Raw genomic sequence first — 115,343 nt, forward strand, 5'->3', positions numbered from 1 at the left:
GTTGATTTTGACGATGCTGTAAAATATCAGAAAGCTATTGCGGATACAAAAAGATTCGGCAACAAACTTGAAGCAGCTGATAAGAGTGGTGAGACACTTATCCAGCCAAGGGCAGGAGTTGCTCTTTATGAGGAGCACATTAAACTGCTAAAATTTTTAGAAAATGAGGGAGAGGCGGATCTTCTGCCAACGACTGTTGACAGCTACACAAGGCTCAACAGATATACCGAGGCTCAGACAGGTATTGAGAAGAGCAGGGAGACAGGCCGTTCTATGCTTAACGGATTTCCAATTGTAAACTACGGAGTTGAGATATGCCGAGAGGTTACATCCTCACTTGACTCGCCGGTTCAGGTTCGTCACGGAACTCCTGACGCCAGACTTTTGACCGAGATTTCAATAGCAGGTGGATTTACATCTTATGAGGGTGGTGGTATTTCATACAATATCCCTTACTCAAAGAACCATTCTCTTGAAAAAACCATAGCCCACTGGCAATATGCAGACAGACTTGTCGGGATGTACGAAGAGGCAGGGGTATCCATAAACAGAGAGCCATTCGGCCCTCTTACCGGAACTCTTGTTGCTCCGTGTATATCAAATTCTGTTGCTGTACTTGAGTCTCTTCTGGCTGCAGAGCAGGGTGTGAAGGACATAACAGTTGGTTATGGTCAGTGCGGAAACCTTATTCAGGATGTTGCTGCCATTCGCTCACTTAAGATGATGACAAGAGAGTACCTTGACAAGTTTGGATACAAAGATGTGAGGGTTACTACAGTATTTCACCAGTGGATGGGAGGCTTCCCTCAGGATGAGTCCAAATCATTTGGGGTTATATCATGGGGAGCAGCTGCAGCAGTTCTTGCTAAGGCAACAAAAGTTATTGTTAAGACTCCTCACGAGGCTATGGGTGTCCCTACAAAAGAGGCAAATGCATCCGGACTGAGAGCAACCAAACAGCTCACTTCAATGCTTAAAGACCAGAGCTTTACTGAGATACCTGCTGTGATTGCAGAAAGTAATATAATTATGCAGGAGATGAGATGTATTTTAGGCAAAGTTGAGGAGCTTGGTAAAGGTGATTTTGCAATAGGTACAGTGGCAGCTTTTGAAGCCGGAATTATTGATATTCCTTTTGCTCCAAGCAGATTTAACGCAGGAAAGGTTATGCCTGCAAGAGACAATTCAGGAGCAGTCAGACTTCTTGAGATTGGTAATATTCCATTCACAAAGGATTTAAGAGATTTCCACAGAGAGAAGCTGGAGCAGAGGGCTGCATTTGAGAATCGCCCGGTGAGTTTCCAGATGGTAATTGATGATGTATATGCAATAGGAAAGGGATTCCTTGTAGGAAGACCTAAATAGTATAAAGGAGTTTAGTATGAAAATAGTAAAGGTAATTTGTTCAGCCGGAAAGACCGGATTCTTCTTTGACGACCAAAAGGCCATTAAGGCAGGAGCTAAGAATGATGGTGCATTTTATGAAGGTGCACCTTCAACAGAGGGTTTCACAGCAGTAAGACAGGCTGGTGAGTCAATATCGGTACTCTTTGTTCTTGAGAACGGAGCTGTTGCTCACGGAGATTGTGCCGCTGTCCAGTACTCAGGCGCAGGCGGCAGAGATCCGCTGTTTCTCGCTAAGGAGTTTATTCCACTTATTGAAAAGGAGATAGCTCCCCTTTATGAAGGTAGAGAGATTACCTCATTCAGAGAGATGGCTGACCTGGTAGACAAAAGTAAAAGTCCTTCAACCGGTAAACAATATCATACAGCAATTCGTTACGGTATAACACAGGCTTGCCTGGATGCAGTTGCAAAGAGCAAATCAAAGCTTATGGCTCAGATTATAGCAGACGAATACGGAACAGAGATATCTGAAAAGATGATTCCAATCTTTACTCAATCAGGAGATGACAGATACCTTAATGCAGACAAAATGATTATGAAGGCAGCACAGGTTCTTCCACATGCGTTATTTAACCATGTTGAAGGTAAAGTGGGTCTGAAGGGTGAGAAGATTGCAGCATATATCGAGTGGCTGAGGGACAGAATAATTAAACTTAAGCCATTTGAATCATATCATCCTACAATTCATATTGATGTTTACGGGACACTTAGTCAGGTTTTTAACAATGATTTTGAGAAAATTGCTGACTATGTGGGAGAGCTTTCCAAAATTGCCGAGCCATTCCATCTAAGAGTAGAGGGACCAGTGGATATGGGGGAGAGAGAGGCACAAATTGAGGCACTTAAGGTGATAAGAGAGCATATGGAGAGAAAGGGTATAAAGGCCGAGATAGTTGCAGATGAGTGGTGTAATACACTTGAGGACATAATTGATTTTACTAAGGCAAAAGCTGGTCACATGGCTCAGATTAAGACTCCGGACCTTGGAGGTATCAACAACTCAATTGAGGCAGTACTCTATTGCAAAAGCCACGGAATGGGAGCATATTTAGGTGGAACCTGCAACGAGACAAATCGTTCAGCAGAGGTTTGTGCCCACATAGCAATGGCTACCTCTCCTGTTCAGTATCTGGCAAAGCCGGGTATGGGAGTAGATGAGGGTTATATGATTGTTTTCAATGAAATGAGCAGGATATCTGCTCTAAAAAATATTCTTTAGTATGGAAGAGATGAGAATTCTGTCGCCTACGGCGATACTTGGGTACGGATTTCCGATGGAGTCCTTCAAGGAGGGAATGAAACGCAAACCACATGTAATAGCTGTGGATGCCGGATCGACAGACCCGGGACCTTACTATCTTGGTGCAGGAAAATCCTTCACAGACAAAAACTCTGTAAAGAGAGACCTGGCTATTATGATACCGGCTGCTATTGAGGCAGGTATTCCGGTAATAATTGGGACAGCCGGTGGAAGCGGCGGAAGGCCTCATGTTGATCTTACCATTGAAATTGTTAAAGAGATAGCTAAAGAGCAGTCACTAACCTTTAAACTAGCTGTTATTCAGTCTGAATTTGACAAAGAGTTTGTAAAAGAGAAGATTCGCAAAGGAGATATCTCTCCACTTTTCCCTGCAAAAGAGATTTCAGAAGCAGATGTTGAAGAGTCTGTAAGAATAGTTGCCCAGATGGGTGAGGAGCCATTTATTAAGGCTCTTGAGGGTGGTGCGAATGTTATTTTGGCAGGCCGCTCTTACGATCCGTCTGTCTTCTCGGCACTTGCAATAAAAGAGGGATTTGACAAGGGTCTTGCGATACACCTGGGTAAAATTCTTGAGTGCGCAGCAATTGCTGCCTCTCCGGGAAGTGGCAGCGACTGTATGTTTGGTTATCTGAGAAAAGATGGTTTTGTACTGGAGCCACTATCACCTATTCGTAAGTGTACAACTCTGTCTGTTGCTGCACATACTCTTTATGAGAAGACAAATCCCTATATTCTTCCGGGTCCGGGAGGTGCTATAAATCTCCACGAATCAAGTTTCACCCAGATTGCTGACAACATGGTTGAGGTAAAAGGGAGTAAGTTTGTACCAACTGAAGAGTACTTTGTTAAACTTGAAGGTGTAAGGAGAGTTGGATTCAGAACCATATCCTGTGCTGCAGCAAAGGATCCTGTGATGATATCTCAGATTGATAAAATTGTAGAGAGCGTAAAGGAGAGGGTTAAGAATAACTTTGAGCATTACGGAATTACCGATTTCTTCCTTGATTTTAAAATCTACGGAAAGAATGGTGTAATGGCTATGTTCCCTAATCTTGAACAACAGGTTTCTCACGAACTTATGATTATTATCGAGGCAGTAGCACCAACGCAGGATCAGGCAGATACTATCTGTGGGTTTGCAAGGAGTACAATGCTTCACTATGGTTATGAGGGCAGAATTTCAACCGCCGGCAACCTGGCCTTCCCGTTCTCTCCATCGGACTGCAAAGTTGGAGAGGTATTTGAATTTAATGTTTATCACCTTATGAGGGTGGATGATCCTGCAGAGTTGTTCCCTGTTAATTACATTCAGTTCACAAAGGGCTGCTAAAAAAAGGAGATAGTTATGGAATACAAATTAATTGATATTGCATCTGTTATAAGGAGCAAAAATTCCGGTCCTTACGAATTGACTTTTGACATTATATTCAAGGATGTAGAGATGTACAAAAGGGTTAAAGAGGTTAAGGCAATTGACGGCAAACTATTTGCATCGCTTTACGAAATTGAGGAGAGCGATATAATTAGCCTGGTCTATTTTGACCCGGCAAAGGCCGTAAAAATTACTATTGTCCGCCCTATTCCATCGGGAGCACTTGGTGAGACTGATGTTTACGGAGCACAGCAGCATGCACCTCTTATGAAGATGACATTAACTCTTTAAAAGGATTTGTCTTATGCAAAATCTACTTCAGGAATACTCGGTCTCATCACAATATTTTGCCCCGAGAGGGCGTGAGCGGCTTATGTTTCTCGGCGAGCAGATTGCGCAGAGACACCTCCAGTTTAACGACAGATTAATAGGAATTGTTGGAGACGCAGGTTCGGGGAAATCCTCTTTAATAAAGGGGATGTTTCCCGGACTTGAGCTCTCAAATGACGATGATGTACTTAACCCGCGTAAAATTATGCAGGTGAGGGAGGGGCTGGATGATCTGAAAGATTCGGGCTCGTATCATATTGATATGAGGTTCCAGACAGCATTTACCCAGATGTACGAAATTGTTGATTTTGTTAAAAATGTACTCTCCAGAAAGAGAAGGGTAATTGTGGAACATTTTGATCTTTTATACCCTGCACTTGGAATCAATGCAGACATTATAGTTGGCATTGGAGAGGAGATAATTGTAACAAGGCCAAGTGTCTTTGGCCCACTTCCCGGAAGTATATACGAGATTGTCCATAAGTCTCTTACATACAGAAAAATGGCTCATACTGCAGAGGATGTGACAATGCAGATTCTGGAGGAGGAGTTTGATATTTGTCACGATTGTTACTTTAGCTCAGACATTAGAAAAGGCTTTGTTTTAAAATTCCCTCAAGAGCCTTTTATTGACCTTGGCAGGCTGTCCAAAAGAATTAAAGAGACGCTGGATCTTGCAATGCCCGTTTCATATTATGATGAGAACCATATTAAGATTGGGGAAAAGATAGTTGTATGTGATGGTCCCAGGTTGCATGTAAGCAATACCTCTAAAGTTCTGAATTTTTCGCTTGTGCAGAGACTTGTTAAAGACCCAAGGACATCAACATGGTGTCTGGTGGGACTTATTGATAATAATTCAGATGAGCTGGAGAACAGAAACACAGTCCACTTCTTAAAAAGAAAAGATTAAATACAAAATGAGAGAGATAAAGGCAGATCAAATTACAGAGTTGGTAGAGAAACTCTGCATTGAGGCAAATTGTGTTATTACGGATGATATCCGTGCTTGTCTTGGTAGTTGTATGAAAAGTGAAACCTCTCCGCTTGGGAGAGAGATTCTTGGAACTCTTGTGGAGAATGCAAGAATTGCAGAGGATGAGATGAGTCCAATTTGCCAGGATACCGGGATGACAGTTGTATTTGTAACCATGGGGCAGGATATTAAAATTGAGGGAGGTTTTATTGAGGATGCCATTAACGAAGGTGTGAGAAGAGGTTATGAAAAGGGTTATCTGCGCAAGTCTGTGGTAAAGGATCCCCTGGAGAGGGTAAATACAAAGGATAATACCCCTGCAGTAATTCATTTTGAGATTGTAAAGGGTGATGAATTTCATATTACAGTTGCACCAAAAGGATTTGGCAGTGAGAATATGAGTCAGTTAAAAATGTTAAAACCAAGCCAGGGTATAAAGGGTGTTAAGGACTTTGTTATTAAAACAGTAGAGGAGGCGGGACCAAATCCTTGCCCTCCCATTATTGTAGGTGTGGGGATTGGAGGTACAATGGAGAAGAGCGCGCTGCTTAGTAAAAAGGCTCTGCTGAGAGCAGTTGGTACTCCAAGCGATAAACCTCATCTTGCGGCCCTTGAGGCAGAACTTCTGGAGACAGTAAACTCACTAGGCATAGGACCTGCCGGTCTTGGAGGGGAGACTACAGCCCTTGGAGTCCACATACTATCATACCCAACTCATATTGCCGGGCTTCCTGTATCTGTAAATATCGGATGCCATGCTACAAGGCATGCAGAGGGGAGCTTGTAATAATTAACAAATTTAATAAATCAGAGATATGACCCAGGAGAGAACAGAACTCACAACTCCGTTATGTGAAAATGATATTAAGAGTCTCAAGGCCGGAGATATGGTCTATATTTCCGGTAAGATCTACACAGCAAGGGATGCCGCTCATAAAAGACTCAGCGAACTTATTGAAGAGGGGGTTGAAATGCCATTTGATTTCAATGGTGCTGTGGTTTTTTATGCCGGACCATGCCCTGCAAAACCTGGAAGACCTATAGGATCAGTAGGTCCTACCACAAGCGGAAGAATGGATCTCTACTCCCCTAAACTGATTGAGAGGGGATTAAAGTTCATGATTGGGAAGGGTCTGAGAAGTAAAGAGGTTTCCGATGCAATTGTTGAAAACAGAGGTCTCTATTTTGCAGCAATTGGTGGTGCCGCAGCTCTGATGGCAAAATGTGTCGTAAGCGCTCAGGTTATTGCATTTGAGGAGTTGGGTACCGAGGCAGTGAGGGAACTTATTGTAAAGGATATGCCTGTTATTGTAGCGATTGATTCTGAGGGCAATGATATATACAAACAGAGGAAAAGTTTATAGTTTGTAATCCGGGTACTCTATCTCTGTAAGAAAGAGCGGGTGAGCTGGAACGGAGTTGCCGGCAGAGGATCGGTTTTTAAGTTTCATCACCTCAATTATCCATTCGGGCTCTTGTCTGCCTCTGCCAATTTCCAGCATTGTGCCAACAAGTGCTCTTACCATGTTTCTAAGGTATCTGTTTGCAGTTATTGTGAACTTATAAGATATATCATCTCCGTTTGAAAGAGGAGATTCTGATTCCCAAAGTGCTTTTGTTACAGTACAGATATTTGTCTTTGCATCTGTGTGAAGTTTAGCCATAGAGGTAAAGTCAAAAGTTCCTGTTATATATCCGGCTGCACGGTTCATTTTATCTATATCAAGTATGTATGGATAGAAATATGAGTACTCATTAAGGAAGGGGGATTTGTTAGAGTGAACATAGTAAATATATGTTCTGGATAATGCATCAAATCTGGCGTGAGCAACATCAGGAACCTGCCAGATGTCATGAACAACTATGTCAGTTGGAAGAATGGCATTAATTTTGAAAATCGTTCTCTGTGGCTCTTCAAACAGTGCCAGTGTGTCAGATGAGAGGTCAAAGTGTGCAATATAGTTGACTGCACTCACCCCTGTATCTGTTCTTCCGGCACCTGTGACCTGGATTTTCTCTTTGAACCATATGGTCAATGCACGCTCCAGAGTCTCCTGCACTGACGGATGCCCCGGCTGAACCTGCCACCCGTTGTAGTTTCTGCCGTTGTATGACAATTTGATGAAGAGACGCATTAATTAAATAGTTAAATTCGCAAGATATTCAATATTGATACAAAAATATAAAAAATAGAGAGACTGTTATGGAAAGCGTCAATATCAAAGAGCTCAATGAAAAGATTCAGAGAGAGAGCGCATTCGTAGATATGGTTACCCTTGAGATGAACAAGGTAATTGTAGGGCAGAAACAACTGGTTGAAAATCTGCTTATAGGCCTGCTTGCAAATGGGCATATTTTGCTGGAAGGGGTTCCCGGGCTGGCAAAAACTCTGGCCATCAATACACTTGCCTCAATTGTGGATGCTAAGTTCAGCAGAATCCAGTTCACTCCGGACCTGTTGCCCGCAGACTTAATCGGAACACTTATATACAGCCAGAAGCAAGAGGAGTTTAAAATTCGCAAGGGTCCCATCTTTGCAAATTTTGTGCTTGCAGATGAGATTAACAGATCTCCTGCTAAGGTACAGAGTGCCCTTCTTGAGGCTATGCAGGAGAGACAGGTAACCATTGGAGATAACAGTTTTAAGCTACCGGAGCCTTTTTTGGTAATGGCAACTCAGAATCCAATTGAGCAGGAGGGGACATATCCGCTACCGGAGGCTCAGGTAGACCGTTTTATGCTTAAGGTAGTTGTAAATTATCCAAAAAAGGAGGAGGAGAAACTAATAATCAGGATGAACAACAGTGGGAAATTCCCTGTTGCAAACTCTGTTATTAAACCTGAAGATATACTAAGGGCCAGGGAGGTTGTCAGAGAGGTATATATGGACGAGAAGATAGAGAGATACATTGTTGATATTGTTTTTGCAACAAGAACTCCTGAAGAGTACGGTCTCTCCAGATTAAAAAATCTGATCTCATACGGAGGTTCACCTCGTGCAAGTATAAATCTTGCGATGGCAGCAAAGGCATATGCATTTATAAGAAGAAGGGGATATGTTATACCTGAAGATGTAAGGGCTGTTTGCTATGAAGTTCTGAGACACAGAATAGGGCTCACTTACGAGGCAGAGGCAGAAAATATTACTTCAGAGAACATCATAACTGAGATAATGAACGCTGTGGAGGTTCCTTAATATGGACAACGATCTTTTAAAAAAGGTAAGAAAAATTGAGATTAAGACCAGGGGGCTCTCAAGACAGATCTTTGCAGGCGAGTACCACTCGGCCTTTAAAGGGAGGGGGATGGCTTTCAGCGAGGTAAGAGAGTACCAGCCGGGGGATGATGTAAGAAGTATGGACTGGAATGTAACAGCCAGACTAAACACCCCATATGTAAAGGTATTTGAGGAGGAGAGGGAGCTTACCGTAATGCTTCTGGTTGATGTGAGCGCCTTCAGAATGTTTGGTACAATGGTTAAAACAAAGAGAGACCTGATAACTGAAATATCTGCAGTGCTCTCTTTCTCTGCATCTGCAAATAATGACAAAGTGGGAGCTCTTTTCTTCAGTTCAAAGGTGGAGAAGTTTATCCCTCCCAAAAAGGGGAGAAGTCATCTGCTAAGAATTATAAGAGAACTTCTAGAATTTGAGCCGCAGGAATCCGGGACAGATGTTGGAGAGGCTCTCAGGTATCTTACAAATGCAATAAAGAGAAGGTGCACAGCGTTTCTAATCTCTGACCTGATGGATTTTGACATAGATTTCAATCCAAACTGGCACGAAGCTCTTAAGATAGCTGTTAACAGACACGAAATTTCAGTAATTTCAGTCTACGATCCAAGAGAGAGGGAGTTGCCGGATATTGGCTTGGTAAAACTTAAAGATTCTGAGAGTGGAGAGGAGATGTGGGTAGATACATCCAGTAAAAGGGTGAGAGAGTATTTTACCAGCTGGAATTCAAAATCAGCAACTGCAATAAATACTACTCTGCTCAGGTACGGAGTAGATCAGGTTCAGATACCAACCAACGGAGATTTTGTTAAGGGACTAGTTACACTGTTCAAAAACAGATAGTACAGATGAATCAAAGAGATACATTGCTTATAGGAGATCAGGCTACATTTGCCTTTAAAACAAAAGTTCCGGCAGGTTCCCGTTTTTCATTGCAGAGTCTGCAAAGAGACCTGGGTAATGGAGTTGAACTGGCCGGTTCTCCAAAGATGGATACACTAAGCTCAGACAGTAACGTAACTGAGATTCAGACATCATTTACATTTACATCATTTGACAGCGGATCTCATGTTATTCCGGTAATAAACGGCTACCTGGAGAATCCGGATGGAACAATTGATACTGTTAAGTTTGATGCAGGCAAACTTGAGGTCACCACAATTCAGATTGACACTACAACTTACAAGCCTTTTGATGTCAAGGATCAGATGACATATCCTTACACAGTTAAGGAGTTTCTCCCCTGGATTGGTCTCCTGGTTGCATTAATTGCATTATTAGTTATTGCTGTAAGATTGTGGCGTAGATGGAGAGAGAAAAGGGCTCTCTTTATTAAGCCAGCTGAGCCTGACTCACCATATATCGCAGCACTTAAAGAGCTTGAGAACATAAGAAAAGAGAGGTTGTGGCAGAACAATCAGATGAAGCTTTATTATACCAGAATTACTGATGTTCTCAGAGAGTATATAGAGGCGAGATTTGCTCTTCAGGCTATGGAGAAGACATCGGCAGAGATACTCACGGAGCTGATACCTGCCGGGATTGATAAGAGTGATTACAACTCTCTCAAGGAGCTTCTTGAGGTAGCGGACTTAGTTAAATTTGCAAAATATATTGCAACTGAATCAGAAAATGAAAATGCTATTCCGGCTGCTATTAGGTTTATTAGTTCAACTGCAATAAAGAAGGAGGAGTAGATATGTTTTTTGAATATCCAAGCGTTCTTTACCTGGAACTATTGCTCTTTCCAATTGCTCTCCTTTATTTATGGAGAGAGCTCAGAGGCGGAGTACCCACACTCAGGGTTTCAAATACTTCTCCATGGAGAGGTAGAGGTGGATTCGTGAAAAAATATTCCAGGCATCTGCCTTTTATTGCAAGATTGTTTGCAATAGCTGCATTAATTCTAGCTATTGCAAGACCGAGAAGTTCTCAGGATTTTGAGAAGGTAAACACTGAGGGGATAGATATTGTTCTCACCCTTGATGTCTCTACATCTATGCTGGCAAGAGATTTTAACCCGGACAGAATTAGTGCTGCAAAAGACATAGCAATTGAGTTTATTGCACAGAGGCCCTCTGACAGAATGGGGGTGGTTGTTTTTGCGGGAGAGAGCTTTACACAGTGCCCTCTTACAACAGACAGACCCACGCTGATTAACCTGCTTAAGGAGATAGAGACCGGGCTGATTGAGGATGGGACTGCAATTGGCAATGGTCTTGCCACTGCGGTAGCGAGACTGAAGGATTCTCCTGCCCCCAGCAGGGTTGTTATTCTATTGACAGATGGTGTTAACAACAGAGGAGAGATAACCCCTCTGATGGCAGCAGAGATAGCAAAAACATACGGAATCAGAGTATACACAATAGGTGTTGGTGCAATGGGGATGGCACCATATCCGGTTATAACACCATTTGGAGTTGAAGTACAGCAGGTAAAAGTGGAGATAGACGAGCCTCTTTTGCAAGATATTGCAAACCAGACAGGAGGTAAGTATTTCAGAGCAACTGACAACACCAAGTTACTTGAGATATATGGAGAGATTAATAAAATGGAGAGAAGCAGAACAACAGTTGACTCCTTTCCTGTATATAAAGAGCTCTTTATGAAGTTTGCTCTAATTGCAATGTTTTTTCTGCTCTTTGAGTTGGTTATAAGAATATTTGTAATCAGAAAATTGCCATAAGATGATACAATTCGCACAAATAGAATATCTTGCACTCATACTGTTAATACCTTTTTTGTATATCTTCTACGGAGTATCGAGAAGAGCCCGAAGAAAGAGGCTGAACAGGTTTGGCGAAAGGCTTCTGGTTGAGAGGCTGATGCCTGATGCCTCAAAGAGCAGAGGTTGGGTAAAGATCACCCTCTTCTCTGCAGCTCTCTTCTTTTTTGCAGTTGGATTATCCAGACCTCAGCTTGGAGCAAGGCTTAAGGAGGTTGAGACTACAGGCGTGGAGATTATTCTTGCACTGGATGTATCAAACTCAATGCTTGCAGAGGACTATACCCCAAACAGACTTGAAAGGGCAAAACTTGCAATATCAAGACTTGTTGACAAGATGAAGCAGGACAGAGTCGGCCTTATTGTTTTTGCCGGCAAAGCCTTTGTTCAGCTGCCAATAACAGCAGATTACATATCGGCAAAAATCTTCCTGAACTCAATATCCACATCATCAGTTCCTGTACAGGGGACTGCAATGGGTGATGCAATTCTTACTGCAATCAGAGGATTCAGCCTGGAGAGTGCAAACAGCAGAGCAATTATACTTATTACTGACGGAGAGAATCATGAAGATGATCCTGTGCAGGCGGCTAAAGAGGCCATTAATCTGGGTATTCCTGTTTTTGCCATTGGCATTGGAACAGAGGGGGGAAAGCCGATTCCTGCCGGTAACGGAGAACTGTTAAAAGATAAAGATGGGAATATTGTAGTGACTAAACTTGATGAGAAAACATTAACTGAGGTAGTTGAAGCCGGTGGAGGTGCTTATATCAGAGCAGGTAACTCAGATTTTGGACTTGAGGCAATAGTCGATAAGATTCATAATATGGATAAACAGAAGTATAAATCTGTTGTATTTGAAGATTTTGACGAACAGTATATGTATTTCTTTGCAATAGCCCTCTTTTTCCTCCTTGTTGAGTTCCTGATTGGAGAGAAGAGGGGGAGAAACCTTTTTAAAAGTGTAAGGAGGAGATAGCGAAATGAGAAGAGTCTTTATATTGATAATTTTACTATTCGTGTCATCCCTGGCCTCAGCTCAGAAGGAGAGGTGGGATGTAAGAAAAGGGAACAGGTTATATAATAAGGGTGAATATCAGCAGGCCGAGATAAATTACAGAAAAGCACTGGGAAAGGACTCACTCTCTGTTAAGGCAAGATACAATCTTGCCAATGTATTGTACAGAAATCAGAACGCAGCTGCAGCAGAGCAGGAGGTCTCCAGGCTATTATCGGATTCTACAGGTGTGTCAATTACTGATAATGACGCTGCAAACATATTTCATAACAAGGGAAACTACTCTCTTTCACAAAAAAAATGGAGTGAAGCAGTAGAGTCTTACAAAAATTCCCTGAGAATAAATCCTTCAGATATGGAGACCAAGTCTAATCTGGCTTATGCTCAGAAAATGCTGCAAAACGAGCAGGATAAGAACCAGAATAATGATCAGAATAAAGACCAGAACAAGGACCAAGATAAAGATCAAAATAAGGATGATAATAAAGATCAGAATCAGGATCAGAACAAGGAGCAAAATAATGATCAGAAACAGAATCAAAACCAGCCCCCTAAAATAACACCACAGGCTGCACAGCAGATGCTTCAGGCTATACAAAACAAAGAGAATGAGACTCAGGATAAGGTGAAAAAGGAGAAGGCTAAACTTTATGAGCGTCAACAGAGGGAGAAGAATTGGTAATGAAAAAAATTAACTGTCAGATGAAAAGATACACTGCAATGCTCCTGTTTTTAATAACAGGACTTACATCTTTTGCTCAAGTTTCGTTTCACACAGATGCACCCAGAGTTGTAGAGATTGATGAGAGTTTCAGGGTTGTATTTGTTTCCAATGCGGACCCATCCTCTTTTGAACCACCTGTAATTAACGGGTTTGATATCCTTGCAGGCCCTACATCCTCCAGGATGAGTTCTACCCAAATAATTAACGGCAAGAGAACTGAGTCATTTGAGGTAAGTTACACATATATTCTGCAGGCTAAAACAACGGGAAAATTTACAATTTCTGCAGCAACAGTGACAATAGATGGAAAGAGGTACTCGAGCCAACCTGTAACAATTGAGGTGGTTAAAGCCTCCGGTGATAAGAAATCGGATGGTTCATCTTCAGCCGCCACTGTTGGAAGTAATGACATACTGCTGAGACTCTCCCTTAGCAAGACTCGCGTCGTAAAGGGAGAACCTCTTGTAGCAACACTAAAGCTCTACACAAAGGTTCCTATTTCCGGATTTGAGGATGTGAAATTCCCCTCATTTAATGGCTTCTGGAGCCAGGAGCTGGAGACACCCCAGAATATTGAGTTTGTCAGAGAGAATGTGAATGGAACCATATACAACGCAGCTGTTCTAAGAAGGTATAATCTTATTCCTCAGCAAACAGGGCAAATTCAGATAGATCCCTCTGAACTTGTATGTATTGTTCAGATAAGAAATCAGAGCAGTGCTCCCAGATCTGTATTTGATGATTTTTTCAGCGATTATCAAACAGTCAGAAAGAGGATTTCTGCACCGGCAAGCCGTATTAATGTTGACCCGTTGCCCTCAGGCGCTCCCGCCTCCTTCAACGGAGCAGTGGGAGAGTTCCGGATGCAGGCATCTTTTACCCGGGACTCACTTAATGCAAACGAGGCTCTCTCTCTTATAATAAAAATTAACGGAACAGGAAACATTAACCTGGTTGAGGCACCTAAAGTTGAATTTCCCGCAGATTTTGAACGGTATGATGTCAAAACATCAGGGAATAAGGAGTTTGAATACCCTCTTATCCCAAGAGGGCCGGGAGAGTTTGTAATCGCACCTGTGGAGTTCAGTTACTACGATATTGCAAAAAGAAAATATGTAACATTAAAATCGGGAGAACTTAAAGTAAAGGTGGGAGGAGAGGCCGGAGGCAGTACATCATACAGCGGTCAAATGCTCCCGGCCGGAGTTAATAAACAGGCAGTAAGAAGCCTGGGTGACGATGTAAGATATATTAAAACCGGTGCCTCCGGTTTATCAAAAGGTAATCCGATGTTTTTCGGGACCCTTTCATACTTACTCTCATTACTTCTCATATTTACAGCCTGGTTTATGGCCAGACGAATACTTGATAAACATATTGAGAGGAACAGAGATATCGCAGGTTTAAGAAACAGAAAAGCTGAAAAGGTGGCTAAGGGCAGGCTTAAAATTGCAGAGGGTTTACTTAAGCAGAATATATACTCGGCCTTTTACGAAGAGCTTTATAAAGCTCTCCTGGGGTATGCCTCAGATAAATTCTCTCTCTCTCCGGCAGATTTGTCAAGAGAGAAGATAAAAGATGCTCTCTCGGTGGCTGGGATTGAGGAGAGTGTAACTTCAGAATTTATGGAGCTTATGGATAGATGTGAATATGCAAGATATGCACCAGATTCTGCTGAGGGTGAAATGGAGAACAATTATAAAAAGGCTATGAAACTAATTACATCTCTTGAGGGAAGAAAATCAGGCAAATCGGGAGTTAAGATGAAAGGAGCTCTTTTATTAATCTTTTTGCTTAGTGCACTTTCACTTCAATCTGCAGAAACTCCTGACCACAGAGAGCTTTGGAATAGCGGAAATGAGAAATATATTCAGGGTGATTTCACTTCAGCTCTTGAGAATTATCTTAAGATTGAGGAGTTGGGATACAGCTCTTCTCAGCTGACATACAATATTGGAAATACATATTTTAAGCTGGGAGAGAACGGAAAGGCAATACTCTATTTTGAGCGGACTCTTAAACTTGATCCTTCAGATGGTGATGCAGAGAGAAATCTTGCACTTGCAAAAGAGTATACACTTGATAAGATAGAGAGTGTCCCGGAGTTTATTCTCACAACCTGGATACGAGAGGCCGGCTATGTGTTCTCTTCAAATGGCTGGGCAATGTTATCTCTGCTTTTTGCAGGAATCTTTGCTCTCCTGATACTGCTCTTCAGATACGCAACCACATCCCGGATAAGAAAGGCCTCGTTTTTTTCTGGTGCAACAGCGCTTCTCTTTGCAATAGTTTCTGTTATGTTTGCATGGAATCAGAAAAGTGATTTTACATCACACGATACTGCAATAATCATGAAGCCTGTAAGTTCTGTAAAGAGCTCTCCGGATAATTCTGGAAAGACACTCTTTATTCTCCACGAGGGGACTAAGGTTAAACTGCTGGAACAAATTGGCGGCTGGCAGAGAGTGGAGCTCTCTGACGGCCGCCAAGGCTGGATTATCTCTGTAGATATTGAGATAATCTAATTATAGAGACCTTTTCTTGAGAGAATTTTATCCTGATTTGCCAGGTTGTAAAGAACAACTGCCATAACTGTGGATGTATGCTCCATATATTCTGGAATAGACATATTGTAGGTGTCTCTCTCTGTATGCCATATCTCACCATAGTTAAAATCATACCCTTTAGGATCTGCGTTTCCAAAGCTGATTGTGGGAACTCCGTTTATTGCAAAATGTGCATGGTCGCTCCCTCCTGCAGTTGTAGGTTTTGGTCTGGCTTCTCCTTCTCGCTTATACAGTGTGAAAGGAAATTCCTGATTTATCTCGTTGAGTCTTGATGTTGCCTGTTTAAAGGCATCAAACATTGCGGGAGGAACTGTTATACTATTTGTAATTGTTGGACCACCATCCCTGTTAAAATAGTTGGAAATATTTTCAAGTTTATCCTTACTGTTTTCAACCCAAAATTTTGAACCCCAGAGACCAAATTCCTCTCCGGCCCACAAACAGAATACAATTGAGCGTCTTGGTTTTCCTCCGGCCTGCATAATCATCCTTGCAGCCTCAAGATTTGGAGCTACACCTGTTCCGCAATCAACGCCTCCTGTAGCGACATCAAATGCATCAAGGTGCCCTCCGGACATAACATATTCGTCCGGAAATTCAGTACCCCTGATTATCCCGAGAACATTGTGATATTTAACAGGTCCTGGTTTGAAATGATTTCTTATGTCAAATTCCAGCTGAAAATATCTGCGCTCATTAACCATCTGTTCAATTACTTTGAACTGATGTTCACTAAGTTTAATATCCGGACAAGTTGGAAGTTCGTCCCAGCTCATATACTCAATATTCTTTCTGTCATAAAGAGCTCTGATAGGAACATGTGAAGATTGAATAATCCCCAAAATTCCGGCATCACGCATCTCTTTGTAGAATAATGCAGGTGCATCTTTAAGAGGTTTTTTTTCAAGCTGAGGTTTTTGAGGGTTCGCCCTGTTAATTCTCATTATTGAGTCATTGTATCTCTGAATTTTCAGATTTTCCTGAATAATCTGCGATCTTAGTGTATCACCATACTCTGAATAATCAACAGGCCACCCCTCATTTATACCTGTAATAAGAACCCAGGCCCCTTTAAGTTTACCCTTCATCCTTTCAAACTCGGCTCTGCTTTTAGGCTCCTTTACCACATGTCCCCTCTGAACCCCTTTGGTGCCTGAAGTATAAGATGGAGTTGCAAAATGGAGAACCATCCCGTTTTCTGACAGCATTCTTCCAAACCACGGGCCCCTGTTGAATCCAACAGGAAGTTGACCAACCTCCTGGACTACCACCTCAAGCCCCCATTTTTTATACAAATCGGCTGCCCAGTAGGTAGCGTTCTCGTAGGCATCAGATCCAAGCAAGCGGCCGCCGATACGATTTGTGAGTACATCAAGATGATGCATGGTCCTGTTATCGGTTTGGCCGATTTTAATAATATTTGATACCACATTGTCGTGGTCTGAGGCCGACATCTGAGCCTTGGGTTGTGCTATAGTCTGCCCTGCGAAAAGTAGTGTAACAGCAACTATAAGTGCTGTTTTCTTTTTGAAGTTTATCATTTATCAATGGTTTTGTACAAATTTAGAATTATTTTTGTCTGATGGAGAAGAAAAAACTTAAGATACCGCACACATTTGTAATAATTTTTGCACTTATAATAATTAGTGCCATTGTTACCTTTATTGTTCCCGGAGGGGAGTATGTGAAGATTACACAAGGAGATTCTGAAATTCTTGAGTTCAGGTACATAGATAACCAGCCACAAAGCTGGCAAATTTTAACAGCCTTCTATAAGGGATTTACCAGACAAGCCGGAATTATAGTCTTTATTCTGGTAATTGGGGCGGCTTTCTGGGTTGTTAACTCTGTTAAGGCAATTGATGCCGGAATTGAGTCCTTTCTCCGTTTTACAAAAGGTCTTGAGAGGTACACTCTGCTAAGAAAAGTGGGAGTTAATAATATTGTTCTTCTGCTTATAATGACTCTTTTCAGTCTTTTTGGAGCAGTCTTTGGTATGAGCGAAGAGACAATTGCTTTTGCTGTATTGCTGATTCCTTTGGCAATTTCAATGGGATATGACTCAATAGTAGGAGTTTCACTGGTATATGTTGCAGCTCATGTGGGGTTTGCAGGGGCAATCCTTAATCCTTTTACAATAGGAATAGCTCAGGATATTGCCGGATTACCTCTCTTTTCCGGAATTGAATACAGACTCTTCTGCTGGATGGTTCTTAACATAATCACTTTTACATTTGTGCTTCTTTATGCTGCCAAAATTAAGAAAAATCCTCTTAAATCTCCTGTTTATGAAGAAGATGCATACTGGAGGGGACGAGCAGAGAGTGAGAACTCTCAAATTGAGTATCATACTCCTCGTGCAGCCTGGGTGAGTTTTGCAATTGCATTTGTATCCCTGGCTCTATTCTCACTATTTTACTACCACACTACAATAAAAATTGGAAACAGCTCATTTGATATACCTGCTCTGATACCGGCTCTGACTCTTCTTTTTGGCTTGACAGGCATCTTCTCCCTGAGAAAATCAGTACATTTTTATGTACTCAATCTCCTCTTCTTTACAATATTATTCCTGGTTGTAGGCGTAATGGGATACGGCTGGTATATAGGAGAGATATCGGCACTCTTTCTGGCTCTTGGAATTCTTAGCGGTATAGCTGCAGGGTATAGTGGAAATGAAATAGTCTCAAAACTTAACGAGGGTGCAAGGGATATACTCTCTGCAGCGGTAGTTGTGGGACTCGCAGCAGGAATTATTGTGATTCTGGAAGAGGGTAGGGTTATTAACACAATACTTCACGAAATGTCGCTTGCAATGGATGGAGCAGGCAAAGGCGGCTCTCTGGGAGTAATGTATCTTATTCAGACATTTATAAATATTGTTATTCCATCTGCTAGTGCAAAGGCAGCTATAACAATGCCTATTATGGCCCCTTTCTCTGATCTTATAGGGGTATCAAGACAGGCAACGGTACTTGCTTTCCAGTTTGGAGACGGATTTACAAATATGATTACTCCAACATCAGGAGTTCTTATTGCAGTTCTTTCAATTGCGAGAATACCCTATGCCAAGTGGTTTAAATGGGTTTGGCCATTTATACTGCTTCTGATAATAGTGGGATTTTTACTTCTGCTTCCTACAGTAAGCTTAGAGCTTAACGGATTCTAAAGTAAAAGTATATCTGCCGTAGTTTGGTGAATCGGACTCAACAGGTATTCTGAACATGGCTCCCTCTGATTTTACTGACGCCCCTTTTGGAGGAAGTGCAGGGAAAGCTCCTGTTGCAGAGTGTGTAAGGCAGGCCTTAACCCAGTCTTCATTAACACCAAATTCGTGGTAAAGATCGTCCGGACGGTAGTGGTCAGGTTCCAGACCATTCAGATAATGGCCTTTCCCGTCAATATTCACTGAGAAAAATGCTATAGGCAGGAATATGTATTCAGGATTATCATAGTTGTTTTCAGGATAAGATAATACATACATACCGTTTGGTTTTCCATATGTAGTTGTACCTACCTGAATTACATCCATAAGCGGTTTGAAGCCGTTGATTATTACCTCACTTGCAGATGCTGTACCTTTGCTGCCCAGTATATAAATACGCTCAAGGTCAAGTGAACCGGCAATTCTCTTGATTATTGTCATGTTCTCTACCTTATTGTCCAGAGAGGAGTATTTGTCGTTATGCTCTCTTTTTGCAATTAGTTTACCATCTGCTGATGCAGAGGCAATGTAATTTGCGAGGAGCTGAGTGGCTCTTCCGTCTCCTCCGCCATTATACCTCAGGTCAAGTATAAGGTGTTTAATGCCGGCCGTTTTGAATATTGCCATTGCATCGTCAATATCCTTAAGCATATATGCATTGAAAGTATAGTAGTTAAAGTATCCTACAGATTTAGTAAGACCGGGGAACTCTTTTGAGGTGTAAACCTCTCTTGCAAAGTATGACCTGGTACTAATCTCTCTGGCAGAGGTTGTAAAGGTTTTGGAAACATTATTCAGATCCTTAAAAGTAAAAGTATTGGTTGACTTTGCCATTTCAGAATTAAATGTGTTGTTTCTTACAAGGTCCATAACAGGAGTATTATTGACATGTGTAAGTTCCCACCCTCTTTTTACTCCGTTTTCAGACATTGGGGTATTTGGGAATACATATTTAACCCTTATTGAGTAGTCATTAAAATATTCTACAGGTTGGGCATAACTTGCTCCATAACTAGTAGAGACGCCGGCATTATCGTCAAGGTACTCTTCTCCGGTCATCATCCATGACCATCTGTCCTGGGAGACAAGATGCCTGTCAAAGTAGTCAAAAACATCAGGTGATAAAGAGTGACTTATATTTGCAGGGACATCTTTATACCAGTAGTAAACATCGTGCATCAAATCGCTTACATAAGTATAAAGCTTTGTCTTTTTTGTATCCGGCTTAATTTGCTCAATAATTTCCTCCGGATCGCATGAGGTTAAAGATATACCAAGTGCAATAATAGTAGCAGCTACGATAACAAGCCTTTTTCTAAATCCAATTTTCATTTTTTCTATAATTCTTTAATACAAATTTAAACAAAATTGCTGATTCTATGTTCTTAATACAAACACAGAAACATATTATAATATTATAAAGAAATCATGAAAGATCTTTTTTCAATTGAGACAAAAGGAATTTTTGCAGCCAAAGGTAATCCGCTTACACTTCTGGGAAACCAGATTAAGCCGGGGGATGCTGCCCCTGAAATTATTGCTTCAGACAATACACTGAAGGATGTAAAACTATCGGACTTCAAGGGAAAGGTAGTTGTAGTAAGCGTATTTCCATCAATTGACACCGGTGTGTGTGCAACCCAAACCCGCACATTCAACAAAAGGGCAACAGAATTATCTGAAGATGTTGTAATTCTGACAATGTCAAAAGACCTTCCGTTTGCTCTTGGAAGATTTTGTGCCGCTGAAGGCATAAACAACATTCATACTCTCTCAGATTTCAAATTCTCAAAGTTTGGTCTTGAGTATGGATTCCTGGTAAAGGAGAACCAGCTGCTCGCCAGAGGTGTTGTGGTTATTGACAAAAACGGAGTGGTGAAGTATAAGGAGATAACCAAGGATATTCTGGATGAGCCAAACTACGACCTTGCAATTGCTGCCGTTAAGGAGCTTTTGTAGGTCTTCGCTCATTTATTGAGTGATTATTTGTTATTAGTTAAGTGGTGCGGGGCTGACCAAAATTTCTTTTGGTCAGCCCTTTTTTAGTATTTAGTCTTCTTAATAGCCAGATGAACTGTTACAGCAATTGCAACAACTCCAAGGAAGATTCTTATATGGAGGTTATCTGTTGCAAAGATAGCTGTAGTGCCAATGGTTATCCAGAGCAGGGAGATAGTCTTGATTTTGAGTCTGAATGGAATACCCTCTTTTGAGAGATATGAGTGGATGTATGGACCCAGGTATCTGTTGTTAAGCAGCCATTTCAATCTGCTGTATGAGGAGTTCATATAGAAATAGACCGCCAGAAGCAGAAAAGGGGTGGTGGGGATTAGGGGCAGGAAAATGCCGATAGTAGCCAGAGCAACAAAAACTGATGCCAGTATTATATATAGAATGCGTCTCAAATAGTCAATTTTTTTATCTTTGCAAAGATACCTACTTTAAACTAAACTTTTCTTTAACTAAACTCTCACTATGGAAAATTTTGCAGCCTTTATTGACAAGGTCAGCTCTGCCCTATGGGGATGGCCGATGATTATTCTTCTTTTGGGTACTCACATTTACCTGACAATTATTCTCAAGTTCCCCCAAAGAAAAATTTTTACGGCAATCCGACTGTCAGTTACAAAGGATAAGGCTGCATCGGGTGATGTAAGTCAGTTTGGAGCACTGGCCACTTCGCTGGCTGCAACAATTGGAACCGGCAATATAATCGGTGTGGCAACCGCGGTAGCACTGGGTGGTCCGGGAGCGGTACTTTGGATGTGGATAACAGGGATATTCGGCATAGCAACAAAATACTCTGAGGGTCTGCTGGCAATTAAATACAGAGTTAAAACTGCTGACGGGACTATGCTGGGTGGTCCGATGTATGCTCTTGAAAAAGGGCTAAAGCTCAAGTGGCTGGCAATTCTCTTCAGTATTTTTACGGCTATTGCTGCATTTGGAATTGGTAATACTGTACAGGCTAACTCAATATCTCTACTTGTCAACGAAACTTTTGCCGTTAGTACTACAGCTACAGGCATTATTTTAAGTATAGCTGTTGCGCTGGTTATTCTTTTTGGAGTTAAGGGTATTGCTAAAGTAAGCGGCACTCTGGTCCCTTTTATGGCGATATTTTATGTAGCCGGTTGCGTATATATTCTAGTAGTTAACAGTGCATTCCTGGGTGAAACTCTCAGAGTTATATTTGAATCTGCATTTTCAGCAAAAGCTGCAGGTGGCGGTTTTATAGGTACTACAGTTATGATGGCAGCCCGATTCGGAATTGCCAGAGGTCTCTTCTCGAACGAGTCGGGACTCGGCTCGGCACCAATTGTAGCAGCAGCTGCTCAGACACGGAATCCGGTGCGTCAGGCCCTGGTCTCTTCAACCGGCACATTCTGGGATACCGTGGTGGTATGTGCTTTGACCGGGCTTGTACTGGTGAGTTCCATAATTGCTCATCCGGATATTGATCATACTCAGGGAGCTGCACTTACAAAGGCTGCTTTCTCCAAAATTCCTTATGTAGGTTCATGGATCCTGACGATAGGCATAATAACCTTTGCCTTTTCTACTATATTAGGATGGTCCTACTACGGGGAGAAGGCGGTAGAGTATTTAGGCGGGAAAAAGATTATAATCTATTACAGACTTGCTTGGATTGCAGCTGTTTTTGCAGGCTCAGTCCTGAACCTATCCCTCGTCTGGGGTATAGCAGACAGTATGAATGCCCTTATGGCCATCCCTAACCTTGTCGCTTTGCTACTGCTCTCAGGAGTGCTTATAAAAGAGACAAACAAATACCTCTGGTCCCACCATCTTGATGACGAAGGGGTGTAACCGTGCCCTGGCCCTGCCCTGGCCTTGACCCTGACCGTGCCGTGGCCCGGCCGCATCCTGACCGTGACCCGGCAAAGGCCAGCTGGTAGCCGCCCGGCCGACCTACTACCTCAGGGGTAATTGGCCAATTAGCTGAATAATAACAACTTACAAAAATTGGCATTTTTGCATAAGTATCTCATTATAAAATTATTGGCCAATTACCCCTGAGGTAGTAGGTCGGTCGGAGGTCGCAACGGTGTTTTTAATAAAGGTGTAGCTTACTTGAAAAAGATTTGCAAGCTGAATATATGTAGCATTAGTTTCAAATGCAAAAATTCTTATAAGATGAACTAATTCATCACGATTTATTTCGCTTAGTGACTTTTCTTCTAGTATTGACTTTAATTTTTCTGCCAGTTGAGAATATGTAACTTTGATACCCAGATCTTTCTCCTCTCTAAAATCATCCAAATCACCGCTTGGTGAAATGAGAAAATTCTCAAACTCAATAATGCTATTGAAATATAATTTGACTACAGAATCATTAATCTTCAAAAGACTATTGTTATTAATTTTATAGTTATAATATTGATTTGCAGAAGACCAGCTATAGTCAAACGGATGTCTGACAATATGTGATTTAACCGGATTATTTAAGATATACTTAACACAATCTAAGACTTTAACAAGATTGATTTTTGGTGAACTGGAAAAGGGGCCGTTACACAAATTGCCACTTTTCTTTTGTTTAAAATTGTACCATTTTACATAGCTAACCATGTAATTCGTTACAAAATCTGAAAGATGATGTGTTTTAGCAAGGATATGCCAATGATTATCCATAACTACATACGCATAGATTTCTGTAGCGAATTTCTTAGCGCTTCTTGCTACACACTTCAGAAAAACATCTTTATCCTGGTTATCGTAAAAGATTATTATTCTTGAATTTGCCTGCTGGTAAATGTGATATATACCTGTCTCGGTAATAGCTCTTTTTTTTCTCATCGCCTCAATCTCCCTCTTCTAATTAGAAACTTGAATAAAGATAATTATTTTTCAGATCTTACCCAAAACACAAGAAAGATACTACCTCAGGGGTAATTGGCCACAAAGTTGATAACAAAGGAGTTGTGAAAAACGGCTCTTTTATGCAAAAAGCTTAATATCAATTATTTGGCCAATTACCCCTGAGGTAGTATCTGCTGCTGCTGCTGCTCTGCGCTCTGCTGCTCTGCTGCTGCTTTGCTGTTGCTGCCTACTTCAAAAAGCTGTACTTTTTACCATAGTCCAGCATCTGCTGGAGGAAGTCTGCGGGGTATTCAATTTTGTAGTCTGTAATTTTGCCATCCTTCTCTACAGGGATTATGTCAGGATTGATGAATCCGCCGTATGGCTTGAGGTTGAGAGAGGCGTAACGATCTCTGACCTCTTTGTGAAGAGCAGGATCTATGTTTACAGCATATGTCTCAATGAGTTTTTTACCGGCTGCATAGTCACCCTCAGATTTAACCCTCTGGAGTTCTGCAAGCAGATCCCCAAAGAGACCTCGCAGCTTTGCGTAGTCGTTTATAACGAAGTATGTTTTATTATCTCTTACACGCTTTTCAATTACATCAGCACCGCCTTCGCCGGCACCTTTACCCTTCTCAAAACACCACTCGGCAATAAGCTTTCTTCCCTGCATATGAGCCTGTGTAACACTCTTTCCCAGCTCAACCCTTACAAACTGAGTCATTAGACCATTGCGGATGTAGGAGATGTAAGAGGCTTTATAAGCCTCGGCGTCAGGCATAATGCCAAGCTCCACAAGTTTTGTGTCAGGCATATAGTATAGTGCAAAAATATCTGCGCGGGCCTCCTCAAGAGCAGAAGAGTGGTCCTTTAACGCACCTGCAGCTGTTCCGGGGCGGAGCTGTCCGGACGCATGTCCCAGACACTCGTGCATATCTGTATGGAGATTATTTGTAACAGAACCATACTGCTTTATAAGAGCACTCTCGGCCTCATCCCATGAGAACTCGGCAGTCATACTCTTTGGAGCCTCCTCAGCCGCCTTGTCGTAAGCCTCTGATATGTTTGCAATGGTTACCGATTTTGAGCCATGTTCTTTCCTTATCCAGTCTGCATTAGGCAGGTTTATGCCGAGAGGGGATGTCGGATGGCAGTCGCCTCCCAGCTGAGCTACAGTAATTACCTTTGCCGAAACACCCTTCACCTCTTTTTTCTTGTATTCTGCACTTACCGGAGAGTTGTCTTCAAACCATTGAGCATTGTTGCTTATAATTTCAGTTCTTTTTGAAGCCTCTATATCCTTGAAGTTGACCACAGCCTCCCATGTCGCCTTCATCCCCAGAGGGTCATTATAATCTTCAATGAATCCGTTTATAAAATCCACCTGACTGTCAGTATCCTTTACCCAGGCGATGTTGTATTCATCCCATGTGTTAAGGTCGCCGGTGCGGTAATAATCAATCAACTTAGCGATGTAACCTCTCTGAATATCATTCTCGGCTACGGCAGATGCCTTCTCAAGATGTTCAATTATCTTATCGATTGCCGCACCATAAAGGCCGCCTGATTTATAGACCTCCTCCTGAACAACACCACCTCTCTTGACAAGTCTTGAATTAAGACCATAAGATATTGGAGTCTCATCCTTTGGATCTGCCATTTTTGCATAAAAAGTCTCGGCCTCAGCCCTGCTTACGCTATCATAAAAGTTCACCGAACTCCCCAGCAGAAGATCACCCTCGCCGGTTATGTTTTTTCTGTAAGGATAGAGTGCCGGATCAAACAGCATAGGAATCAGCTCCTCCTTAAGCTCAGATTGTCCGCTCTCATCCATCAGCTTAGCAAAATACTCCTGAGAGCATCCCGGAATAAACTTCTCCTCTGCATAGTGGTGATGTATTCCGTTGCTGAAAAACACCCTCTTTGCATATACCACAAACTCCTTCCAGTCAGAACTCTCTTTCTCCCCTGAATAATTCTCAAATATTCCCTCGAGCGCCTTTCTTATTTTAATACCATGCTTGAAATTCTGATCCCAGAAAATATCACGGCCCGCCTTTGCAGCCTCACTCAGGTGGTAGATATACTCCTTCTGCTGAAGAGTAAGAGAGTCCCAGCCCGGTATTCTGTATCGGATAACCTTTAAGTCTGCGAATTCATCCGCAAGATATCTGAACGGCTCCTCCTTTACGGCGCCATCCTTGCAGGAAGCTGCAAACAGTCCTGCTAAAGTTGCAATGAGCATAAATCTGAAAATTTTCATGATTAATTGAAATTTTGTAAAAATTGTCACAAAGATAATAAACCTAGGTGTATATTTGCCGCCGGTTATTGTGAAAAGGTCATTGTAATGAGCGGAATATATACAATTCTTTTACTTGTTGTTGCAAATGTCTTTATGACCTTTGCCTGGTACGGACACCTGAAACTGCAGGAGATGGGCAAGATAACTGACTGGCCACTCTTTGCCGTTATTTTATTCTCGTGGTCAATAGCATTTTTTGAATATGCTGTTCAGATTCCTGCAAACCGGATAGGATATCTTGGCAACGGGGGCCCTTTCTCTCTCATGCAACTTAAGATTATTCAGGAGATAATTACCCTTGTTGTCTTCTCGGTTTTTTCAATTGTGGTTTTCAAAACTCAGATTCAGTGGAACCACTTTGCAGCATTTCTTTGCCTTATTCTTGCCGTCTATTTCGTCTTTATGAAGTAACAACTGACGGCAATTTTATTGTAATAACAGAGCCGTTCTGAGAGCCGGACTCTGCAGATATGGAACCACCCATTGAGGCAGCTACCTCCCGGCATTTCTCAATGCTTATAATTGAACTCCGCTCTGAAGGTGATTTTATCTCTTTATGATTAATTACAAACAAGGCATTGTTATTCTCCCTGAATATTTTGATATGGATATCTCCCATTCCGTCAGAAAGCCTTATCATATATGAAATCATAGACCTGAGCAGAGCTCGGGTTGCAGAGGGGTCACAGAAAATTTTAACATCAGGGGAGGATTTTATGGAGATTCTCATCTCAGGTTGTTTGTACATCCCCGCGAGATCTTCAACGGCTGCCTTTCCTTCAGATTCAAGTGACAGTAGTGAAGGAGATGGTGTATGCTCACCCGATGCATAATTATGGATGAATGCATAATCCTCTGATTGGATGGATGCAGTTCTGGATATTTTATAAATTATTTTCAGTTGATTCTCAATATCTGTCTTCTCCAGAATATGAATATTCCTTATAAGCGATGCGGCAAAATCGGCAACAGCAGCAGTGTACGACCTTCCCTCAGCTATCTCGGCAATGACACTCTCCGGTTTAATACTTTTTCTTTCACCAATCTGTATAAGAGGTTTATTTTTGCTGGCTAGCATCTGCCTGAAAATAGCCTTGTTTGCTACTGTTTTAGGAGGGGTTATATCCCTTGCTGTAATATAGATCTTGTCACTGTCAAATCTTGTGATTTTCCAGTTGAATAATTTATACTCACCACCTTTATGCTTTATTCTGCAGTCAATCTCATCAATAAAATCATCTGTTGTGTTCTCAACTACAGTTGTAAACATCAGCTGGTCATCAGGATATATTAGTGTAGCCAGGCTGTTTGATGATAGCTCAATGAATTTATAATCAAGGGCATTTTCAAGCCTCTTGTTTGATTTAATAAGTTTCCCCTCGTTATCTGCAAGACAGAACATATCCCCCGTGAGTTCTGCCATTCTCTCAACCTCCTTCTCTCTCATAAGTCTCAGAGTCTCCTCAAGTTTGGATGTTGAGAGCTTTCTGCTTACGCAAATCATCTCCATATCTCCATTTGCTGCAAGCTGAAACCGTCCCTGTATCTCAACATTTATTTCGTTTCCATCTTTGCACCTCTGTTTGACCTCAAGAAAGAAAGGGGTATCCTGGTCCGGCTTTCTAAGAAACTCTGATTCAGCCTCATGTATAGCCTGCTCAAACACAGATCTGGACTCTTGAGCCAGTGTATCAAGGAGGGTCTGGCTCATCGCTTCATCAACGGAGTATCCTCTCATGCTCGTAACAGACGGGCTTACATAAAGATGGGTCCCCTGAGTCATATTATAAACACATACAACCTCCTGAATATTGTCAGCGAGAAGCCTGTACATATATTTACTTCTTGTAAGCTCTCTCTCTGTTGTTTTAAGAGTGCCCTGATCCAGCATTATATAGTGGGCCTTTATAAAGGAGCCCGATTCACTCTCAGCCCCGGAATAGAGCAGAAAATCGGCATATTCACCGCTCTTTTTTCTGATTTTATAAGTTCTGAAATCTGAACCAAGTTTTGACCTGAACTCCCTGTATGTCTTTGGGAATATGTTTTTCTGATTGTCCGGAAGAAGATCTCCAAAAAAGACCCCCTCAACATCCCCTTTAGAGTACTCTGTCAAGTTGCACCATAGTTCATTAACACTTATGAAGACTCCGTTTTTATCGAGTGTAAAATAGGCAACAGGAAGTTCGCCAATATTTACCTGATCTGTAAAAATATGTTGCATGGGGATTAGTGATTAAATATATTATTGAGAGTTGGGAATAGATAGTTTAAACGAACTTCCTGCACCAGCTGTGCTTACGGCAGACAGTGATGCACCGTTTAGTTCTGCAAGCTCTTTGCTAATTGAGAGACCAAGTCCTTTTGATTTAATAGGGTCCCAAATATCCTGCAGTGCAGATTCTGAAATACCATCTCCTGTATCAGAGACAATAAAGTTTGTTGATTTTTCTGAAATAGCTACTTCAAGGATAATTCTGCCCCCTTTGTGAGTGAATTTGACGGCATTTGAAAAGAGATTCCTAATAATAGTCTTAATCATATTCTTGTCTGCAAAAACAGGATAGGATTCTTCTTTTTGCCTGCACTCTACACTAATACCCTTGGCCTCTGCAGAAATTTTAAGATATTGTATCAATAGTTCGCAAATCTCTGTTAAATCAAACATCTCTTTGCATATTGACAATTTGCCAACCTTCAGTTTTGACCATAGCAGAATATCCTCAAGAAGAAATAGCGTTTTTTCAGAGGCATCGTGAATATAATGAGCTTGTTCTTTTACCTCATCATTAGACATAGAACCGATGTTTTCTACAAGATATTGAGAAAACCCAAGAAGAGTATTGAAAGGGTTTCTTAGATCGTGTGCAAGAATTGATATAAACTGATCTTTATCTCTGTTAGCAGCCTCAAGATTGGCAGCCAGAAACTCTAGCTCCTTCTGCCTCTCCTTATTTTCACTCATATCTCTGGCAGAGGAGAAGACATTCCCGTTTGGAAGGATAACCGAGTCCCAGTTAAACCAAATATAACTGCCCTCCTTTGACTTATATCTGTTCTCAAAAGATTTAACCATATCCCCCTTCAAAATTCTCTTGAAAGTCTCAGCAGTTATCACTTTGTCTTCCGGATGTACAAGTTCAAAAAAGTTGGGATGTGTGTAAATCTCTTCAAGTGAGTACCCAAGAACTCTGCTCCAAGATTCGTTTAACTTTAGAAAACGCCCGTTTTGATCGACAACAGAGAGCATATCATTAGTCACTCTGAACATGTCTTCAAGCTCTGTGCTTTTCATATCCGTGTATTCTTTTGACCAATAAAGGTAATAATTTAAATCACTTACTTTAATTGTATTTTTTCATAGATTAATAAGGTCAGATATTTTTAGAATTATTTTGCTGATTGTATCCAGTCTTTTAGGGAGCCTCCCCATTCTTTTAACTCTTGCTTTAAGCTTTTCAGAGAGGACTTTCAGAGACTCTCCATCTGATTTAATTTTTGAAGCTGCCTCTTCACCAACTCTTTTCACAACCTCCCTCTCTTTTTTTATGAGTGCTGCTGAGGCCTCCTCCAGCCGTAAAACATCCTCCTCTCTGCCCCTTTTTACGGCAGAGATTCTCAGCTTTTCCACCTCTTCAATTGATTTGCGAATCTTTGCAAGCTCAGCAGCTACAGTGCCGGTTATCCCCTTTTTTGCCATTTTCTTACAATTTTACTAAGTTTTTCAACCTCATAGCCAAACTCTTTTATTGCTTCCAGCTGTTCAAAAAGAGATATACCCTCTTTTATCTGAGCGGCCATCTTTCCGTGTGCCCTTCTTAATGAGCCCACCGATGTAACAGTAGAGCTCCTCAGTTTATCCAGGTTAGCAGATTTTTCCAGGAGAGAGCAGAACCTTCTGTCTTCATTAATATCGCCCCCTCTTATACCTACATATGAAAGATAATTATTTACAAGCATCTTCTGTTCGTGATCTATCAAGGCTTTTATACTCTCGTCTTTCAGCAGAGTCTCTAATGATCTGCATATCTCTTGGACTAAAGTATCTCCGGAGGGGATGAATTTTGTAATAGCATTTGCCCTTGCCCTGGAGGCATTAAGCTGAGCTCCGTAGCCAATAATCCTTGCTGCAGATGAGATAATCCCTGATGTAACAGGTTGTGCCAATTTTAAGGAGTTGAAAGAGATAATAAGAGAGTCAATAGCCCTTCCTGCAGAGCGAATCTCCCTTCCGGGATCAATAACTCTGTTTTCGTGAGCTAATGATTTAAGCGCAGAAGAGTAGTCAGATAATATTTTCAGAGAGATATCGGTACCCTTTGCAATTTTTTCCTGACTCTTTTTAAAACCGGAAATTTCCACCAGCTCTGCAACTCTCTTTTCAGGAGAGGTTAGAGAGGAGGCATACCAAATTGAACTCTCCTCTCTGATTTTTGCCATTTCCAGAAATAGTAGGGAGGGATAGGCAGAAAAGCTGTCACAGGTTTGGGCGAAAGTGGCTACCCCCTCAAGCTGAGCTTTAGAGAGAGAAGAGCAGCCACCGGATAAAGCAGCTGCTCCTATAGCAAAAATTAATAAAATGTTTTTAAAAATTCTGTTTCTCATATTTAAGTCTTTGTAACTCAAATATAAGCAAAATTATTTTAGAATTTTATTCCAATAATAATTCCTGAACGAATTCCTGCCCAGGGACCGGTTAAATCCATCCTCACATTATTAGAGGTGACGGTAACTGTTTTCTCAACCATAGGTATATCCATCTCTTCAAGTTCCCTTTTTACAGTAGGGATATCCTCCTGTGAAATTGCCGGGGTTGGAATGCCGTTAATTACACCACTGCTTACACCGTATGCTGCGCCCAGGAGCCACCAGTCCAGAGATACATGTTTACCGAGTGCCCATTGTACACCAAACATAATTCCACCGGTATGAGAAGTAAGACTACCTGACAAATCAATTTTTTGTGTCTGTGCCATCTGCCCCTCTTCATCTCCAATTTCAAAGGAGAATTCGAGATTTTGCGCCTCATAAGAGGCATATCTGTAATATGGGGCTATGTAAAAGCCTCTTCCGTAACCCTTTTTACCCAGATAGAATCTGATCTCAGGAGTAATGGAGTAGTTGGCAAACTGAGCAGTATTAAACATATCAATAGTTTCCTGATCTTCAAATTTTGCCATGTCAATAATTGTGCTTTTAAAAGGTACAGTGGTATATGGCATAAATCTGAAGGAGACGGCAGCAGAAATACTTTTTGATAGTACTCTTTCATACTGTAAGGAGTAATTCTTAAGCAGAAGAGATGTGAGGTTAAATTTTACAAAATTCATCTGAGGTTTGGCGCTCTCTTGAGCCCTGACGGTAAAGACCGAGCATAATATTAATGCTGTGACGGCTAGAAGCTTTTTCATGGTTTCAAATTATTAGAAATCCGGAATAAATTTAGGTTAAAAAATTGTTATTAAGAATTTTTTTTAACTTGCTCTATAAATTTCAATAAACAAATGGCTACTATGGTTATGAAGAATCTAAAAATCAAATTAATGAGCATTGGTGTAACAGCGATTGCACTAATGGGATTTTCATCTGCTTACGGATTATCAGGTATTGTCCCTCAGCCTGTCTCTCAGATTCAGGGCAAGGGTACATTTTCTATAACCAAAGAGACTAAGTTTTTGTTCAATTTTTCAGGAAATCACAGGGATAATATATTTAATGTAATTTCCTCTCACTTTATGAGATTTTATGGTATTCAGGCTGCCTCACCTGCTTTTACTGAAAAGTATGTAAAGGGATCTGTATGTTTCATTTTAGATGAGAAGTCAGGAATTGCTCCTGAGGGTTACAGACTGGATATTGACAAATCAGGGATAAAGGCTGTTGCCTCAACATTCAACGGACTCTTTTATGCTGCTCAATCTCTGACTCAGCTTATGCCTGCAGAAGAGAAGAGAATGGAGAGTATTACGGTTGATGCAGTTAAAATTCAGGATGCACCAAGATTTCCGTGGAGAGGACTTCATCTTGATGTTTGCCGTCACTTTATGCCAAAACAATTTGTGCTGAGGTATATTGATTATATGGCAATGCATAAGTTCAATACATTTCATTTCCATTTAACCGAGGATCAGGGATGGAGAATTGAGATTAAAAAATATCCAAAACTAACTGAGATAGGATCAAAGAGAAAAGAGACTCTTATTGGCAGAAATTTTGGCCCTGATGCAAAGTTTGATGGTAAGCCTCACGGTGGATTTTATACTCAGGAGGATATAAAAGAGATTGTAGACTATGCAGCAAAAAGATATATTACGGTTGTCCCTGAGATAGAGATGCCGGGTCACGCCCTGGCAGCTCTTGCCTCCTATCCGGAACTGGGTTGTACAGGAGGTCCGTATGAGACTGCTACAAAATGGGGTGTCTTTAATGACATAATATGTGCAGGTAAAGAGAGCACATTTGAGTTTCTTCAGGGGGTGCTAGATGAGGTAATTGAACTTTTCCCCTCTAAACTTATCCATATTGGAGGAGATGAGGCACCCAAACATAACTGGAAGGAGTGTCCTCTTTGTCAGGAGAGGATAAAAAAGGAGGGGCTTAAAGATGAGCACGAACTCCAGAGCTGGTTTATTACCAGAATTGAGAAATACCTCAATTCAAAGGGGAGAAATATAATAGGCTGGGATGAAATTCTTGAAGGCGGGCTTGCTCCAAATGCGGCAGTAATGTCGTGGAGAGGAGAGGCAGGCGGCATAGAGGCAGCAAAATCGGGCCATTATGTAGTAATGTCTCCCGGCTCACACTGCTATCTGGACCACTATCAGGCAGATCCTGCATCACAACCACTTGCAATAGGGGGCTTTACATCGCTTGCTAAGATTTACTCTTACGAACCTGTTCCGGCCGCACTGAACGCAGACGAGGCAAAATATATTATGGGGGCCCAGGGGAATGTATGGACCGAATATATGCCAAATTCCGCCCATGTGGAGTATATGGTATATCCAAGAGCAGCGGCCCTCAGTGAGGTGGTCTGGTCACCTAAAGAGAGCCGCAACTATGATTCATTTAAGGAGAGGATGAAGAGTATGGTTCTTCGTTACTATACATACGGAATAAACTTCTCCAGGGTAGAGTTTTTCTAAAGTGAAACAGCCGGAAGGAGTTCCCTGTAAAAAACTGAATTCAGAAATATCCGGGTACTGCCGTGCCAGTAGCCTCGGAACGAAGGGTCGTCCGCCAGAATTACTATGCCTCTTCCTGTAAGTATAGCAGGGGTGTCAGAAAATATACCTTTATACCTCTTCTGCAGGAATCCGCTTAAAAGAGGCTCTTTTGTATACCTTGCGGGTACGGCAAATCTGTTTTTAGGCTCTGCAAAAACAACATCTCTGCTTTTGAAAAGTGGGAGGGATTCGCTCTCAATTCCGTAAGAGACCGGACTTGTTTTGTCCAGTGATGCCTCCAGAATTATTCCGTTCACCCTGGAGGCACCCCTCTGCTCCTGAAAATGTTCGTAAGTACCATCTGCAATTTTGAAGGTATCTCTCTTCTCTGTAACAATTTTAATATTTGCCAGCCCCAATTCGTTAACAGTTCTTAATGCTGAGCCAATAGCTATTAAGGTATTTCCAGTCTCTCCATTCCAGCTTGAAAGCCTGTTTTTAATCGTCTGGCTAATTTGAATATTACCTGTAAAAACTATGACATTGTATTTTGAGAGATCTCCCGGAGACTCTGCATCAATAAGTGAGACAGGTATCCCCAGCCTGTAATCAAACAGATGCCATATCTCACCAACTGTGCCGTATGATGCACCTCTGCCGGTAATAACTGCAACAGATGGTTTTGATATAACTCTGAAGTGGTTACTTCCCGGATCTGTATCCCCTTCACTCTGGCCGGCACTGCAACTGAAGGCTTTAATTCCGGCTCCTCTGTACTTTTTCAGAGCATCAATCAAAATAGAGTTTAATTTATCAGCCGGTATCTTTTGCTGGGCAACCGGAATCATCAGAGTACCTCTGTTAAATTGCCTCTCGCTGCCATTTGCTTTGTAACTAAATGGTTTATCGGCAACCTTTACGATAACTCCGTTGTCTAAAAGCCGGTATATCAAACTATATGAGTAGAGGTCCGATGTCTCCACAAGGTACATATATCTGCTAACACCGGGCATATCCATATTTGCCATCCTGTCAAATTCACTATCTCCTGTAACAGGTTTCCCAAGAAGAGATGAGCTCTCCTTAACCTCGGCATAAGAGATATTCATTGCCAGTGGTACTGTCCATGCAGATATGTCGTAAAATGTCGTATCCCTGAATGTTAGATTTCTTTCAAAGATGGTTCTTACAACTGAGTATTGTTGCTGCTGAACCGGAACAATCCATGAGTTGCCGGGGGTAAATGTTTTTCCGTTAATTTTAACCTCCTTCGAAATATTATAAACTCTAATATCGTGAGCTCTCAGCATCCTGTAAAGCTCCCGACTGAGTGAAATATCACCTTCTGAACCAAATATATACCCCTGAACTAAATCCTTCTCTGCCATCCTCTTTCTCTCGGCAAAAAAGTTCCTCTGATAATCCATAAGTTCGCCCCTCATCTCCACTCCCGCTTTCAGGGCACTGAACGAGTTAAAAACCTGGTTGCGGACATTGTCAGAGAGTGTCACAACAATACCATTTCTCTCCCTTGCAACACCTCTTGGATTGGGCTGTTCATAAAGGATGCCTATTGCTCCCGATAGGTCCGGCAGGGTAGAGCCTTTGCCGGTATAGAAGTCATCAAAATCCTCTTTTGAGAAATGCATGGTTCCTATCTCTCCAAAGAGCTCCGAGTGGTAAGCCGATATCTTCTTTGTGAGCAGCCAGTTTTGGTCAGGAATGAGAGGATTTGTACTGTTTCTGATTCCCGGTGAGAAGAATGTCCCATTAGCGTTCCCCTGTTCGTGAAAGTCGTTTACCATTGCAGGGAGCCATTTGTAAAACAGGTCAAGTCTTGAGCGGCTCTCCGGATGTTGAGCGAGCAGCCAGTCTCTGTTCAGGTCAAACCAGTAGTGGTTTGAGCGACTGCTTGGGGCGGGCTCTCGGAACTCCCTTGAGTTTTCGTCACTATTGCCTGCAAGTGAGAGGTTTGAATTCACCCAGCCGGCATACCTCTGACCTCCATCGGGATTAATTGAGGGTTGAAGAATAACTATAGTTTTCTCCAGCATATCTGTAATAATTTTGTCCTCCGAGGCTGCCAGGGCATAGGCGAAAATTACAGATGCGTTCATACCTGTTGCTTCGTTTCCGTGAACACTATAGCCAAACCAGTTAACCACCGGCATCTGATCCGGATTTAGCTTTGATGATTGAGATGGGTCCGCAATTTTAAGACGCTCAGTGCGGATACTCTCCAGGTTTTCAAGATTTTCCGGAGTGCTTATTGTAAGATAGATGATTGGGTTTTTCTCATAAGTATATCCCTGTTCAATAATTTTTACCCTTGGTGACAGCTCCGCCAATCTTCTCATGTAAATGAGAACCTGGTCGTAAGTTATATGTCTCTCGCCGCTCTTAAATCCCAGAACCTTTTCAGGAGCAGGGATTTTGCTGTTAAAGTTTTCAACTCCTTCAGGCATATACCAGATAAGCTCTTTTCCCTGAGCATAATTAAATCCATATGCTGTAATTAAAAACAGCAAACACATTAGGGCCCTTTTCATCATATCTATTATTTGATTATTTAATATTTACCGGGAGAGAAAATGAAAATTCACTACCCTCACCAAATTTACTCTTTACCTTAATCTCTCCACCCATTAGATTGATATATGCCTTGGCGATTGAGAGTCCTAAACCTGAACCCTCGTAACCTCTGTTAAGGTTTATATCACCCTGAGTGAAGACATTGAAAATATTATTGATAAACTCATTTTTAATCCCAATACCGGTGTCTTTTACGCAGAAATGAACCTTGCCATCTGCTACTTTGCAATCCAGTAATGCGTACCCTCTCTCTGTAAATTTAAATGCATTCGAAAGCAGATTACCAATAACCTGAAGAAGTTTGGATTCATCAGTTATTATAACAACATCCTCTTCAGGAGCGTTTATAACGAAGTCAACACCCTTCTCATGAGCAAAAACCAGGTAATTCTCATAAATGTTTTGCAAAAGAAGCTTAAGAGAGACATCGGAGTAAATACACCTCTCCTGTCCTGTCTGTAAAGAGGAGATGCTGATTATATCTGTAATTATTCCAAGGAGTCTTCTTCCGCTTATAGTAACTATTTTAATATAATCCTCTCTGCTTATGCTGTCTGTTTCAGGGTCATTTATAAGCTCAAGAAATCCCAGAATAGAATTTAAAGGGGTCCTGATTTCGTGTGAAATATTTTGCAGGAAGGCAGTCTTAAGTCTGTCGGCATCCTGGGCTCTCTCAGTTGCTTTTATTAGTTCACTCTCCCTCTCTCTCTGCTCTGTAAGATCAACTCCAATACCTGCAAGATATTGTTTCCCCTCAATCTCCACACCGCTTGCAGTAAAATACATTGGAATTCTCTCTCCATCCTTTCTCCTGAGCAGTGCCTCCACCTCTCCAAATCCCTCTTCAAAGGCTTGTCTGATACCCTCCTTTATTATCTCAGTACTTTTTGGATCATCTTTAAACCAATCCATAACATGTTTTCCGGCAATCTCCTCCTGGCTGTAGCGGGTTAGCTGCTGATGCTTTTTATTCCATCTAACCAGATTACCATCAGAATCGTAGAGGTAAATCATCCCGGGGACTGCTTCAAAGATGGCCTCCATAATCATGTTGTTACGCATCAGTGATTCGGCATCCTTTTTCCTTTCAGATATGTCCCTTGTAATAAAAATAAACCCTGAAATTTCTCCCTCAATATCTCTGATGACATTGTTATTTATCTCAAGGTTGAAACTCTCCCCATCAACTCTTACTCCTGTGTACTCCTTTGCACCTCCGTTGTCTCCCCGGAGCATCATGGCAATGCATTCGTAAACAAGCTCATGCTCCTTAACATCAATAAAATTTAATACATTCAAACCCTCAACCTCTGAATGGCATTTAAATCCAAACATATTTACTGCACTTTGTGATGCTCTCACAACTAAACCTTTAAGGTCTGTGACAACAATACCATCCGGAGATGCCTCTAGAATTGAGAGGTTTAAGAAAGAGTCGTTAATCATTTAGGTAAAGAGATGGGTATTCTATTCCAAATATAACAAAAATAAAGATAGATAGTATACGCTATTTGCCAGTTGTTTGTCTCCAGAACTCCTTCTGCAGGTGCATTGTTGCATTGTCCTCCTTAACGGTTTTTATGACGCGGCTTAGTTGCTCGATTCTCTGCTCAATTATGACTTTTCCCAGCTCCTCAGTGGCACCTGTAGCATCTCCTGCATAGTGATTAGGGTATTTTGAATACCACCATATTGCTGTATAGGCATTTGGAAGAGTAAGTCTGTTTTTGTCCGCTCCCGATTCATCTCCGGCACGTTCCATCTTTACCAGATCCGGCCTCACTACCAGCATTGTGGCACTCTCCCCCTCGTCGGCATGACCACCGGTAGTGCTTTTTCTCATAGAGGCGATGGTTTTCTGAGTATCGGCATCAACAGATGGGGTAAAGAGATAGACCGAATACTCCCTCTCCTTTGCCAGCTGTGTCTGGCAGAAATACTGCAAAAAATATGTGTTTCCGCCGTGGCCATTTACAAATATTATCTTTTTGAATCCGTTTCTGGAGATCTCCATACATGTCTCCTCCAGCATTTTGTACAACATATCCGGACTGTAGGCAATTGTTCCCGGCTGGTGCATAGCCTCATAAATCTGCCCCGCAAAATAGAATGGGAAAACTACTGCGTACTCCTTTCCCGCAGCTTGCAGCGATGTATGCCTGGATGTGAAAACATCGGTCCCCAACGGCAGATGCTGCCCATGCTTCTCAATCACACCCATAGGCACAATACAAACCCCCTCACTTCTCTCAACCGCATATCTGAACTCAGCCGATGTAAGCTCCTCCCAGGCGGATGAGAGATTTTGAGCACTCATTTTTGTAGCGGAAATTAAAACTATACAGAATGAAAGTGTTAAAATGCGCAGATTTAGAACTGAAGTTTTCATAGTAGGTGGATTTAGGTTTATGTGAGGTCTACAAATTTAGTAAAAATCATTACATCCTGCCGCGTCTGCTGCCACATCCTGCTTCAGTCTGCTGTGGCATCCTTCCCCAGTGTACTGCTGTCCCCTACCTGAATCACCCGCAGCCCCTCCGGAACTTTTCCTCCTCGCTCACTTCGTTCGCTGTGGCGGATGTTCCTTCGCTCAAAGACCTGCTCCTCATCCCTACCTGAATCACCCGCAGCCCCTCTGGAACTTTTCCTCCTCGCTCTCTTCGTTCGCTGTGGCGGAGGTTCCTTCGTGTCTCGGTTGATTCAGGTAGGGACATGACAGATAAACCGGCCGGGAACCGGCCGTGTAAACTGCGGAGCACCTTATATACTTGGCGGGAGGTTTGACAGGGATATTTGCTTATCTAACAGGTAGTTAGGTGTTTAAAAATTGGTTTTTTAAAAACTTTTTCAAAAAGCAATTTGCAATTGCTTCTTTTTTAAGCACATAAACGAATATCCCTGTCAACCTACCCGCCCGCCCGGCCTGAGTTGGCCATTCGGCAGTTGATTTTTGCGAAACCCGTGCGGTTCTAAGTCTCAGATTATCAATGTATAGACAACCCACCTGTCAGGTGACCTGACAGGTGGATTGCTTATGTTTAGGTAATCAGTGTGTTACAGCGGTGTGGGTATATAGTGTGCCGTCCTGAAATAGGTTGACTCAAAAACTCAATTTTTATGAAAAAATTTACAGTCGAGGATGAGCAATCAATTTTTCAGAGAAAGCTCGAACAATTTCAACGCAGGATAGTCTCTGCAGTAGAGCACAAACGGATGACAATGCGAGATGTGATCCAGAAGTACAACATCAAAGATGAAGAGACGATATTACAATGGATGAGAAAATATGGTATTTTTAATCCTGATTACACAATCATTCATACCATGAAAAATGCCGGTGATCCCAGTAATGTCAAGCGTTTGAAAGATCAGCTCAAGGCTAAGGAAGATGAGAACGAGCGGATGCGAAAGGAGATATTTCTTCTCAAGCAAAAGGGTATTATGTTCGACGCTATCGTGCAGGTAGTCAAAGAAGATTACAACATTGACCTGTTAAAAAAAGTTATGCCCGGGCAGTCGACACCTACATCTCCAAAGGGGGACAAGGAGGAATAGTTTTTGGGTGCAGATTACTCGGGAAAACAAAACAAGCCTATTATAAACACAAGAAAAGTCTGAAGACAAAGAAGGTTCAGGCCTTCGTAGCGATATCGCTGGTTAAAAGCCAGCGGGAGTCATTACCACGAATAGGAACAAAGAAGCTACACCACATGCTTTCTCAACCATTAAAAGAAATCAAAATTGGAAGAGATAAGCTGAACGAGATTATTAAGGCCAACGGGATGTTGGTTCCTCCTCTAAGGCAATACAAAATAACAACAAACTCAAGACATCACTTTCCAAAATACAAGGATCTTGTTACCGGAACCAGAATTTTTCAACCAGAACAGGTGTGGGTTGGAGATATAACATACATCAATGCAAAGGATAAATACTACTACCTGTCAATGATTACTGACGCTTATTCGAAGAAGATTATGGGCTATTGCATTGATGAAAATATGAATGTAGAGTTAGTTATCAAGGCACTGGCAATGGCTTTTAATAACAGACAATATCAGACCAAGCTCACCCATCATACAGACCGGGGGTCTCAATATTGCTGCAAAGCATACCAGGAAAAATTAAGAAGAATGAGTGTCATTACAAGTATGACTGAAAACAGCGACCCTTATACCAATGCAATCGCAGAGAGAGTTAACGGGATAATCAAACATGAGTTCCTCATTGATGGCCAGCATCACTCTTTGCTTGAGTTAAAACTACTACTTGCTCAAGCAGTCCATTCTTATAACCACCTCAGACCTCACTTATCATGTCACATGTTAACACCAGACAACATGCACAATCAGAGACAATTAAGAAGGATAGAGTATCGAAACAAATTCCTAAACAAAAAAATCAAAGTCTGAATGAACTCGTTTACTTATATTTGTTAAAATCAGTCAACCTATTTCAGGACGGCACATAGTTTACTTCTGATCTTTGATATGGGAAACTTTAGGTCAAACCAATTCTGCTGCGGAACGGAGGCGGCGAATAGAGTTACCGTTATAATTACGATTCATACAGCCGCCTGACGGATGGCATACACAGCGGTTCAAACAACGAACAGGGGATAACCTACGACTCCAATGGTAACATAACCGCCCTAACCAGAACAGGGATACAACCTGCAGCAATGACATACAGCTACTCTGTAGCTCTTGCCTCAGAGGAAAAGTGTCAAACAATTGATAAATAAAGTATTGTGGAAAATTGTAAAAAACTACATGTGACAGATTCTTAAGTGTTTGACACTTTTCCTCTGAGGCGAGAGGAGGCGAGATGCGGCCTAGAGACAAAGCGAGAGTAATTGTGTCTGTTTTTTCCGTACCTTTCGTTTCTAATATAAATTCACAAAACAATTTCTACAATGAACTACTGGTATTTTATTATTCCCATTGTGCTGCTGATACTTGCAGCCGGGATCAGGATCGTCAGGCCTACTCAGAGGGGGCTTATTGAGAGACTTGGTAAATACAACAGGTTTGCAATGCCTGGTTTTCACTGGATAATTCCAATAATTGACAGAATATATGTGGTAAATGTGACAGAACAGATGGTGGATGCGGAGCCACAGGAGATCATTACCAATGATAACCTGAATGCAAGCGTGGATGCTCAGGTCTATTTCAGGGTTAAGTCTGATGAGGAGAGCGTTAAGGGCTCAATCTATAATGTTAACAACTTTAAGTGGCAGATCGTTAACCTGGCAAGGACTACATTGCGTAATATAATCGGTACACTTACACTTAAATCGGCAAACAGCGAGAGGGGTAAAATCAATGCTGAGCTATACAAGACTTTGCATACTGAGACAAAGGACTGGGGTATTGAGATAGTAAGAACTGAACTTAAGCAGATTGACCCGCCAAAGGATGTTCAGGAGACTATGAACAAGGTTGTTAAGGCCGAGAATGAGAAGATTGCCGCAGTAGATTCGGCTACGGCTGCCGAGACTGTTGCCGATGGTATCAAGAGGGCAAAGATTAAAGAGGCAGAGGGGGTTAAGCAATCAAAAATTCTTAATGCCGAGGGTGACGCTGAAGCAATCAGGCTGGTTAACGAAGCTGCGGATAAATATTTTGTGGGGAATGCTCAGTTGTTGAAAAAACTGGAGACACTTGAGGCTTCCCTTGAGAAAAACTCAAAAATTATTATCCCTGCAGGCTCTGAGATAGTGAATGTTATTGGTGAGATGGCCGGTGTTTTACCACTTGAGAGGAGAGAAAACGCTCCGGAGAAGCGAGAAAAAAGATAAAGTGTAATTATTTTGCACTATCTTGCCGGGAAAAAATTGAATGAACAATTTCTCTATTGGTAACCTTAATTTGTCTGTCCCTATAGTGCAGGGAGGAATGGGTGTTGGTATTTCTTTGAATGGTCTGGCAGCTGCTGTGGCGAACGAAGGTGGCGTGGGTGTAATTTCATGTGCCGGAATAGGGCTTCTCTATAAACAGATGTCAAAAGATTTTGCTGAGGCTTCAATACTTGGACTCAGAGAAGAACTCAGACTCGCTAAAGAGAAGGCAAAAGGGGTCATCGGTGTAAATATAATGGTGGCACTTACAAATTTTGCCGATATGGTAAAGACTGCAATCGCCTCCAAGGCCGATGTGATTTTTTCCGGTGCCGGGCTTCCGCTCGATCTCCCTTCATTTCTCACGAAAGACTCACAGACAAAGCTGGTTCCCATTGTCTCCTCAGCAAGGGCTGCACTCATTATTTGCGAGAAATGGATTAAAAACTACAACTATATTCCGGACGCTATAGTTCTTGAGGGACCTAAAGCTGGCGGACACTTGGGTTACAAAGAGAATCAGATTACTGACGAGAACTACTCACTGGAGCATCTGCTTCCTGAATTGGTTCAAACAATTAAGGTTGTGGAGGAGCAAAATAACTGCAAGATTCCTATTATTGCCGGTGGCGGAATATACGATGGAGAGGGGATGAAGAGAATCCTGGACATGGGTGCATCGGCAGTACAGATGGGCTCCATATTTGTTACAACTGAGGAGTGCGACGCCTCCACTGCTTTTAAAGAGGCATACATAAACGCAACTGAACAAGATGTTGAGATTATCAAAAGCCCGGTAGGTATGCCCGGCCGCGCCATCTTCAGCAAATTTATCCAGAGCGTGAAGGAGGGCCACGAAAAACCAAACGGCTGCCCTTACCACTGCATCAGAACATGCGACTACACAAAAAGTCCGTACTGCATCATAAAAGCTCTTTACAACGCTTACAAAGGAAACTTCTCAAAAGGGTACGCCTTTGCCGGCAGCAATGCCTTTAAGGCCGACAAAATCGTCACTGTCAAGGAGACCATCCGCAACCTGATGGAGGGTTTCCGTAAGGCATCGGCGGTGTAGATTTCTATTTATAAACGACATAATTTACACTTTTATTTGCTGACTATCAAGGCTTTCTGATACACCTCCCCGTTACACGGGGGCCCCTCCCTCCTCGGGCGCGAGGTATCTGAAAGCCTTGATAGTCAGCAAATGATTTACCTCAGGGGTAAATGGCCAAACGGCAGATAGTCAAGAGTATGATGTGCGGGTGGCTAATATACAAACGGAATAATTCTGTATTTAACCCTCTTTTTGTATTCGGTCCAGAGCTCACCGTATTTAGCGGCGCAACGGCGGTCATCATCCCATTCGCGGGTGAAGAGGAGAATTACATAGTAGAGTGGATATAGCCAGGGCCAGCCGATCTCAGGATAACCGGTTGCCAAAACAATACCTGAGGCCATAAGAATCTCTCCCAAGTAGTTAATATGTCTGGAGGCACCCCAGAAGCCATTTACAAGGAGGATGTTTTTGCCATCAGTTATGCTTTCAGGTTTAATCCATAAAAATCTCTTGTCAGGATCTTTCTTGAAGTGGTATTTCTGCATATTTGCTCCTCTTGCAAGTCCCCAGCCGGTTAAGAAAATTATGACAGGAAGAATGTAGTACAGTGAAGAGAGTCCGGGATCAGGCAGATGGACTGTTGACCAGAGCGGAATAGTGTAGAAGAATGGATAGAAGACCAGACATCCCCATCCAAGTTTGAATCCCACCCGCTCAGCAAATATATCATAAGTGTAGAGGTGTACCCTTTCAAAAAACATATACTCGGTGACAAACCATGTGAGCAGGAGAGTGGCGATAAGAATTCCGGGAGATGATAGTTCGCCAAAGGTTATGTTTTGGTGTGCGGCAAAGCTCAGAACATTCAGTTCCAGTAAAACAGCTCCAACCATATAGAGCCACATTTTAATATCTATTCTGCCTCTGTTTAAGGAGATGTTTTCGGCTCTGCCAAGAAAGATATCTGCAAGCAGATTTTTCCTAACCGGTTTATAACGAAAAACGACAACTGCCGAGAAAATCAATCCAAGCAAACAGGCACCTGCTAGTCCCTCCCATCTGTGAAGGTAAAGCCAGTTGTAAGGAAGGTCTCCGTAGTTGCCCAGAGAAAACCATATTGCTGCCGAGATTGCAAGAACAATCAGACCGTTAAGTCTGTAAATAACCTTTTCATCGCTTCCGGGACGGGTGATATATCCCTTAATCCACCTTGCCGGCAATACAACATGAAGAAATGTAATCCCGGCTATGATTATAAGCGGTGCCAAAAATCCCCATAGTGAGTTCATAGCTTTGGTATTGTAAATATAAATGTACTCCCTTTACCCTCTTCACTCTCTACCCAAATCTTCCCTTTATGAGCCTCTGCAAACTCTTTGCAAATCAGTAGTCCAAGTCCGGTCCCTGATTCATCTTCTGTTCCGCGGGTAGTATGTTGTCCGGCAAGATTCCATAATCTAACCTGATTTTCTGCAGATATTCCTGTTCCACTATCTTTTACAGATATTTTAAAGTTATTTCCGATATCTTCCAGTGATGTGACAATTTTACCCCCTCTGTACGAGAATTTTATTGCATTTGAAAGGAGGTTCCTCATTATAGTCTTGATCATATTTGGATCTGCAAAGATTTCAGCGTTTTCAGCTGCAGAGAGTTCTATCTCAATCTCCTTCTCCTCTGCCATACCTTTTACAGCACCTCTGACCTCTTCGCATATATCTTTGATCTTGACAGTTTGGGGTTTGCATTCAAGTTTGCCTCTTTGAGCCTTTGACCAGGTTAGAAGATCCTCTAAAAGAGCAAATGTTTGCCTGCTTGAATCTCTCATCATTGTCAGCTGCTCCTCAATCTCTTCCTGCTCCATATCCCTGAAGTTTTCAATCAGAAATTCCGAGAAGCCCAGCAGGGCGTTAAATGGGTTTTTAAGGTCGTGGGCCAGTATTGAGAAAAATTTATCTTTAGCAGCATTAGCCTCCTCCAGGAGAGACTTCTCTTTAACCAGCTGTCTCTGAAGTTTATTAATCTCTGAATTCAGATTATAGAGTAGTTTGTTCTGTTCGAGTAGTTGCTGAGTCTCTACCCCTCCAATAAATAGTATCTCATCACCTTTTTTGTAAAACCTTCCAAGTAGTGAGATGTTCTCTGTGTCAAAGCTCCCAAGAGTAACATAGCCATTATAGACCAAAGATTCGTCAGTCCTGTTGCTGACAATTCTTGAGAAGGGGGGATTAAGAAAATTTGCGGCAGGAGATAAAGAGGATCTAAAAGTTTTTTTAATTGTTTTATTGGCAAAGATGAGCTCCCCGCTCTCTTTGAAAAGGGCAATATAGATTGAGGGGCTCTCTGCAATTGATAGTTTGAACTCCTCTCTCCACTGCGTAAGGATTGTGCTAATTAGACCTATCTTTCTCATAATGAGATTGCTTAAGGAAGTTTTCCAGGGCCGGAAGATCCTTCAGGTAGAGAACCCCTGTGTGTTTCATCATAAGATCTTTTCCATCTTCAATAAGCCCCTGGCCTCCAACTAAAATGGGCATCTCCGGAATACGCTCCCTTATTTTTGAGATTGTCTTCTCAAGGTTTCTTATGTGCAGGTTTATACTCATTGAGAGGCCAATAATTGTAGGATTAATCCGGGAAATAAAATCCAAAAGCTCATCCATAGGGGTGTTTGCACCCAGAAAATGTGATGTCCAGCCATGTAATTCAAACATATCAGATACCATCTTGGCGCCAATCTGGTGTACCTCATCTTCAACAGAGGTTATTACCACAACCATCTTATTAGTGCCTGCATTTTTAATAATTCTGTAATAGAGATGACCCAGAAGTGTCTCAACAATTGCAGAGGCAAGATGTTCCGTTGCAACACTTATCTTGCCCTCTTCCCAGAGCTCTCCAACTTTATACATTGCAGGCTTTATTACTCCTTCGTAAATTGTAATAACATCAGTTCCCTCTTCAAGAAGTCTGTTGACAATCTCAAGTCCGGTACTCCTGTCTCCATTCAGTAAAACAGGAAGTAATTCTTCGCTTAAGCCCTGAATTTTCATAACCTTAAATTTTAATCATCTTCTAAGTTACAAAAAAATCATTCCCAATCCAGAAGTCTTCTCTCTCCCTCCAGTGCCCTGATACCGGTTACATCCTGACTAACCTCCAGAACCCCTCTGTACTCTCCCTCCTCGCTACTGACAGCAAAATACCTAATATGGATAAACTTCCCTCTGAGAGTAATCCAGAACTCGGCCTCATCCCTCTCACCGCTCCTGAATTTATTCACTATCTCCTCTACTATATGCAGGCTTTCCGGCGGGTGGCAGTTTCTTACATCCCTTCCAATCACTGCAGGTGAGCGGGGAAAGAAGCGATCCTTTGCCCTGTTGAAATACCTTACCTTATCATTCTCATCAACGTATGTTATATCCAGAGGCAGGGAATCAAAAATCATTGTAGCTCTTTGCAGGAACTGGTCTGAGATGGGTCCGCTCAGCTCTGTTGCCACCCTGTTTGCCTCTGAGGCCGATTTTTCTGATGGCGGGGTCGGCCTTTCAATAAATGGAAAAGTGTATTCAAAGCTCTGCCGGTGCATCTCGTCCCAATCATCTTTAGGTATTGTGCCGGCTGCGATAGGATAGACAATTATCTCCTCCTTCTGAATCATCCCGAACGCCCCAAAGTAGTAGTTCCCTATTGCCCGGTTGAGTGTCATCCACTCGCTCTGATCAGATTTTGCAAGGCCGATAAGCTCTTTTATCATCCGGCGGAGGTCGTCGTGAAGAGACCACATAACTTTGAGCGGTTTGTACTCCTTCCAGTGCTTTTCCAGATATGGAAAAAGAATATTCTCCTTTTTTACATAGTGAGGTTCAAATCCGGCAAAACTCTCCAGGTGGGGGAGAAGTTCGGCCTTCAGAGAGCCGAGTTCATCAAGTTCTCGCCCTTTGTAGGCTTTGAGGATCTTTTTCATTGTATTGAGGCGGAACTCAAATGCCCTGTTCTCAAGCATAAGATAGTACAAAAAAGTCCCCTCCTCCGGACGCTCCCACTCATATGCCTTCAGGTATTCGTACAGGACATTCAGAATTTTGTTGATATCCCTTTTTATTTCAGGGACAGTGATTCCCATCTGCATCTGGTACTCTTCCAGATAAAGCATGTCATAAGGGGTAATACCGTTGAGTGCCTCTTTATGTCTCTCAATAAGCTCCTTTCCATCTCCGCCGCTCATCATCCCGGTGGAGAATGCAATAAGGTGTTCTATCTTATTTCTGTCGCTTTTTATCATATATGTAGAAATTGCTAATTCTAAAATTTTTACGGATTGCTCTTTGCTATTTTTTCGTGGACTTCAAGATAGGCAGGGAGTGCTGCCGATCCGTACCAGGAAAACAGGTCGGCCTCAAAAACTCCCTCAGCTATGGCTCTGTCACCTTTGAGCATCTCCAGTGCCTCCTGATGGTCTGTTGTATTTAGTACAAATATTCCTCTATACTGTTTGTCGTTCTTTCCCATTGGGCCGGCAATGATAAGTTTGCCCTCGTCAGATAGTTTGTTAATGTTCTCCATGTGGCTTCTGAACAGCTCCGCAAGGAGAGCCTTGTCCTCCGTCTTATTAGGGCCGGTACGCAGAATCACGAAAGTGTAGCTCTTCATACCATAATCATCTGCACCATATTTTGCGGCAAGTGCAGGGTCGTATTTTATTTTCTCCTGGGAGGCTGCCGGAATATTTGTCCCAATTGTAATCAAAAGTGCAATTACAATTGGATGTATTGAAAATCGCCTGTTTTTTTTCATAAATTTACTTGCTGAAAGTTATATTTTCAGTTGAGTGTAAATATACTAAATCTGGCTTGAAAAAATACTCTTATGGGATTTGATATACTCTTAATAATTGCCGGCATTATATTACTTTTAGTTGCTTTTGCCGGTTGCTTTCTCCCGGTTCTTCCCGGGCCACCGCTCGCGTTTGGAGCACTTATCTTATTGCATTTTACAACTGTTACGGATGTCCCTTCCGAGGTGCTCTGGAGTATGGCCGGGCTTGCACTAATTGTCACAATTCTTGATTATGTTGTTCCGGTTTGGGGCACCAGAAAATTTGGAGGAAGCAAAGCTGGCGAGAGAGGTGCAATTGCCGGTGTTATTGTGGGACTCTTTCTGGGACCTTTAGGAATAATTCTTGCCCCTTTCTTTGGCGCCCTGGCCGGTGAACTACTCAGCGGCACCCCCGGCGATAAAGCATTCAGGTCTGCAATCGGCTCATTTATCGGATTTCTGCTAGGTGTGGGACTCAAGCTAATGGTTACCCTGGTGATCGCATTCTATTTCTTTAAGATCTGGTTATTCTGATTCGCTGTGGCGGAGGTTCCTTCGCTCAAAGATCTGATCCTCATCCCTACCTGAATCACCCGCAGCCCCTCAGGAACTTTTCCTCCTCGCTCACTTTGTTCGCTGTGGCGGAGGTTCCTTCGTGTCTCGTTTGATTCAGGTAGGAACATGGCAGATAAACCGGCTGTATAAACTGCGGAGCACCTTATATCCCTGTCAACCATGCCGGATGGCTAAGAAATGCGAAGCAACATTAAAGAAAAGTTACTAAAATTGTATATAATTACAAAATAAGTATATTTGTGGCGTAAAAGTAAGGTTTATGGTGAAAGTTACGAGGAGAGATGCTGAGATTCGTTTGACGGAGGCGGGTCATGAACTTTTTTGGAAATTCGGCTTCAAAAAAGTAACTGTGGAGGATGTGTGTAAAAAGGCGGGCGTTAGCAAGATGTCGTTTTACAGATATTATGAAAATAAGACCGAATTAGCCAAGCGGGTGCTGGATAATGTAATTTCTGATGGAATTGAAAAATTCCGTGAAATTATGACAGATGATGATACTGCTGTAAATAAGATGCATAGGTTTATTGATCTTAAGATAGAGGGGACAAACAATATTAGTAAGGAGTTTATTGCTGACATCTATGGAGATATGGGTTCTGAAATCCAGCAATATATGGCAAAGTTAACTGCTCATACTATAACCACTATGATTGAGGAGTTCAGAAATGCTCAATCAAGAGGTGTGTTTAATTCCAATTTCAAACCTGAGTTGCTATTCGCATTGAGTAATAGCTTTATAGAACTAATGAATAACCCAGTGCTAAATAAGCTATATGAAAATCCACAGGAAATTATTATTGAGATGGTAAATTTGATTTCTTATGGCATAGCTCCGTCCGGAGCCGAGTCCGGAGCCGAGTCCGGAGCCGAGTCCGGGGCCGAGTCTGCCTCAGAGGAAAAGTGTCAAAGGCCTGATAGATAACGCTATAGAGAAAAATGATGAATTTTATAACGTATTGATTATATGATGTTTGACACTTTTCCTCTGAGGCAAGTAGTTGTTGTGGTTGTGCTTGTGTTCTTGCTGCTGGCCGGAAATATTGCTTTTTGTCAGCAGATGCTGCAGGCGGATGCGCAGAATCCGCATACGCAGGTGCAGAATCAGCAGAGAACAGAGCTAAAATACCGCGGGCAATTTAGTACATGGGGTGGGTATGCGTCGGGATCTGAGTGGCCGGTTATGTTGGGGGCGAGGTATTTGCAGCAATTGAACCTGGAGGTGCCCATAAACAGGCGTACATTGGGGGGAGATTCCGGTGGCGGTTTTTGGGGAGGGCTCAGGTTTGATGCGGAGTTGGCGGGGAATGTGTATGGTAGTGGTGAGATTTTACCGTTTTATGAGGGGAGAGAGAGTTGGGATGCGAAATGGGATGGAAAGGTAAAACTATATCGTGGATGGGGAAGGGTCTCTACTGACAAGGCGGAGCTGAGGGTGGGGCTTCAGAAGATAAATTTTGGTTCAGCAATGATGCTGAGGCCTCTGATGTGGTTTGATTCTATGGATCCGAGGGACCCGTTGCAGATGACGGATGGTGTGTGGGGTGCCATGGGCCGATACTATTTTAATAATAATGCAAATGTTTGGTTATGGGGGCTGCTTGGAAATAGTTCAAGAAGGGCATTGGATGTGGTACCTTCTGACGGGGGTGTTCCCGAGTTTGGAGGAAGGGTGCAGGTTCCGGTGGGACGGGGTGAGATTGCATTTACTTTTCACAGGCGCAAAACCGATTTATCCGGAATCGGAGGGAGTTCTGTTATATCAGAAATAGGAGTGGGCTCAGAATTGGGTCCGGAATCTGAAAACAGATATGGCCTGGATATGAGGTTCGATTATGAGATAGGGTTCTGGCTGGAGGGGGTGTGGATAAACAGGCGGGGGACAACAAATACTATGTCAAATCAGTCAACTGCAAATTCGTTTTTTGAGTCGCAACTTCCGGTAAATCAGCGGATGGTTACAGTGGGGGCGGATTATACTTTTGGTCTGGGAAACGGGCTTGGTGTGGCGGTGGAGCATATGTGGGCGGAGGGGGCAAATTTATCGGCACTAAATGTAAATTATCCCCTTAATATGGAGAATAGTCTGAGCTGGATGTGTTACAGTGTGTGGGGAGGAGGCGGAGTTTATAATCTGGTAAGATGGAAGAGGATGTTGTCGTTTGGAGACCTTTATGTGACGGCTTTCGTAAATCCGGAAAATTCGGCTCTTCATGGATTTACCTTTCCGGGAATGGGTGGTGGGGTGAACACGCTATCGGGAAATGGAGTTCAAATAATGCTGGTAATTAATCATCAAACAAAATAGTATGGAAACAGAACAAATTGTAAAGCTGGACGGTGTTTACAAAAGATTTCCGGCTGGTAAAACAGAGTTTACCGCGCTTAATAACATCAATCTCACCTTTGGAAAGGGGGAGTTTGCGGGCCTTGTGGGGCCGAGCGGTTCGGGAAAAACTACTTTGCTGAATATAATAGGGTCTCTTGACTCTCCCTCTGAGGGTACGGCGGATGTACTGGGAAAGAGAATCAATACGCTCTCTCATAAGGAGGCGGCTCTTTTGAGGAATATGGGGATAGGGTTTATTTTTCAGACTTACAATCTGCTTCCTGTCTATACGGTTTATGATAATGTTGAATTTGCCCTTCTGTTGCAGAAGAGGGGTGCTGCCGATAGGAAAAAGGCTGTGATGGAGGCACTAGAGTGGGTCGGTTTAACAGATAAGGTGAACTCTAAACCATCTGCGCTTTCCGGAGGGGAGTGTCAGAGGGTAGCTATTGCCAGGGCAATGGTTAAGAGGCCACAGCTTGTTTTGGCCGATGAACCGTCGGCTAACCTGGACTCTAAGAATTCTCATAATATAGTGCAGACTATGAAGCGTCTCAACAAGGAGCTTGGGACAACATTTATCTTCTCTACGCATGATGAGAAGGTTATGCAGTATCTGGACAGAATAATACACTTGCAAGATGGAATGGTTATCAATCAAACTGGCCTTTAGAAACCTGCTCGGTTCCGGGAAGAGAACCTGGCTGAATGTTACGGTTCTCTCTATAGCCTTTGTCGTTATAGTATTCTATAATGGGCTGCTGGATGGCTGGAATCTGCAGGCAAAGAGGGATACAAAGGCATGGGAAACGGGGAGTGGAAGGATAGACCACGCTCTTTATGATCAATTTGATCCTCTTTCACTTGTGGATGCTCATGCTCCGCTTGGGGAAATGCTTAAGGCCGAGATTGAGAGTGGCGATGCGGTGGCTGTGCTGGCTGTACAGGCATCGGCCTACCCAAACGGAAGAATGGTGAATGTCCTTCTAAAGGGGATTGACCCTGCTCAGAAGACTCTCTCTCTTCCTGCTGCTGCGCTTGACTCTGCCCGAGTTGAGGGAGACTCGGCAATACCGGTGATAGTGGGCGACAGAACTGCAAAAAGTGCAAAACTGAAGGAGGGGGATGTGATGATTGTGAGGTGGAGGGATGTGAATGGCACTTTTGATGCCAGAGAGGTAAGGATTGCGGGTATATTTAAAACCACGGTTCCTACTGTTGACGGAGGTCAGCTCTGGATGCCTCTTGAGGATCTGAGGGAGATGACGAATATGTACGGAGAGGCTACTTATGTGGTTCTTTCTGATGAGATTGTTGCTTTAAATGATTTTAGTTCTGCCGGTGCGCTCTCGCAGGAGTGGAGGTACATGGATGAGGATGCGCTGATGAAGGAGATTGATGATATTATCAAGACAAAGAGGGCCAGTTCAATGATTATGTCGATGCTTCTGCTTGGCATAGCTCTGCTGGCAATTTTTGACACGCAGATACTCTCAATCTTCAGAAGACAGAAGGAGATAGGCACATACATTGCTTTGGGTATGACAAGGTTAAGGGTTGTGGGGATTTTTACGATTGAGGGTACTGTTCACTCAATTCTGGCTATCCTGCTGGGACTTTTATGGGGGATGCCGCTTCTGAAACTGATTCAGCATGTGGGGTTACCGATGCCTGCCGGTACGGACCAGGTGGGGCTTGCTATTGCCGATAAGATTGTGCCTGCCTACAGTGCGGGTATGATACTGGCATCTGTCCTCCTGGTTGTTGTCTCTTCATTTATTGTAAGTTATATACCTGCAAGAAAAATTGCCAAGATGAAACCTACTGAGGCTTTAAGGGGGAAATTGCTATGATAAAATTTTTACTTAAAGGCATTTTGAACGACAAAGGGAGGAGCCTGCTTCCAATAATTGTCGTGACACTCGGGAGTATGCTCACCATTTTTCTTCACAGCTGGCTTACCGGAGTTATGGGAGAATCTATTGAGCTGAGCTCAAACTATAACACAGGTGATGTACGTGTGATGACCAGGGCTTATGCTGCTGACAAGGAACAATTCCCTAATGATCTTGCAATTCTGGACTCGCCCGTGCTTGTTGAGGAGCTTAAAAAGCTTGAGCCCTCTGTTGAGTGGGCAGAGAGGATTAGGTTTGGGGCTTTGGCCGATTTTCCTGACTCTCTGGGTGAGACGAGAGGGCAGGGGGCTGTTGTTGGATGGGCAGTAGATCTTCTTGGCGAAGGGTCAAAAGAGCCTCAGAGATTTAACCTGCAGGAGTCTCTTGAGAGGGGACGTTTACCTGAAAAGGGAGGAGAGTGCCTGCTTTCAGAGGATCTTGCTGCAAGATACGGTGTCTCTCCGGGAGAGCAGTTTACACTATTTGGAACAACAATGGAGGGTGGATTCTCCTTTACAAATTTCATTGTCTCAGGAACAATAAGGTTTGGTTCACCGGCGCTGGACAGAGGGGCGGTTATTGCAGATATTGAAGATATAAGAGCCGCATTTGATATGGAGGGGGCATCGGGAGAGATACTCGGCTTTCTGCCGTATGACTATTTTAATGAGGAGGAGGCCGAGGCAGTTAAGGGCAGATTAAATGCCGAATGGGCCTCAGATGAGGATGAGTTTGCACCTGTTGCTCAATCTTTGAGAGATGTTCCCGGGATGGCCGATTTTCTTGCATACAGCAACTATATAGGTACTATAATGATATTCCTGTTTGTCTCTGCAATGGCAATTGTTTTGTGGAATGCAGGGCTGCTCGGGGGGCTCAGAAGATACACCGAGTTTGGGGTGAGAATCGCTCTTGGTGAGGATAAGGGGCATATATACAGATCTCTTTTGTGGGAGGCACTTATGACCGGAGTGATAGGCTCGGTAATAGGGACGGCACTGGGAGTAACTGTGGTTTATGCTTTGAACTCACATGGAATAGACATCTCCGGAATGATGAAAAATGCCACTATGCTAATGCCTTCTGTTATGAGGCCCGCCGTTACTCCTGTAATGTGGTATATCGGCTTTATTCCCGGTGTCTTCTCAATGCTTCTTGGAAATGCGCTGGCCGGAATCGGGATATACAAAAGGGAGACCGCAAGGCTCTTTAATGAACTGGAAGTTTGATATATATAGAGATTTATCATGAAAATATTTACTTTCGCACTTTTAACCGCAATCCTGCTCCCGGGCTCGCTCCCGGCTTCCGCCCGGAGCTCGCAGCCCTATCAGTCCGGCGAAGCTATTCTCCGCAAAGTGGACCAGAACCTCTCATCAAAAAACAGAATCTTTGAATCCACAATGGTAATTCACGGCAGACGCTCAACAAGAAGCGTTACATCGCGCAGCTGGAGCGAAAGTGACAAAAAATCCTTCAGCGAATACCTCTCACCCGCCTCTGAAGCCGGCACAAAGATGCTAAAACTGGAGGGGCAGCTCTGGATATACACCCCGGCCGCAGACAGAACAATACAGATCTCCGGCCACATGTTAAGGCAATCCGTGATGGGCTCAGACCTCTCATACGAAGATATGATGGAGGACCGCAAGCTAACTGATATTTACGACAGCCGTATTACAGGCCGAGACACACTGCAGGGGAGAGATGTTATTCTTCTGGAGCTTACCGCCAGGGTTACCGATGTCGCCTACCACCGTCAGAAGATGTGGGTAGATGCCGAACGCTCTGTTCCCCTCCGTCAGGAGATGTACGCAAAGAGCGGCCAGCTGCTTAAGCGCATGGAACTTTCAGATGTAGAGCGCATCCAGGGCCGATGGTTCCCAAAAACCATGATCTACAAGGATATGCTCAAGGAGGGTAAGGGAACCGAGTTCAGGATCACAAAAATTCAGTTTGATGCTGTGATTCCGGACCATGTCTTCAGCAAAGCGTCGCTGCGGTAGAGTTTGCGACTGCCGAGGTTCCTTCGTGGCTCGGTTGACCGGGGAGGGATTACTTCATGCCTTTTTACTGGATTTGAGAATTTATGACTGATACTCTGTACCCGTATCGTTATAACACACAAATAATCTTCTAGTTGACACTTAATCCCGCGGATCATCCGCGGGATTAAGTGTTAACGCGCAGTCAAATAATAAGTTACAGCCACACGGGTCTGCCACTTTACCGCCTCCCGCCACATCATCCGCCAAGTTTAAAAGGTGCTTCGCAGTTTACACGGCCGGTTCCCGGCCGGTTATCTGCCATGTCCCTACCTGAATCAACCGAGACACGAAGGAACCTCCGCCGGAAGCAGCGAAGCGAATGAGGAGGAAAAGTTCTTGAGTGGCTGCGGGTGATTCAGGTAGGGATGAGGATCAGATCTTTGAGCGAAGGAACTTCCGCCACAGCGAACGCAGTGAGCGAGGAGGAAAAACTCCGGACCTGTAGCGTTTGGAACGATTATTGTTTTGATGTAGTTAAGTACCACTAAAAACAATTCGTTATGAAAAAATTAGTACTTATAGCTGTTTTATTTATTGGAGGGTTGATTGCCCCCAAGGCAGCAGAGGCACAAATTCAGGTAAGAGTTAACATTGGTGTTCAACCAATATGGGGTCCGGTGGGATTTGATTATGTGGAATACTATTATATTCCTGAGATTGATGTTTATTACCATGTTCCCTCAAGAGAGTTTATATATTACAAAAACGGAAGGTGGGTTGCAAGAAAAACACTGCCTTCAATGTACAGACATTTTGATTTCTACAGAGCGAGGGTTGTGGTGATTAACGAATACAGACCATTTCTGAGGCATCACGAAATTCAGAGAAGATATGCAAACTACAGAGAATTCAGACCATATGTTGTGATAAGGGATGCCAGAGATCCAAGATATTTTGCAAACAGAAACCATCCTGAGCACTACAGATGGCTAAAGGAGAGAGAGCGCAGGGATGACCGGTACAGGGACCGCGATCGTGATCGCAGGGATGATCGCAGGGATAATGACCGCAGAGGTGACAGAAAGGATAACAGGAAGGACAATCGCAAGGACAACAAAAACAACGACAAGAGAGATAACAGAGATAACAGAGATAACAGAGATAACAGAGATAACAGAAACGACAACAGAGATAACAACAGAAGCGGCGGAAGTATTTACAGAAGATAGTTCTCTCTGATTTAACAAAAAGAGGCTGACCTTAACGGTTAGCCTTCTTTTTCCCTTATACCTGTTCCCTTATACCTGTTCCCCCACTTCTGTTTAAATTTTCTCGTAGGTTTTAATATCTTTAAGATCAGAGAGCAGGTCGTCTATGTTTTTCCAGTGCTTATAAAAGCTTGAAAGCCCGATAATAATACCCAAAATTGCTCCGGCTGCCATAACGATTATTAACTCAGGGGTGAATATATCCTTTTGAAAGTAGAAGACCACTCCAAAAAACGGAATCAGAAGTGACATTCCCCAGTATAGTCTTGCCTTTGTAAGGATTTTGTAACGAGTAACCCTCTCCAGCATCTCTATAGTAGAGCAGGAGTCTAATCTCATTTTTTGAAGGAGTATCAACTTAAATGCCTGCCAGCCCCCTGCAACTACAAACAATGCAATACAGGCCCAGATGCTCTCGTTTACTATTAGTCTCTCTTCGTTCACAAACAGAGCTAAACCGAGAAATATTGCGTAAAATACAGATATCAGCAGGAATATAAATTCATATCTCTCAAGTTTGTCGATAGAGCTCTTTGCATTCTTTTTAAGCATATTCATAGTAACCTCTTTATTAAATAATTCCCTCTTTTCAATCTTTTCTGACAGCTCCTGCCAGTTCTCTTTTAATTTTTCCAGTTCCATTGCTACATTCAGTTTTTGGACATTTGTTTTAATTTTTCCCTTATTCTGAAAAGCTTAACGGCAACATTTGATTTTGATATCCCCAATATTTGAGATATCTCATCGTGTGATTTTTCCTCCAGGTGGAGAAGAACAATAGCCTTCTCAACCTTCTCAAGGTTGTTAATATTGATGTAGAGCTCCCTGATCTTTTCATGATCAAAATCATTCGCAACAACTTCAATATTGTTTGTCAACGGCAGTGACGATGGTCTTGCCTTGCTCTTTCTCAGAAAGCTCACACAGGTGTTAAGTGCAATCCTGTAAATCCAGGTCTGAACCTTGCAATCTCCCCGGAACCTTGGCCAGGAGCTCCAGAGATTGATTACCACCTCCTGAAAGAGATCTTCATGACTATTTACGCTGTCTGAATAGATAAAACATACTTTGTAGATGATGTTTCTGTTATCATCAATCAAGTTGAGAAAATCTTGTTTTGTGTTGCTCATTGTTTTTGCTTTTCACCCATATTGGTCGCAGCAATGGCAGAAATATTACAGAAAAAGTGAATTATAAAATATAGAATGGTATATAAGATGCCCTCATAACACTCACTTTAAAGCCATTAACCTTGCCTCGTCTGTCACGTGTAAAGAGATAATCTCCGTTTCCGTCTGAAGTAAATTTATCTCCTGAGAGATTTGTTAAACTAAAACTCTCTCCTGCTTTTCGCCTCACCTCCAGTTTATCGCCGGTAAGTTTAATAATGAATGTTGTACTCCCCGCCTCATCGCTGAAGTATGTGCCTTCGTATTGTGCAAGGCTCTTACGGTCCCGCTTGGCATTGGCATCTTTGGTATCCCCGTTCCCGTTTTCATCGGCTTTAGCAACCGGCTGAGCAGGAGAGGCCGACTCCTCTCCCACAAAAATTGCCGCTATTGCCCGCCCAATCTGAATCGGTTGGAATTGTGCATAATTGCTTAAAAGCACTACCGACAGCCTCTTTTGCGGATACCATGCCAGCCACGCTCTGTAGCCTGCTGTTGAGCCGCTGTGGGCAATCTCGTCATATCCGTTGTATTTGCCGATAGTCAGTCCGGCAGCATATCCGCACCCCTTTCCGTCATTCAGTTTGCGCTCGGCCACTCTGTTAATGGCATATTCACTGCCGAACATCTCCTCACTCTCCAGCAGCCTGTTCCATATTAGGAGGTCGTGCGTTGTTGTAAGAAGGCCCCCCGGACCGTGCAGATCCTCAAAAGGCATATTGAGCAGATACTTACCTTCACTCTTTTCATATGCGGTGGCTCTTCCCGCCACTATCGCCCTGTGGTTATCCCTCCAGCTGGTCTGCGACATACCCATCGGCCCGAAAAACCTTTGGGCGGTGAATTGAGCTAAAGAGAGTCCGGATACCCGCTCAACAATGAGAGTGAGCATCATGTAATTTGAATTGCTGTATGAGTATTGGCTTCCCGGAAGAAAATTAAGGCTCTTCTGTCTAAAAATTATATCATAGCCAAGCTCCTGTGTATAAACCCGAGTGGTTCTCGGCCATCCGGTGAGGGAGTAAATCGCCCCCCAATCCTTCAGCCCGCTGGTATGGCAGAGGAGCATGTCGATGGTAATGGGGGCATCGTAAACCGGCAATTCAGGAACATATTTTCTTACATCGTCGCTCAACGAGAGCCGACCCTCCTTCGTCAGCAGCAACACCGACGCAGCCACAAACTGTTTTGACACCGACCCGGCCTCAAATATGGTAGCTGTTGTATTTGGCACATTGTACTCCAGGTTCGCAAGTCCAAACGCCTTGTTATATATCTGTTTACCGTCTAACGTTACAGCAACAGCCACACCGGGCATCTCATTGTGAAACGATGCAAAAAGCGCATCAATCCGCTGCTCAGTTGTGGCCCCCTTTTGGGCAAAGAGGGTAAACGGGAGCATTAATGTGAAAATAAAAATCAGGAGGTTTGTTTTTTTCATAGCAGAAAGTCTTCAATGTTTTCTGGGTTTATAACTGAAAAAGTACTACCGAAGTAGTTATCTAAAAATAGTTTAGGCGTTTTATGCTTAGCAGTTGAACTCCATTTGAATTCATAGGCTTTGATTTGGCCATCACCCTCTTCAATATAATCAATTTCTGCCTGATCTTTTGTTCTCCAAAACCATCTGTTCTTCCATAAGGAGTTGTATTCTATCTTTTTGTATCTCTCTGAAATTATGAAGTTCTCCCACAATCTACCTATGTCATTTCGACTTTCAGCTAATGAGAAATCTGCAATTATAGCATTCCTGATACCATTGTCATAAAAATATATTTTTTTAGAATTTTTAAGCTCATTTCTTAAATTACGGCTGAAAGAGCCTAATCTGAAAATTACATAGCATTGCTCAAGTAATAAGAGATATCTTTCAACTGTTTTTGAATCCAGACCACATATTTGACCAAGTTCCGAATTGGATACCTGATTACCAGTCTGAAAAGCTACTGCCTGTAATAATTTGAGCAGTTTCTCCGGCTTTTTAATTTGATCAAGTATCAAAATGTCTTTATATAAATAGCTGTCAGATAATTGCTTTAATATCTCTTTTTCATCTCCGGGATTATTTACAACATCGGGATAGTAACCATAGATAAGTCTGTGAGGAATTAATCGCTTTTCTTCCATTAATCCGTGATGCAAAACCATTTCGGCAAAAGATACCGGATACATTTTGTATTCCCATTTTCTTCCGGTAAGTGGTTCGTTGATTTGATTTACAAGATCAAAAGAGGAGCTGCCAGTTGCTATAAGTTGTATTTGAGGAATCTCATCTACAATTAGTTTCAACTTGACTCCTATCTCTTTTATTTTTTGCGCTTCGTCAATAACAACATACTTCTTATCTCCAAAGATGTATTTTAGCCTTGTAGAAGATATGTTTTCAAAAAGATTTTGTACATCAAGCTCATCGCCATTTAGCCAGATTACTTCATTTGAACCTTTAAACAGACCCTTAACAAGAGTGGTTTTCCCAACTTGTCTGGCCCCCATTATAACAATTGCTTTTCCTTTGTTAAGCCTGTTTTTAACAATATTTTCAAGTTCTCGTACTATCATATTGGATCAGTTTTGACCAAATATACGATAAAATTGGATTTGAATCCAAGAAAGTGGCGATAAATTTGGATTTGGACCCCAAGATTGCCTATAGATAGCTGAACAAAATAAAAATCACTGACACTACCACAAAGTACCCAACATCAATCATGGCAAGTGTTATATACCTGCTCCACCCGGCAATCTGAAACTTAAGCATGGACTTTGTCCACCCTGCAAAAGCGACGCAAACAATAATTGCAAGCCAGAGAGAAATTGGGGTGAGGATAAAGTACATTAAGCCAACCATAGCTGTTCCAATAATCTGAAATACCATCTCCCACGGAAATCTGCCCTTGCATGTACACTCCTCTCCGTCAGAGATATTTGCACCACACAGACAAACATAATTCACAGCTTTAACCCACTGCTTACCAAACAGCACAGTGTACCACAACGCACCCATCCCAAACGCAACCACCACTGAAATTACATACCAAAGCCAGGAGATCTCTGAAAAGAGTATCCTGATATCAATCATTGTTTCCATAATAGAGAAGTTTAATGTTGGGTGAAGTTACGAAAAAACTGAAACGCAGTTTCTGCCTCAGAGGAAAAGTGTCAAACGACTGATAGATAAATATATAGCAAGCTTGGAGCGTTTTTGTAACACGCTTGTTTACTGCTGTTAGACACTTTTCCTCTGAGGTGAGAGGTGGGAGGCGAGGCTAGGGGCAAAGAGAGTCAAACAAGGTCCATAGGGACAATTTGTCCCCAGGTAGATAAGATTCCAATACTTATTATGTGGGAAGTGAGTTTGAAAGTAAGTTATTGTTTAACACAATTCCAGTATGGTACGATTAAAAGCTACTCCTTCAGAGTTTGAAGCAAGCTGCATCTCGTTTCAATTCCAGTATGGTACGATTAAAAGAGCCTGTCTCGTTTCATTTTTAACATTGTACTCATGTTTCAATTCCAGTATGGTACGATTAAAAGCCCGTTTGCTGAAGAGACTGATATTTTTTTAAATCGTTTCAATTCCAGTATGGTACGATTAAAAGGTATTAATCTTCTAACTTGCTCCTCTGCTTGCTGGTTTCAATTCCAGTATGGTACGATTAAAAGATAGTTGGTCAGAATATCGACATCAGGATTCATTAATTTCAATTCCAGTATGGTACGATTAAAAGACAATTTAACTCTTACCCAAATTTCCTCACCTACATTTCAATTCCAGTATGGTACGATTAAAAGATATTAGGCTTGAGATATTTGAGAGAGATTACTCATTTCAATTCCAGTATGGTACGATTAAAAGTTTCAGGTGGTTCTTTTTCGTTCTTCCATCTATCTTGATTTCAATTCCAGTATGGTACGATTAAAAGTTTACTTGATAGGAGATTTGAGGTTGGTAAGGAGATTTCAATTCCAGTATGGTACGATTAAAAGACAACACCCCAATATTCCGCCAGAAAGTCCCTTAATTTCAATTCCAGTATGGTACGATTAAAAGGCACTTCGCCTATTTGCACAGCCATATCCGCAAAATTTCAATTCCAGTATGGTACGATTAAAAGACAGTACAAGGCAGCAACGGTTTCTGCACCGTAATTTCAATTCCAGTATGGTACGATTAAAAGGTTTAATCCATCCTTGTTCTCTCCTCCATATATGTATTTCAATTCCAGTATGGTACGATTAAAAGTCCGTTTGAGAGTGATGCTGTACTAGAGATTGAAGTATTTCAATTCCAGTATGGTACGATTAAAAGGATGTAAAGGATAGGAGACTCCTCTCTCCTTAAAATTTCAATTCCAGTATGGTACGATTAAAAGTTAGCAGATGAATTTAACGATGTGCATATTGCTTATTTCAATTCCAGTATGGTACGATTAAAAGGCTAGAGCTAGAGATTGAAAGAAACGCAAGTACGGAATTTCAATTCCAGTATGGTACGATTAAAAGCATCGGGGGATAGTAAGGGGGAGTATTTTGGTAAATATTTCAATTCCAGTATGGTACGATTAAAAGTATCTATTGTGATTCAGCAGAACCCAAGTCAATAGATTTCAATTCCAGTATGGTACGATTAAAAGGCATTTTATCCTGTTTCTAATCAATAAATATCATATTTCAATTCCAGTATGGTACGATTAAAAGTAATTAGAACCGCCCCAATAAATCAAATCTCCCTCTATTTCAATTCCAGTATGGTACGATTAAAAGGCTTTATTAGTTCATTTGCCTCTTGTATATCCTTATTTCAATTCCAGTATGGTACGATTAAAAGGCAGTACCAGTCCCTCAAGACAAGAATCGTGCAATGATTTCAATTCCAGTATGGTACGATTAAAAGAGTTAGAAGATTAATACAATTACACGAAAAAGTACAATTTCAATTCCAGTATGGTACGATTAAAAGGCAGGAATTAGAGAATGCTTAGCGAGTACATCTTGAAATTTCAATTCCAGTATGGTACGATTAAAAGCATCTGCTGAAATCTCTTCCTGAATCAATTCTTCATTTCAATTCCAGTATGGTACGATTAAAAGAAATGGGAGGTGGAGCTTCCAAGAAAAATCAGCGAGATTTCAATTCCAGTATGGTACGATTAAAAGTTATAAATTGTTTTAGTTCGTCTGCGTTAATGAAATTTCAATTCCAGTATGGTACGATTAAAAGATCTAGTCTTAACACATCATTGCTTGAAGAATAATTATTTCAATTCCAGTATGGTACGATTAAAAGATTCAGAGGAGATTATGACTCTACTGCTATATATTAATTTCAATTCCAGTATGGTACGATTAAAAGTCACGATTTGCCATGATAGCATCCTTGCGGCTGTCATTTCAATTCCAGTATGGTACGATTAAAAGTAATTACTGCTTGGCTCTGTGTTAACTCTGCCCATATTTCAATTCCAGTATGGTACGATTAAAAGTTAACCTTAATGAATTTTACAATATCGTTTTCTATATTTCAATTCCAGTATGGTACGATTAAAAGAACCCCGACCACTACATAGAAAGGCGGGAGAAAAATTTCAATTCCAGTATGGTACGATTAAAAGCTGCCCCATGAACTCATTCACTGCTTCCCTCGCTGCATTTCAATTCCAGTATGGTACGATTAAAAGTATATGACGCTGATTACGCTTATTGGGTAGAGCAATTTCAATTCCAGTATGGTACGATTAAAAGTTAGCAGATGAATTTAACGATGTGCATATTGCTTATTTCAATTCCAGTATGGTACGATTAAAAGTCCGCAGGACAGAATGATGCAACTTCTCTTAAGAAATTTCAATTCCAGTATGGTACGATTAAAAGATTCATCTGCGTTGCGGGAGTTAATCACGCTTGAATTTCAATTCCAGTATGGTACGATTAAAAGTATTGACAAACCCGCAAGCGTTTACAGCTCTGCATATTTCAATTCCAGTATGGTACGATTAAAAGTGATTAAGAAATTACTTGATAGTTGCCCGGACTTATATTTCAATTCCAGTATGGTACGATTAAAAGCCTGAAGGATTGGAACAACCAGACACCTGCACTGATTTCAATTCCAGTATGGTACGATTAAAAGCACTCAAAGCCCTTCACATCGCGAGTTGTGTTACATTTCAATTCCAGTATGGTACGATTAAAAGTTTTGCTTGTGACACAGCTTCTTTAAGAAGCTCATCATTTCAATTCCAGTATGGTACGATTAAAAGCAAAAATATCTAACCTATTAAACTCAATCATTAACGAATTTCAATTCCAGTATGGTACGATTAAAAGATTTAGGAGTGCATTTTATAACGCCACTACAGCCCAATTTCAATTCCAGTATGGTACGATTAAAAGACCGCAGGGCATACAACAGGCTTTGAAGCAGGTAATATTTCAATTCCAGTATGGTACGATTAAAAGTTTTTTGCTGTTCACCATTAATCTTCAGTGTAATGTCATTTCAATTCCAGTATGGTACGATTAAAAGATATTTCTTTCTTTCGTTGTCTATGTTCTCTCCCATTTCAATTCCAGTATGGTACGATTAAAAGGAAAAAAAGGTAATGCACGAGACTGCCATACCTTTATTTCAATTCCAGTATGGTACGATTAAAAGGCTGCAGTAGATGGAGAGGGTATTTATAATCATTCGATTTCAATTCCAGTATGGTACGATTAAAAGCCATTCGTAATGAATGTGGTCAGGTAGATATTCGCAATTTCAATTCCAGTATGGTACGATTAAAAGCAGTTGGAGAATGGCGCTAAGGTAGCTTACTTGACAATTTCAATTCCAGTATGGTACGATTAAAAGCAACAGGAGGCAATAAACGAACTTAACAAGGAGGTAATTTCAATTCCAGTATGGTACGATTAAAAGCCATCTTATAGTTTTATTGCCTCAATCTTTATAAAATTTCAATTCCAGTATGGTACGATTAAAAGTCTGTTATCCAGGTATGCCTTTATAGTCGCTTTGAAATTTCAATTCCAGTATGGTACGATTAAAAGTTAGATAGTTATTTTAGCGACAAATTAGAGGTTAATTTCAATTCCAGTATGGTACGATTAAAAGAGTTTGGAGTAATTGACGAAATGTACTTAAGCACAATTTCAATTCCAGTATGGTACGATTAAAAGGTTTCAATCTCATACAAACACTTGCAGATACTATATTTCAATTCCAGTATGGTACGATTAAAAGTATGGCAAGAGACTTGCTGATGTAAAGTACAAGCTATTTCAATTCCAGTATGGTACGATTAAAAGAACCGGGGGTTGAGTTGGGAAGTTTTGCCAGTCAATTTCAATTCCAGTATGGTACGATTAAAAGAAAGCCTCGCAGCCATGTGGATGTGATCTCTTTAAAATTTCAATTCCAGTATGGTACGATTAAAAGGTAGTGGTTAGCCCTGCATCAAGGACATTTTATTTATTTCAATTCCAGTATGGTACGATTAAAAGCTTACCAGCAGCTAGGGAAGCGGTAAACGAATTTAATTTCAATTCCAGTATGGTACGATTAAAAGGTTTGAGGTCAAAGATGGAAGAGTATATCAACGAATTTCAATTCCAGTATGGTACGATTAAAAGAGCCATGATTGCTTTCTTCCCTGCAGGAACAGCCATATTTCAATTCCAGTATGGTACGATTAAAAGTCCATCTTGGTGCGAATTTCGCGAGGCCTGCTCCAATTTCAATTCCAGTATGGTACGATTAAAAGGACCCTTTTTGAGTCCTTTTCTTTAATGTGCCAATTAATTTCAATTCCAGTATGGTACGATTAAAAGATATTATTTTTCTTTATGATTATCGCAGTGATGAATTTCAATTCCAGTATGGTACGATTAAAAGAACTACCTTTCTAGTCCTTCGTGCCGCATTAGGAAATTTCAATTCCAGTATGGTACGATTAAAAGTTAAAGCATCATATCAAATTTTCTCAACTGGAGATCATTTCAATTCCAGTATGGTACGATTAAAAGTTTATTGCGAATAGTTTCATAATATTCTTATTTGAATTTCAATTCCAGTATGGTACGATTAAAAGACAAGAGTCATTATTGAAAAGAATATACGCAAATGCATTTCAATTCCAGTATGGTACGATTAAAAGCCGATAGACGATTTCAAAAAAATATTTGATAATCAAGCATTTTCGGAAATCAAATATAGAAAATTTCTTATAAAAAATCGTCTAACGGCAAAAGTGTAAAACGGGCATAGGTTTGACAATCTTGTATACAATCTTGATATTCAATATGTCAAAGAACATAGGTGATTTACTTTTTATTATTAAATTAGATTAATTTCACTTTGCTCAAACAATCGACAACATTTACCTTAAAGAAATGTGTCTAGCTCTTGCTTCTCTTTCCCCACAATTTCTTTTTCAAGCCACTTTTCCTGTCTGGTTTTGAAAATAATAAGACTATCTGACTCTTTATCCATAATTGATAGTGCTTTATATTTCAGTTCTATCAGCTTAGCATCGCTAATTTCTCCCTCAAACACAGAGTTTTGAATCCAATTCAAATATCTTCTGCAAAGTTTTAACATTTTGCCAACTCGCTTTTGACCAACATCATACACAGCAATTATGTACATTCTACCACCACATTTTTAATGGTTTATACTCCTCCAGACCAAGCAAATGCTTTTGAAGCTTGTAGCACTCCAGTTTAATCAGATGTTTGTAGCTTACTGATCTGCCCAAAGTCCTGTGCTGAATAGTTTCATTAAGTCTCTCTTCAAAGGCCTCTACAAATTTTTTCTTCCCTTTTGGCTTTAAAACAACTCTCTTTAACGACTCTTCAAAGTCATCGGTCTGTATCATTTTTTTATTCAGAACCTTAAATATTACTCTATCAACTAACAAAGGCTTGAATATTTCTGCAATATCAAGAGAGAGTGAAAAACGACGCTCGCCGGGCTCATGAAGAAAACTAATCGTAGGATTCAATTGTGTCTGATGAATTGTTTTCAAACACTGGCTATAGCACATCATATTCCCGAATGATATAAGAGCATTAACCTCATTAAGTGGAGGTTTATAGCTTCTGCCCTCCATTTGAAAATCATTGATTATAAAATCGAATGCTTCGTAATAGTTTTTTCGGATATTTCCTTCAATTCCCATCAACTCATCTATTTCCGATGTTTCGCAAATTTTATCTGAAAGAGCCTGTATGCTGCTCATTAAAGGTACAATATCTCTGCCTCTGGAATTATAATATTTTAAATTTTTTAGCATATTGTGACTCGCTCCGATTAACAACTTTTGAGCAACCTCCATCCTCTTTTTCTTATTCTGTTGCGCCTTCACCTGACAGATAAGCATCCTGCCCGAAATTAGAGCCTCTTTTGGCATAAATGAACCGGTATAGTTCTCATAATAGTCAAAAAAGTGGACGCAGATTTGCTCCTGACCTAAAAAGTTGTAGAGGGCCGAGTTAGCATCCAGATTGCCAAAGCAATAAAGCTCGGATACATTCTCAACCGGGAGAAACCTCGGCTTTTGTTCATTGCCCTCTTCATCAACAGCTGTAAACTTCAGAGTGTTGTCTTGTCTCTGAAGCCTGCCGGGATTAAACAAATAATAGGTCTTTTTCATTTGATTAAGTATTAATTATCATCCGATTCCTCTCCGCTCCAGCAAAAATCAAAATAGCTGCAGTTTCTGCAGTTGCTTTTGCCTATTCTTTCGGGGCAATCATCACTGTGAATAATTTCATCAATCTTTACAACACTCTCCCGAATAAACTCTCTATCAGGTTCTGTTAGTAATACCTCCTCAGTTTTATGAAGCTTTGGATACTCAATAATCCCTGTCACACCCTCAATCCCATTTCTTTCTAGAACAAACAGATAGTATTTAAGCTGCCAGATATGCGCCTCCTCCCTTTTGTCAGACTTTTTAATCTCGTGAACAACCTTACCCTTTGAGTCGTAATAGTCAATTTTAATCCCATCTATTTCAATCTCCTGAAATCTATCACTCCGCCTGGAGTATGAAGTTTCGTGTATTAACTTCCCTTCATACACCAAATCGGAGGTAGATTCCATATTAATCCCGTTTGCAAACAGCCAAAGCTTTCGGTTACAAATCAGAAGATAATTAAAATGAGTGCCGGTGATGCGCATTTTTTAAGTTATAATAACGTATTGGAATAAATCTTTTCCATATCAAATCCATATTCTTGAGAGTAGTACGCCTCCCAATTAAATAAATATTGATAACCATATTTGCTTTTCTCTGGATGCAATAAATCTGCAATAACCTCAAGTTGCTTTCGATATACTGAGATGCTAAACTGCGACATGATACTACCTAACTTCTTTATTTCAATTTTTTTCATGGTAAAGTCGTCTAATTCCAATTTTATTAACTTTTCGTAGTATTCAAACACTTTAACCCCATCTACATATTTAATTTCTTCTGTTAAAGCATCCATTTTCTCTATATCCGAAATGTTTTCAAAGAAAGAAACCGGAATTGGAATCGGAATAAATAGTTGCTGGCTGTCATTATCCTCAATCAATTTGAATTCAGCATGGAGTTTCGAGAAATTGAAGTTTTTAAAGTGTTGATAGTAACTATTGTCAGCATGAAAAACGTTCCTCATATTCTTTGATTTTTGCTCAAATACCTTTTCGTACAAAGCATGAAATTGCTTCTTTACAAGAATCTCTTTGTAGTCGTCGAAAATATCTTTATCCGTTTGCTGTACTTTGTAGCGAGAATCTGAACCATAAATGGTACTCGTCTTGTCGCAATCAAACAAATAGACAATGCAATTATCTTTTGATGCATTCCGATTGATACGCCCAGCCAATTGTTCATCGCTATCTATTAGCGAACGATCCTTAAATCCTAAATCCATATCAATATCAACACCCGCTTCAACAACCTGTGTTGATACAACTATCACTTTGGGGAATTCTTGTTCCTTTATTGAATTGATGATTTGCTTTCTCCTAAATTCAAGAATATCGCCAGAAAGCAAAAGGATTTTGTATTCTTCAAAACGGCAGTCCTGATTAATGATACTGAAAAACAGTGCTGCGGTTTTCTTTGTAATGAATTCAATCAAGACTTTTACTTTTTCATCATTTGAATTTGCATACTGTTCTGCTTTTTCAATCATGAATTCAGATAATTCGATTAGGTGTCTTTTTTTCTCATCCTCATTTTCTGGCCTTTTTTTGTCAGCCCAAGTAAAGTCAAATGAAACCCGGCCTGCAAAATTCTGATTCGAGAAATAATGATCCCGATTTGAAATCAATGAAACAAATGATCCTTTCAAGTTCTCATGCAGCGCATCAATTTTTGGAAGAGTTGCCGACATGATTAGAACCCGAATGTTGAATGATTGGGCATAATTGGCAAGGAAATAGACAATCTTATCCCAATGTTCAGGATTATAGGTTTGAATTTCGTCAATGATTACAACCGAATTGCACAACCGATGCAACAAATAGTTGCTCTCCTTTTCATTGCCTTTCAGAATGTCGAAAAACCGGACATGCGATAGGAGTGCAATTGGGTAGTTTACAAACAAATTGTCCAAATAGATCCGCTTCTCATTTCCATACGTACCATCTCCTTTTTCATGGAACCCTGCTTTTGAATGGATTTGAATAATGGAATTGTTGTCAATCTCTAAAGTCTCCTTTATCGACTTAAATGTTTGGGTTATTAAGGTTGTAAAAGGAAAAACATAGAACACTTTATTTATCGAGGAATCGACACTCATTAGCTCTGTTGCAAATGCCAGCGATAAGTTTGTCTTTCCCGCACCAGTAGGAGCTTCCAGATAAAAGCATCTGTTTGCAGAATGTTCTCTTAAATTCGAAATCATTACGGCAGTAAGCTTTTGCCTTAGGATATTCAGGTTTTGATTGTTCCGTTCAGTTAGTTTTTCAAAGGGAAAAGATTGGTAATACTCCAAATTTGAGTACAGGTCTTTATTATATGGCCTTACAGTTTTAAACCGTTCGATAAGTTTTTCTTTTTCGGGTTTGCTTAATATCCCGAATTCATTGATTTCTATTTTTGTCATGAACTCGTTAGTTGCATAGAAATCAGAAGCGGTTAGTAAGGAATACAAAAGCTTAGTTGTTGCAAACAAATTGAAATAGACTTCAGGGTTATCAACCATCTCACAAAATCCCCCAAAAATATCTGTAGCCCCATAGTAGAAACTCGAACAGATATTTTCATCCCAAAAGATGCGATACGTCTCTAAAAATGAATAACAATCATCGATTTGTTGGTTTTCAAATTCTAACGAAAATTCAATTGTTGGATTGTGATGCTTAATGATAGCCCCTGCAAATAGATGAATAGAGAAATACAGAATAAGTTTTTCGTCATCATTAAATTGAGTGTTTTCAACAGTCTTCTTAAAAAAGATGTTTGAAAACAGGTATGCACCAAGCAACGAATGATTTGATTGAAACGACAATTTATTATTCAAAGAGAACAATTCAGTCTCCATTTTTAAAACCTGAAAATTGGGATTAACTTTTCCCAAATCATGGTAAACAATGGCTGCGATGAATATCTCTTTGAATAAGTTTCCCAATTCCTTTTCACTTTTAATATATAATAGTGGCATGAGCTTTTCTATCAAGGAGTCGAGCAAATGATCTATTTGATGAGACTCCATCAATCGCAAACAGTATTTAGAAACCAGCTCCGAGTGTTCGAAAAGGGTCTCCTTATCCGATTTATCCTTAGATAAATGGGCATAATATGTTTTAGAAAGCTCTCTGAAGATTGGCAAAAGACCATCTAAGATATCACTAGAACAATTGAATGATTTCATTATTCGAAAGTTTATACAATGGATACGATTCGGGCAATACGTAATCTTGCTTTAAATTCCAGTTCGTAAATGCAAAATTCCTGTATTCGTATTGGAATAATGGTGATTCAATATAGCCAATTGGAAGCCTTTCAAAATACATGTATTTGCTTCCAGTTATAGATAAAACACCAGGGCGGAAACGCACATTTACTATTCCATCTTTTACCGTTTCTTCTTTGATAAACAAACTATTTATCTGGAATTCTCCGTTTGGAGACAATGGCTCATAGGTATATTCCTCAAAATTATCCCACCAAAGAGAGAACTCATTTTTACCCATGTAGGGCAGGTATTCGGCTTTGTTTTCTTTTAAAAAGCTGTAGAGTTTCGCTTCTACGTTGTTTTCCAAGTTTAGCAGAATCCAACATTTAAATGCTGGAGCTACTAATGCTTGCTCTGTAACCATTAGGTTGCCACCTTCTTCTTCGCTTGCTAATCCAGTTGTATTGTTGTATTTGATAACTGTCTTCGCAAAATTTCCATTTTCATGATAAGTTTTCCCGTTTTCTTCCAATGGAGCTATGGATACTTTCAAACCCTTTAGCTTCCTGTAATGTTCAGGCATCTCTCCATGTTTCTGAAACCCTTTTTCGCCAATAATTGCTCCAAGTATTCCTAAAAGAGATGGCTTGTGAAGCATATTAAAGGTCAGATAAATTGGATCGTTGGTGTCGGGTTTCTTCAAGAAACCAAAATCCGACTTGATGTTGATTGAAACTAATTTTTCCATACTGCGGCTAATTAAACCCTGAAGGTTTTTAAAACCTTCAGGGTTATGAAAATCTACAAACTTTTAATTGTTGCTTTTTGCGGCGCATTCATTATCTCAATCGATGCTTGATTCAAACTGATTTCGATTGATTCAATTTCAGTAGCATTTGCTTCAATAACTGTTTTCAATTCAGCCAAATCAAGTTGGACTTTGCCATCCACTTTTTCTTTGTCCATTTTCATCAACTGCGTGAAATTAGGTAGGACGAGCTTGGATTCTGGTTTTAATGTAACCCAAACCAATAATTCATTCTCACAACCTGCTTTGGCGGCCGAATCGTAATAGGTCACACCCTTTTGCAGTGCTTCTTTTAATTTGGCAATATCATCAGCCGAAAGAGTTTTGGCATCTTTTCCTGCCAATTCGATTATGTCCTCCAAGTTTTTTGGATTTACAGAAAAATGATGCAAATAATGTCCTTCGTGCAAACGACTTTGGCGTCCAAGCGTGGTGGCTGTATTATCATCATTTTTTTCGTTCGGATTGCGGAATGGCGACATGATTTGTTCTGAGAAGAAATTATTTTCACTCCATAGATTTATCCCATGTGTTATTTGTACTGGTCCATGAATAGAAATTGAAACATTATCCTTTTTTTCAGCGCCTTTCATTGCAAACGTTGCACCAAAGAGCCTAATATCTATGCAATCCAGTAATGCTTTAGCTACTTCTGTTTTGTTTGCTTTAAGTTTCACAGATAACTTGCCTTCATCAATTTCTTCGGAATCTTTTCCCTCTTTACTTTTATCTTTTTTCTTAGAAATAACTACTTCAGCTAAAGATGGATTCTTTGTGCAAAATGCCTCGATGAGGCTAAAGGGTATTGCATCTTCCTTTTTTTGTTGGTTAATCCTTTTAAAGTAGAAAACATACTCTAAAGGGAAAAACTCCTTAATAAAGTTTTTAATTGAGTATTTTAATGCTTTATCAGTTGCATAGACGACTCCATTGGGGAGTGTTCTTGGTTGTCCAGAAAAATCAGCATTATAGTTCGCATTGATTGCTTTAATTATTGCTGCGCCAAAAATTCTTTTTGAATAAGTCATATTGATTTGTTTTAATGATTAGTGTTGTTTGAAAATCGATTCGGAAAAATAACCTGCCAAAACCATTGGTAGGTGTTCTTTCATATTTGAAAGGTCAGGATCATATCCCATTACTTCGCTAAAGAGTTTGTCGAACTCATACTTAGTTGGGTAGAGTGTAAACTTGTATTTGTACATATTGAACGTGCTTGCAATTGCTTGCTTAAACAGAACAGGTTCTGTTTTTTGCAAGAACGGTTCAAGTAGCGCGTGCGATCGGTTTGCCGATTCGCTTTGGATCAATAGTTTCCAAATAAGCTGCCCAGCTGCAAAAGCGAATTCATCATCGGTTGTGATGTGAAATGATCCGGTTTGGGCAATCTCCCGAATCTTAGTTTGTAATTCAACGGTTTTATTTGCCATACTATTTGTATTAAAATTGTTATCAAACAAAGGTTGTAAGCCAAACCAAAGGCTTAGTTTTTTTCGCATATGTACTGGTTCTTTTAATCCTTCATCATGTCTCAAATCATCGATAATCGATTCTATGAACATTTCATTGATCATGGTCATGGTAATTATCTGTTGTTTCGATTTAAAAATGAAGTCGTACCATGCTTTACGATATTTGTAAAGGAGGTTGTAGATCGCATCTGTTAAGTCATATTCGGGATTAACTTTTATTTCATCGAAATATTTGAGCCATAATGTTCCAGCTTTAGTTTTCTGAACCAACTGATTGTTGAAAATGGGATTTACAACCATAAATTGGAAATCAAAAACGTTGTGATCTTTACTGCTGAAATACACGACTGGCTCTGCTCCAAAAATCTCCTTTAAAGTGAAATCATTTTCTGCTTTATCTTTCAACGTATATTTAAAAACAGGCACAAAATCCAGATCGATGATTTTTCCTCTTGAAAGAAACAAAAGATAGAAATTTTGAAGGTTCGTTTTTCGAAGATACAGTAGCGACCGAATGATCTCAGAATATCCGGCAACTCCTTCATTGTTGAAAAGCTTGACTACATCTGCATTTAGGCTTGCTTCTTCTTTATGAACAAAGATGGGAAGTGGGTTGGGTAACTTTTGACCAATTTGGAAAAACTTTAAAATAGATTGGGCATCATTACCATCTATACGGTAGTTGTATCTAAAACTTGCCGTTTGGTGTTTGAGAAAGCTTTTTTTGTCATTGAAAGTATTAAGACTGTCACTTACTCCATAGGTGATATCCTGAAATATAGTATTATACTCTGCTTTATTAAAAACGTTCTCACCAACATATTTCAAATAAGGTTTTTTGTAATGTTTTATATCTACTTCTTTAAGAAAGAATACGATTACATGCCCTTCTTTTAGATTGTTGAATCCAATTTTTTCGATTAGTTCCCAGAAATTAGCCGTCAGCCATGATTTTAGAGAGTTGAACCAAATACTAGAGGGTCCTTCTTCAATATACACTCCAGCTTTTTTAAAGTATTGATTGGTAAGTTCATTTAGAATACCATTTCTACCAACTGTAGTTCCATCTTTACGTATTTTTTCAATGTTACTAAGTATCCCTTTTTTTGTGAATCCAACGACATAAGGAGAACAAGTAACGTTGAAAATCTTAAGATTAGGATTAAAGCTTTTATTTTTATCAACAGGATTTGACGATTGCAATACTTTCCTGCATTTTTCGAAAAAAGGAGTTAGTTCCTCTTTCTTCGTAAAGAGTCCAATATCTTCTTTCAAGATATTTCCGTTTTCATCAACATTCTTGAGTACATATTTACCATCCTCCAGACCGATGTCTAAAGCAACGTAAATACCTTCCTTGAGCTTGGCTCCTTCTTCAAATAGATCGGGAGCTTGCTCTTCCAGTGTTTCCACAAATTGGCAAATTTCTTTAATCATTACATTATTATATAATTATTATTGTTAAAAGCGTATCTCATTAATTATGTTGTTCAAGGCTTAACATTAACTTCGCACCAGCCGAATCCCATTGAGTTTTTTTCTCCAAATCCGGCAGACTGTATTAGATTATGAATGTAAATGGGAGCTGTTAATTCAAAATCAAACAGGTAGCCTCTTATCTTACTTGCTTGTTCTGAGTCGGGTTTTATAGTGACTAATTTTGATCTAGGGTTACTTTTTAGTGTAAAATCCATCTCAAAATCAACAATTTGATTTGTATTGTGTGGAATGCTATTGAATTTGTTTATTAAGTTGTTCTTTATCCATTTAGAATATTCCTCATCTGCAGGTGAGGCATATCTGGCATAATTTGTTGATGGATCTATTACACTTATGACAACAGGAGAGAGGGCTCGGTATGACTGTGTTATGCTTTCCTGTATGTCAGGAATTCTCTCAATCTGATTAACTCTTAGTTCAATTCCGTTGAATTTGTTTCCAATGTATGCTATCTGTTGATTGAAAAGACCAATTATAAATTTTTCTGCTGCTTCACCTAGCTGGAAAGAAACTTTAACCTTAATGGCATCACTCTTAATTTCAAAAAGAGCTCTCTCTTTCCATAATAGATATTGCTCAAATATCAAGGGGGAGTAATTAAAGAGCTTAAAATTTTTACTTGACCCGGAGTAACCGGTCTGATGAAGAAATTGAGCAAAATCTTTGTCTGCATTGAACAGAACTTTGTAAATCCAAGCGCTCAAATAGTACTGATAGTCCATCGGCAGCATGTTGCTTTTCCCGCAACGGCTAAAGGAAATTTGAAACCTCATATTATTGTGAATAATGACCTTTAAAGTTATAGAAAAATATCTAATAGTCTGTTTATAAAATATGGTTAATTTCTTTATTTGTATTTAGCCATTTAGCTATTTAGCCATTTACCCCTGAGGTAAGATCTGAGGCTTCACATGCCTCTTTTAGATAGTATTTAAAATACCACTCCTTAAAATATTTAACGTCCTCATCTGTTCCGTAGCCACCTCCCCAGTGAGAGTGCCTGTTGAAAAGTAGTGCTTTTAGGGTTATTGGAACATCATCCTCTTTTCTAAAATCCTCAAGTCCGGACCGAATATATTCTATCATATTTCTTGTATCATCACCATGTAAATCTTCTCGCTCAACCCATAGTTTTTCATAGAACCAAAACATGCCATCTCCATTTTTGGAAATTTCCAGAGGGATTTCATCCTCACCTTTGTAATATCTGCAATATTTAATAAGATCTCTCATATGTCTACAAAGTTACATTGGCGTTTTGTCAACTTTTGACACTTACCTGGTTACCTCAGAGGAAAAGTGTCAAACATCTGATAATTAAATGATTATTAAAATTTTGAAAATTGTTTAACAAGCACATTTACTGATGTTTGACACTTTTCCTCTGAGGCGATTTGGGTTTTTTGTTTTATATTTGGTAAATATCAATTCATCACTATCTCAATGAAACATCTCTATTCAATGCTTCTTCTTGCAGGTATTGCAACTCTTTTGCCTCTGCAATCTGTGGCTCAAACCACTATGAACGATATGGTCTACCATGGTCAACATATCTATTTTAAAAGTGACTTTAGTGGTAAGGCTGCCAATTTTGTATTTGATACGGGGGCTGATATGGTCTATGTGGATAGCACTTTTCTTGCCGGTAGTGGCTTGAGATTCAGCAAGGTTGGTTATGCCATGCTGGGGGGTGTCGGGGGAAAGCAGCAAAGGGTCAAGATGATTTTTGATGATGCTGTTTTTAGATTGTACGGAAAGGAGTATAAGCCTAAAATGGCGCCAATTATTCAGTTAAAGCCTATACTCGGGGACAAGGCCGATGGTCTGTTCGGGATACAGGAGCTTGTCGGCAAGGCGATAATAATTGACTATGAGAACGAAAAAATCGGCTTTGTAAACCAGCTCTCTGCTGCGGATATAAAGGGATTTGTTCCTGTCGATATAGAGATTGAGTCGAATAGGATCTATCTGCCTATCTCCATCTCGGTCGATAATAATATCACAATTACCGGGAAGGCTATGATGGATCTGGGGTCGGGGCATTCAATAAGCATATCAACTGCTGTGGCAAACAGGTATAACTTAAATACTATCAAGGAGAAATTTGGGGTGACATATGAGCAGGGTGGGATTGGAGGAAAATCATCAAGCTGGCAATTTCGTGCTAAAAAGAGTACAATTGCCTCTTTTGATATGAATGGTTTAATTATGGAATATAGTACAGATTCAGGTGGTGCTTTGTCCGGCAAAAGTGGTCATATAGGACTTATCGGGAACAAAGTGTGGGAGCGATTTTATGTTATTATAGACCTAAAAAACAAGAAACTCTACCTTAAACCAAATAGTCTATTCAATAAAAAGTGTGTTTTTAATACCCGGGGATTCACTTTTACAGATAGAAGCAAAACGCTTGGATGCTGGGTGGTTAACGGCCTCTATCAGGGCTCAAATGCAGAGAAAGCAGGATTGAAGGGAGGTGACCGAATCCTTGAGGTTAACGGAAAAGATGTTAAGTCTATAAGTGAGGTTGAGCAGGAGGCTCTCTATGAAAAAGCAGGAGAAGTGAAACTTAAAGTGGAATCGCCTCAGAGGAAAAGTGTCAAGCATTTGATAATTAAATAATTGACTGAATTGAGAGTTTTTTGTAATGCGCTTATTCACTGCTGTTTGACACTTTTCCTCTGAGGCGATTGTCGTTCCCCTGGGGTGGCCGCCACCCACCTTTAGCTCTTCTTTCTGTAACTCAGCACTGCCCATCCGTTGAAGAGGATTGCAAAACCGGTGAGCATCCAGAAAGGGGTAAGAAGATCTGAGAAGGTGCTCCCTTTCAGGTAGACCTGGCGGAGGACTACGATGATATATTTGAGGGGGCTAATAATACTGAGGTTTTGTGCCCACTGCGGCATATTTGCAACAGGGGTGTAGAGTCCGCTCATGAATATAAAGGTGAGGACAAAAAAGAACATCATAAACATTGCTTGCTGGAGGGTGGTGGCGTAGTTGGAGATGACCAGCCCAAAACCTGAAAATGCCAGTACAAAGAGGGCGGCAAAGAGGTAGATTGTGGCAAGGCTCCCTGCAGGGGTTAGTCCGTAGGCCACCCAGGCTGCAAGAAAGCTGATGGTGAGGACTACAAAGCCGATAATCCAGTAGGGGAGGAGCTTGGAGAGTATGAAGTTTAGTTTGCTTACCGGGGTGACATTTATCTGTTCAATTGTGCCGCTCTCTTTCTCTCCAACAATGTTGAGTGCCGGCAGAAATCCGCATACCATTGCAAGAACCATAACCATTAGTGCGGGTACCATAAAGTATGTATACAGCAGGCGTGGATTGTACCAGAACCGGGGTGTGATTGTGAATTGCTCCGACATCGTTAGCTCCCACATCGTTAATATATCTGAGTTGATCTCTCTGTTATAATCGCCTACAATGCCGGCCAGATATGCACTCCCAAGCCCCCCTTTGGTTGCACTGACAGCATTTGCGGAGACCAGTACCTTCGCTGTGCCATCTCTTTGAATATCTCTCTCAAGATTTGCCGGGATCTCAAGAATAATATCGGATTTGTTAAGCTCAATATCTATCATCGCCTCATTGTGGGTATCTGCAACTTGTGATATACTGAAATATCCACCGGCAGCAATCTTCTGAACCATTGCTCGTGATGTGGAGCTTTTGTCATTATCCACAATTGCCAGGTTAATGTTTTTAATCTCAAAATTTGCAACCAGCGGGAATATTAAAATTGCCATGAATGGCATTATTACAGCCATTTTAGGCAGGGCCTTGTTCCGGAAGAACTGTTTGAACTCCTTCTCCAGTAAATATTTTAACATAACTACTCCAGTCTGAATTTAAATTTTTTGATACTTACAGCCAGTATAACAGCGGCCATTCCGGTAAGTATAGCAATCTCTTTTATTATTGACGAGAATCCCAGCCCCTTTATCATTACATTCCTTACTGCAATAATAAACCACTTTACAGGGAGGATGTGCGAGAGCCACTGAAGTACCTCAGGCATACTCTCAATAGGGAACATCAGCCCGGAGAGGAAGACTGCAGGCATCATCAGCAGCATCCCGGAAATGAGCAGCGCTACAATCTGTTTCTCTACCAGTGATGAGATAAGAATGCCAAGCAGCAGAGAGACCATTATAAATAGCAGTGAAAGCCCGGAGAGCAGTATCAGGCTGCCGGCAATGGGAACATTGAGAACATAAACGGAGAGAATCAGTATTGTAACATAGTTGATTACGGAAATGGTGAAATATGGAACAATCTTGCTTAGTATTATAAGGAAAGGTTTCATTGGTGAGACCAGCAGAACCTCCATTGTTCCAAGTTCCTTCTCTCTGGCTATTGATACCGATGTCATCATTGCACAGATTAGCATCAGTATCATCCCCATTATACCGGGGACAATATTGTATGCGCTTTTGAGCGATGGGTTGTAGAGGAGGCGGATTTCCGGTGTGATTGTGCGGCGGGCGGCGGCGGTTGCGGCAGCAACCGGCGGATCGCCGGCGACATTCGTCGCCGCGCCGCCGCCCGCCTCTCTCACAGCGCTCTCCTCCAAATATGAATTAATAAGTGCAGTTGCATAATTTGTAAGTATTGACGCAGTATTTGGGTCAGTACCATCCGCCACCAAAAGAATCTGCTCATCACTGAATACAACGGCAAAACCTGTTTTGCCCTCTCTGAATAGTTGCTCAATTTGATCAGGGGAGGAGAGGTACCTCTCAAGAGTAAAGTATTCACTGCTCTCTAGTTTATTGATTATCCCCCTTGTAGTAAAATCACCTGCAGGGTCATATACCGCAAATTTTGTGTTTCTGATTTCTGTTGTAATCCCAAACCCAAAGAGTATAATCATAAGTATTGGAAGAGCCAGCAGAATAATGGTAGTCCACCTGTCTCTGAGGATGTGGTAAAACTCTTTTTGAACAAATACTCTGAAAGCTCTCATAACAACCCGTTGTTTGATCTCCTTGCCAGTTTTCTGAAAACATCGTCCATATTTACTGCTCCAAATTCCTTTTTAAGCAGGGCAGGGGAGTCCAGTGCCTCTATTCTGCCGTCCACCATTATTGAGACCCTATTGCAATATTCTGCCTCATCCATATAGTGTGTTGTTACAAAAATGGTGATTCCTCCGGCTGCAGCCTTGTAAATCATCTCCCAGAACTGCCGCCTTGTTACCGGATCCACCCCTCCTGTGGGCTCGTCCAAAAAAACAATGCTCGGCCTGTGAAAAATGGAGACTGAGAATGCCAGTTTTTGACGCCAGCCTAAAGGGAGCGACTTAACCAGACTCTCCCTCTCTTTCTCAAGGCCCAGCTCCTCCAGCAGTCTGTGTGACCTCTCTGTTGCCTCTTTTTCAGGAACTCCGTAAATGCCTGCATAGAGCCTTATGTTTTCCCATACTTTAAGATCTTCGTAAAGAGCAAATTTCTGGCTCATATATCCAATTGCTGCCTTTATCTTTTCGCTATCTCTGTTTATATCAAATCCGGCGACAACCCCTTTTCCGGATGTGGGCCTGAGCAGACCGCACAACATCTTCATTGCTGTTGTTTTTCCTGCTCCGTTTGCACCCAGAAAGCCGAATATCTCTCCTCTCTCAACTGAGAATGAAATATTATCAACAGCTGTAAAGCTGCCGAATCTTTTAGTAAGGTTCTCTACCTCTATTACTCTCATTTGCTCAATAGTTCCATAAAACAATCTTCAACAGAGGGTTCTGTTTTTGTGACCTCAACCCCTTTAAAACCAGCCTTCTCAAGGTAGGCCTTCAGAGAGTCTGTTGTAACTGCCTGAAATATTCCGTTCTCCTTTTCCGTTGTTATGTGGAGCGAATCTCCAAATGCAAAACAGGAGAGCACCCCATCTGCTCCTCTCAAACCCTCAAGAAGTACCCCCATATTCTCCCCCTTAACACTAAAAAGATTTTTATCAAAAGAGTCAATTATTGCCCGGGGGGTATCACACATCAGGAATTTTCCATCCTGCATAAGTGCAATTCTGTCACAAAGAGATGCTTCATCCATATATGGAGTTGATACAACAATTGTGATTCCCTCTCTTTTTAATCTTCCCAGCATCTCCCATAGCTCTTTTCTTGAAACCGGGTCTATTCCTGTAGTAGGTTCGTCAAGAAAGAGGACTTCAGGTTTATGAATAAGTGCACAACTTAAAGCCAGTTTCTGTTTCATACCTCCTGACAGCGCCCCCGCCTTTCTCTTTTTAAAGGGCTCCAGGTGGCAGTAAATATCCTTTATAAGGTGGTAATTCTCCTCGATTGTTGTGTTAAATAGTGTTGCGAAGATTCTCAGATTCTCCTCCACAGTAAGATCCTGATAAAGAGAAAACCTTCCGGGCATATATCCCACTATTTTCCTGATCTCCCTGTAATCCTTCACAATATCATACCCCTCCACCCTTGCCTCTCCTGCATCAGGTAGTAAAAGAGTGGTAAGAACCCTGAACAGAGTAGTCTTTCCTGCTCCGTCAGGCCCAATCACCCCAAAAATCTCCCCCCTCTCAACCTCAAAGGAGACCTTGCCGTTGTTTTTGGCAAGTTCTTTAACTACAATTGATTTGGAAAACGATTTTTTACAAACCGAGGTCAATCCCTCCATACATTCCAATCTTTAAAAAACCATCATTTATAATTGCAATCTTAATTGCATAAACAAGATTATCTCTTTCACTCCGGGTCTGAATAGTCTTTGGAGTAAACTCGGCCTTATCAGATATCCATATAACCTCTCCGCTGTACTCCCGGCTCCCCTCCTCCCCAAAATCAGCAAAAACCTTAACTGTCTGGTTAAGCTTTAATCTGGTGAGCAAATCTGAAGTGATGTATGCCTTTAGGTGCATATTTTTTGTCTCTGCCACCTTGAAAAGCGCCCTGCCGGCCATAGTTATCTCTCCTGCCTCTGCATATTTTGCAAGGATGGTCCCCGATATTGGAGATGCAATTTTGCTTCTTTCCAGCTGATCGTTTATCTGATCTACCTGAACCATCAGTGCAGCAGCATCCTCGGTAATTCCTCCGGAAGTATTACTAAGAGTTGAGCGTTGTGCCTCCAGCTGTTTCTCAAGTACAGATATTGATGAGGTGATATCATCAAGTTGTTTCTGAGTGGCGGCGTCTGCTTTGAGTAATCTCTCAAACCTCTCTCTCTCCCGCTTTTGCACTGAAATCTGCTCTTCGAGTGCCGCAATCTGTTTGCGAACCTGAGGGCGGCGCGCCTCAAGAGCTCTCACTGTTGCGAGAAGCTGCCTTTTTTTAAGGAAAAGTTGAATTGTGTCAATTTGGCCCAATACCGCGCCGGCCTCAACGCTGTCACCCTCCTCAATATCCAATTCCAGAATTTTTCCGCTTAATTCTGACGAAACCAGAATTTCAGTAGCCTCAAAAACTCCTGAAGCATCGTGTTCTGAACCGGACCTGCTGCAGGATGGCAGGGTGAAAGATAGAAGGGTGAAAATTGTGACAGCGACACAAAAAGTATTTTTAATCATAGTGTTAATTGTTTTTCAGGTACTTAATGGAATATATTGCCATAAGATGCATTATCTCGTGTGTTGCTCTCTCCTGACGGGCAAGATTCTCTGCATTTATCTCCCGTATAAGGTCTGAAACGGAAATTATCCCCTCTTCAACCCTTTTTTCTGCCGCCCTTTTAATCTCCTCTCTAAGACGAATTATCTCTGTGTCAGACTCCATCTGTTTTGTGAATTTTGAAATTTCGTTAAGCTGCTGCCTCTCTGCCAGCAAGCTATTGAAAAGAAATGTTTCCCTCTGAGTGTTGATACTCTCTCTCTTCACATCAAGCAGCCTGATTGAGTTACCTTTTGTGTAAAAAGATCCAAAGTTCCAGGAGAGCCTTACACCTCCAATATAATATGTTGAAAATTCATTTTTGAGCATGTTCAGCCCGGGATTACCATATCCTCCCTGTACAAAGAGGTTAAACCGGGGCATTGTCGCAGCCTTTAAGCTTCTCTTCTGACTCTCTGCAAGATGTGACTGAGCGTCATAGAGTGCAAGCTCCGGTCTTCTGTTCCCATTTATAAATGCAGAGACATCTGCAGAGGGCTTTATAAGATTCCCCGACTTTACTGCTTCATCTCCTGTTAATGCTGCCAGCATCTCTCTGTAAGTAATCCCCGTCATTTTAAGCTCCTCCCTCTTTTGTCCGGCCCTGAGTACCTCTACTCTTACAGCATCCAGATCAGATTTTGTCGCAACTCCGTTTTCCAGATAGGCCGACACTCTTTTATAATTGTTTTCCAGTTCCAGAATTAAAATATCTGTCTGCCTGATCTGCTCCTCAATCAGAAGTATTCTAAAAAACAGCTGATTAACCCTCTCTCTGACTGTATAGAGCTCCGCCTCAACTCTTTTCAAATCAGCCTCAGAAGAGGCCTTTGCAATTCTCCTCTGTGCCTCAATTGCACCTCCGTCCCATATTATCTGGTTTACCTCCACAACTGCCTGATATTGATCTTTATTCAAAGGGTTTACCCCAGGCATAGCTGCAGGCAATTGTGTAACCTCTGACTGATAAGTTGCTCTGGCATTTAGCCCAAGCTGTGGTAGGTATCCTTTTGAGGCATTTGCCAGTGTAAAGTCCCGGCTCTGTTCAATAAGCCCGTACTGCTTAGCTGCCGGATAGTTTCTCTCTGCCTTAAGCTGCAACTCCTCTACAGATAATTTTACAGAAAAATCCTGACCGGCAGCAGTCAGCGAAGCAGCGAAAAGCAAGAAAATACTACCCCAGGGGTAAATGGCCAAACGATTGATATTGAAGTTCATATAAAAAAGTACTATTTTTTGTAAACTATTGATTATTATTTGTTTGGCCATTTACCCCTGAGGTAGGGGGCAGGGCTGCAGCCTTGCGAGTATGGTCTTCACATTATCCTCTCTTCTTTTTTCAAGCATACTTGAAAACTCCTCATCATTACAGTTTGTCATTATTCTTACTATAGGGTCAGCAATAAACATAACAGCATTCAGTGATATAATTGAGAGCATCAAATCGACAGCAGAAATCTGCCTTATTTCTCCTTTTTTGTAAAGATCATCTAACTCTTTATCCAGATTTTGGATCAAAAGGGAGGGTATCACCCCCAGGTTCTCTCTTATCTTTTCCAGCCTTTTTTGGTTTGTTGAGATTTCATTAAACAGCAAAAAAGGTAGTCTTGGATTGGCCTTTAGTATGTCAAAATGTGCTTTTATCTTTTTTGCAATTTTTGCCTGAAAGTTACTTTCATCATTACCCTCAGTAAGGAATACATTAATAAAGAGCCTCACCTTATTTTCGAAGAAAAGATCAAAAAGCCGCTCCTTGCTTCTGAAGTAGTAGTGAACCAAAGCCTGGTTGCATCCGGCCAGGCGGGCAATATCGGTGGTGTGAGTCATCGCATAGCCTCTTTCGTAAAAGAGTTTCTCTGCGGCAATTAAAATCTTCTCTTCTGTTGAGGAATCTTTTACAGGTTTCATTTCAATATATTAATAAGTCTATTTAATAGGTCTATTAAATATTTTGCAAAGTAAGTAAAAGAAGTTTATATAGAATAAAAAAATAGTGATTTATATTATTATTTCAACGAGAATATAAAAGTACTCCCTTTTCCTGGTTCTGATTCTACCCTTATATTTCCACCCAAAGCCTCTACATATGCCTTGACAATTGATAAACCAAGACCTGAACCACTCTGTGTCCTTTTGAAATCAATATTTGTGCAGGCAAACCTGGAGCATATCAGAAGTATAGAGGGCTCAGGACTTGGACTATCCATTGTAAAGGGTTATGTAACTAAGCTGGGTGGTGAGATATGGCTGGAGTCATCACCTGGGGATGGCAGTACATTCTTCTTCTCTATCCCGGTCTAAATAATCAAAAAAAATTGCCGAAATGAGCAATTGTCCATTATCTTTGTAATGGACAAATGCCCATTATTATGCCAAGACCAAAATTAAAGCGAAAAATGTTTAATCCTCCTGAATTTAAGGGGTACAGGATCATTGGAGAGAGTAGTAATGAACATCCTGTGGTACTCAATCTTGAGGAGTATGAATCAATCAGGTTAAGTGATCATCTGCTTTTAGGACAGGTAAAAGCTGCCATAGAGATGGAAATTTCCAGATCTACATTTGCAAGAATTTATGAAAATGCAAGAAGAAAAATTGCTCTTGCTTTCGTTGAGGGAAGACCAATAGTCTTTGAAGGTGGTAAGGTCTACTTTGACAGCAGCTGGTATGAGTGCAAAAGTTGTAAATGTCTTTTTAACCATTTAGAAAAACAGAATCCTGTAGGGGGATGCTCTCTCTGCGGATCAAAAAAAATAATAATTTATAATGAAAACAGTAATAACATCAACAGGTAGCACACTTGATTCAAAGATGGATAAACGCTTTGGCAGATGTTCATTTTTTGTAGTTTACGACTCCGAGACTGGTTCAGTTGAGTTTGTCCCTAATGAAAATGCAGAGAGTGTTGAGGGGGCAGGAGTGGCCTCGGCAAGATTGGTGGCTACAAAAGGTGCTGAAAAAGTAGTGTCGGGAGAGTTTGGGAACAAGGTTAAAAACATTTTTGACAGTTTAGGTGTCCGTCTTATAATGATTAAAGAGGATAAGACAATAGAACAGATTATTGAACTTTTAAAAAATAATAAAGAGTAGTTATGAAAAGAAAATTTGCAGTTCCACTTGAAAATGGGGTTTTATGTTCACACTTTGGACATTGTACACAGTTTGCGTTTATTGATACAGATGGTAATACAGTTCTCTCTGAGACACTGGCTACTCCTCCACCCCATGAGCCGGGAATTTTACCTTTATGGCTTTATGGTGAGCAGGTAACAGATATTATTGCAGGTGGGATGGGGCAGCACGCTCAATCTATTTTGGTTCAAAATGGTATTAAAGTTCATATGGGAGCACCTCAGAAGTCAGCAAAGGCACTTGTGGAGGATTGTCTTAACGATATATTGGAGACAGGAGCTAATCAATGTGATCACTAGATGGTTAAAATAGCAATAGCGAGCGGTAAGGGTGGTACAGGAAAAACATTTGTGTCAACCAATTTTTATCAGTCATTATTAAAGAGAGGGGCCAATGTGTCCCTTACAGATTGTGATGCTGAGGAGCCTAATGCTGCCGCTTTTTTTAATATTTCAGAGAGGAGTAGAATTAAGGTTACTCAAAAAGTTCCTGTTATTGATATCGATAAGTGTCTCTTTTGTGGAAGGTGTCAGGATTGGTGCGCGTACAACGCCATATTAATTCTGAAAGAGAGGAAAATGGCTAAAGTAATGGAGGAGATGTGTCATGATTGCGGTGCTTGTCTGCTGGCCTGTAATTACGGAGCCATTACTGAAAAAGATGTGGATTTGGGAGATGTCACAACATACGATGTACAGGGACTATCCTCTCTTGTTGAGGGAAGATTAAAAGTGGGTGTTTATACACCTGTTCCGGTGCTCAAAAAGGCAATATCAGCAACTAGTGCAGAGATAGAGATTTTTGATTCTCCACCCGGTACATCTTGTCCATTTATTCATACAGTAAATGCCTCCGACTATATAATTCTTGTTACAGAGCCAACCCCCTTTGGATTAAATGATCTTAAACTCTCTGTTGAGATTTTAAGACATATGGAGAAGCGTTTCTCTGTAATTGTAAACAGGGCAGGGTTGGGTTGCAACGAGGTTTATGAGTATCTGGAAAATGAGAAAATTGATCTTCTTGCAGAGATACCATTTGATAGAAATTATGCGGAGATCTATTCAAAAGGAGGACTTGTCACAGAGGAGAACGAAGGTATCTCCCTTCAATTTGAAGTAATGGCTAATAAAATATTACAATGGAACTTGCAGTAATAAGCGGAAAGGGTGGAACCGGCAAGAGCAGTATTACATCTGCTTTTGCTACAATGAATAGGCAAGTTGTCCTTGCGGATTGTGATGTGGATGCGGCAAACCTGCATATAATAATGAATCCGGATATTGAGGAGACTCAAGTATATATTGCAGGTGAAAAGGCTGTTATTGATCAGGATAAATGTACAGGGTGCCGACTGTGTGAAGAGTATTGCCGTTTTGATGCAATCTCCTCAATAAATGGAATTTGTATTGTTGATGAAATATCGTGCGACGGGTGTAAACTTTGTGCGCGGTTATGTCCCTCTAAAGCAATAGAAATGGTTCCAAACGATAAGAGCAGGATGCACTCCGGATCCTTCAGAAATGGGAAGATGGTATATGGAAGACTGGAACCGGGAGAGGAGAATTCTGGTAAACTGGTAGCAATGGTAAGGAGTAAGGCCAGAGAAATTTCCGAGAGAGAGGGATTGGAGACTATTCTGATTGACGCTCCTCCGGGCATAGGGTGTGCATTAATATCTTCAATATCCGGAGTGTCAGATCTCTTAATAGTTACAGAACCATCCATCTCAGCAAAAAGCGATCTCAACAGAACTCTTCAACTTCTAGAAAATTACAGTTCAAATAAATATGTCGTAATCAATAAATATGACCTCTCTCCTGATTTAACTACAGAGGTTGAGGAGTTATGCAAAATTTACGATGTTAGCGTTATCGGAAAAATTCCTTTTGACCGGGTGGTAGTTGATGCAATGGTCAACAGAAAAAGTATAATTGAATTTAATCCGGATTCAGTTGTAAGTATTGAATTGGAAAAAATATGGAAAACAATAAAAAGTTATAAATAGTAATAGTAATGGAGAAACAGGAACAATTAATCAAGAGCAAGCCTGAGGGTATAAAAAAAATAATTGTAGTTGCATCCGGTAAGGGGGGTGTAGGTAAATCCACCGTAGCAGCCGGTCTTGCAATGAGTCTGGCATCAGAGGGCCATTCCGTCGGGCTGCTGGATGCCGATATATATGGTCCGTCAATTCCTTTGTTGTTCAATCTTAAAGGGAAGAGACCATTTGTAGTTGATAAGGATGGGAAAACCTATCTGGTACCATTTATCAACTTTGGGATAAAGCTAATGTCTATTGGTTTTCTTATTGATACAAGAGAGCCGGTTATATGGAGAGGCCCCAAGGCATCAAGTGGATTATCTCAGCTGCTTAACGACACTATGTGGGGTGAGCTTGATTATTTAATCATAGATACGCCTCCGGGAACCGGAGATATACATATAACAATTCTTCAGAACATGGCAGCTGACGGGGTGATTTTTGTTACCACTCCTCAGATTATGGCTATGGATGATGTAGAGAAGGCAATAGCTATGTACAAGAACCCTCAGATTGGAATACCTGTTATAGGAGTTGTTGAAAATATGTCATGGTTTACACCCTCTTCACACCCTGATGAGAAATATTTCCTTTTTGGTAAAGGAGGAGGCGAGAGGTTGGCAACTGAATTTGGAATCCCTTTGCTGGCACAGATACCTGTTAATGAGAATGTGGGAGTAAGCTGTGATGGGGGAAAGATGGGAGATTTAACAACTGACAGGCAGGTATATGAAGCATTTATGAAACTTATTGACATCATAACTTAAATATCATTGATATAGTAAATGAAAGTCTTGAAAATTACTACGCTTGTTGAAAATCATGTAACAGGAGAGGGGTTGGGTGCTGAACATGGCCTCTCTCTTTTACTTGAAATTGTAAATAAAGAGGGAGATGTTCTTTCAAGACATCTGTTTGATACAGGTCAGGGAGATCTTTTTGCCAAGAATGCTGCAGTTATGAATATTGATCTGAGGCAAATTGACAGTGTCTTTATTAGTCATGGACATTATGACCATGCAGGAGGGCTGGATTCTTTTCTTAAACTAAATCAAAATGCTTTAGTATATATAAAGGAGTCTGCACTTATACCTAAACATAATGGTTCGAGGTTTACTGGATTCAGACACGATAACTCTCTCTCTGCCGGAAGGTTGATTTTTGTGGAGAATCCACTGGAGATTTATCCCGGATTATTTATCATGCCTGAAATTTCAATATTCAATCAATCCGATACAAGTTTTATAAACGGAGATTTATTTGAAGATGAATTATATGTGGCTTATAATGATGGCATTTCAATTACAGTAATTTCCGGTTGCTCTCACAGAGGTATTACAAATATTATCCGTTCAGCAGAGGAGTATTTTAATTTACCTGTTCATAATATTGTAGCAGGGCTACATACAAACAATGCCTCTGAAAACAGACTCCTGTTTCTTGTGGATAAACTCTCCTCCGGCTCTTTAAAGAGAGCGTCATTATGCCATTGTACCGGCATTGACAGTTATTGTTATTTAAAGAATAGTATGAAAGATGTGAGTATTACTTACAACAGCTGTGGAAGTAGAATATATTTCTGACAGCTCATATTAAATAAGCTGGTTATTGCTTACTCCAGGTGCAAATAAAAATCTTCTGATCCTCTGTGAGAACTACTTGTGGATTCTTTTTAACGAAGGATTTTGGGGGCATCTTTCCCGATGTAATTGTCCTGCAAATTGCCTCAGCCTTTTTAGCTTGCTTAACAGCATCATAATTATCCCATTTTGTAAAGTTGAGATTTGCAAGAGCAGCTCCGCTTCCTCCTTGATTATGACACTTTCCGCAGGAGTTGTTAAGAATTTTCATGACATCATCAGGTATAGGCTTGGGTGACTGTTCGCCTGAGAGTACGGCATTGATGCTTAGCAAACCCAGAAGAGCAAACGAGAAGATAGCTGCAAGAGCTTTTCCGGATAAAATATTAATCTTTTTCATCTCGGGTTGATTTTTTAATTGTACCAAATATAATAAAAAAATAAAGGAGGCTGAACAAAAAGTATTTGGCTGGCTACTCATGCCGGGCGGGCGGGTAACCGCCAGGCCTCACGCCCGGCTCGGGTTGATAGGGATATTCGTATATGTGCTTATAAATCTGGCAATTGCAAATTGTTTTTTGAAAAACTTTTTAAAAAAACAATTTTTAAACACCTAACTACCTGTTAGATAAACGAATATCCCTGTCAAACCACCGCCTCCCGCCAAGTTTAAAAGGTGCTTCGCAGTTTATACTGCCGGTTCCCGGCCGGTTGTCCGTCATACCTGCGCCACTGTAATTCTCAATAAAGCAGCAAAAATCACTTTTACCTGACATGTGATATGTCATGTTAAGTTTCTGCAATCAGATAATCAAAGCGTTACAGCATTACGGGTTTTAAACTTTACGGTGAATTCACCTTTAAATTATAGGTATAATATTATAATGCACATGTGGGAAACTTTAGGTCAACCGGGATAAAGTCGGGGATTTTTAAAAGACAAAAGCCGCAAATAGCTAATATTAACTAGTTTGTGGCTTTCCTTGGTGCCCGGAACAGAACTCGCCAGTACTTCAAAAGGCACTTTCTTATTTCATTGATTCATAGCCATAAAGCACCCTAATTATCAGAATGCCAAATATTTATAAAATTTTTACTATTTCAGGAATTCTAGGATAATTTCATCTATTTTCAGATTTGCGGACGTGGTGCGGACGTGAAATTGATAAAATAGCACAAGAATTTTTTCTCCGTATCTTATATTTGAGATGCTTAAAAAAATATCTTTATGACTAAGATACTGAAGATTCTTGCAAAGAAAATCAACCCCGATTCCGGGAAGTCTGAAGTTCTGCTGAGGCTGCGTCATGGACATGATATAGCTCTCCGTGCTAAGACTCATCTATTCATCTCTTCTAAGTTTTTTGTCAAACAGAGAGAGGGGCTGGACGCCCCTGGAGAGATCGTTGTGAAATCCAGGATCCCATCACCTGAAATTACCCAGGCAAAAGAGGTCAGAAACAAAGTTGAGGAGATGTGCAGGTTATTTGAAGATATGATAACCTCAGAAAAACCTGCCAATATCACTTTAGACTGGCTCCAGAAAAAGGTAGACATGTATATTTATGGAGATGTGAGCGAACAAAGAGTTATAGTTCCAAAACCAAAAACGTTCTTCAACCATTTTGATGATTACCTCGCATTATCCCATTTTTCAGTGACCCGGATAAACCACTTTCGTGTTTTGTATCGTGCCCTTAAGCGGTACTCTCTTTTCAAAAAATATGAAATAACATTTGATTCCTTAAATCCAATAATCCTTGTTGATTTTGAGGGATTTTTAAGAGAAGAACACACTTTTTTTAAGGTGATTAATAAAGCTTCAGGTAAGAATGATAATCAGAGTGGGGAAGTACTGGTTCCTGTCAAAAAATATGAAGCTGTTTTTAAGCAATTTCCGGAATGTCGTCCACCAAAACCAAGGGGAGATAATTATGTAAAAGGACTTCTTACACTTCTCAGGACATTCATTATTTGGGCAAATAAAACAGGAAAAACACAACATAATCCATTTAAGGAACGTCAGATTTCAGAGTGTGTATATGGTACCCCAATTTTCATTACTGATGAGGAGCGAAGGATAATTTATGAAACAGATCTATCCTACGACAAACGCTTAGAGCAGCAGAGGGATATTTTTATATTTCAATGTTATATTGGTTGTAGAGTTAGCGATTTATACTCTATGCGCCAGTCTAACATAATAACAGAAAGAACATCAAGAGGAGATCGCAAGTGTATTAATTACATACCAAGAAAGACCAAAGAGGGTAATCCGATTACTGTATCTGTCCCTCTTAGTGAGACGGCCTTAAAAATTCTGAAGAAATATGAATATATGCAGAATGAGGTACTTGTAGACAATCGGTATTCAAAAGAGAATAAAAATAAAGCAATAAAGGTTAAGCCCTCTACTAAATCTGATGCCCCCATTTTTCCTCTGATTGCACAACAACGTTATAATGAATATATCAAGGAGGTATTTAAAGCTAGTGGGATTACACGCTCAGTATCTCTGATTAACCCAACCACAGGTGAAATTGAACAGAAAAGTATAGCAGATGTCGCTTCTTCGCACATGGCCAGAAGAACCTTTGTCGGTAACCTTTACAATAAGGTCCAGGATCCAAACCTGGTCGGCAGCCTCAGCGGACACAAAGAGGGAAGCAGGGCCTTTGCCAGGTATAGAACTATAAATATTGATATAAAAGCGGACCTGATAGATAAGATGTAAAAAATCGCCCTCAAATTGGGGGCGATAGTGTTTTTGGTGTCCTGTCCCAATTTAAAGTGCGGGACAGGTGGGACAGCAAATTTTACATACTTTTTTTAATATGATAGGGATTTAATTCTAAATTCATACCTGCCCAAGATTTTAGACCATTACAAAATAGCCCTTAAAACCCAGATTTTGTGGCAATTTAAATTTTTAGTAACAAGGTTATCTATTTTGTCAAAACTTGTCAATCCATTAACTGATCTTTGTTAAAAATTATCGACAACTTTATAAAATATCAATTATGGAAAACAAGCATCAGGTTCACAACTTAATTATTCTTGACGAGAGTGGCTCAATGGAGTCAATAAAAAACACCATTATCAAGGGATTTAATGAGCTGGTTCAGACTATTCACGGAATTGAAAAACAGTTTCCAGAGCAGGAGCACTTTATCTCCTTTGTAACATTCAACAGCCTTGGTACAAAATTTATACACCTTGTCGATCCTGCAGGTAAACTATCACAGATAGATGACAGAAAATACTGCCCTAACGCATGCACTCCTCTTTTTGATGCAATGGGTTTTGCGTTAGTTACACTGAAACAGGCTTTGACCGATAAAAGCAACTACAATGTTCTTGTAACCGTCCTCACAGACGGAGAAGAGAACAACTCTAAGGAGTACTCGGTAAACTCTATTAAGGCAATGGTTGAGGAGCTAAAACAAGAGAACTGGACATTCACATATATTGGAACAGATCATGATGTAGAGAAAATTGCTCTCTCAATCTCTATAACCAACACACTGAAATTTAGCAGATCTGACGAAGATATTAAACAAATGTTCGATATTGACAAAAATGCCAGGATCAAATACAGTAAGAATGTATCTATGTTCGCAAACTTCAGCGACAATGATAATTATTTTGATAAAGAATAAATGAAACACTTCAACTTTTTTCCTAAATCTTTTTTTCCAGGGACAAATCAGATTAAGCTTATGTTTAACCTGCTTGCGAGTTTGCATGAAAAAATATATAACCATTAAACCTCAAGCTGAATATTCAAAATATAGCCGACCTGATAGATAAGATGTAAAAAATCGCCCTCAAATTGGGGGCGATTGTTTTTTTGGTGTCCTGTCCCATTTTAATAGCGGGACAGATGGGACACTTGAGACAAATTTTGCCTGGCACTATCGTACTATACCCGCTATTGGTTGGATATAATGCTTATTTATTTGTATTTTGTATGTGTGGTAACGGTTTGCTATATGACCAGTGGCGGATTGCGGGCGACTTCCCTGTCAACAGTTACAAAACTTTGCGCGGGGCAGACGCTTTCAAGCTGCCACTGCGCCCGACATTGGTTATATTGCTTGTTATCGGCTGGCTTTTTCTTTTGTTACACTTTCTTCATCAGAATTTAAAAGGTTCAGTTTTAATATTCGTAGATTCTTCATTCAATTCTTATAATTCCTCCATTGCTTCTTCAATAGCAATATTAAAAAGATTATTTTCCAACTCTTCTATTTTGTTGTACTTCTTCATCTTTTTATAAATTCTCATAACATATTTTTCTTCCTCCCATCCTAAAACTACAGCACTAAAGGCATAATATTTTGACGATTGTTTTAGTACGCAGGTTAATGTGAAACTATCTTTTCCCCCTTCTTTATAATAGGTCTTTAAATATTTTGCCTTCCTTGTTACGTTTAAACTGTCAGCTTGCAGCAATAACTCAGCCCAAGTTTCAGGTAAAAGCAGTTGCGAGCCATAAAGCATTGCCACAATAAATTCTGCAGGACTGTCTTCATATTTGGAAAAATCTTCATCTGGGAATAATCGTTCTATGTCTATGGCATATTGTGACTCACTAATATTACCTCTATTAATTAACAATTCTGATAAATGTTTTCCAATTGCTTCTATTGTATTAGTTTTCTTTTCTTGAGCCACAATAGTTCCATTACCAACAAGTAAAGCAATGAAAAAGGATATAAGTATTCTTGTCATTCTTAGTATTAAATATTTTCGTTCTGTAAAATGCATATTGTCGGTTCTTTGTCTTCTTGTTTTATAGGCTATGTTTTAATTAAATAATTAAAAACAGATGCTATCTCAGTTTTTAGCTTGCCGATAACGGTTGATGGTATGGTGTCGTGCGGGATTACGAGGCGATTTCCTATCAGTTTACACCGACTTTTTTTACGAGCCACGAACCTTCAAAAACCTCTGAAACCCGCATGCACTATACCATGTGTTACCTGCTGGCATTTTTTAAGCCCTTTAGTATCTGTTTGTATTCTATAAATTCTTTATCTGCCGAATTCAGAGATAAAATGTAATTTATTTTTCCAAGTAAATGTTCCAAGTAATTATTCTTATTTTGATTGGTCTTTTCCATATGGCTTTGAATACCAAATTTCTTAATGTAAAACATTATATTTCGAATGTCATTTCTTTCTTTTTTGGGAACTTGTGGTATTTGATTTACAATAATCCCTGAAATTATCTGTTGGTGATTCTGTTTCATAAGCTTTGTTTTCGTTCCTTTAATTTTTAACCCAAGCTTATTCAATTCCTGTCTAACCTTTTTTACTAATTCTGTTGTTTTTATTTCACCTGAAAATGCTAAATCGTCCGCATATCGAGTATATTTAATATCATTTTCTCTGCAATAAATTGACATAGCGTCATCAAAACCGTTCAGGATTATATTTGATATATATGGACTTGTAGGAGCTCCTTGTGGTAGTTTGTTCTCTAGAAAACAAAGTTTTGTTAGTAAGTTTGATAGTATTGCAGAATAACCTATGTCTTCAAACATTTTTTGAACTAACTCAAATTTTATAGAACCAAAGAAATCTTTTATATCCATTGTCAGAATTTTCTTTGATTTTGTGTGATATTTTACATGGTCTTTAATATTTCTTTTGTGGATATATGCTTTAGCATACCTACTGACTTTTACATTATACAAAATCTCTTGTAAAATCCAGTCTTGAATTTCTTTCATGCTAGGTAATGGTTCAGAAATTATCCGTGAACCACCATCTTTTTTCTTGATGGGGAAACTTCTATAAAAAGATTTCGAATAAAGAGCAGCTTTTTTAATATAGCTCTTATTATATCCAACAAGTGAGCAAAAATGCGAGGTATTATAAATTACAGGAAGGTCACGGCTTATTAAAGGTTCCGCATATGCAAGACACTTATTAATATTTTCCACGGAGTATCCATTTTCCGAGGCTTTTATTACAAATTTGTTTTTGTAAGCTTCAAATTTCTTATTCATATCAAATTTCTTATTGAATGGGGAGCTGTTCACAGCCCCCATTCGAAACATCCGAGATTTTGAAATTTTAAATATCTTCGATTTTAAAATTTTAAAAGCTCGGAAAGCTTGAAAATATGTTCTCTACTAGGGAAGGTGACTTCACCACCCTTTTATTTTGCTAAAAATGAAGCTCGTCTTGCTTAGGCAAAAATATAAAATCTTTTTCTAAAACAGGAATTCTACTAGCATTTTTAGGTTCAATCCATTTATTTTTGTCTGTAATTTTTAATTTGCTTTCTAGTTCTCTAAATATTTCTTCCCCTTTTTTTGAAAGCGAAACATTATCACTTTCATAAATAATAAAGCCTTCAGATATAGCTTGACTAGTAATCTCTGAAATCTCTTTGTAGTCAAGACCTGCCCTTAAAAGTCGTTTGACATCACCATTATTTTTAATAATTGAAAATAGCGTATATAGGTGTTTTTCATTCATAATCTAATCTTTTAATATCTTGGAAATGGCGCTTTTAATGTTTTTCCTTTATGCACATATTCTTTCCAAAAAATTGGAAATGTATTGTTTGGTGTTTTTATTAAAGTTACCAGAGCTTCTGACTTTTCGTATCCCAGTCTATATTCTTTGACTTTTGGTATTCTATCTTCGATTTTTTGCATAATTGCTAATTTAGTGGTTAAATCTGGTTCTTGATAATAACTACTAATACCCTTATCCATTGATATGCCATATATACAATTAATGTTTCTTTCAATTAAAGACTTTAATGCAACTTCTTGGATTACAACAGTTGCAATTGACATATTATCGTTTATTGTGTCATTTTTGAGTATTTCAGAAAGAGTATTCTCTAAAGTCTTTCCGCTACCAATAAAATCATCTACTAAAATGATATAATCCTTACTTGTAAGTTTCAGTTTATCAGAGCTAACGTCTTCAAATGACTCAAGAGTTTTAACTTTTATATTATCAAATTGAGGAAGTGAAGTTTTTAAACCAGTCATCATATACATTACAGCGTGTCCACTTTTAGTGTCATTTTCATCATCTGGTTTAATAATCGGAAAAATATATAACCTTTCAATATCTTCTAAACGTTCTGCATAAAGCTTTTTAAGGATATTTCTTAAATGGGTTTGATAATCATTATATGTAACCCATGTATAACGGTCTGTCAATTCGAGTAATAAATCAACTTGCATATCATCTAAAGATTCGATTAGTTCTCCAAATTTCTTTAAAGTTTCATCATGTCCTTCTATTTCAATCCATTTCTTACTAGTAAAGATTGAAAAAAGCTTCATTATTTTGTTTAGTTCTACTTTCGTACTCATTCTGTCTCTTTTTTTATGCTTGCAGGTAACGTTGGCAATATGGCCAGTGGCGGTTTGCGGGCTACGTCCTTATCCACCGTTACAAACCTTGATACGGGACAGAAAGCTTCAAACTCCCACAGCCCCCGCCATTGGCTATATTGCGTGTTGTAGCCAGTTTTTATTTTTTTAATCATCTATTTATCTGTCCATTCTGGTGTTTTGCAATTACCCCCAATTATTTTCCAGTTATTAGTCTCCTTGTCATAAACAAATCGGAAATCAGGTATATATCCATTTGTTCCACCACATGCAATGGAATAATTTGCTTCTCGAAAATGTAATCCATTTTTAAAGAAAATTCCTTTTTTTACTTTTAATGCCAAATAGCCGAAGTTTATATCAATAGTATCATTTGAAATCTGTTTATGAGTAACTCTATATAACTTTAATGACTTGCCGTGCTTATAGGCGTAATCAAATAATTCATCTGCTGAAAGAAATTTATAAACACTATTATGGTCAAAGTTATTTTTAATCCTATCAATCTGCTCGTTTGGCTCAATGAATTTCCATCCACTCGATAATTGCAAATCAATCCGGCTGTTTAAGGCTTTTAAATAAATACTATCCAATGTCTGTTTGTCAATCTGCTCTTGATTGTTCGGTATTGTTTCAAGCAGCGAACTAATCTGTTTGAAATATTTTTTCTTGGGATAAATTAAAACTACTCCATTCCCGTTTCCATAAAGATATTTTTGCTCCTCACTTTTTAAAACTTCAATTTTATCTATCCAATTGGGATTTATGGAATTTGGAATTGAGTCTAAAAAATATTCAGTTTTGTCCATTTTAATCACAAACTTGGGTAACGAATCAAGAGGCTCGTTATTTATTCGAACATTTATATCATTTTTATCCTGTCCGTAAGCTAAAAGTGAAAGCGAAAAAATCAATATTGAAAATATGTATCTCATTTGCTGTTCGGTTTTCTAAAATTGGCTACAACTTGTTTATAGATCCATGTTTATTGAATATATCATTCCAAAAAATAGAGATATGTACACGTTTATGGAATAATGCATTTCTCTAAAACAAAATTAATTCATTGACAAAATTCTTTTAGGATAAAATATGACATCTATAAGAATGTCATGAAGTTAATTATTCTTTTTTAATTTCCAATTCTCTTCACCCCCACCATCTCCAATTCCATCTCTTCAATCAACAAAGCTAGCTCTTCTTCATTACCAAAATCCCCCAGCTCCTTCACCTTCAGAAATGTCATATTCTTCATCGGATCTCTCTGCTCCTCAACCGGAATAATCGGAATATACTCTTTCCGGTGCTGCCTAATCAGCAGGTCCGCAATATCCACATGATTGATTCTGTCCTCCTCAGTGGCACTCTTCTCCAGGATGTCAGAGACTGTTATATCAAGATCCTTTATTTGAGACAACTTCTCCTTCCACTCCTGGTATCCATCCACATCCGGGAAAGCCACAATTTTACGCCCTTTCAATACCTGGAGCCGGTCATTAAGCTGAGACTTCCCACCGGTGGCCAGCCATAAATACTCCGGCCAAAAAGAGCTGCATATTAGAGCAGTCTTCTCACTCTCTACAATAGCTACATTTTTAAATGGATATTTCTTCAACAGATGCTCCCCAAACAGACACTGAGTTAAAGTCCAGTCATCCGGCAGACGCAATTTGGGGTTGATTGACTGTTTCAAAATTGAGTGAACCCAGGTTATTTTTCCACCAATATTTTCATCCTTTATTCGTCGGCCAGTCACCCTGTTATATTTCATTATCTTTCCTGTACGGCACCGGCCCTCTTTGTCTATCTGATAGAAAATCACATCCCTGTTTTTTGTTACTCCTATAAAGTAGTCTTTGATGACTTTTAGGGTTTTTTCTCTGCCAATTAAACTTGAGAGGAATAGTGTGAAATCGCTGTCTATTGATGGGTTTACCGAGCTGTTTATAATATCTGTTGTTATTGTACATATTCTGATTTTTACTGTTGGTTTTTTTGTTGTTTGAGGTATATGGAAAAAGTTATCTTTCCAGTTGGGGCGAGCAGTTGGATTGTCTGTGAAAAATTGTTTTGGTGTATAGTGGTATCCGCAACTACTTTCATGATTACACCTTCCAACAGCCTCATTTAAATAATCTCCGTTTTCATCCACATAAAGAGAGAAGCAGTGTTTGTCCTCACAAGCGGGACAGGTAAAACGGCTTCCGGGACCTTTGTATGGTTGCAGGAAGTATGTATGTGACTCTTTCATAATGCATCAAAATCTTCATCAATTTCGAAAATGGATGAATCCTCCATTTCAGATTTAAACAGAAGAGGATGCACCTGTCCCGATTGTCCCTCCTGTCCCGCGTCCTCACATGGGACAGAACCATCCTGGGAAAAATCCTCCCTCCTTTTCTCCTGGGAGATAATCCGGTGAACTGTGGTTTTGCTCATGTTGACCAAATCGGCAATTTCCCTGACAGATTTCCCCTCTTTATGATAGAACATAATGGTAGAATGATTCTGCAAATCATCGTCATCACTCTTCTCCTTCAGGTGCTCAGACTCCTTTCCATACCCCTTATGAAGAAAATGGACATAACCATTATCATTTGTGATTTCATAAATAATGACATTATTGGAATCATAGATATATTCACTAGCTCTTACTTTCACTTGCTTGACAAACTTGATTCGCTTATCCTTTGCAGACTGTCCAATGGCAAAGACGTTATCAAAGAAGTTATAGAGCTTCTTGGAGCCTGCCAGGTCGTTTTGGGTAATGGGATTGCTTAAATTCCGTTTAGGGGTGTGGGAGATTATTAACAGAGTAAGAGAGTGTTTCTTTTTCAGGGCTAACAACTTCATCATAAATAATCCCGCCACATCACCCTTTTCAGAACTGTTACAGAGGTATGTAAGATTATCTATTATCACTATTTTAGCATCAGTCTGCAGGGCAGCATCCTCAATGTCTTTGATGATTGCCTGTTCATAATTCTCTACGCCTACTAGTGCAGGATCAATCTCCGCCCTGTAAAAGTTATTAGAAAAATAATATCGGAACCCCAGTTCTTTACTTGTGTATCTCAGCTGAAATTGCTTTTCCGATAGCTCACAATCCACATAAATAACTTTTCTATACCTGGATATGTAATCTGCCATTTGCACTGCAAAAATGGATTTGCCGGCATTAGAGTCGGCAAACAGACAGGCCACCTCCCCCTCGTTGAGGAGCCCATAATATAGGTCCACCGGGTCAGGCATCTTTAGGGCATCATCAACAGATTTGTTGGCAGTCTTGATTGAGAGCATGCCAACATATTTACATTCATCGTTGACACCGGTATTTTTCTCAAGCTCCAAAGAGATCTTATCTGTAAAGCTATCTCCCGCTCCCATCATCTTCTATCTTTATATGGATTGTTGGATTTTTCTACACTCCAGACAGGCTTGCCGTAATGATCAGTTATATTACCTTCAATTATTGCAGATATGTCTCTCCAGAGCCAGCGACGTTCTGAACCAATCATTACCGGGTGCAGATAGTTATATTTAGTATCCCATCTCCATAGGGTAGTTTCACCTACACCCAATAACTCCATTACCTCTTTTTTCGTTAAAAGAGTATCGGGTAAGATTTTCTCCCTTCTCTTTTCTTCGTTTAATGTTGCAAGATCCTTTGCTAATACACGAGCTGCTTCAATCAAGTCAGTTACTTTTACCTGAATGACTACATCAGGATACTCCATAGCAAGAGTATAAACATCAATTCCCATAATATGAATAATCAGGAATTGCACCCCTCCCCATCCACCTCCAAGCAGTGGTATCGTTCGGTGTTTGGGACCAGAATGATAACTTGGATTTTATCGTCTGACCCGTAACAAAATTGTGTAAAAACGTAATAAATCAGGAATTTATCGTGTTTACGTAAAATAGGTTTTTGCAGGTAACAATAGAATGGAATCTTTCTCAGATAGTTACAAAAATAACTTGATTCTTCCGGTAACAATCAGGTAACAATTACCGGGATCAAATAAAAAATTATCTTATGAGATGGTCTAGTTTTTCAGACAGTTTTTTATTGAATTTTTAATTTATTCACGTAAGTAGTTCTTTGACAAATATATAAATTTTGAATTAGGAATTACGCCGCTTTGTTGAATATTTTTGCCGGCGTTGTGTAATCCAGGCTTGAATGCTCTCTCAAATTATTGTAAAAATTTACAAACTCGCTGCAGCACCTATGCAAATCTGTACCATTCTCAGGGAGTTCTAAATATATTTTATCATATTTGATAGTCCTGAAAAACCTCTCAACGAATGAATCGTCTGTTGCTCTTCCTTTTCCGTCCATAGATATCTGTATTTCTTGTTCTTTAAGGAAATTGATATATTCTTCAGATGTAAACTGGCTTCCCTGATCTGAGTTGATTATTTTGGGAGAGCCATATCTTATAATGGCATCAGAAATTGCATTTACAACCCACTCAGCTGTCATTGTATTTGACAAACTCCAACCCACAAGATATCGACTGTAGATATCAATTATTGCAAAGAGATACATATAACCCTTTTTAAGAGGGATATAGGAGATATCTATTGCCCAAACATGATTGGTTTCATTTATCGGTAAGTTTCTCAAAAGGTAGGGATACTTGTATTTAGCCGGATCACAAAATGTTGTTCTGGGCTTACAATAAATGGTCTTTATACGCATCAAACGCATTAGAGAACGTACCTTGTATCGGCCAATGTTGAAGCCCAAACGTTTAAAAGCTTGATACATTCTTCTGGTTCCTCTGGTTGGATCTTCAGTATAAAGAAAATCAATGTTTCTCAGTAGGCATCCGATAAAACCCATATTGTAACCCTAGTTTGGCCTATTTAATTTTGTTTTAAAATTAAACGTCATGACACTAGAGGAGTACGAACAACTGGAACAGGATTTTTTATCATCAACCACTGACATCCGGTCCTTTCTTCAACGCAGAGGAGTTAGCCATCACAAGTATTACTACTGGAAGCGCAAATCAAGAGAGCTAAAAGAGTCTGCAGTTGTCTCTGAGGGTCAGTTTCTTCCCATTGATCTTCATTCTGGCAGTCTAATCAAACCTTCTAAACGAGGCAAAAGTGCAAAACAGCCATTAATCGGCCAGGGTGAGATTGAGATTGAGCTTCGTACCCCTTCCGGTGCTGAGTTCCGTATCCGGGGTATTATGGACTCACTCATGTTAAGTACTATCATCGCTTCAACCTCAGGCCGCCGCAATGTTTAGTCTTAATGACAGCATGCGTTACCTTCTCTACAGTGAGCCCACAGATATGCGCAAGAGTTACCACACCCTGAGTGGTCTTGTAACAAACAATATGGGACTCAATGTACGCAACGGAGATGTCTTTATCTTCGTTAACAAGGCCCGTAACAGAATCAAACTACTTCATATGGAGCCAGGTGGTCTTGTTATCTACTCCAAACTGCTTGAAGAGGGTCGTTTTCGCCTTCCTTCAAGAGATCCTGAGCAAGGTAGTGTCAAAATGAACTGGCTTGACCTGGTGATGATGGTTGAGGGAGTTATGGATGACCCGGCGACAAGATTAAGGCGATTAAAAAGAGTAAATATTTAGCATAAAATATTGGTAATTATTTGGTAATATATTAATCTAAAACATAGTCTGGGCTTAATTTCCTTGAAAAATAATATTTCTTCTTCTTCATTATGAAAATCATATGCCAAGATAAATGCTTTCAAATGCTTGAACGCATCGGTAAGTACACGGGAAGCCTCCAACGACTTTGTAACTATACTGATTTCCGAGCATTCAATTTGCTCAACTTTCATATCAACCTCTTTTTTAAGACTGGAAGTAAATTGAATCATATTTCCGCACTTTATTTATACCAAAGCCTGATAAAACAGGGTTCCATTACTTATTGAGCTACTTTGGATATTAATTATTATACTAACATATTTATTCCCAAAATCATAAAACGGACATATTTAAAGTTTCATCCGCAAAATCCTTATTGCATTTAGTATTGCCAATAATGACACTCCCACGTCGGCAAATACCGCTTCCCATAAAGTAGCAACCCCTCCTGCGCCCAAAATCAACACAATAAGTTTTACGCCGAAAGCCAAACTTATATTTTGTATGACAATCCGGCGGGTTGCTTTTCCGATCCTGATTGCAGTTGCTATCCGGCTCGGTTGGTCTGTTTGTATGATAACGTCTGCTGTTTCGATAGCAACATCGCTACCCAATCCCCCCATAGCTATACCTACATCACTCATGGCAAGAACGGGAGCATCATTTATTCCGTCGCCAACAAATGCGATGTTATTTAAAGGATTAGACTTCAATTGTTCTACATACTCGACTTTCCCTTCGGGAAGTAAATCGCCATAAGCCTGACCGATGTTTAGTTCTGTTGCCAGTTTTGAAACGATAGCCTGTTTGTCGCCGGAAAGCATTACGATATTTTTGATACCTAATTCCCTTAAAGCATTTATGGCTACGGCTGCATCTTCTTTAGGTGCATCCGCCACAAGGATGTAGCCTGCATATAGCCCGTCAATGGCACAAACAACAATCGTTTCGGGTATTGTAGTAATCTCCACAGGAAATTCAATACTGTTTTTAATCAATAATTTGGGATTACCTACCAATACTATTTTCTTGTCGATTGATGCTTGAAGCCCATAGCCTGCAATTTCATTTACAATCTCCGGTTTAATAACTTCAAGATTCTGCTGATTGGCATATTCAACAATCGCTTTAGCTATCGGATGCGTACTTTGCGTTTCTATTGAAGCAACGAGACTTATTAAGTCTGTTTCAATAATATGGTTTGCAGGGACTATCTTCTGAACACTGAAAACACCTTGTGTCAGCGTTCCCGTTTTATCCATTACCACCGTATTGACTTTTGTAATTGCTTCCAGATAGTTGCTTCCCTTAAACAATATACCATTCCTCGAAGCGGCTCCTATACCGCCAAAATAGCCAAGCGGAATACTTATTACCAATGCACACGGACAAGATATTACCAAGAATACAAGCCCTCTATAAATCCAGTCATAAAAGACATAATCGAATGTGGGATTGATAGCAGAATATGCTAATGGCAACAATACAATCAGTGCTGCCAATGCGACCACTATCGGAGTATATATTCGGGCAAACTTACGAATGAACTGTTCAGCAGGTGCTTTCTTTTCGGTTGCGTTCTGAACAAGGTCAAGAATACGAGCCAAAGCACTCATGCCGAACGGTTTTGTAACCTCAATTCTTGATACATTGTCAGTAAGTATCATACCAGCAAATACTTCTTCACTTTTCCGTATCGTTCTGGGAACGCTCTCGCCAGTTAGTGCCGAAGTATTAAAAGATGCCGATTCGTTCAGTAAAATTCCGTCAAGAGGAACTCTTTCGCCTACCTTCACTTCTACTATATCACCTACATTTACATTTTCCGGCGAAACCGTTTCGGTTTTATCCATCTTAATAACTGTTGCTGTTTCGGGACGTACATCAAGCAATGCACTGATACTTCTTTTTGCTCGGTTTACTGCACTATCCTGAAACAGCTCTCCCACAGCGTAGAACAGCATCACGGCAACCCCTTCGGGGTATTCTCCAATGAAGAATGCCCCGATAGTTGCGATGCTCATTAATGTATATTCGCTGAAAATATCTTTCTGGCGAATACTTTCCCATGCTTCTATAATTACAGGTATTCCAACCGGAATATATGCTATTATATACCATGCCAACCTTATCCAATTATTTGAAAAGAAAGACAGGTCTGCGGTAGAAAAGATTATGCCTGCTATTAACATGACAAATGAAATGGCAGCCCTTATATATGCTTTCTTTTGCGAAAAATTTTCTTCTTTTCCGGTAGTGTTTACTGAACAACTACCACTACTGCAATTACTCATAATTATTATAATTTATTGTTTATACTTCTTGTACAAGTCCTCATTAAAAAACGCAAATGGCATAAGAGCAAAGAAAATCCCAAAGAATAAAACCTCTTTTAGTGGCCAATTATGAAAGAAACAATGAGGATTCCCACATCTGGTAACAAAGTACCACAGTAAAACGCCTAATATTACTCCAACGGCAATACTTGTTACTATAATCCATTTTTTAGCCTTTGAGCTTAATTTCTTTTTTTTGGCAATGCTATTGCCCTTCTTTTTATTTTGCTGCTTTTTCATGGCATCCCATTTTAGAGTTCTACGGCTGATAGTTCAGCAAAAGCCTTTTGATAATCCCTTTCGGCTTCCAATGCCTGATTAACCGTATCATAATACAAACCAATTTCAACCATGTATTCAAGCAGGGAAATTTCTCCGGCATCAAGTGCCCTTTTTAGCAAATCGGTATTATTAACATTGATGAGTGATTTTCGGTAATTATCGGCTGTCAGCTTCAATCCAAATGCCCGATTGTACAATATCTGAATTTGGCTGTAAAACTGCTGTTTACTGTCTTTTTGCCGTGATTCGGCAGCCCTGACAGCAGCTTTAGCTTGTTTTACCCTGTTTTTATTTTCCCACAATGGAATTGATACACCCAGAGAAATCCCCTGAAAGCGCTGACCGACTACTTTTTCACTCATATAACCTGCCGAAAAAGTAGGCAACCCCATAGCTTTACTCAACGATACCTGTTTTTTACTGACTTCTATTTCCTGCTTTACATAGGCGAGAACAGGATTCTTTTCTTCCGCCTGAACATACCAGTCTTCAAAATTCAAAGGGAGTTCAACCTGATTATATTGCGTATCATTCAATACTACATCAATTCCCCCGTTCAGCCTTTTCAGTTGCGATAACAAGGCATTCCGCTCAACGTCGATACGGGATATTTCGCCTTGTACAGTTGATAAATTCAGACTTACTTTGTTATATTCCAATATATTTGCATCGCCTCTATCCATACGTTCTTTATATCCCGAAGCGATTGTTTGGGCGTGTTGCAAACGTAAATCCAACTCTTTTTTCAAGGCATTGTAATATATCAATTCGGTACAATACTGTTTTGCTTCCAAAAGAATATTCATTCGGTCGGATTTATACTGCCACTCCACCAAATCATTCCTCCCATTAGCTAACCTGCCTTTCATTCCGGTTATGGTAGGAATATCAAAAGTCTGTGATACGCTCAAATCGGTACGGTTCCCAATATCTGTGGGATTTCCCCACAGATAATTGAAGCCCACTTCCGGATTATCAAGATAAATACCCGTTCTATTTTCTAACTTCTGCGCATCCGCACTTTCACGGAGCGATTTTAATGTTGTATTGTTTTCTTCTATCGAAGTCAATACAGAGTTGATATTTGTTTGAGCATTCAAGGTAATGCCCGTGAACAATATCAATATGGTTATTATGATCGTTTTCATTTGAATCTTATTTATTGTTTTCTTCATTTTCATTCTCACTCTCTTCCAAAACTTCTGTTGCAACCATTTTTCTGTTGGTCATCAGAAACATGATAGGAATTATAAAACCATTCAAAAGCGTAGATGTAAGCAATCCTCCGAGAATAACCTGCGCCATCGGGCTTTGTATTTCATTACCCGGAAGATCACCGCCTAAAGCAAGCGGAATAAGCGCAAGACCGGAAGTTAATGCTGTCATCAGGATTGGGTTCAAACGGTCTAATGAACCGTGTATTACGCTTTCCATTTTACTATAACCTTCTGCAACCAAGTCATTGTAACGAGATATTAAAAGCATTCCGTTTCGGGTGGCAATACCGAAAAGCGATATAAAACCAATAATAGCAGGAATACTCATAACCCCAGTAGTAAAGAATATGGTAAATACGCCACCAATTAAAGCTAATGGGAGATTCAGAAGAATAACGGCGGATTGGTTTATGCTCTTGAATTGCGCATACAATAACAGGAATATCACCAAAATAGAAAAGATTGATGTGATGAGCAAGGTACGGGAAGCAGCCTGTTCACTTTCAAACTGTCCGCCATACTCAATATGATAGCCTTCCGGCAAAGTTATTTCTTCATTTACCGTCTTTTGAATATCATTTACCACACCTCTTAAATCACGTCCTGCGACATTGGCTGAAATAACAATCTTCCGGGCGACATTCTCTCTGTTAATCGTATTGGGGCCTGTCGTCGAAGTTATTTCAGCAATATTACCTAATGGTATTTTACGTCCGTTGGCATCTACAATCAGGTTCTTAATCCTGTCGGCTGTTTCCCGGCTGTCATCATTCACTTTCAAGGTAAGGTCGAAAGACCTGTTTTCTTCATAGACCTGCGAAACAACTTCCCCTGCCAACATTATATTGACAATCTCTGCAAATTCGGGTAAGGTAATGCCGTATTTAGCCATTACTTCCCTTTTCGGTTCTATCTTTAATTGTGGACGCTCTATCTGCTGTTCCACATTCAAATCGGCAATGCCTTCAATGTCTTCAATAGAAGCCTTGATTTGATTTCCCAAAGCAAACATTTTATTCAGATCTGTTCCGAACAGTTTGATAGCAATATTAGCCCGTGTTCCCGATAGCATTGCATCGATACGATGTGAAATAGGTTGTCCGATTTCTATATTGACACCCGGCAATACTTTCAATTTTTCCCTTATTTCGGCTAATACTTCATCTTTGGAACGTTTGTCAAGAATGAACGGAGCTTCAATTTCTGATACGTTTACGCCCAAAGCGTGTTCATCCAGTTCTGCACGTCCAGTTTTACGTCCTACGGTTTGTATTTCAGGAACAGAAAGCAGAATATTTTCGGCTATGCGCCCCATTTTATCGGATTCTGCAAGGGATATTCCCGGCATTGTACTCACACTAATTGTAAAAGAACCTTCGTTGAATGGGGGTAAAAAACTTCTACCTAATGTAAAAAACATGATTACAGCAGCCACCAGAACACCACCTGTTATACCAAGTACCCATTTTTTATGAGTGAGTGCCCATTTTAGGGCTTTTTCATATACAATTTTCACTTTCCTGACAATATAAGGCTCACGTTCGGGTTTGTCTCCTTTTCGGGGTTTACCTAATAAATAGCTACACAATACAGGTGTAAGCGTAAGAGCAACAACCGTAGAGGCAATCAATGCCATGATAAATGCTACTCCCAGAGGAGCAAGCATACGTCCTTCCATTCCTGAAAGGAAAAACAGAGGAACAAAACTGGCAATAATGATAAGCGTTGAGTAAAGAATAGGCATACGTACCTCTTTTGACGCTTCAAAAACAATGGTCAATACCGTTTTTTGTTCTTCTTTTGGCTTCTGTCTGTTTTCCCGTAGCCGTTTAAATACATTTTCAACGTCCACAATAGCATCATCGACCAAAGAACCGATAGCAATAGCCATACCGCCTAAGCTCATGGTATTGATAGTCAAACCCATGAATTTAAGGGAAAGTATGGCAAAAACTAATGCAAGCGGAATCGTAACAAGCGAAATAACGGTTGTACGGGCGTTCATCAAAAAGATAACCAATATGATTACTACAAAAATCCCTCCTTCGTATAAAGATTTTTGCACGTTATTAATTGAATTGTCAATGAAACGGGCTTGGCGGAAAATATCGGTGGAAATTTTCACGTCAGCAGGTAATGTCTGCTGTAATTCTGCAAGGGATTCATCCAGTTTGTCTGTTAAATCCAGTGTGCTTGTCGCGGGCTGTTTGGTTATCGTCATCAACACAGCAGGTTTACCATCATTTGAAGCAATACCCAGCTTAGGTGCCTTATCTCCTATTTGTACATCTGCTATGTTTTCCAAAAGTATGGGAATATCATTAACGGTTTTGATGACTGCTTTACCTAATGCTGAAACCTTATTGGTAGAAAGTACCCCACGTATGATATACTCGTTTCCATATTCATACAAAACACCTCCGGCGGCATTCTGATTCATTTCAGTAACTACTTCTATCACTTCATTCAACCCGATTCCGTAGTGTTTCATCTTTTCAGGGTTAAGTAAAATCTGATACTCCTTAATTTCACCTCCTATTACAGTAACTTGTGCTACACCGCCTGTCGATAATAAACGGGGGCGGATTGTCCAGTCTGCTAATGTTCGTAAGTCCTGTAATGAAGTGGAATCTGCAGTAAGACCGATTATCATTAATTCTCCCAAAATGGATGACTGTGGCCCTAATGTCGGATTACCAACATTGGAGGGCAAATCATCTTTTACTACGGATAATTTTTCAGACACAATCTGTCTGGCTCGATAGATGTCCGTTCCCCAATTAAATTCAACCCATACAATGGAAAATCCTGTGGTAGAAGATGAACGCACACGGCGCACATCTGTCGCTCCGTTCAATGCTGTTTCAACAGGAAAACTTACCAAACGTTCAACTTCTTCGGGTGCCATACCCTTTGCTTCTGTCATCACAACGACTGTCGGTGCATTCAAATCCGGGAATACATCGACTTCCATATTAACGGCAGTATAAGTTCCTGCCAACATTAATAATACGGATGCCACTAAAACAACCATCCGGTTGTTTAGCGAGAATTTAATTATTTTGTTCAACATAATAATTCGTGTTAAGGGTTAATGTGAATGTCCTTCAGGCATTACTGATGAAGTGGCAGCCAGTTTTACCTGATAGACACCTTTTACAACTACTTCATCGCCTTTTTTCAGTCCTGAAAGTATTTGTACCCTTTCACCATTATTTTGACCAAGTATTACTTCCTGTTTCTTATATCCTTCTTCGTCCAGTCTTAAATAAACGAAGTTCAAGCCCTGTTCTTCCGTTACAGAAGATACGGGAACAGAGATTATATTTTCTTGTGGGCTTGATAACAGGTAAACTTCTGTAAATGCACCCGGTATAATATCGCCGATATTGTCAAATTCAAATGTTACCGGAATATAGAACGTCTGCTCTCCCGATGATTTACCATATGACAATAAACGTCCGTTCAAATCGGAAAGTTTATAAACAACATTATCATAAGCAGGCTTAAAATTGGCACTGCTTATGGTTTTCAGCATCTTGAAATTATTTTCCGATACTTCTGCTCTTAACTGCAAACGCTTATTCTGTGAAACAGTAGCTATCGGTTGACCGACAGAAACATATTCTCCCTGTGCAACCAATCTGTTTTTTATATATCCGCTGATAGGGGAGGTTACGCTTATACCTGATGCTGTAATATTGGAAGCCTGCGCTTCGTATGCAGTTTTTGCAGTTTCATAACGAAGTTTAGACTGTTCAAAATCTTTCGCCGAAATAATCTGATCTTTTACAAGACCTTCTGCCCTTTGGTATTCTTTAAGGGCAATGTCGTAGGCGATTTTTGCTTTAGCTGCCGGATCTCCCTCTAATAGTTTTTTAGCAGATATAGTAACAACCGATTGACCTGCATTTATTGCAGTACCATCAGTGATTGAGGGATTTGTAAAAGATACAATCCCATTGGACGTTGCTGCAATGACAACTTCATTCCCTTGTGATGCCTGTATCTGACCGCTTGTTTTAATTGCTTGATAAAAAGTTCCGGGAGAAACAGCTTCAGTAGTAAGCCCGACTAATTTTGCCTGCTCTTTGGAAAAGACAATTTCTTCTATGCTTCCACTTTCTTTTCCATGACCGTGCCCATCATCTTCGGAATGATTACCATCTTTGGCATGGTCATGCCCATCATCGTCCGAATGATCGTGGTCTTTTTCATTTGAATGGTCGTGTCCGTCACCATCTACATGCTCATGTTTATCCCGTGAATTTTGATTGTCTTTTTTTTGACCGGAGTTGCATCCGGTAAATATTATTGCGATAACAACAAATAAACCTATTATGTACGTTTTCATTTTGCTAATTATTTTAATTGTGGAAGTAGCAAAGTCTGACAAGCCTTACTCCCTGTGAAAAATATTGATTTGAATGAGTATTGATATATACCAATAAATCATGCTTTGAACATGTTGAACTGTACAAAGCAATCTGACTTATAAGTTATAAGCCAAATTCTTTAGCAAAATGAAAAAGGAGGTGCCCGCAAACCGTGAAATTGGTTTGCCTCTGCGGATTTATAGAATAGGATATACTCTCCGTACTTAAAGTAGGAGAGTGAAACTCCCGTGTCGAAAGTTAAGACATCCGCAGCTAAAAAGAAGATTGGGAATAAATGGGTAAAATCATGATTTTGGCAAGAAGCTATCTTGCATCTTGCTTCATCAACTTTAGGAGCAGTATACTCGGATTCAGCAATACATGATTGTTCATGTTCATCAGGTAATTCTTTGTGGTCTGTATGTTTGTCATTTACCTGATTATCCTGCTCACATATTTCCATAACGATGCACACCAATCCTTCGTGATGATGATGAGGCACTATGGCAAGTAATAGTAATACTAAACTTGACAATGCAACAAACGATATGGAAATATATTTTTTCACTAATTTTTTATTTATCTGTGCAAAGATATGACAAAAAACCATGCAGCTAAGTTGCAATTTTATCACATTTCCCGCAATAGCCTTTTATTACAAAATTTATACCTTCGATTTCCATATCATCAGGTAGTTTGATTTTAGGAGCATGAACGCTTTCCAGACAAAATGCCCGCTTACAATAATTGCAATAAAAATGTAAATGGTAATCATTCGCATCACAATCACAATTCTCTTGACAAATCGAATATTTTATCGAGCCTGATCCGTCATCAAATTTATGAATCAGTAGTTTGTCATTAAACAGGTGGATAGTGCGGGAAATGGTTGATTTATCAATACTCAACAATACCTTTTCCAAATCACCCAGACTGAATGCCCTGTCAAACTTCAACATTTCACTGAATACCAAAATACGTATGGATGTGGGTTTTATACCTCTTCCTTCTAATATTTTTACGATAGAATCATTCATAGGCTTTAAAATTACCTGTAATTTACTCCATATAATAGAAACGACATTTCTGCTATATGTATATATACCGCACAAAGGTTATTATACCCTACCAAAAAATAATCATTAGTGTCCACTAAAAATTAATTTTCGTTCTTTGAAATCGTTATAATTTAGCAAGTTATAAGCTTTTTTGTTGCGTGACGACTTGAATTTAATAATTTAGCCGAGATTAATATCTTAGGCAATGTTTACAGGTAAATATGTTTTCGCGCAATTAGTTGAGTTTCTTCCACAACGTATTTTTGATGCAATAGTCAATAAATATGACGGAAATAGATATGTAAAACATTTTACCTGCTGGAACCAACTGCTTGCCATGATGTTCGGACAACTTACCAACAGGGAAAGTTTGCGAGATTTGATAGTTGCAATTGACGCCCATAGATCAAAATGTTATCACTTAGGACTCGGTAAAAATGTGACCAGAAGCAATCTGTCTAAAGCGAATGAGAACAGAGACTATAGAATATTTGAAGAATTTGCCTATTATCTTATAGATATTGCCAGAAAGAAAAGGGCGAATACCGACTTTGAAATTCAAGGGAAAGTCTACGCATTTGATTCTACTACCACAGATCTGTGTTTAAGCGTTTTCTGGTGGGCAAAATTCCGTTCAACAAAAGGAGGCATTAAGTTTCATACTCTTTATGATATCACAACTCAGATACCGGCATTTGTCCATATAACGTCTGCGTCTGTTCACGATATGAATGCGATGGATGTAATTCCCTATGAATGTGGAGCATATTATATTTTCGACAGGGCTTATATGGACTATTCAAGGCTATACAATGTGATAAGACATTCTGCATATTTTGTTATAAGAGCAAAAAGGAACCTTAAAATCGAGATTCTGAAAGATCTTAAACGCGATAATTGTCCGGAAATCATCATAAGCGACCATCTTGTCAGACTTGATGCATTCTATTCATATCTTGATTACCCGGAAAATTTTAGGCGAGTCAGATATTATGATGTAGAAACACGCAGACCATTTACCTTCCTTACCAACAATATGGAAATATCTGCAGAACAAGTAGCACTACTCTATAAAAATCGCTGGCAGATTGAGTTGTTTTTCAAATGGATAAAGCAACATCTGAAAATCAAATCCTTTTGGGGTACATCTGAAAACGCTGTCAGGATTCAAGTGTATTCTGCAATCATTACCTATTGCCTGGTTGCCATTGTAGAGCATGATCTGAAAATCAATCGTTCAACTTATGAAGTATTACAGGTGCTTGGAATATCACTACTTGATAAAACACCCATGATTGAGCTTTTTAAAAATGCTGAAAATAACGATTTCAAAGAACTTTTGTATAACCAACAACTGTCCTTAAATTTTTAGTGGACAGTCATGATAAAATGATATTATTAGTAATTCCATTGACTTATATGGTTTTGCGTAAAAATAATCTAATATTTATTAAGTTCCTTATAAAATTCTTTTAATATTTCCCACTCTTTGTTGTAATATGGATTACTCATTACCTTTCCAGACGCGGTAAAACTATTAAATATTAAACGTTTTATATGATCCCCAATACTCATTGGTAATATCTTGTATTCAATATTATCATAATCTGAATACATAATCTTATAACCTTGTAAATGAAGCGCATCTCTGTTAGAGATCTTTTCAGTGTAATGAGCTTTAAATTTCGCTTCTCCATTCTCACTGAAAAATACTCCAAGTATCTTCTCATCTTCAATAATAGTCAAATGTACTAGCCTATTTTCCGGATTAATACCATTCATGTATTCTTTACCTATCCTTTTCTTTAGTAGTGTAGAGATGTATACTTTATTGACATGTCCAGAATCATAACATTGCAGAAGGAATCCATTTTTTTGATTTGCTGATATTGGCAGAATATAATCCGCTTTTAGAGGAGTTTCTTCTGTTAAAACATAAGTACCTGATTCAAACAGATTAAAGTATCGGATAATATTACCGGATGAGGATGATTGATTTATATCACCAGTGTTTTGCTCTAGGTAAAATGTATTTTCTGCTTCTGAATCATCAATATCTAAAATAGTAATAGGCTCCTCACGATTGTCCAGTAATGTGGAAACTCCTTCGGTAAACGGAGAGTTAGTGATTTCGCTTGTTATCTCTTCAATCTCCTCATGTACCTTCAACAAATTCCAGAGTGGCTCAAGCGATTCTTCTCTGTTTATATAATAATCGCCTCCTCTAAGTTTAAAAAACTGCCAGCCACAGCGCTCAAGCACTTTGTTTTTTTGAATATGATTATAAAATTTATCTTGCCCATGCCATCTATCGTCAGAACACTCAATTGCTATCTTAGTACCATTTGGCGAATAAACAACCATATCAATCTGATATTTTCCTTTAACTACTTCGTATTTTGGTTTTACACTATATCCATTTAAAACGATATTATTAAAAACCTCAATTTCTAATTGACTTTCAAATGGTTCGATGTTACTATTAGGTCTAACATCAAGCACAATAGGCATGGGAGGTTTAACCGGTTTGTAGTTTACAAAGTGATCCAGAAGTTTATATCTTAAATCATTTAAGTTGCTAAGGTCCTCAATTTGGATTGAGTGAAAGAGCCAAATTTGTTCTATTGCTCGACTGACTGCCACATTAAATCTTCTTTCGTCTTCAGCTCTAGTCAATGCGCTCCTGTTGTGGTTGCGAGCAGTGACTAAACTCAACAATATAATATCCCGTTCATCTCCCTGGAAACTAGCTGAGTTACCACATATAATCTTCCTCTTTTTAAACTCAGTCTCCCCAATATTTTTTAAAAGCATTGTTTCAATGATAACACTTTGCGCGTTACCTTGTAAACATATAATACCTATTGTTTTACCATCATATCTCTTATCATTTACTATTTCATTCACTTTGTTACTTATAGCCTTTGCCTCGTTCTCATTTCGAATAGATGAGCTCTGGCCTTCTGAGTAACCTTCAGGACAATATACATGCATTAATGGCTCTAATCTATTTTCTGAATATTGTTTGAGAGGATATAGGCTATTACCCTCAGGAGCGTAGAATAATTTATTAGAAAACTCAATAATCTCTGGCATACACCGGAAATGTTCTCTTAATACTGTTATTCCATCGCAAAATCTTTTAGCATGATCAAAAAAGCTATACTCAGTACCATAGAAATTTTTGAATGGAATTCCTTGAAGATGTTTTTCAATAAATGGAGTCATAGCATTAGCGTCCACTCCTATATATTCAGGAGATGTTTGTTTGTCATCTCCTACAATTATGATATTCTTAGCTATATACAATAAAAAAATAGCATCAGGTCCCAGTTGACTTGCTTCGTCAATAATTGCATAATCATAAATACCTTGTTCTGGTTTAATAGTTTCGGCAACTTTATATAGAGGCATTATCCAGCAAGGAATAGATGTTTTGCAATGTTCCATCTCTTCTTGAGCTATTTTTCTAAATTTTAATGCTCTTTTCCCTGTTCCTGTTTTACCGATCCTTTTAATAGCTTGGATCCAAGCCTCCAGGTGTCTCCGAAGATTGGGATTTGAAGAAAGGTTAGATAAAACATTTATCCAAGCTTTGGCAGAAGCTATTTTTGATACTAATTTCTCCTCTCGTTCATCGTATGACTTAATTTTTTCTATAAGTTCACCTTCTTTGTTAGTGCTGAGAACCTGCTTAATAGAGCCTAAAGAGTGCTTATAATAAATAGCTGCTTTAAGCTTTGGGATATCAATAACTGAAAATTCTTTGTCTACAATCATTTTAACTAATGATGGAAAAACAACAGAAAGTTTACAATCAAGTTCTTTGTACTTATTATATTTTTGAAAAACAGATTCAATTCTTGATACCTCTGTAATTGATGCAATGTATTTATCTACAGAAAGATTAGAAATTGCCTGGAGTAAGTGACCTGAAATTGGATGGAGGCCTTCTTTTGATAAATATACACTAACCTCTTCCCTCTTACTTTTGAAATAATTTAGCTGATTAAGTGTCTCGTTTATCTCTAGATTGATAATCAATTTATCAATTTCCTGTATGTTATAAGCTTCAATCCTAATCGTTGATTGACTCTGAATCTGGTCTATGATTTTTTTTGCAATCACTAAAAATTCCAGCAACTTAAATGTGTCGTCAGATAATTTCTGGTATGATTTTAATTTTTCATCATAATACTTTGAAGTATATTTATAATCCCATAAGATACTTAACTCATCAAAGCACTGTTTTATACTTAAATCATCAATAACTTTTACAAACTCATCTGCTGTGTCGCAAAAACTACCGTTAACCTTTACTTGATCAATAAAATATAATTTTTCTTTAATCTCTGTTGACAAGAATGCTTTCTTAAGTTTAAAGCCAATGCCAGAAAGTGTGTTGCCACTATTAATGAAGTTCAATAGACAATTTGCATCATTTTTTAAGCTTATTAACGATTTATTCTCAGGATAATGAATTTCAATATTTCTGTCGTTATGCTTTAAATTATGGCTACTTAATTCATCTAATATTGATTTCGACTTTTCAATTTTGTCATTCCACTGAAAAGTATTTAATGTAGACCAATCTGATAGTATTTTGAGATAAAAAGGATGTGAAATGAGTTCTGCCCTTTCGAATACTTTTCTTAGTTCAATTAAATTGTTCCTTAGATGATCATAGTACTTATAGTGGATTTTTGGAGTATTCAAATATGACAAATTCTCTTTTTCTACTAAAGAATTTAAATGAGAATAATCTTTAAGTTCATGAATAGTAAATAATTTTTCTAAGCTAGGCAAAGAGAACCTAAATTCAGAAGGATTTACAGAGCCAAATTGTTCGAATAACTTAATAAATTCTATCAAGTTATCAATTGATTCATTGTCAGAATAATCTATAAATTCATCCTCGTACCAACTGTGAATATTTTTTTCTGCTTCTAATTTCCTGGCAATTTCAGTAATAGTACCTTTGTATTCAGGATTAATCTCTATGGGTAAAGATGCTTCTTCTTTAACTATAAACAGCTCATCCTTATCATGCTGTCTGGATTCTATTATCTCTTCAAGTAAATTCTCATGATAATCAATTTCTTTCTGTAATGAATCAATATCAGAGTTTGACAACTTTTCGTTAACTCTATTTATACTAACTTCTAAATCCTTAATCGAGGATGAATCACCGCTTAAAAAATTAACAGCAAGGCTCTTAAATTCTTCAGGTAGTTTATCTTTAAGGACTTCTAATGCCCTTTTTGTGTAAGCTGTTACTAAGACCTTTTTCCCAGAAGCTAATAAATGACAGATTAAATTAGCTATAGTGTGAGACTTACCTGTACCTGGAGGGCCTTGAACTAGCACCTTGTC

The 115,343-nt window shown here is 40.0% G+C and carries 102 protein-coding genes, 2 pseudogenes and 1 CRISPR repeat array (2 of these 105 only partly in view); of the genes and pseudogenes, 45 read left to right on the top strand and 59 right to left on the bottom strand.

All coding sequences use genetic code 11. The annotated features are described in order from the left end of the window. The 7 genes in view from U5907_09710 to U5907_09740 are tightly spaced (at most 28 nt apart) and all read left to right on the top strand, a layout consistent with a single transcriptional unit that may run on beyond the window. On the top strand, window positions 1-1,365 hold the 3' portion of the coding sequence (locus tag U5907_09710; GenBank protein WRQ32845.1) for a methylaspartate mutase subunit E. 87 nt of this gene lie to the left of the window's left edge; only the last 1,365 of its 1,452 coding nucleotides appear in the window; its start codon lies beyond the left edge, outside the window; the stop codon is at window positions 1,363-1,365. 16 nt (window positions 1,366-1,381) lie between these two features. After that, window positions 1,382-2,626, top strand: a complete 1,245-nt coding sequence (locus U5907_09715; protein ID WRQ32846.1) for a methylaspartate ammonia-lyase — start codon at window positions 1,382-1,384, stop codon at window positions 2,624-2,626. A gap of 1 nt (window position 2,627) precedes the next feature. Beyond that, window positions 2,628-3,998, top strand: coding sequence for an acyclic terpene utilization AtuA family protein (locus U5907_09720; GenBank protein WRQ32847.1), 1,371 nt, complete (start codon window positions 2,628-2,630; stop codon window positions 3,996-3,998). A gap of 15 nt (window positions 3,999-4,013) precedes the next feature. Next, entirely contained in the window at window positions 4,014-4,331 is a 318-nt protein-coding gene (locus U5907_09725; protein ID WRQ32848.1) for a DUF4387 domain-containing protein, read from the top strand. 13 nt (window positions 4,332-4,344) lie between these two features. Next, the gene (locus tag U5907_09730) at window positions 4,345-5,283 is read left to right on the top strand and encodes an alanine-tRNA synthetase second additional domain-containing protein (GenBank protein ID WRQ32849.1); all 939 of its coding nucleotides are present in this window, start codon (window positions 4,345-4,347) and stop codon (window positions 5,281-5,283) included. A gap of 7 nt (window positions 5,284-5,290) precedes the next feature. Continuing rightward, window positions 5,291-6,133 carry a fumarate hydratase gene (locus U5907_09735; GenBank protein ID WRQ32850.1) on the top strand — a complete coding sequence of 281 codons (843 nt, stop codon included), beginning with the start codon at window positions 5,291-5,293 and terminating at the stop codon, window positions 6,131-6,133. Window positions 6,134-6,161: 28 nt separating this feature from the next. After that, on the top strand, window positions 6,162-6,710 hold the full coding sequence (locus U5907_09740) for a Fe-S-containing hydro-lyase (GenBank protein ID WRQ32851.1): 549 nt from the start codon (window positions 6,162-6,164) through the stop codon (window positions 6,708-6,710). Here the strand turns inward: U5907_09740 and truA are convergent. Then, on the bottom strand, window positions 6,705-7,481 hold the full coding sequence (gene truA, locus U5907_09745) for a tRNA pseudouridine(38-40) synthase TruA (protein WRQ32852.1): 777 nt from the start codon (window positions 7,479-7,481) through the stop codon (window positions 6,705-6,707). The two genes, U5907_09740 and truA, sit on opposite strands and share 6 nt — an antisense overlap. 68 nt (window positions 7,482-7,549) lie before the next feature. Here truA and U5907_09750 point away from each other — a divergent pair, with 68 nt between their 5' ends. The 7 genes from U5907_09750 to U5907_09780 are packed head-to-tail and all read left to right on the top strand — an operon-like array spanning window position 7,550 to window position 15,571. Continuing rightward, window positions 7,550-8,542: a MoxR family ATPase gene (locus U5907_09750; GenBank protein ID WRQ32853.1), complete on the top strand. Its 993-nt coding sequence runs from the start codon at window positions 7,550-7,552 to the stop codon at window positions 8,540-8,542. Window position 8,543: 1 nt separating this feature from the next. Continuing rightward, entirely contained in the window at window positions 8,544-9,422 is an 879-nt protein-coding gene (locus U5907_09755; GenBank protein WRQ32854.1) for a DUF58 domain-containing protein, read from the top strand. A 5-nt stretch (window positions 9,423-9,427) separates the two neighbouring features. Further along, on the top strand, window positions 9,428-10,276 hold the full coding sequence (locus tag U5907_09760; GenBank protein ID WRQ32855.1) for a hypothetical protein: 849 nt from the start codon (window positions 9,428-9,430) through the stop codon (window positions 10,274-10,276). A 2-nt stretch (window positions 10,277-10,278) separates the two neighbouring features. Continuing rightward, the gene (locus U5907_09765) at window positions 10,279-11,265 is read left to right on the top strand and encodes a VWA domain-containing protein (GenBank protein WRQ32856.1); all 987 of its coding nucleotides are present in this window, start codon (window positions 10,279-10,281) and stop codon (window positions 11,263-11,265) included. Between the two features lies 1 nt (window position 11,266). Then, entirely contained in the window at window positions 11,267-12,283 is a 1,017-nt protein-coding gene (locus U5907_09770) for a VWA domain-containing protein (protein WRQ32857.1), read from the top strand. Between the two features lie 4 nt (window positions 12,284-12,287). Continuing rightward, entirely contained in the window at window positions 12,288-13,004 is a 717-nt protein-coding gene (locus tag U5907_09775) for a tetratricopeptide repeat protein (protein WRQ32858.1), read from the top strand. A gap of 20 nt (window positions 13,005-13,024) precedes the next feature. Beyond that, entirely contained in the window at window positions 13,025-15,571 is a 2,547-nt protein-coding gene (locus U5907_09780; protein ID WRQ32859.1) for a BatD family protein, read from the top strand. On the opposite strand, the gene U5907_09785 is transcribed toward U5907_09780, so the two are convergent. Beyond that, window positions 15,568-17,154 carry a M20/M25/M40 family metallo-hydrolase gene (locus U5907_09785; GenBank protein ID WRQ32860.1) on the bottom strand — a complete coding sequence of 529 codons (1,587 nt, stop codon included), beginning with the start codon at window positions 17,152-17,154 and terminating at the stop codon, window positions 15,568-15,570. The genes U5907_09780 and U5907_09785 overlap by 4 nt on opposite strands. Window positions 17,155-17,195: 41 nt before the next feature. Here U5907_09785 and U5907_09790 point away from each other — a divergent pair, with 41 nt between their 5' ends. Then, window positions 17,196-18,782: an AbgT family transporter gene (locus U5907_09790; GenBank protein ID WRQ32861.1), complete on the top strand. Its 1,587-nt coding sequence runs from the start codon at window positions 17,196-17,198 to the stop codon at window positions 18,780-18,782. Here the strand turns inward: U5907_09790 and U5907_09795 are convergent. Beyond that, a complete protein-coding gene (locus U5907_09795) occupies window positions 18,762-20,150 on the bottom strand; it encodes a S41 family peptidase (GenBank protein WRQ32862.1) in 1,389 nt (462 codons plus the stop codon). The genes U5907_09790 and U5907_09795 overlap by 21 nt on opposite strands. 96 nt (window positions 20,151-20,246) lie before the next feature. Here U5907_09795 and tpx point away from each other — a divergent pair, with 96 nt between their 5' ends. Beyond that, on the top strand, window positions 20,247-20,777 hold the full coding sequence (tpx, locus tag U5907_09800) for a thiol peroxidase (protein WRQ32863.1): 531 nt from the start codon (window positions 20,247-20,249) through the stop codon (window positions 20,775-20,777). A gap of 83 nt (window positions 20,778-20,860) precedes the next feature. Here the strand turns inward: tpx and U5907_09805 are convergent, their stop codons facing one another. Then, window positions 20,861-21,223 carry a YbaN family protein gene (locus tag U5907_09805; protein WRQ32864.1) on the bottom strand — a complete coding sequence of 121 codons (363 nt, stop codon included), beginning with the start codon at window positions 21,221-21,223 and terminating at the stop codon, window positions 20,861-20,863. A 70-nt stretch (window positions 21,224-21,293) separates the two neighbouring features. Here U5907_09805 and U5907_09810 point away from each other — a divergent pair, with 70 nt between their 5' ends. Then, window positions 21,294-22,646, top strand: a complete 1,353-nt coding sequence (locus U5907_09810) for an alanine/glycine:cation symporter family protein (protein WRQ32865.1) — start codon at window positions 21,294-21,296, stop codon at window positions 22,644-22,646. Between the two features lie 189 nt (window positions 22,647-22,835). Here the strand turns inward: U5907_09810 and U5907_09815 are convergent, their stop codons facing one another. Next, the gene (locus U5907_09815; GenBank protein WRQ32866.1) at window positions 22,836-23,636 is read right to left on the bottom strand and encodes a transposase; all 801 of its coding nucleotides are present in this window, start codon (window positions 23,634-23,636) and stop codon (window positions 22,836-22,838) included. A 250-nt stretch (window positions 23,637-23,886) separates the two neighbouring features. Beyond that, a complete protein-coding gene (locus U5907_09820; GenBank protein ID WRQ32867.1) occupies window positions 23,887-25,905 on the bottom strand; it encodes a dihydrofolate reductase in 2,019 nt (672 codons plus the stop codon). Window positions 25,906-25,992: 87 nt separating this feature from the next. Between U5907_09820 and U5907_09825 the strand changes: the two genes are divergently transcribed. After that, window positions 25,993-26,358 (top strand): DMT family protein, encoded by a 366-nt coding sequence (locus tag U5907_09825; GenBank protein WRQ32868.1) that lies wholly within the window; start codon window positions 25,993-25,995, stop codon window positions 26,356-26,358. Here the strand turns inward: U5907_09825 and U5907_09830 are convergent. The 5 genes from U5907_09830 to U5907_09850 all read right to left on the bottom strand — a co-directional run bounded on the left by U5907_09830 (window position 26,348) and on the right by U5907_09850 (window position 31,358). Further along, window positions 26,348-28,171 (bottom strand): PAS domain S-box protein, encoded by a 1,824-nt coding sequence (locus U5907_09830; protein WRQ32869.1) that lies wholly within the window; start codon window positions 28,169-28,171, stop codon window positions 26,348-26,350. The two genes, U5907_09825 and U5907_09830, sit on opposite strands and share 11 nt — an antisense overlap. Window positions 28,172-28,192: 21 nt before the next feature. After that, a complete protein-coding gene (locus tag U5907_09835) occupies window positions 28,193-29,242 on the bottom strand; it encodes a PAS domain-containing sensor histidine kinase (GenBank protein WRQ32870.1) in 1,050 nt (349 codons plus the stop codon). 63 nt (window positions 29,243-29,305) lie between these two features. Then, a complete protein-coding gene (locus tag U5907_09840; protein WRQ32871.1) occupies window positions 29,306-29,647 on the bottom strand; it encodes a hypothetical protein in 342 nt (113 codons plus the stop codon). Further along, window positions 29,629-30,552, bottom strand: a complete 924-nt coding sequence (locus U5907_09845) for a hypothetical protein (protein ID WRQ32872.1) — start codon at window positions 30,550-30,552, stop codon at window positions 29,629-29,631. Before U5907_09845 ends, U5907_09840 begins: the two co-directional genes overlap by 19 nt. 38 nt (window positions 30,553-30,590) lie before the next feature. After that, complete coding sequence (locus U5907_09850; GenBank protein ID WRQ32873.1) at window positions 30,591-31,358, bottom strand: DUF3575 domain-containing protein; 768 nt, start codon at window positions 31,356-31,358, stop codon at window positions 30,591-30,593. Window positions 31,359-31,490: 132 nt separating this feature from the next. On the opposite strand from U5907_09850, the gene U5907_09855 reads away from it, so the two are divergent. Continuing rightward, a complete protein-coding gene (locus tag U5907_09855; protein ID WRQ32874.1) occupies window positions 31,491-33,092 on the top strand; it encodes a beta-N-acetylhexosaminidase in 1,602 nt (533 codons plus the stop codon). Here U5907_09855 and U5907_09860 read toward each other — a convergent pair. The 3 genes from U5907_09860 to U5907_09870 form a co-directional block, all read right to left on the bottom strand. Further along, window positions 33,089-35,665 (bottom strand): M14 family zinc carboxypeptidase, encoded by a 2,577-nt coding sequence (locus tag U5907_09860; protein WRQ32875.1) that lies wholly within the window; start codon window positions 35,663-35,665, stop codon window positions 33,089-33,091. The two genes, U5907_09855 and U5907_09860, sit on opposite strands and share 4 nt — an antisense overlap. 13 nt (window positions 35,666-35,678) lie before the next feature. Next, the gene (locus U5907_09865) at window positions 35,679-37,151 is read right to left on the bottom strand and encodes a PAS domain-containing sensor histidine kinase (GenBank protein WRQ32876.1); all 1,473 of its coding nucleotides are present in this window, start codon (window positions 37,149-37,151) and stop codon (window positions 35,679-35,681) included. 61 nt (window positions 37,152-37,212) lie between these two features. Beyond that, a complete protein-coding gene (locus U5907_09870) occupies window positions 37,213-38,094 on the bottom strand; it encodes a creatininase family protein (protein WRQ32877.1) in 882 nt (293 codons plus the stop codon). A 728-nt stretch (window positions 38,095-38,822) separates the two neighbouring features. Here U5907_09870 and U5907_09875 point away from each other — a divergent pair. The 4 genes from U5907_09875 to U5907_09890 all read left to right on the top strand — a co-directional run bounded on the left by U5907_09875 (window position 38,823) and on the right by U5907_09890 (window position 42,622). Then, on the top strand, window positions 38,823-39,260 hold the full coding sequence (locus tag U5907_09875; protein ID WRQ32878.1) for a hypothetical protein: 438 nt from the start codon (window positions 38,823-38,825) through the stop codon (window positions 39,258-39,260). Beyond that, the gene (locus U5907_09880) at window positions 39,257-40,117 is read left to right on the top strand and encodes an IS3 family transposase (GenBank protein ID WRQ34098.1); all 861 of its coding nucleotides are present in this window, start codon (window positions 39,257-39,259) and stop codon (window positions 40,115-40,117) included. The genes U5907_09875 and U5907_09880 overlap by 4 nt, the downstream gene beginning before the upstream one ends. 503 nt (window positions 40,118-40,620) lie before the next feature. Then, a complete protein-coding gene (locus U5907_09885; protein ID WRQ32879.1) occupies window positions 40,621-41,508 on the top strand; it encodes an SPFH domain-containing protein in 888 nt (295 codons plus the stop codon). A 40-nt stretch (window positions 41,509-41,548) separates the two neighbouring features. After that, window positions 41,549-42,622: a nitronate monooxygenase family protein gene (locus U5907_09890; protein ID WRQ32880.1), complete on the top strand. Its 1,074-nt coding sequence runs from the start codon at window positions 41,549-41,551 to the stop codon at window positions 42,620-42,622. Window positions 42,623-42,816: 194 nt separating this feature from the next. On the opposite strand, the gene U5907_09895 is transcribed toward U5907_09890, so the two are convergent. The 5 genes from U5907_09895 to U5907_09915 are packed head-to-tail and all read right to left on the bottom strand — an operon-like array spanning window position 42,817 to window position 47,407. Then, on the bottom strand, window positions 42,817-43,896 hold the full coding sequence (locus tag U5907_09895) for a DUF1295 domain-containing protein (protein WRQ32881.1): 1,080 nt from the start codon (window positions 43,894-43,896) through the stop codon (window positions 42,817-42,819). Continuing rightward, the gene (locus U5907_09900; protein ID WRQ32882.1) at window positions 43,893-45,020 is read right to left on the bottom strand and encodes a HAMP domain-containing sensor histidine kinase; all 1,128 of its coding nucleotides are present in this window, start codon (window positions 45,018-45,020) and stop codon (window positions 43,893-43,895) included. Before U5907_09900 ends, U5907_09895 begins: the two co-directional genes overlap by 4 nt. Continuing rightward, the gene (locus U5907_09905) at window positions 44,998-45,660 is read right to left on the bottom strand and encodes a B12-binding domain-containing protein (protein WRQ32883.1); all 663 of its coding nucleotides are present in this window, start codon (window positions 45,658-45,660) and stop codon (window positions 44,998-45,000) included. The genes U5907_09900 and U5907_09905 overlap by 23 nt, the downstream gene beginning before the upstream one ends. Before the next feature lie 38 nt (window positions 45,661-45,698). Then, the gene (locus U5907_09910; protein ID WRQ32884.1) at window positions 45,699-46,895 is read right to left on the bottom strand and encodes a PAS domain-containing protein; all 1,197 of its coding nucleotides are present in this window, start codon (window positions 46,893-46,895) and stop codon (window positions 45,699-45,701) included. A 29-nt stretch (window positions 46,896-46,924) separates the two neighbouring features. Further along, window positions 46,925-47,407, bottom strand: coding sequence for a YciI family protein (locus U5907_09915; GenBank protein ID WRQ32885.1), 483 nt, complete (start codon window positions 47,405-47,407; stop codon window positions 46,925-46,927). Between the two features lie 72 nt (window positions 47,408-47,479). Between U5907_09915 and U5907_09920 the strand changes: the two genes are divergently transcribed. From U5907_09920 to U5907_09955, 8 genes are all read left to right on the top strand, one after another. After that, window positions 47,480-47,962: a DUF456 domain-containing protein gene (locus tag U5907_09920; GenBank protein WRQ32886.1), complete on the top strand. Its 483-nt coding sequence runs from the start codon at window positions 47,480-47,482 to the stop codon at window positions 47,960-47,962. Between the two features lie 301 nt (window positions 47,963-48,263). Beyond that, window positions 48,264-48,926 carry a TetR/AcrR family transcriptional regulator gene (locus tag U5907_09925; GenBank protein ID WRQ32887.1) on the top strand — a complete coding sequence of 221 codons (663 nt, stop codon included), beginning with the start codon at window positions 48,264-48,266 and terminating at the stop codon, window positions 48,924-48,926. Window positions 48,927-48,968: 42 nt separating this feature from the next. After that, window positions 48,969-50,309 (top strand): hypothetical protein, encoded by a 1,341-nt coding sequence (locus U5907_09930; protein ID WRQ32888.1) that lies wholly within the window; start codon window positions 48,969-48,971, stop codon window positions 50,307-50,309. A gap of 1 nt (window position 50,310) precedes the next feature. Further along, on the top strand, window positions 50,311-51,003 hold the full coding sequence (locus U5907_09935; GenBank protein WRQ32889.1) for an ABC transporter ATP-binding protein: 693 nt from the start codon (window positions 50,311-50,313) through the stop codon (window positions 51,001-51,003). Then, a complete protein-coding gene (locus U5907_09940; protein WRQ32890.1) occupies window positions 50,972-52,183 on the top strand; it encodes an FtsX-like permease family protein in 1,212 nt (403 codons plus the stop codon). The genes U5907_09935 and U5907_09940 overlap by 32 nt, the downstream gene beginning before the upstream one ends. Beyond that, window positions 52,180-53,454, top strand: coding sequence for an FtsX-like permease family protein (locus U5907_09945; protein WRQ32891.1), 1,275 nt, complete (start codon window positions 52,180-52,182; stop codon window positions 53,452-53,454). The genes U5907_09940 and U5907_09945 overlap by 4 nt, the downstream gene beginning before the upstream one ends. An 18-nt stretch (window positions 53,455-53,472) precedes the next feature. Next, entirely contained in the window at window positions 53,473-54,231 is a 759-nt protein-coding gene (locus tag U5907_09950; protein ID WRQ32892.1) for an outer membrane lipoprotein-sorting protein, read from the top strand. 542 nt (window positions 54,232-54,773) lie between these two features. Continuing rightward, window positions 54,774-55,442: a hypothetical protein gene (locus U5907_09955; protein WRQ32893.1), complete on the top strand. Its 669-nt coding sequence runs from the start codon at window positions 54,774-54,776 to the stop codon at window positions 55,440-55,442. A gap of 93 nt (window positions 55,443-55,535) precedes the next feature. Here U5907_09955 and U5907_09960 read toward each other — a convergent pair whose 3' ends face one another. From U5907_09960 to U5907_10025, 14 genes are all read right to left on the bottom strand, one after another. Then, window positions 55,536-56,123, bottom strand: a complete 588-nt coding sequence (locus tag U5907_09960) for a hypothetical protein (GenBank protein WRQ32894.1) — start codon at window positions 56,121-56,123, stop codon at window positions 55,536-55,538. Between the two features lie 8 nt (window positions 56,124-56,131). Continuing rightward, window positions 56,132-56,611, bottom strand: coding sequence for an RNA polymerase sigma factor (locus tag U5907_09965; protein ID WRQ32895.1), 480 nt, complete (start codon window positions 56,609-56,611; stop codon window positions 56,132-56,134). A gap of 61 nt (window positions 56,612-56,672) precedes the next feature. After that, window positions 56,673-58,091 carry a serine hydrolase domain-containing protein gene (locus U5907_09970; protein ID WRQ32896.1) on the bottom strand — a complete coding sequence of 473 codons (1,419 nt, stop codon included), beginning with the start codon at window positions 58,089-58,091 and terminating at the stop codon, window positions 56,673-56,675. Continuing rightward, window positions 58,088-59,209, bottom strand: a complete 1,122-nt coding sequence (locus U5907_09975; GenBank protein WRQ32897.1) for an ATP-binding protein — start codon at window positions 59,207-59,209, stop codon at window positions 58,088-58,090. The genes U5907_09970 and U5907_09975 overlap by 4 nt, the downstream gene beginning before the upstream one ends. Before the next feature lie 88 nt (window positions 59,210-59,297). Next, window positions 59,298-59,738 carry a DUF1761 domain-containing protein gene (locus U5907_09980; GenBank protein WRQ32898.1) on the bottom strand — a complete coding sequence of 147 codons (441 nt, stop codon included), beginning with the start codon at window positions 59,736-59,738 and terminating at the stop codon, window positions 59,298-59,300. Between the two features lie 287 nt (window positions 59,739-60,025). Continuing rightward, window positions 60,026-64,806: direct repeats of the CRISPR family, unit length 30 nt; unit sequence ATTTCAATTCCAGTATGGTACGATTAAAAG. 227 nt (window positions 64,807-65,033) lie between these two features. Next, the gene (cas2, locus tag U5907_09985; GenBank protein WRQ32899.1) at window positions 65,034-65,297 is read right to left on the bottom strand and encodes a CRISPR-associated endonuclease Cas2; all 264 of its coding nucleotides are present in this window, start codon (window positions 65,295-65,297) and stop codon (window positions 65,034-65,036) included. Window position 65,298: 1 nt separating this feature from the next. Then, window positions 65,299-66,303: a type I-B CRISPR-associated endonuclease Cas1b gene (gene cas1b / locus U5907_09990; protein ID WRQ32900.1), complete on the bottom strand. Its 1,005-nt coding sequence runs from the start codon at window positions 66,301-66,303 to the stop codon at window positions 65,299-65,301. Between the two features lie 11 nt (window positions 66,304-66,314). Then, window positions 66,315-66,833 carry a CRISPR-associated protein Cas4 gene (cas4, locus tag U5907_09995; GenBank protein ID WRQ32901.1) on the bottom strand — a complete coding sequence of 173 codons (519 nt, stop codon included), beginning with the start codon at window positions 66,831-66,833 and terminating at the stop codon, window positions 66,315-66,317. An 8-nt stretch (window positions 66,834-66,841) separates the two neighbouring features. Beyond that, window positions 66,842-69,520: a CRISPR-associated helicase Cas3' gene (gene cas3 / locus U5907_10000; GenBank protein ID WRQ32902.1), complete on the bottom strand. Its 2,679-nt coding sequence runs from the start codon at window positions 69,518-69,520 to the stop codon at window positions 66,842-66,844. After that, a complete protein-coding gene (locus tag U5907_10005) occupies window positions 69,498-70,292 on the bottom strand; it encodes a type I-B CRISPR-associated protein Cas5 (GenBank protein ID WRQ32903.1) in 795 nt (264 codons plus the stop codon). Before U5907_10005 ends, cas3 begins: the two co-directional genes overlap by 23 nt. Window positions 70,293-70,345: 53 nt before the next feature. Continuing rightward, a complete protein-coding gene (locus tag U5907_10010) occupies window positions 70,346-71,380 on the bottom strand; it encodes a type I CRISPR-associated protein Cas7 (protein WRQ32904.1) in 1,035 nt (344 codons plus the stop codon). An 18-nt stretch (window positions 71,381-71,398) separates the two neighbouring features. Continuing rightward, the gene (locus U5907_10015) at window positions 71,399-73,261 is read right to left on the bottom strand and encodes a hypothetical protein (GenBank protein WRQ32905.1); all 1,863 of its coding nucleotides are present in this window, start codon (window positions 73,259-73,261) and stop codon (window positions 71,399-71,401) included. A gap of 53 nt (window positions 73,262-73,314) precedes the next feature. Then, entirely contained in the window at window positions 73,315-74,046 is a 732-nt protein-coding gene (cas6, locus tag U5907_10020; GenBank protein ID WRQ32906.1) for a CRISPR-associated endoribonuclease Cas6, read from the bottom strand. Window positions 74,047-74,197: 151 nt separating this feature from the next. After that, entirely contained in the window at window positions 74,198-74,557 is a 360-nt protein-coding gene (locus U5907_10025) for a hypothetical protein (GenBank protein ID WRQ32907.1), read from the bottom strand. A 210-nt stretch (window positions 74,558-74,767) separates the two neighbouring features. On the opposite strand from U5907_10025, the gene U5907_10030 reads away from it, so the two are divergent. Further along, a complete protein-coding gene (locus U5907_10030) occupies window positions 74,768-75,946 on the top strand; it encodes a PDZ domain-containing protein (protein ID WRQ32908.1) in 1,179 nt (392 codons plus the stop codon). Between the two features lie 101 nt (window positions 75,947-76,047). Here the strand turns inward: U5907_10030 and U5907_10035 are convergent, their stop codons facing one another. The 8 genes and pseudogenes from U5907_10035 to U5907_10070 all read right to left on the bottom strand — a co-directional run bounded on the left by U5907_10035 (window position 76,048) and on the right by U5907_10070 (window position 83,056). After that, window positions 76,048-77,160, bottom strand: coding sequence for an ABC transporter permease (locus U5907_10035; protein ID WRQ32909.1), 1,113 nt, complete (start codon window positions 77,158-77,160; stop codon window positions 76,048-76,050). A 2-nt stretch (window positions 77,161-77,162) separates the two neighbouring features. Further along, window positions 77,163-78,296, bottom strand: a complete 1,134-nt coding sequence (locus tag U5907_10040) for an ABC transporter permease (GenBank protein ID WRQ32910.1) — start codon at window positions 78,294-78,296, stop codon at window positions 77,163-77,165. Continuing rightward, window positions 78,293-79,024: pseudogene (locus U5907_10045) on the bottom strand (ABC transporter ATP-binding protein). The gene U5907_10040 and the pseudogene U5907_10045 overlap by 4 nt, the downstream one beginning before the upstream one ends. 2 nt (window positions 79,025-79,026) lie before the next feature. Then, window positions 79,027-79,968, bottom strand: coding sequence for an ABC transporter ATP-binding protein (locus tag U5907_10050; protein WRQ32911.1), 942 nt, complete (start codon window positions 79,966-79,968; stop codon window positions 79,027-79,029). Then, complete coding sequence (locus U5907_10055) at window positions 79,943-80,857, bottom strand: HlyD family efflux transporter periplasmic adaptor subunit (protein WRQ32912.1); 915 nt, start codon at window positions 80,855-80,857, stop codon at window positions 79,943-79,945. Before U5907_10055 ends, U5907_10050 begins: the two co-directional genes overlap by 26 nt. Before the next feature lie 4 nt (window positions 80,858-80,861). Then, entirely contained in the window at window positions 80,862-82,154 is a 1,293-nt protein-coding gene (locus U5907_10060) for a TolC family protein (GenBank protein WRQ32913.1), read from the bottom strand. Between the two features lie 51 nt (window positions 82,155-82,205). After that, the gene (locus U5907_10065) at window positions 82,206-82,844 is read right to left on the bottom strand and encodes a TetR/AcrR family transcriptional regulator (protein ID WRQ32914.1); all 639 of its coding nucleotides are present in this window, start codon (window positions 82,842-82,844) and stop codon (window positions 82,206-82,208) included. Between the two features lie 98 nt (window positions 82,845-82,942). Beyond that, window positions 82,943-83,056 (bottom strand): annotated as a pseudogene (locus tag U5907_10070) (ATP-binding protein). A gap of 13 nt (window positions 83,057-83,069) precedes the next feature. Here U5907_10070 and U5907_10075 point away from each other — a divergent pair. The 8 genes from U5907_10075 (at window position 83,070) to U5907_10110 (ending at window position 87,695) form a co-directional block, all read left to right on the top strand. Continuing rightward, on the top strand, window positions 83,070-83,237 hold the full coding sequence (locus U5907_10075) for an ATP-binding protein (GenBank protein ID WRQ32915.1): 168 nt from the start codon (window positions 83,070-83,072) through the stop codon (window positions 83,235-83,237). Between the two features lie 68 nt (window positions 83,238-83,305). Continuing rightward, on the top strand, window positions 83,306-83,731 hold the full coding sequence (locus tag U5907_10080; protein ID WRQ32916.1) for a DUF134 domain-containing protein: 426 nt from the start codon (window positions 83,306-83,308) through the stop codon (window positions 83,729-83,731). Next, the gene (locus U5907_10085; GenBank protein ID WRQ32917.1) at window positions 83,703-84,026 is read left to right on the top strand and encodes a NifB/NifX family molybdenum-iron cluster-binding protein; all 324 of its coding nucleotides are present in this window, start codon (window positions 83,703-83,705) and stop codon (window positions 84,024-84,026) included. Before U5907_10080 ends, U5907_10085 begins: the two co-directional genes overlap by 29 nt. A 2-nt stretch (window positions 84,027-84,028) precedes the next feature. After that, a complete protein-coding gene (locus tag U5907_10090) occupies window positions 84,029-84,367 on the top strand; it encodes a NifB/NifX family molybdenum-iron cluster-binding protein (GenBank protein WRQ32918.1) in 339 nt (112 codons plus the stop codon). Then, the gene (locus tag U5907_10095) at window positions 84,368-85,225 is read left to right on the top strand and encodes an ATP-binding protein (GenBank protein ID WRQ32919.1); all 858 of its coding nucleotides are present in this window, start codon (window positions 84,368-84,370) and stop codon (window positions 85,223-85,225) included. After that, on the top strand, window positions 85,210-86,076 hold the full coding sequence (locus U5907_10100) for an ATP-binding protein (protein ID WRQ32920.1): 867 nt from the start codon (window positions 85,210-85,212) through the stop codon (window positions 86,074-86,076). Before U5907_10095 ends, U5907_10100 begins: the two co-directional genes overlap by 16 nt. Window positions 86,077-86,084: 8 nt before the next feature. After that, window positions 86,085-86,879 carry an Mrp/NBP35 family ATP-binding protein gene (locus tag U5907_10105; GenBank protein ID WRQ32921.1) on the top strand — a complete coding sequence of 265 codons (795 nt, stop codon included), beginning with the start codon at window positions 86,085-86,087 and terminating at the stop codon, window positions 86,877-86,879. Window positions 86,880-86,897: 18 nt separating this feature from the next. After that, complete coding sequence (locus U5907_10110) at window positions 86,898-87,695, top strand: MBL fold metallo-hydrolase (GenBank protein WRQ32922.1); 798 nt, start codon at window positions 86,898-86,900, stop codon at window positions 87,693-87,695. Between the two features lie 22 nt (window positions 87,696-87,717). Here the strand turns inward: U5907_10110 and U5907_10115 are convergent, their stop codons facing one another. Beyond that, window positions 87,718-88,092 carry a heme-binding domain-containing protein gene (locus U5907_10115; GenBank protein ID WRQ32923.1) on the bottom strand — a complete coding sequence of 125 codons (375 nt, stop codon included), beginning with the start codon at window positions 88,090-88,092 and terminating at the stop codon, window positions 87,718-87,720. An 828-nt stretch (window positions 88,093-88,920) separates the two neighbouring features. Between U5907_10115 and U5907_10120 the strand changes: the two genes are divergently transcribed. Both U5907_10120 and U5907_10125 read left to right on the top strand, forming a co-directional pair. After that, complete coding sequence (locus U5907_10120; GenBank protein WRQ32924.1) at window positions 88,921-90,426, top strand: site-specific integrase; 1,506 nt, start codon at window positions 88,921-88,923, stop codon at window positions 90,424-90,426. Between the two features lie 286 nt (window positions 90,427-90,712). Beyond that, window positions 90,713-91,351: a vWA domain-containing protein gene (locus U5907_10125; protein WRQ32925.1), complete on the top strand. Its 639-nt coding sequence runs from the start codon at window positions 90,713-90,715 to the stop codon at window positions 91,349-91,351. Between the two features lie 529 nt (window positions 91,352-91,880). Here U5907_10125 and U5907_10130 read toward each other — a convergent pair. The 9 genes from U5907_10130 to U5907_10170 form a co-directional block, all read right to left on the bottom strand. Next, window positions 91,881-92,426, bottom strand: coding sequence for a hypothetical protein (locus tag U5907_10130; protein ID WRQ32926.1), 546 nt, complete (start codon window positions 92,424-92,426; stop codon window positions 91,881-91,883). A 247-nt stretch (window positions 92,427-92,673) separates the two neighbouring features. After that, window positions 92,674-93,708 (bottom strand): reverse transcriptase family protein, encoded by a 1,035-nt coding sequence (locus U5907_10135; GenBank protein ID WRQ32927.1) that lies wholly within the window; start codon window positions 93,706-93,708, stop codon window positions 92,674-92,676. A gap of 160 nt (window positions 93,709-93,868) precedes the next feature. Next, the gene (locus U5907_10140) at window positions 93,869-94,183 is read right to left on the bottom strand and encodes a hypothetical protein (GenBank protein WRQ32928.1); all 315 of its coding nucleotides are present in this window, start codon (window positions 94,181-94,183) and stop codon (window positions 93,869-93,871) included. An 11-nt stretch (window positions 94,184-94,194) separates the two neighbouring features. Beyond that, window positions 94,195-95,040 carry a hypothetical protein gene (locus tag U5907_10145; protein ID WRQ32929.1) on the bottom strand — a complete coding sequence of 282 codons (846 nt, stop codon included), beginning with the start codon at window positions 95,038-95,040 and terminating at the stop codon, window positions 94,195-94,197. Between the two features lie 176 nt (window positions 95,041-95,216). Next, on the bottom strand, window positions 95,217-95,996 hold the full coding sequence (locus U5907_10150) for a hypothetical protein (GenBank protein WRQ32930.1): 780 nt from the start codon (window positions 95,994-95,996) through the stop codon (window positions 95,217-95,219). 197 nt (window positions 95,997-96,193) lie between these two features. Further along, window positions 96,194-97,312: a DUF6371 domain-containing protein gene (locus U5907_10155; GenBank protein WRQ32931.1), complete on the bottom strand. Its 1,119-nt coding sequence runs from the start codon at window positions 97,310-97,312 to the stop codon at window positions 96,194-96,196. Next, window positions 97,309-98,451, bottom strand: coding sequence for an AAA family ATPase (locus tag U5907_10160; GenBank protein ID WRQ32932.1), 1,143 nt, complete (start codon window positions 98,449-98,451; stop codon window positions 97,309-97,311). The genes U5907_10155 and U5907_10160 overlap by 4 nt, the downstream gene beginning before the upstream one ends. Further along, entirely contained in the window at window positions 98,448-98,849 is a 402-nt protein-coding gene (locus tag U5907_10165; protein ID WRQ32933.1) for a hypothetical protein, read from the bottom strand. The genes U5907_10160 and U5907_10165 overlap by 4 nt, the downstream gene beginning before the upstream one ends. A gap of 347 nt (window positions 98,850-99,196) precedes the next feature. Further along, complete coding sequence (locus tag U5907_10170) at window positions 99,197-99,913, bottom strand: IS3 family transposase (GenBank protein ID WRQ32934.1); 717 nt, start codon at window positions 99,911-99,913, stop codon at window positions 99,197-99,199. Window positions 99,914-99,962: 49 nt separating this feature from the next. Between U5907_10170 and U5907_10175 the strand changes: the two genes are divergently transcribed. Together U5907_10175 and tnpB are read left to right on the top strand one after the other, a co-directional pair. Then, window positions 99,963-100,328, top strand: coding sequence for a hypothetical protein (locus U5907_10175; protein WRQ32935.1), 366 nt, complete (start codon window positions 99,963-99,965; stop codon window positions 100,326-100,328). Beyond that, window positions 100,321-100,677: an IS66 family insertion sequence element accessory protein TnpB gene (gene tnpB / locus U5907_10180; protein WRQ32936.1), complete on the top strand. Its 357-nt coding sequence runs from the start codon at window positions 100,321-100,323 to the stop codon at window positions 100,675-100,677. The genes U5907_10175 and tnpB overlap by 8 nt, the downstream gene beginning before the upstream one ends. Window positions 100,678-101,051: 374 nt before the next feature. On the opposite strand, the gene U5907_10185 is transcribed toward tnpB, so the two are convergent. From U5907_10185 to U5907_10215, 7 genes are all read right to left on the bottom strand, one after another. Further along, window positions 101,052-102,893: a heavy metal translocating P-type ATPase gene (locus U5907_10185; protein WRQ34099.1), complete on the bottom strand. Its 1,842-nt coding sequence runs from the start codon at window positions 102,891-102,893 to the stop codon at window positions 101,052-101,054. 114 nt (window positions 102,894-103,007) lie between these two features. Further along, on the bottom strand, window positions 103,008-103,277 hold the full coding sequence (locus tag U5907_10190) for a hypothetical protein (protein WRQ32937.1): 270 nt from the start codon (window positions 103,275-103,277) through the stop codon (window positions 103,008-103,010). 11 nt (window positions 103,278-103,288) lie between these two features. Continuing rightward, window positions 103,289-104,467 (bottom strand): TolC family protein, encoded by a 1,179-nt coding sequence (locus U5907_10195; GenBank protein WRQ32938.1) that lies wholly within the window; start codon window positions 104,465-104,467, stop codon window positions 103,289-103,291. A gap of 7 nt (window positions 104,468-104,474) precedes the next feature. Then, window positions 104,475-107,609 (bottom strand): efflux RND transporter permease subunit, encoded by a 3,135-nt coding sequence (locus tag U5907_10200; GenBank protein ID WRQ32939.1) that lies wholly within the window; start codon window positions 107,607-107,609, stop codon window positions 104,475-104,477. Window positions 107,610-107,627: 18 nt separating this feature from the next. Next, complete coding sequence (locus U5907_10205; protein WRQ32940.1) at window positions 107,628-108,890, bottom strand: efflux RND transporter periplasmic adaptor subunit; 1,263 nt, start codon at window positions 108,888-108,890, stop codon at window positions 107,628-107,630. A 161-nt stretch (window positions 108,891-109,051) separates the two neighbouring features. Further along, the gene (locus tag U5907_10210; protein ID WRQ32941.1) at window positions 109,052-109,480 is read right to left on the bottom strand and encodes a DUF6769 family protein; all 429 of its coding nucleotides are present in this window, start codon (window positions 109,478-109,480) and stop codon (window positions 109,052-109,054) included. Between the two features lie 46 nt (window positions 109,481-109,526). Next, window positions 109,527-109,949 (bottom strand): transcriptional repressor, encoded by a 423-nt coding sequence (locus tag U5907_10215; protein ID WRQ32942.1) that lies wholly within the window; start codon window positions 109,947-109,949, stop codon window positions 109,527-109,529. Between the two features lie 226 nt (window positions 109,950-110,175). Between U5907_10215 and U5907_10220 the strand changes: the two genes are divergently transcribed. Then, complete coding sequence (locus tag U5907_10220) at window positions 110,176-111,342, top strand: IS4 family transposase (protein ID WRQ32943.1); 1,167 nt, start codon at window positions 110,176-110,178, stop codon at window positions 111,340-111,342. A 68-nt stretch (window positions 111,343-111,410) separates the two neighbouring features. Here U5907_10220 and U5907_10225 read toward each other — a convergent pair whose 3' ends face one another. Next, a protein-coding gene (locus U5907_10225) for an AAA domain-containing protein (protein ID WRQ32944.1) crosses the window boundary here: on the bottom strand, window positions 111,411-115,343 show its 3' portion. It continues 1,182 nt past the right edge of the window; 3,933 of the gene's 5,115 nt are visible here — the last part of the coding sequence; the start codon falls outside the window, past its right edge — the gene reads right to left on this strand; its stop codon occupies window positions 111,411-111,413.

Source organism: Bacteroidales bacterium MB20-C3-3, from assembly GCA_035609245.1.
GTDB lineage: Bacteria > Bacteroidota > Bacteroidia > Bacteroidales > UBA932 > Bact-08.

Excerpts from the sequence above, each read along its gene's own strand:
- U5907_09845 (WRQ32872.1), bottom strand. The coding sequence starts at position 30,552 with ATGAGAAACAGAATTTTTAAAAACATTTTATTAATTTTTGCTATAGGA.
- U5907_10055 (WRQ32912.1), bottom strand. The coding sequence starts at position 80,857 with ATGATTAAAAATACTTTTTGTGTCGCTGTCACAATTTTCACCCTTCTA.
- U5907_09755 (WRQ32854.1), top strand. The coding sequence starts at position 8,544 with ATGGACAACGATCTTTTAAAAAAGGTAAGAAAAATTGAGATTAAGACC.
- U5907_10125 (WRQ32925.1), top strand. The coding sequence starts at position 90,713 with ATGGAAAACAAGCATCAGGTTCACAACTTAATTATTCTTGACGAGAGT.
- U5907_10185 (WRQ34099.1), bottom strand. The coding sequence starts at position 102,893 with ATGTTAATAGCAGGCATAATCTTTTCTACCGCAGACCTGTCTTTCTTT.
- U5907_09760 (WRQ32855.1), top strand. The coding sequence starts at position 9,428 with ATGAATCAAAGAGATACATTGCTTATAGGAGATCAGGCTACATTTGCC.
- U5907_09965 (WRQ32895.1), bottom strand. The coding sequence starts at position 56,611 with ATGAGCAACACAAAACAAGATTTTCTCAACTTGATTGATGATAACAGA.
- U5907_09925 (WRQ32887.1), top strand. The coding sequence starts at position 48,264 with ATGGTGAAAGTTACGAGGAGAGATGCTGAGATTCGTTTGACGGAGGCG.
- U5907_09890 (WRQ32880.1), top strand. The coding sequence starts at position 41,549 with ATGAACAATTTCTCTATTGGTAACCTTAATTTGTCTGTCCCTATAGTG.
- U5907_10135 (WRQ32927.1), bottom strand. The coding sequence starts at position 93,708 with ATGAATAAGAAATTTGAAGCTTACAAAAACAAATTTGTAATAAAAGCC.
- U5907_09765 (WRQ32856.1), top strand. The coding sequence starts at position 10,279 with ATGTTTTTTGAATATCCAAGCGTTCTTTACCTGGAACTATTGCTCTTT.
- cas6 (WRQ32906.1), bottom strand. The coding sequence starts at position 74,046 with ATGGACTATCAGTACTATTTGAGCGCTTGGATTTACAAAGTTCTGTTC.
- U5907_09935 (WRQ32889.1), top strand. The coding sequence starts at position 50,311 with ATGGAAACAGAACAAATTGTAAAGCTGGACGGTGTTTACAAAAGATTT.
- U5907_10130 (WRQ32926.1), bottom strand. The coding sequence starts at position 92,426 with ATGACAAGAATACTTATATCCTTTTTCATTGCTTTACTTGTTGGTAAT.
- U5907_10195 (WRQ32938.1), bottom strand. The coding sequence starts at position 104,467 with ATGAAAACGATCATAATAACCATATTGATATTGTTCACGGGCATTACC.
- U5907_09850 (WRQ32873.1), bottom strand. The coding sequence starts at position 31,358 with ATGAAAAAGCTTCTAGCCGTCACAGCATTAATATTATGCTCGGTCTTT.
- U5907_10065 (WRQ32914.1), bottom strand. The coding sequence starts at position 82,844 with ATGAAACCTGTAAAAGATTCCTCAACAGAAGAGAAGATTTTAATTGCC.
- U5907_09910 (WRQ32884.1), bottom strand. The coding sequence starts at position 46,895 with ATGATAAAAAGCGACAGAAATAAGATAGAACACCTTATTGCATTCTCC.
- U5907_09770 (WRQ32857.1), top strand. The coding sequence starts at position 11,267 with ATGATACAATTCGCACAAATAGAATATCTTGCACTCATACTGTTAATA.
- U5907_09950 (WRQ32892.1), top strand. The coding sequence starts at position 53,473 with ATGAAAATATTTACTTTCGCACTTTTAACCGCAATCCTGCTCCCGGGC.
- U5907_09730 (WRQ32849.1), top strand. The coding sequence starts at position 4,345 with ATGCAAAATCTACTTCAGGAATACTCGGTCTCATCACAATATTTTGCC.
- U5907_09915 (WRQ32885.1), bottom strand. The coding sequence starts at position 47,407 with ATGAAAAAAAACAGGCGATTTTCAATACATCCAATTGTAATTGCACTT.
- U5907_09725 (WRQ32848.1), top strand. The coding sequence starts at position 4,014 with ATGGAATACAAATTAATTGATATTGCATCTGTTATAAGGAGCAAAAAT.
- U5907_09715 (WRQ32846.1), top strand. The coding sequence starts at position 1,382 with ATGAAAATAGTAAAGGTAATTTGTTCAGCCGGAAAGACCGGATTCTTC.
- truA (WRQ32852.1), bottom strand. The coding sequence starts at position 7,481 with ATGCGTCTCTTCATCAAATTGTCATACAACGGCAGAAACTACAACGGG.
- tpx (WRQ32863.1), top strand. The coding sequence starts at position 20,247 with ATGAAAGATCTTTTTTCAATTGAGACAAAAGGAATTTTTGCAGCCAAA.
- U5907_10100 (WRQ32920.1), top strand. The coding sequence starts at position 85,210 with ATGGAACTTGCAGTAATAAGCGGAAAGGGTGGAACCGGCAAGAGCAGT.
- U5907_09870 (WRQ32877.1), bottom strand. The coding sequence starts at position 38,094 with ATGAAAACTTCAGTTCTAAATCTGCGCATTTTAACACTTTCATTCTGT.
- U5907_10025 (WRQ32907.1), bottom strand. The coding sequence starts at position 74,557 with ATGAGAGATCTTATTAAATATTGCAGATATTACAAAGGTGAGGATGAA.
- U5907_09740 (WRQ32851.1), top strand. The coding sequence starts at position 6,162 with ATGACCCAGGAGAGAACAGAACTCACAACTCCGTTATGTGAAAATGAT.
- U5907_09930 (WRQ32888.1), top strand. The coding sequence starts at position 48,969 with ATGATGTTTGACACTTTTCCTCTGAGGCAAGTAGTTGTTGTGGTTGTG.
- U5907_10120 (WRQ32924.1), top strand. The coding sequence starts at position 88,921 with ATGACTAAGATACTGAAGATTCTTGCAAAGAAAATCAACCCCGATTCC.
- U5907_10015 (WRQ32905.1), bottom strand. The coding sequence starts at position 73,261 with ATGATTAAAGAAATTTGCCAATTTGTGGAAACACTGGAAGAGCAAGCT.
- cas1b (WRQ32900.1), bottom strand. The coding sequence starts at position 66,303 with ATGAAAAAGACCTATTATTTGTTTAATCCCGGCAGGCTTCAGAGACAA.
- U5907_09820 (WRQ32867.1), bottom strand. The coding sequence starts at position 25,905 with ATGAAAATTTTCAGATTTATGCTCATTGCAACTTTAGCAGGACTGTTT.
- U5907_09790 (WRQ32861.1), top strand. The coding sequence starts at position 17,196 with ATGGAGAAGAAAAAACTTAAGATACCGCACACATTTGTAATAATTTTT.
- U5907_10150 (WRQ32930.1), bottom strand. The coding sequence starts at position 95,996 with ATGAGATACATATTTTCAATATTGATTTTTTCGCTTTCACTTTTAGCT.
- U5907_10215 (WRQ32942.1), bottom strand. The coding sequence starts at position 109,949 with ATGAATGATTCTATCGTAAAAATATTAGAAGGAAGAGGTATAAAACCC.
- U5907_09860 (WRQ32875.1), bottom strand. The coding sequence starts at position 35,665 with ATGATGAAAAGGGCCCTAATGTGTTTGCTGTTTTTAATTACAGCATAT.
- U5907_09855 (WRQ32874.1), top strand. The coding sequence starts at position 31,491 with ATGAGCATTGGTGTAACAGCGATTGCACTAATGGGATTTTCATCTGCT.
- U5907_10205 (WRQ32940.1), bottom strand. The coding sequence starts at position 108,890 with ATGAAAACGTACATAATAGGTTTATTTGTTGTTATCGCAATAATATTT.
- U5907_10080 (WRQ32916.1), top strand. The coding sequence starts at position 83,306 with ATGCCAAGACCAAAATTAAAGCGAAAAATGTTTAATCCTCCTGAATTT.
- U5907_10085 (WRQ32917.1), top strand. The coding sequence starts at position 83,703 with ATGAAAACAGTAATAACATCAACAGGTAGCACACTTGATTCAAAGATG.
- U5907_09945 (WRQ32891.1), top strand. The coding sequence starts at position 52,180 with ATGATAAAATTTTTACTTAAAGGCATTTTGAACGACAAAGGGAGGAGC.
- U5907_10090 (WRQ32918.1), top strand. The coding sequence starts at position 84,029 with ATGAAAAGAAAATTTGCAGTTCCACTTGAAAATGGGGTTTTATGTTCA.
- U5907_09905 (WRQ32883.1), bottom strand. The coding sequence starts at position 45,660 with ATGAAAATTCAGGGCTTAAGCGAAGAATTACTTCCTGTTTTACTGAAT.
- U5907_09865 (WRQ32876.1), bottom strand. The coding sequence starts at position 37,151 with ATGATTAACGACTCTTTCTTAAACCTCTCAATTCTAGAGGCATCTCCG.
- U5907_09835 (WRQ32870.1), bottom strand. The coding sequence starts at position 29,242 with ATGAAAAGCACAGAGCTTGAAGACATGTTCAGAGTGACTAATGATATG.
- U5907_09970 (WRQ32896.1), bottom strand. The coding sequence starts at position 58,091 with ATGAAAAAAACAAACCTCCTGATTTTTATTTTCACATTAATGCTCCCG.
- U5907_10035 (WRQ32909.1), bottom strand. The coding sequence starts at position 77,160 with ATGTTAAAATATTTACTGGAGAAGGAGTTCAAACAGTTCTTCCGGAAC.
- U5907_10155 (WRQ32931.1), bottom strand. The coding sequence starts at position 97,312 with ATGAAAGAGTCACATACATACTTCCTGCAACCATACAAAGGTCCCGGA.
- U5907_09810 (WRQ32865.1), top strand. The coding sequence starts at position 21,294 with ATGGAAAATTTTGCAGCCTTTATTGACAAGGTCAGCTCTGCCCTATGG.
- U5907_10030 (WRQ32908.1), top strand. The coding sequence starts at position 74,768 with ATGAAACATCTCTATTCAATGCTTCTTCTTGCAGGTATTGCAACTCTT.
- U5907_10200 (WRQ32939.1), bottom strand. The coding sequence starts at position 107,609 with ATGTTGAACAAAATAATTAAATTCTCGCTAAACAACCGGATGGTTGTT.
- U5907_10220 (WRQ32943.1), top strand. The coding sequence starts at position 110,176 with ATGTTTACAGGTAAATATGTTTTCGCGCAATTAGTTGAGTTTCTTCCA.
- U5907_09735 (WRQ32850.1), top strand. The coding sequence starts at position 5,291 with ATGAGAGAGATAAAGGCAGATCAAATTACAGAGTTGGTAGAGAAACTC.
- U5907_09795 (WRQ32862.1), bottom strand. The coding sequence starts at position 20,150 with ATGAAAATTGGATTTAGAAAAAGGCTTGTTATCGTAGCTGCTACTATT.
- U5907_09785 (WRQ32860.1), bottom strand. The coding sequence starts at position 17,154 with ATGATAAACTTCAAAAAGAAAACAGCACTTATAGTTGCTGTTACACTA.
- U5907_10160 (WRQ32932.1), bottom strand. The coding sequence starts at position 98,451 with ATGATGGGAGCGGGAGATAGCTTTACAGATAAGATCTCTTTGGAGCTT.
- U5907_09895 (WRQ32881.1), bottom strand. The coding sequence starts at position 43,896 with ATGAACTCACTATGGGGATTTTTGGCACCGCTTATAATCATAGCCGGG.
- U5907_09975 (WRQ32897.1), bottom strand. The coding sequence starts at position 59,209 with ATGATAGTACGAGAACTTGAAAATATTGTTAAAAACAGGCTTAACAAA.
- U5907_09840 (WRQ32871.1), bottom strand. The coding sequence starts at position 29,647 with ATGGCAAAAAAGGGGATAACCGGCACTGTAGCTGCTGAGCTTGCAAAG.
- cas4 (WRQ32901.1), bottom strand. The coding sequence starts at position 66,833 with ATGCGCATCACCGGCACTCATTTTAATTATCTTCTGATTTGTAACCGA.
- U5907_09875 (WRQ32878.1), top strand. The coding sequence starts at position 38,823 with ATGAAAAAATTTACAGTCGAGGATGAGCAATCAATTTTTCAGAGAAAG.
- U5907_09980 (WRQ32898.1), bottom strand. The coding sequence starts at position 59,738 with ATGGAAACAATGATTGATATCAGGATACTCTTTTCAGAGATCTCCTGG.
- tnpB (WRQ32936.1), top strand. The coding sequence starts at position 100,321 with ATGTTTAGTCTTAATGACAGCATGCGTTACCTTCTCTACAGTGAGCCC.
- U5907_09750 (WRQ32853.1), top strand. The coding sequence starts at position 7,550 with ATGGAAAGCGTCAATATCAAAGAGCTCAATGAAAAGATTCAGAGAGAG.
- U5907_09720 (WRQ32847.1), top strand. The coding sequence starts at position 2,628 with ATGGAAGAGATGAGAATTCTGTCGCCTACGGCGATACTTGGGTACGGA.
- U5907_09825 (WRQ32868.1), top strand. The coding sequence starts at position 25,993 with ATGAGCGGAATATATACAATTCTTTTACTTGTTGTTGCAAATGTCTTT.
- U5907_10060 (WRQ32913.1), bottom strand. The coding sequence starts at position 82,154 with ATGAACTTCAATATCAATCGTTTGGCCATTTACCCCTGGGGTAGTATT.
- cas2 (WRQ32899.1), bottom strand. The coding sequence starts at position 65,297 with ATGTACATAATTGCTGTGTATGATGTTGGTCAAAAGCGAGTTGGCAAA.
- U5907_10170 (WRQ32934.1), bottom strand. The coding sequence starts at position 99,913 with ATGGGTTTTATCGGATGCCTACTGAGAAACATTGATTTTCTTTATACT.
- U5907_09830 (WRQ32869.1), bottom strand. The coding sequence starts at position 28,171 with ATGCAACATATTTTTACAGATCAGGTAAATATTGGCGAACTTCCTGTT.
- U5907_09955 (WRQ32893.1), top strand. The coding sequence starts at position 54,774 with ATGAAAAAATTAGTACTTATAGCTGTTTTATTTATTGGAGGGTTGATT.
- U5907_10145 (WRQ32929.1), bottom strand. The coding sequence starts at position 95,040 with ATGAGTACGAAAGTAGAACTAAACAAAATAATGAAGCTTTTTTCAATC.
- U5907_10010 (WRQ32904.1), bottom strand. The coding sequence starts at position 71,380 with ATGACTTATTCAAAAAGAATTTTTGGCGCAGCAATAATTAAAGCAATC.
- U5907_10040 (WRQ32910.1), bottom strand. The coding sequence starts at position 78,296 with ATGAGAGCTTTCAGAGTATTTGTTCAAAAAGAGTTTTACCACATCCTC.
- U5907_09775 (WRQ32858.1), top strand. The coding sequence starts at position 12,288 with ATGAGAAGAGTCTTTATATTGATAATTTTACTATTCGTGTCATCCCTG.
- U5907_10110 (WRQ32922.1), top strand. The coding sequence starts at position 86,898 with ATGAAAGTCTTGAAAATTACTACGCTTGTTGAAAATCATGTAACAGGA.
- U5907_10175 (WRQ32935.1), top strand. The coding sequence starts at position 99,963 with ATGACACTAGAGGAGTACGAACAACTGGAACAGGATTTTTTATCATCA.
- U5907_10140 (WRQ32928.1), bottom strand. The coding sequence starts at position 94,183 with ATGAATGAAAAACACCTATATACGCTATTTTCAATTATTAAAAATAAT.
- U5907_09815 (WRQ32866.1), bottom strand. The coding sequence starts at position 23,636 with ATGAGAAAAAAAAGAGCTATTACCGAGACAGGTATATATCACATTTAC.
- U5907_10115 (WRQ32923.1), bottom strand. The coding sequence starts at position 88,092 with ATGAAAAAGATTAATATTTTATCCGGAAAAGCTCTTGCAGCTATCTTC.
- U5907_09780 (WRQ32859.1), top strand. The coding sequence starts at position 13,025 with ATGAAAAGATACACTGCAATGCTCCTGTTTTTAATAACAGGACTTACA.
- cas3 (WRQ32902.1), bottom strand. The coding sequence starts at position 69,520 with ATGAAATCATTCAATTGTTCTAGTGATATCTTAGATGGTCTTTTGCCA.
- U5907_09900 (WRQ32882.1), bottom strand. The coding sequence starts at position 45,020 with ATGAGAAAGATAGGTCTAATTAGCACAATCCTTACGCAGTGGAGAGAG.
- U5907_10095 (WRQ32919.1), top strand. The coding sequence starts at position 84,368 with ATGGTTAAAATAGCAATAGCGAGCGGTAAGGGTGGTACAGGAAAAACA.
- U5907_09885 (WRQ32879.1), top strand. The coding sequence starts at position 40,621 with ATGAACTACTGGTATTTTATTATTCCCATTGTGCTGCTGATACTTGCA.
- U5907_09920 (WRQ32886.1), top strand. The coding sequence starts at position 47,480 with ATGGGATTTGATATACTCTTAATAATTGCCGGCATTATATTACTTTTA.
- U5907_10190 (WRQ32937.1), bottom strand. The coding sequence starts at position 103,277 with ATGAAAAAGCAGCAAAATAAAAAGAAGGGCAATAGCATTGCCAAAAAA.
- U5907_09940 (WRQ32890.1), top strand. The coding sequence starts at position 50,972 with ATGGAATGGTTATCAATCAAACTGGCCTTTAGAAACCTGCTCGGTTCC.
- U5907_10050 (WRQ32911.1), bottom strand. The coding sequence starts at position 79,968 with ATGGAGGGATTGACCTCGGTTTGTAAAAAATCGTTTTCCAAATCAATT.
- U5907_09960 (WRQ32894.1), bottom strand. The coding sequence starts at position 56,123 with ATGGAACTGGAAAAATTAAAAGAGAACTGGCAGGAGCTGTCAGAAAAG.
- U5907_10105 (WRQ32921.1), top strand. The coding sequence starts at position 86,085 with ATGGAGAAACAGGAACAATTAATCAAGAGCAAGCCTGAGGGTATAAAA.
- U5907_10005 (WRQ32903.1), bottom strand. The coding sequence starts at position 70,292 with ATGGAAAAATTAGTTTCAATCAACATCAAGTCGGATTTTGGTTTCTTG.